Annotated in this window: 90 protein-coding genes and 1 pseudogene (2 of these 91 running past the window's edge); 31 read left to right on the top strand and 60 right to left on the bottom strand. The window is 73.7% G+C overall.

The genetic code is table 11. The annotated features are described in order from the left end of the window. Positions 1-210: the beginning of a fumarylacetoacetate hydrolase family protein gene (locus tag EIO00_RS03265; RefSeq protein ID WP_140175374.1), read on the bottom strand. Its footprint begins 555 nt before the window's first position; only the first 210 of its 765 coding nucleotides appear in the window; the start codon lies at positions 208-210; the stop codon falls past the left edge of the window. 116 nt (positions 211-326) lie between these two features. Beyond that, entirely contained in the window at positions 327-1,517 is a 1,191-nt protein-coding gene (locus EIO00_RS03260) for a cellulose binding domain-containing protein (RefSeq protein ID WP_140175373.1), read from the bottom strand. Between the two features lie 152 nt (positions 1,518-1,669). Between EIO00_RS03260 and EIO00_RS25855 the strand changes: the two genes are divergently transcribed. Then, a complete protein-coding gene (locus tag EIO00_RS25855; RefSeq protein ID WP_140175372.1) occupies positions 1,670-2,023 on the top strand; it encodes an antibiotic biosynthesis monooxygenase family protein in 354 nt (117 codons plus the stop codon). On the opposite strand, the gene EIO00_RS24445 is transcribed toward EIO00_RS25855, so the two are convergent. From EIO00_RS24445 to EIO00_RS03245, 3 genes are all read right to left on the bottom strand, one after another. Then, positions 1,913-2,266, bottom strand: a complete 354-nt coding sequence (locus EIO00_RS24445) for a hypothetical protein (RefSeq protein WP_175596093.1) — start codon at positions 2,264-2,266, stop codon at positions 1,913-1,915. The genes EIO00_RS25855 and EIO00_RS24445 overlap by 111 nt on opposite strands. Positions 2,267-2,442: 176 nt before the next feature. Beyond that, complete coding sequence (locus EIO00_RS03250) at positions 2,443-2,634, bottom strand: DUF397 domain-containing protein (protein ID WP_140175371.1); 192 nt, start codon at positions 2,632-2,634, stop codon at positions 2,443-2,445. Continuing rightward, positions 2,625-3,449: a helix-turn-helix domain-containing protein gene (locus tag EIO00_RS03245; RefSeq protein ID WP_241661082.1), complete on the bottom strand. Its 825-nt coding sequence runs from the start codon at positions 3,447-3,449 to the stop codon at positions 2,625-2,627. The genes EIO00_RS03250 and EIO00_RS03245 overlap by 10 nt, the downstream gene beginning before the upstream one ends. Positions 3,450-3,574: 125 nt before the next feature. On the opposite strand from EIO00_RS03245, the gene EIO00_RS03240 reads away from it, so the two are divergent. Then, the gene (locus tag EIO00_RS03240; protein ID WP_140175370.1) at positions 3,575-4,030 is read left to right on the top strand and encodes an ATP-binding protein; all 456 of its coding nucleotides are present in this window, start codon (positions 3,575-3,577) and stop codon (positions 4,028-4,030) included. Positions 4,031-4,839: 809 nt separating this feature from the next. Here the strand turns inward: EIO00_RS03240 and EIO00_RS03230 are convergent. The 14 genes from EIO00_RS03230 to EIO00_RS03165 all read right to left on the bottom strand — a co-directional run bounded on the left by EIO00_RS03230 (position 4,840) and on the right by EIO00_RS03165 (position 25,805). Then, on the bottom strand, positions 4,840-5,127 hold the full coding sequence (locus EIO00_RS03230; RefSeq protein WP_140175369.1) for a GNAT family N-acetyltransferase: 288 nt from the start codon (positions 5,125-5,127) through the stop codon (positions 4,840-4,842). A gap of 33 nt (positions 5,128-5,160) precedes the next feature. Continuing rightward, a complete protein-coding gene (cimA, locus tag EIO00_RS03225; protein ID WP_140175368.1) occupies positions 5,161-6,747 on the bottom strand; it encodes a citramalate synthase in 1,587 nt (528 codons plus the stop codon). A 404-nt stretch (positions 6,748-7,151) separates the two neighbouring features. Then, positions 7,152-8,255 (bottom strand): branched-chain amino acid aminotransferase, encoded by a 1,104-nt coding sequence (locus tag EIO00_RS03220; protein ID WP_140175367.1) that lies wholly within the window; start codon positions 8,253-8,255, stop codon positions 7,152-7,154. A gap of 164 nt (positions 8,256-8,419) precedes the next feature. After that, positions 8,420-9,481, bottom strand: a complete 1,062-nt coding sequence (locus tag EIO00_RS03215) for a 3-isopropylmalate dehydrogenase (RefSeq protein WP_140175366.1) — start codon at positions 9,479-9,481, stop codon at positions 8,420-8,422. A gap of 772 nt (positions 9,482-10,253) precedes the next feature. Then, positions 10,254-11,843, bottom strand: coding sequence for a phosphoglycerate dehydrogenase (gene serA, locus EIO00_RS03210; RefSeq protein ID WP_140175365.1), 1,590 nt, complete (start codon positions 11,841-11,843; stop codon positions 10,254-10,256). A 349-nt stretch (positions 11,844-12,192) separates the two neighbouring features. Then, a complete protein-coding gene (locus EIO00_RS03205) occupies positions 12,193-13,638 on the bottom strand; it encodes a hypothetical protein (protein ID WP_140175364.1) in 1,446 nt (481 codons plus the stop codon). 371 nt (positions 13,639-14,009) lie between these two features. Further along, a complete protein-coding gene (locus EIO00_RS03200; RefSeq protein WP_140175363.1) occupies positions 14,010-16,619 on the bottom strand; it encodes an ABC transporter permease in 2,610 nt (869 codons plus the stop codon). Further along, positions 16,616-17,332, bottom strand: coding sequence for an ABC transporter ATP-binding protein (locus EIO00_RS03195; protein WP_241661081.1), 717 nt, complete (start codon positions 17,330-17,332; stop codon positions 16,616-16,618). The genes EIO00_RS03200 and EIO00_RS03195 overlap by 4 nt, the downstream gene beginning before the upstream one ends. Next, positions 17,329-17,937: a PadR family transcriptional regulator gene (locus tag EIO00_RS03190; protein ID WP_140175362.1), complete on the bottom strand. Its 609-nt coding sequence runs from the start codon at positions 17,935-17,937 to the stop codon at positions 17,329-17,331. The genes EIO00_RS03195 and EIO00_RS03190 overlap by 4 nt, the downstream gene beginning before the upstream one ends. Positions 17,938-18,121: 184 nt before the next feature. Further along, complete coding sequence (ilvC, locus tag EIO00_RS03185; protein ID WP_140175423.1) at positions 18,122-19,105, bottom strand: ketol-acid reductoisomerase; 984 nt, start codon at positions 19,103-19,105, stop codon at positions 18,122-18,124. A 41-nt stretch (positions 19,106-19,146) separates the two neighbouring features. Beyond that, positions 19,147-19,671 (bottom strand): acetolactate synthase small subunit, encoded by a 525-nt coding sequence (gene ilvN, locus EIO00_RS03180; protein WP_140175361.1) that lies wholly within the window; start codon positions 19,669-19,671, stop codon positions 19,147-19,149. Between the two features lie 3 nt (positions 19,672-19,674). Beyond that, complete coding sequence (locus EIO00_RS03175) at positions 19,675-21,420, bottom strand: acetolactate synthase large subunit (protein ID WP_140175360.1); 1,746 nt, start codon at positions 21,418-21,420, stop codon at positions 19,675-19,677. Positions 21,421-21,639: 219 nt separating this feature from the next. Further along, on the bottom strand, positions 21,640-24,504 hold the full coding sequence (locus tag EIO00_RS03170) for a putative bifunctional diguanylate cyclase/phosphodiesterase (RefSeq protein WP_140175359.1): 2,865 nt from the start codon (positions 24,502-24,504) through the stop codon (positions 21,640-21,642). 362 nt (positions 24,505-24,866) lie between these two features. Next, entirely contained in the window at positions 24,867-25,805 is a 939-nt protein-coding gene (locus EIO00_RS03165) for a 2-hydroxyacid dehydrogenase (RefSeq protein ID WP_140175358.1), read from the bottom strand. Between the two features lie 77 nt (positions 25,806-25,882). On the opposite strand from EIO00_RS03165, the gene EIO00_RS03160 reads away from it, so the two are divergent. Continuing rightward, positions 25,883-27,046, top strand: a complete 1,164-nt coding sequence (locus EIO00_RS03160) for a PQQ-dependent sugar dehydrogenase (RefSeq protein WP_140175357.1) — start codon at positions 25,883-25,885, stop codon at positions 27,044-27,046. Positions 27,047-27,298: 252 nt separating this feature from the next. Here EIO00_RS03160 and gatB read toward each other — a convergent pair whose 3' ends face one another. The 8 genes from gatB to ligA all read right to left on the bottom strand — a co-directional run bounded on the left by gatB (position 27,299) and on the right by ligA (position 36,411). Beyond that, positions 27,299-28,798: an Asp-tRNA(Asn)/Glu-tRNA(Gln) amidotransferase subunit GatB gene (gene gatB / locus EIO00_RS03155; RefSeq protein ID WP_175596107.1), complete on the bottom strand. Its 1,500-nt coding sequence runs from the start codon at positions 28,796-28,798 to the stop codon at positions 27,299-27,301. Beyond that, complete coding sequence (gene gatA, locus EIO00_RS03150) at positions 28,795-30,306, bottom strand: Asp-tRNA(Asn)/Glu-tRNA(Gln) amidotransferase subunit GatA (RefSeq protein WP_140175356.1); 1,512 nt, start codon at positions 30,304-30,306, stop codon at positions 28,795-28,797. The genes gatB and gatA overlap by 4 nt, the downstream gene beginning before the upstream one ends. Before the next feature lies 1 nt (position 30,307). Further along, entirely contained in the window at positions 30,308-30,607 is a 300-nt protein-coding gene (gene gatC, locus EIO00_RS03145; protein WP_140175355.1) for an Asp-tRNA(Asn)/Glu-tRNA(Gln) amidotransferase subunit GatC, read from the bottom strand. 161 nt (positions 30,608-30,768) lie between these two features. Further along, the gene (locus EIO00_RS03140) at positions 30,769-31,170 is read right to left on the bottom strand and encodes a hypothetical protein (RefSeq protein ID WP_140175354.1); all 402 of its coding nucleotides are present in this window, start codon (positions 31,168-31,170) and stop codon (positions 30,769-30,771) included. Between the two features lie 132 nt (positions 31,171-31,302). Beyond that, complete coding sequence (locus tag EIO00_RS25500) at positions 31,303-31,434, bottom strand: hypothetical protein (RefSeq protein WP_277752846.1); 132 nt, start codon at positions 31,432-31,434, stop codon at positions 31,303-31,305. 64 nt (positions 31,435-31,498) lie between these two features. After that, positions 31,499-31,867: a hypothetical protein gene (locus tag EIO00_RS03135; RefSeq protein WP_140175353.1), complete on the bottom strand. Its 369-nt coding sequence runs from the start codon at positions 31,865-31,867 to the stop codon at positions 31,499-31,501. Positions 31,868-31,891: 24 nt separating this feature from the next. After that, positions 31,892-33,952, bottom strand: coding sequence for a putative bifunctional diguanylate cyclase/phosphodiesterase (locus EIO00_RS03130; RefSeq protein ID WP_140175352.1), 2,061 nt, complete (start codon positions 33,950-33,952; stop codon positions 31,892-31,894). Between the two features lie 287 nt (positions 33,953-34,239). Next, the gene (ligA, locus tag EIO00_RS03125) at positions 34,240-36,411 is read right to left on the bottom strand and encodes an NAD-dependent DNA ligase LigA (RefSeq protein WP_140175351.1); all 2,172 of its coding nucleotides are present in this window, start codon (positions 36,409-36,411) and stop codon (positions 34,240-34,242) included. Between the two features lie 221 nt (positions 36,412-36,632). Here ligA and EIO00_RS03120 point away from each other — a divergent pair, with 221 nt between their 5' ends. Further along, positions 36,633-37,301, top strand: coding sequence for an esterase/lipase family protein (locus tag EIO00_RS03120; protein ID WP_140175350.1), 669 nt, complete (start codon positions 36,633-36,635; stop codon positions 37,299-37,301). Between the two features lie 120 nt (positions 37,302-37,421). Here the strand turns inward: EIO00_RS03120 and EIO00_RS03115 are convergent, their stop codons facing one another. The 3 genes from EIO00_RS03115 to mnmA are packed head-to-tail and all read right to left on the bottom strand — an operon-like array spanning position 37,422 to position 40,382. Continuing rightward, positions 37,422-38,444, bottom strand: a complete 1,023-nt coding sequence (locus EIO00_RS03115) for a methionine synthase (RefSeq protein ID WP_140175349.1) — start codon at positions 38,442-38,444, stop codon at positions 37,422-37,424. Positions 38,445-38,455: 11 nt separating this feature from the next. Beyond that, positions 38,456-39,280: an LLM class F420-dependent oxidoreductase gene (locus EIO00_RS03110; protein ID WP_140175348.1), complete on the bottom strand. Its 825-nt coding sequence runs from the start codon at positions 39,278-39,280 to the stop codon at positions 38,456-38,458. 25 nt (positions 39,281-39,305) lie between these two features. Further along, positions 39,306-40,382 (bottom strand): tRNA 2-thiouridine(34) synthase MnmA, encoded by a 1,077-nt coding sequence (gene mnmA / locus EIO00_RS03105; RefSeq protein WP_175596106.1) that lies wholly within the window; start codon positions 40,380-40,382, stop codon positions 39,306-39,308. Positions 40,383-40,487: 105 nt separating this feature from the next. On the opposite strand from mnmA, the gene EIO00_RS03100 reads away from it, so the two are divergent. Continuing rightward, positions 40,488-41,525: a DUF695 domain-containing protein gene (locus EIO00_RS03100; RefSeq protein ID WP_140175347.1), complete on the top strand. Its 1,038-nt coding sequence runs from the start codon at positions 40,488-40,490 to the stop codon at positions 41,523-41,525. 69 nt (positions 41,526-41,594) lie between these two features. Here the strand turns inward: EIO00_RS03100 and EIO00_RS03095 are convergent, their stop codons facing one another. After that, positions 41,595-42,761 (bottom strand): cysteine desulfurase family protein, encoded by a 1,167-nt coding sequence (locus EIO00_RS03095; protein WP_140175420.1) that lies wholly within the window; start codon positions 42,759-42,761, stop codon positions 41,595-41,597. A 90-nt stretch (positions 42,762-42,851) separates the two neighbouring features. Between EIO00_RS03095 and EIO00_RS03090 the strand changes: the two genes are divergently transcribed. Beyond that, a complete protein-coding gene (locus EIO00_RS03090) occupies positions 42,852-43,502 on the top strand; it encodes a TetR/AcrR family transcriptional regulator (RefSeq protein ID WP_140175346.1) in 651 nt (216 codons plus the stop codon). An 849-nt stretch (positions 43,503-44,351) separates the two neighbouring features. After that, positions 44,352-45,203, top strand: a complete 852-nt coding sequence (locus EIO00_RS03085; protein WP_241661080.1) for an MFS transporter — start codon at positions 44,352-44,354, stop codon at positions 45,201-45,203. A 17-nt stretch (positions 45,204-45,220) separates the two neighbouring features. Here the strand turns inward: EIO00_RS03085 and EIO00_RS03080 are convergent, their stop codons facing one another. From EIO00_RS03080 to EIO00_RS03045, 8 genes are all read right to left on the bottom strand, one after another. Next, positions 45,221-47,371: a transglutaminase-like domain-containing protein gene (locus EIO00_RS03080; protein ID WP_140175345.1), complete on the bottom strand. Its 2,151-nt coding sequence runs from the start codon at positions 47,369-47,371 to the stop codon at positions 45,221-45,223. Further along, positions 47,365-48,396 carry a DUF58 domain-containing protein gene (locus tag EIO00_RS03075; RefSeq protein ID WP_140175344.1) on the bottom strand — a complete coding sequence of 344 codons (1,032 nt, stop codon included), beginning with the start codon at positions 48,394-48,396 and terminating at the stop codon, positions 47,365-47,367. The genes EIO00_RS03080 and EIO00_RS03075 overlap by 7 nt, the downstream gene beginning before the upstream one ends. Continuing rightward, complete coding sequence (locus tag EIO00_RS03070; RefSeq protein WP_140175343.1) at positions 48,393-49,421, bottom strand: AAA family ATPase; 1,029 nt, start codon at positions 49,419-49,421, stop codon at positions 48,393-48,395. Before EIO00_RS03070 ends, EIO00_RS03075 begins: the two co-directional genes overlap by 4 nt. Before the next feature lie 251 nt (positions 49,422-49,672). Then, complete coding sequence (locus tag EIO00_RS03065; protein WP_140175342.1) at positions 49,673-50,623, bottom strand: electron transfer flavoprotein subunit alpha/FixB family protein; 951 nt, start codon at positions 50,621-50,623, stop codon at positions 49,673-49,675. A 25-nt stretch (positions 50,624-50,648) separates the two neighbouring features. Continuing rightward, a complete protein-coding gene (locus tag EIO00_RS03060) occupies positions 50,649-51,428 on the bottom strand; it encodes an electron transfer flavoprotein subunit beta/FixA family protein (RefSeq protein ID WP_140175341.1) in 780 nt (259 codons plus the stop codon). Between the two features lie 301 nt (positions 51,429-51,729). Beyond that, positions 51,730-53,148: a serine/threonine-protein kinase gene (locus tag EIO00_RS03055; protein WP_161602633.1), complete on the bottom strand. Its 1,419-nt coding sequence runs from the start codon at positions 53,146-53,148 to the stop codon at positions 51,730-51,732. Positions 53,149-53,235: 87 nt separating this feature from the next. Continuing rightward, positions 53,236-55,197: a serine/threonine-protein kinase gene (locus tag EIO00_RS25495; protein ID WP_140175339.1), complete on the bottom strand. Its 1,962-nt coding sequence runs from the start codon at positions 55,195-55,197 to the stop codon at positions 53,236-53,238. Between the two features lie 211 nt (positions 55,198-55,408). Next, positions 55,409-56,185, bottom strand: a complete 777-nt coding sequence (locus tag EIO00_RS03045) for an SDR family NAD(P)-dependent oxidoreductase (RefSeq protein WP_140175338.1) — start codon at positions 56,183-56,185, stop codon at positions 55,409-55,411. Positions 56,186-56,328: 143 nt separating this feature from the next. Between EIO00_RS03045 and EIO00_RS03040 the strand changes: the two genes are divergently transcribed. Further along, entirely contained in the window at positions 56,329-59,307 is a 2,979-nt protein-coding gene (locus tag EIO00_RS03040) for a DEAD/DEAH box helicase (protein WP_140175337.1), read from the top strand. Next, positions 59,304-60,128, top strand: coding sequence for an SWIM zinc finger family protein (locus EIO00_RS03035; protein WP_241661079.1), 825 nt, complete (start codon positions 59,304-59,306; stop codon positions 60,126-60,128). Before EIO00_RS03040 ends, EIO00_RS03035 begins: the two co-directional genes overlap by 4 nt. A 107-nt stretch (positions 60,129-60,235) precedes the next feature. On the opposite strand, the gene glgP is transcribed toward EIO00_RS03035, so the two are convergent. Further along, on the bottom strand, positions 60,236-62,833 hold the full coding sequence (gene glgP, locus EIO00_RS03030) for an alpha-glucan family phosphorylase (RefSeq protein ID WP_140175336.1): 2,598 nt from the start codon (positions 62,831-62,833) through the stop codon (positions 60,236-60,238). A 455-nt stretch (positions 62,834-63,288) separates the two neighbouring features. Here glgP and EIO00_RS03025 point away from each other — a divergent pair, with 455 nt between their 5' ends. From EIO00_RS03025 to glgB, 15 genes are all read left to right on the top strand, one after another. Then, the gene (locus tag EIO00_RS03025; protein WP_206664017.1) at positions 63,289-65,259 is read left to right on the top strand and encodes an alpha-1,4-glucan--maltose-1-phosphate maltosyltransferase; all 1,971 of its coding nucleotides are present in this window, start codon (positions 63,289-63,291) and stop codon (positions 65,257-65,259) included. Between the two features lie 104 nt (positions 65,260-65,363). Beyond that, positions 65,364-67,139, top strand: coding sequence for a maltose alpha-D-glucosyltransferase (gene treS / locus EIO00_RS03020; RefSeq protein WP_241661087.1), 1,776 nt, complete (start codon positions 65,364-65,366; stop codon positions 67,137-67,139). 3 nt (positions 67,140-67,142) lie between these two features. Next, a complete protein-coding gene (locus EIO00_RS03015) occupies positions 67,143-68,573 on the top strand; it encodes a maltokinase N-terminal cap-like domain-containing protein (protein WP_140175334.1) in 1,431 nt (476 codons plus the stop codon). A gap of 175 nt (positions 68,574-68,748) precedes the next feature. Beyond that, complete coding sequence (locus EIO00_RS03010; protein WP_241661078.1) at positions 68,749-69,582, top strand: glycosyltransferase family 2 protein; 834 nt, start codon at positions 68,749-68,751, stop codon at positions 69,580-69,582. 11 nt (positions 69,583-69,593) lie between these two features. After that, positions 69,594-70,685, top strand: a complete 1,092-nt coding sequence (locus EIO00_RS03005) for a GNAT family N-acetyltransferase (RefSeq protein ID WP_140175333.1) — start codon at positions 69,594-69,596, stop codon at positions 70,683-70,685. Further along, positions 70,682-71,707: a glycosyltransferase family 2 protein gene (locus tag EIO00_RS03000; protein WP_140175332.1), complete on the top strand. Its 1,026-nt coding sequence runs from the start codon at positions 70,682-70,684 to the stop codon at positions 71,705-71,707. The genes EIO00_RS03005 and EIO00_RS03000 overlap by 4 nt, the downstream gene beginning before the upstream one ends. After that, the gene (locus EIO00_RS02995) at positions 71,704-72,510 is read left to right on the top strand and encodes a polysaccharide deacetylase family protein (RefSeq protein WP_241661077.1); all 807 of its coding nucleotides are present in this window, start codon (positions 71,704-71,706) and stop codon (positions 72,508-72,510) included. The genes EIO00_RS03000 and EIO00_RS02995 overlap by 4 nt, the downstream gene beginning before the upstream one ends. Next, positions 72,507-73,847: a hypothetical protein gene (locus EIO00_RS02990; protein ID WP_140175331.1), complete on the top strand. Its 1,341-nt coding sequence runs from the start codon at positions 72,507-72,509 to the stop codon at positions 73,845-73,847. Before EIO00_RS02995 ends, EIO00_RS02990 begins: the two co-directional genes overlap by 4 nt. Further along, entirely contained in the window at positions 73,847-75,946 is a 2,100-nt protein-coding gene (locus EIO00_RS25490) for a hypothetical protein (RefSeq protein WP_140175330.1), read from the top strand. The genes EIO00_RS02990 and EIO00_RS25490 overlap by 1 nt, the downstream gene beginning before the upstream one ends. Continuing rightward, complete coding sequence (locus tag EIO00_RS02980; protein WP_140175329.1) at positions 75,943-76,335, top strand: hypothetical protein; 393 nt, start codon at positions 75,943-75,945, stop codon at positions 76,333-76,335. The genes EIO00_RS25490 and EIO00_RS02980 overlap by 4 nt, the downstream gene beginning before the upstream one ends. 121 nt (positions 76,336-76,456) lie before the next feature. Further along, positions 76,457-76,675: a hypothetical protein gene (locus tag EIO00_RS02975; RefSeq protein WP_140175328.1), complete on the top strand. Its 219-nt coding sequence runs from the start codon at positions 76,457-76,459 to the stop codon at positions 76,673-76,675. A 430-nt stretch (positions 76,676-77,105) separates the two neighbouring features. Then, the gene (locus EIO00_RS02970) at positions 77,106-78,362 is read left to right on the top strand and encodes a cytochrome P450 (RefSeq protein WP_140175327.1); all 1,257 of its coding nucleotides are present in this window, start codon (positions 77,106-77,108) and stop codon (positions 78,360-78,362) included. Then, entirely contained in the window at positions 78,359-79,750 is a 1,392-nt protein-coding gene (locus EIO00_RS02965; protein WP_140175326.1) for a GH39 family glycosyl hydrolase, read from the top strand. Before EIO00_RS02970 ends, EIO00_RS02965 begins: the two co-directional genes overlap by 4 nt. A 13-nt stretch (positions 79,751-79,763) precedes the next feature. Beyond that, on the top strand, positions 79,764-80,852 hold the full coding sequence (locus EIO00_RS02960; RefSeq protein ID WP_140175325.1) for a GNAT family N-acetyltransferase: 1,089 nt from the start codon (positions 79,764-79,766) through the stop codon (positions 80,850-80,852). Positions 80,853-80,984: 132 nt separating this feature from the next. Then, positions 80,985-83,225: a 1,4-alpha-glucan branching protein GlgB gene (glgB, locus tag EIO00_RS02955; protein ID WP_241661074.1), complete on the top strand. Its 2,241-nt coding sequence runs from the start codon at positions 80,985-80,987 to the stop codon at positions 83,223-83,225. A 34-nt stretch (positions 83,226-83,259) separates the two neighbouring features. Here the strand turns inward: glgB and EIO00_RS02950 are convergent, their stop codons facing one another. Next, entirely contained in the window at positions 83,260-84,144 is an 885-nt protein-coding gene (locus EIO00_RS02950; protein ID WP_140175324.1) for an NUDIX hydrolase, read from the bottom strand. An 85-nt stretch (positions 84,145-84,229) separates the two neighbouring features. On the opposite strand from EIO00_RS02950, the gene EIO00_RS24440 reads away from it, so the two are divergent. The 4 genes from EIO00_RS24440 to EIO00_RS02930 all read left to right on the top strand — a co-directional run bounded on the left by EIO00_RS24440 (position 84,230) and on the right by EIO00_RS02930 (position 88,681). Next, positions 84,230-85,738: a serine/threonine-protein kinase gene (locus EIO00_RS24440; RefSeq protein ID WP_175596105.1), complete on the top strand. Its 1,509-nt coding sequence runs from the start codon at positions 84,230-84,232 to the stop codon at positions 85,736-85,738. A 128-nt stretch (positions 85,739-85,866) separates the two neighbouring features. After that, positions 85,867-86,334: a PaaI family thioesterase gene (locus tag EIO00_RS02940; RefSeq protein WP_140175323.1), complete on the top strand. Its 468-nt coding sequence runs from the start codon at positions 85,867-85,869 to the stop codon at positions 86,332-86,334. A gap of 152 nt (positions 86,335-86,486) precedes the next feature. Beyond that, positions 86,487-88,199 carry a signal peptide peptidase SppA gene (gene sppA / locus EIO00_RS02935; RefSeq protein ID WP_140175322.1) on the top strand — a complete coding sequence of 571 codons (1,713 nt, stop codon included), beginning with the start codon at positions 86,487-86,489 and terminating at the stop codon, positions 88,197-88,199. Further along, positions 88,184-88,681: a flavin reductase family protein gene (locus EIO00_RS02930; RefSeq protein ID WP_140175321.1), complete on the top strand. Its 498-nt coding sequence runs from the start codon at positions 88,184-88,186 to the stop codon at positions 88,679-88,681. The genes sppA and EIO00_RS02930 overlap by 16 nt, the downstream gene beginning before the upstream one ends. Before the next feature lie 65 nt (positions 88,682-88,746). Here the strand turns inward: EIO00_RS02930 and hutI are convergent, their stop codons facing one another. The 5 genes from hutI to hutH all read right to left on the bottom strand — a co-directional run bounded on the left by hutI (position 88,747) and on the right by hutH (position 96,040). After that, positions 88,747-89,934, bottom strand: coding sequence for an imidazolonepropionase (gene hutI, locus EIO00_RS02925; RefSeq protein ID WP_140175320.1), 1,188 nt, complete (start codon positions 89,932-89,934; stop codon positions 88,747-88,749). 232 nt (positions 89,935-90,166) lie between these two features. Continuing rightward, positions 90,167-91,516: a formimidoylglutamate deiminase gene (locus tag EIO00_RS02920; protein WP_140175319.1), complete on the bottom strand. Its 1,350-nt coding sequence runs from the start codon at positions 91,514-91,516 to the stop codon at positions 90,167-90,169. Position 91,517: 1 nt separating this feature from the next. After that, on the bottom strand, positions 91,518-92,807 hold the full coding sequence (locus tag EIO00_RS02915; RefSeq protein ID WP_241661073.1) for an allantoate amidohydrolase: 1,290 nt from the start codon (positions 92,805-92,807) through the stop codon (positions 91,518-91,520). After that, the gene (gene hutU, locus EIO00_RS02910) at positions 92,804-94,459 is read right to left on the bottom strand and encodes a urocanate hydratase (protein WP_140175318.1); all 1,656 of its coding nucleotides are present in this window, start codon (positions 94,457-94,459) and stop codon (positions 92,804-92,806) included. The genes EIO00_RS02915 and hutU overlap by 4 nt, the downstream gene beginning before the upstream one ends. A 24-nt stretch (positions 94,460-94,483) precedes the next feature. Next, positions 94,484-96,040 (bottom strand): histidine ammonia-lyase, encoded by a 1,557-nt coding sequence (hutH, locus tag EIO00_RS02905; RefSeq protein ID WP_140175317.1) that lies wholly within the window; start codon positions 96,038-96,040, stop codon positions 94,484-94,486. A gap of 82 nt (positions 96,041-96,122) precedes the next feature. On the opposite strand from hutH, the gene EIO00_RS02900 reads away from it, so the two are divergent. Continuing rightward, positions 96,123-96,878 (top strand): IclR family transcriptional regulator, encoded by a 756-nt coding sequence (locus tag EIO00_RS02900; RefSeq protein ID WP_140175316.1) that lies wholly within the window; start codon positions 96,123-96,125, stop codon positions 96,876-96,878. 12 nt (positions 96,879-96,890) lie between these two features. Here EIO00_RS02900 and EIO00_RS02895 read toward each other — a convergent pair whose 3' ends face one another. From EIO00_RS02895 to egtA, 10 genes and pseudogenes are all read right to left on the bottom strand, one after another. After that, complete coding sequence (locus EIO00_RS02895) at positions 96,891-97,745, bottom strand: DUF2510 domain-containing protein (RefSeq protein ID WP_140175315.1); 855 nt, start codon at positions 97,743-97,745, stop codon at positions 96,891-96,893. Positions 97,746-97,990: 245 nt separating this feature from the next. Continuing rightward, positions 97,991-98,899 (bottom strand): ABC transporter substrate-binding protein, encoded by a 909-nt coding sequence (locus EIO00_RS02890; RefSeq protein ID WP_140175314.1) that lies wholly within the window; start codon positions 98,897-98,899, stop codon positions 97,991-97,993. Further along, positions 98,896-99,678 (bottom strand): ABC transporter permease, encoded by a 783-nt coding sequence (locus tag EIO00_RS02885; protein WP_140175313.1) that lies wholly within the window; start codon positions 99,676-99,678, stop codon positions 98,896-98,898. Before EIO00_RS02885 ends, EIO00_RS02890 begins: the two co-directional genes overlap by 4 nt. Then, the gene (locus tag EIO00_RS02880; protein ID WP_140175312.1) at positions 99,675-100,439 is read right to left on the bottom strand and encodes an ABC transporter permease; all 765 of its coding nucleotides are present in this window, start codon (positions 100,437-100,439) and stop codon (positions 99,675-99,677) included. Before EIO00_RS02880 ends, EIO00_RS02885 begins: the two co-directional genes overlap by 4 nt. A gap of 107 nt (positions 100,440-100,546) precedes the next feature. After that, a pseudogene (locus EIO00_RS02875) lies at positions 100,547-101,293 on the bottom strand (ABC transporter ATP-binding protein); the annotation flags it as partial. A 117-nt stretch (positions 101,294-101,410) separates the two neighbouring features. Further along, on the bottom strand, positions 101,411-102,421 hold the full coding sequence (locus EIO00_RS02870) for a LacI family DNA-binding transcriptional regulator (RefSeq protein WP_140175310.1): 1,011 nt from the start codon (positions 102,419-102,421) through the stop codon (positions 101,411-101,413). Positions 102,422-102,564: 143 nt separating this feature from the next. After that, the gene (gene egtD / locus EIO00_RS02865; RefSeq protein ID WP_140175309.1) at positions 102,565-103,521 is read right to left on the bottom strand and encodes an L-histidine N(alpha)-methyltransferase; all 957 of its coding nucleotides are present in this window, start codon (positions 103,519-103,521) and stop codon (positions 102,565-102,567) included. A 30-nt stretch (positions 103,522-103,551) separates the two neighbouring features. Beyond that, on the bottom strand, positions 103,552-104,292 hold the full coding sequence (gene egtC, locus EIO00_RS02860) for an ergothioneine biosynthesis protein EgtC (RefSeq protein ID WP_140175308.1): 741 nt from the start codon (positions 104,290-104,292) through the stop codon (positions 103,552-103,554). A gap of 8 nt (positions 104,293-104,300) precedes the next feature. Beyond that, positions 104,301-105,620, bottom strand: a complete 1,320-nt coding sequence (gene egtB / locus EIO00_RS02855; protein WP_140175307.1) for an ergothioneine biosynthesis protein EgtB — start codon at positions 105,618-105,620, stop codon at positions 104,301-104,303. After that, positions 105,617-106,825: an ergothioneine biosynthesis glutamate--cysteine ligase EgtA gene (gene egtA, locus EIO00_RS02850; protein ID WP_140175306.1), complete on the bottom strand. Its 1,209-nt coding sequence runs from the start codon at positions 106,823-106,825 to the stop codon at positions 105,617-105,619. Before egtA ends, egtB begins: the two co-directional genes overlap by 4 nt. A 232-nt stretch (positions 106,826-107,057) precedes the next feature. Here egtA and EIO00_RS02845 point away from each other — a divergent pair, with 232 nt between their 5' ends. Then, positions 107,058-108,284 (top strand): sigma-70 family RNA polymerase sigma factor, encoded by a 1,227-nt coding sequence (locus tag EIO00_RS02845; protein WP_140175305.1) that lies wholly within the window; start codon positions 107,058-107,060, stop codon positions 108,282-108,284. A 16-nt stretch (positions 108,285-108,300) separates the two neighbouring features. Here the strand turns inward: EIO00_RS02845 and EIO00_RS02840 are convergent, their stop codons facing one another. Further along, positions 108,301-109,473 carry an acyl-CoA dehydrogenase family protein gene (locus EIO00_RS02840; protein WP_140175304.1) on the bottom strand — a complete coding sequence of 391 codons (1,173 nt, stop codon included), beginning with the start codon at positions 109,471-109,473 and terminating at the stop codon, positions 108,301-108,303. Positions 109,474-109,494: 21 nt separating this feature from the next. Then, the gene (locus EIO00_RS02835; protein WP_140175303.1) at positions 109,495-110,601 is read right to left on the bottom strand and encodes an acyl-CoA dehydrogenase family protein; all 1,107 of its coding nucleotides are present in this window, start codon (positions 110,599-110,601) and stop codon (positions 109,495-109,497) included. 272 nt (positions 110,602-110,873) lie between these two features. Here EIO00_RS02835 and EIO00_RS02830 point away from each other — a divergent pair, with 272 nt between their 5' ends. Further along, on the top strand, positions 110,874-111,494 hold the full coding sequence (locus EIO00_RS02830) for a TetR family transcriptional regulator (protein ID WP_161602632.1): 621 nt from the start codon (positions 110,874-110,876) through the stop codon (positions 111,492-111,494). A 156-nt stretch (positions 111,495-111,650) separates the two neighbouring features. Here the strand turns inward: EIO00_RS02830 and EIO00_RS02825 are convergent, their stop codons facing one another. Together EIO00_RS02825 and EIO00_RS24060 are read right to left on the bottom strand one after the other, a co-directional pair. Then, the gene (locus EIO00_RS02825; RefSeq protein ID WP_140175302.1) at positions 111,651-113,591 is read right to left on the bottom strand and encodes an ABC transporter substrate-binding protein; all 1,941 of its coding nucleotides are present in this window, start codon (positions 113,589-113,591) and stop codon (positions 111,651-111,653) included. A 114-nt stretch (positions 113,592-113,705) separates the two neighbouring features. Further along, positions 113,706-115,343, bottom strand: the 3' portion of a protein-coding gene (locus EIO00_RS24060) for a bifunctional serine/threonine-protein kinase/ABC transporter substrate-binding protein (RefSeq protein WP_161602631.1). It continues 432 nt past the right edge of the window; 1,638 of the gene's 2,070 nt are visible here — the last part of the coding sequence; its start codon lies off the right edge, out of view; it ends in the stop codon at positions 113,706-113,708.

The following is a 115,343-nucleotide window of genomic DNA, read 5'->3' as shown; positions in this document are numbered from 1 at the left end:
CATCTCGCGGGCGTGCTCGGCGTAGTTCTTTCCGATCGCCACCACCTTGCTGGGCAGAATCGGCGCCAGCAGCCGGACGTCCTCGAGGGCGAACCGCGCGCCGGTCAGCCGCAGCTCCCCGAACGGATGCGCGGCGATGGCGGCGACGGAATCGCCCTCGACCACCCCGAAGGACATCTCGTCTCCGGTGGAGAACCTTGCGATACGCAACCTTCAGTCCCGTGAGTTTCCGTAGCGGACATCAACGGTTGGAAGCCTAATCAGGCGCCCGTCGACGTCCCGCGCGGCGTCCACGGCCCGCGCCCCGCCCCTCCTCGGCCCCTCCGTCACCGGAATCCGCAGGAGCGGCCGTTGAACAGGCAGTACCGCGGCTGGGTCGGGGTCCCCTCGGCGCCGAACCGCACCTCCCAGGTGGCCCCGGGCTGCAGGGCGGGCGCGCCGTCGAGGTTGCGGATCTCCACGTCCGCCCCGCCGCGCACCAGCCGGCCGCCCCAGATGTTCTTCACGTTCGCCCCGGGGACCTGGAACGTGAGGGACCAGTTCGTGATCGGGGCGCTCCCCCGGTTGGTGATGACGATCAGGCCCTCGAAGTAGCCGGGATCCTGCTGGACGAGCCGGTAGGTCAGGCCGTCACCGGTCATCACCGGCCCGATCGGGGCCCGTGGCGGGGCGGCCTGGGACGGCGGAGCGTCCTGGGACGGCGGGGCGCCGGGCTCGGGGGCCTCGGCCGTCGGGGCCTCGGTGGGCGCCGGATCGGCGCCGGGCGGCGTGCCGGGATCGGGCGCGGCGGACTCATCAGGCGGCGCGGCCGAGGCGGTGCCGTTCGTGGGCCGGGGGGCGGCGGTCCCGTCGTCGCCGCCGGGCCGCGCGGCCAGGCCCAGCACGACCGCCACGACGAGGACCAGCGCCACCGCGCCCGCCGTCAGCAGCAGCGCCTTGGGCGGGCGGCCCGACCGGGCGTTCCCCGGCGTCGCGGGCCCTCCCGGCGGGGACGGCGGAGCCGGATGCGCGGACGCGGCCGGCGCGACGGGCGGGGCGGACGGCACGCCGCCGGGCGGGGTCGCACCGCCGGGCGAAGGCGGCGGAGACGCGGGCTGCGCGGCCGGCGGGGACGCCGAGGAGGACGCGGCGGAGGACTCCTCCGGCCGTTGAGCCGCCTGGACGACCACGCTCGCGGCGGGCGGCGTGTTCTTGGCCAGGCTCGGATGCGGCGCGGTCGCCTCCTCTTCCTCCTCGCGGCGGGCCTCCTCGGAACCGAACTGCTCGGTCCACGGACCCGCCTTGGCGGGGGCGTCCTGGGGCGCCGGGTCCTCGACCCGCTCCGCCGGCGCGTCCGCCACGGTCTCCTCCGCCGAGTCGGCGCGGGTGCGGGAGGCCTCCTCCTCGTCGGAGGGCGGATCGGTCATCGTGACCTCGGCCTCTCCGGCGTCCGAGCCGGTCGGCCCGTCGTTCCTGACGCGGAATTCAGCGGTCTGCTGGTGGTCGGGCGGGACATGTCCCGTCTCGTCGGTGCTCAACGGTCCTCACCTTCCCACGGCCCCGAACACGGGGGATTCTCACGGCCCGGATCTATTGAGTCCGACGATGGTGACGCCGGGGAGGTTCGGGGACGATCATCCGGAAAGAGCGTGAGTAAGGTCGAGCTGACCGCACGGAAGGGGGAGCGCACGTGTCGGTGGTCAAGTTCAACGTCCTGACCGTCAGCGAGGAGATGCGGGCCGAGCTGGAACGCCGGTTCGCCGGACGGGCGGGCCTGGTGGAGTCCGCGGAAGGGTTCGAGCACTTCGAGCTGCTGCGTCCCGTGGAGGGCACGGACCGCTACCTTGTGTACACCCGATGGCAGCCTGATGGTTGGACCAACTACTCAGGGGAGAGCCCCCGAGAGAGGGGTGGTCTCGAGGGCTCTGAGGAGTCAGGGTTCCGAGGACAGGGGCGGCACGATCTGGATCGGCCCGGTTGGACGCACAGGCTCTGGCATTACCCCCTCGATGTACTTCTTGTAGACCCGGCCGGGGACCCATAGAGCTATGTAGAAGGTCCCCCTGGTGATCTCGCAGTGGTAGAAGACGCCCCTGCTCAGTTGCTGGATGAGCCGGGTGACGTCGTCGGGCATCCCTTCCGGGGTGAGAGGCTGCCCGAGGGGAAGCTTCATCTGGAAGATCCAGCCGTCCTCGTACGCCTGCCCCTCCAGACGGTAGCCGTAGTCACTCGCGTAGTACGTTATCCGGTCGCTAACCGGATCAAGGGGGTGAGCTGGTCCAACCATAGCCACAATGGTGCGGCCTGAAAACGGGCGTAACACCTGAAACAGGATAACACCAGCGTAAAGATATAAGTTTCAACTTCTTCAAGATCGAGTTGAACTTTCAACATTCCCGTACATTCGTACACGGGCAAGAGAGAAGCCCTCCGGCTGGGCCGGAGGGCTCAGGAGGTTGCCGGTCAGACCTGGTCGGCCTTGATCCGGCCGATGAGGCCGGCCAGAGCCTGGCGGGACACCGTCAGGTGACCAGCCTCGGGGTTCTTGCTGTCACGGATGCCGACCTCAGGGGTGAGGTCGGCCAGCTCCACGCAGTCGCCACCGTTGCCACCACTGTGGCTGGACTTGCGCCAGACGGCGCTCTTCAGGTCCATCTCTCCTCCAGAACCTTGACGACGAGATCCCTCGTCATCGATACGGGCAGGGCGTGCGCTCCGATCGCATCATAGGCCGTGATCAAGGTGTCTACGTCCTCAGCTTCGCTGAGACTCAGCCCTCGAAGGGCGGTCTCGACGTAGGCCAACTCGCTCCGGTTGGGCATCTGGGCGATCACAAACGCACCCACACTGCCCTCGGGTGGGGTCATTCCCGGCACGACCCTGATCCGAACCCCGTCTGCCATGGCGGCCAGCAGCCGCTCAAGCTGGCCGCGCATGACCTCCTTCCCACCCACCGGGTTGTAGAGCACACCTTCGGTGAGAAGCACCTCTACCTGAGGAGGTGGAGGGTCTTCCCTGGTGAGGATCTTCTGACGCTCCATGCGTGCGGACACCGCCTCCTCGTCCCCACCGAGCAGTGCCCTGGCGTAGTCCTCCGTCTGCAACAGGCCATAGACCACCAAGCACTGGTAGGTGCGGAGCTTACGGGCCCCGGACTCCACCCTGTACCAGTCGAACCAGTCAGGGAAGGCGGAGGCCAGGTTCAGGTTGTCCCAGAGCTGGGTCAGGGCGTTGGGAAGTTCGAAGGCGGCGTCGAGCGCCTGGGCCAGCTTGCGCTGGCACCGTACCTCTCCCCTCTCGACCTTCCCTATGTAGGTGCCGGATACGTGGATTTTGTTACCTAGCTGGTCCTGTGACCAGCCGGCATTCAGCCGAAATGCCCGCACTTGGTCGCCGAAGACTTGCAAGTTCTTGGATCTCGGCCGATCCACCACCGCAACCTCCGAAGCCGGCTCCGCAACCTCCGACAACCACTGACCCCTATGCGGCAACCAAGGTCCCGGTTGCCGACCCTGCTCCGTCGCAGGAGTGAGGTTGTCGATACCCAGTGTGCATTTCTGTTCAAGATGGGTCTAGACCCGATCTGGAGCCGCCGATGAATCAGCCAGTAGCCTGCACAGACACCGCCGTAAGACTCGATCCCGACCCCACCGGCGTGAACAACGAATATCTGTTCCTGACCACCGACCCCTCGGAGGTCGGTAGAGCCCGCACCTACGCCGAAGACCGGGCTCGACGGCTGGGGATGGGGGATCTGGCCTACGAGGCCGTCCTCGTGACCTCTGAACTGGTCACCAACGCCGTGAGGGAACAGTCGATCTACTTCCCAAACGAGATGGTCATCTTCCGGGTGACCTCTGAAACGGCGGGTCCAGGCGAGCAAAGGCTCCGAATCGAGGTCACAGACCGCTCTCCGGCCATCCCGTGGGTGCGGAAGGCCATCCCGATGGCGGAATCGGGCCGTGGGCTCATGATTGTGTCCCAAATTGCCCGGGATATGGGCTACGAGACCAGGCCGGAGGGCGGAAAGACGGTCTGGACGGTGCTGTGATGGGTTACCAGTCTGATCTGCTTGCCGTGACTCTTGCCTCCCTAGTGGTCGGTGCCGCTTGGGGAGCGCTCTTCGCCTATCTAGGCCCGCTGGCCTTCCGATGGATACGCCGGAGAGCTAAGGAGGGGACTCCCCGGCGCCGGAGACCGGCGAGACACCGCGCGCAGAAGGGAGGTGGTCACCAAGGGTACGCGCCTGGTCGAGGGGCCCCAGTGGGAGGTGGGTTGAGTCGGAACCGGGTGGACAGAGGACCCGCCTCCCGCTTCCGCTACTAGGTACTAGGCGCCTGTCAGGGGTACGCCGAGGAGGCCCCCATCGCCCCCCGGTGGGGGCCTCCAGCATGCTCGGGCTTGGAGACGACACCCAGGCCGACGAAAGAAAAAAGTCCCCGGAGACACCGAGGCCCCCGCCGGAGCGGGGGCCTTGCCTTGGTGGTCAGTCGTCCTCAGGTAGCCGAACGATCCTCTCCAGCTCCGCTACCCACTCGGCGTCACGTTCGGGGATGTGAGCCGACCACTTCTTCACCCAAGCGTCTATCTCCGTCTGAGTTGCCGGTTGCCCCACTGCGAAGCCCTCCTCCGCCTCGCAGCTCGGCTAGCTTCATCTAGCCTCACTGCTCTGGAGATCCGAAGAGGACTTCCAGCGGTGGCTGCAGAGCCAGGACTTCCAGCGCGGACACTCCCACGCCGCCCAGGACGGCGAGGGCCACGGGCACGGCCGCGGCGGCCCGGCGGCGAGCGCCTCGGAGCTGTGGACGTTCGAGGTCGTGCAGAGCGCCGACCCCAGGCCCAAGAACGCCGAGGGCTGAGTCAGCGCTGCACGACCAGGTCCCGATACTCCGGGTGCCGGTCGATGTAGCGCTGGACGAACGGGCACAGCGGGACCACCTTCAGGCCCCGCGCGCGCACGTCGTCCAGGGCGCCCCGGGCCAGGGCGCCGGCGACGCCCTGGCCCTCGTACTCGGGGTCCACCTCGGTGTGGGTGAACACCAGCGTCCCCCGGCGGCCCTTCCGGTAGTCGATGAAACCGGCCTTGTCGCCGTCCACGGTGATCTCGTACCGCGACGCGCGGGGATCGTCGCTGACCTGTCGGCTCATGCCGTCGTCCCTTCCCCGCGGCGGGGGGCGGTCTCACCCGGCGTTCGGCTCGTACCCGGCGCGGAGCAGCCCATAGGTCACCGCGTCCTCCATGGCCTGCCAGGAGGCCGCGATGACGTTCTGGTCCACGCCGACCGTGCTCCAGGAGGTCTCCCCGTCGCTGGTCTCCTGCAGCACCCTCGTCACCGCTCCGGTGCCGCGCCGCCCCAGGTCCAGGATGCGGACCTTGTAGTCGGTCAGCTGCATCCGGGCCAGCTCGGGGAACAGCCGTTCCAGCGCGGTGCGCAGCGCCCGGTCCAGGGCGTTCACCGGTCCGTTGCCCTCGCCGGTGCACACGATCCGCTCGCCCTTGGCGTGCAGCTTCACGGTGGCCTCGCTGACCACCTCGCCGTCGGGGCGGCGCTCCACGATCACCCGCCAGGACTCCACGTCGAAGTGCCGGGTGCGCTCGCCGTTCAACTCCTCTTTCAGCAGCAGCTCGAAGGAGGCGTCGGCGGCCTCGAAGGTGTAGCCCTCGGCCTCCAGCTCCTTGACCCGCTCGACGACCTTGCGGGCCCGCTCCCCCGACAGGTCGTAGCCCAGCTCGCGGCCCTTGAGCTCCACGGAGGCCCGCCCGGCCATGCTGGAGACCAGCATCCGCATGTCGTTGCCGACCTTCGCCGGGTCGATGTGCTGGTACAGGTCGGGGTCGACCTTGACGGCCGAGGCGTGCAGCCCGGCCTTGTGCGCGAACGCCGACACCCCCACGTACGGCTGCTGCGGGCTGGGCGCCACGTTGGTGACCTCGGAGATCGCGTGCGCGATCCGGGTCATCTCGGCCAGCTGCTCGTCGGACACCAGCCGCATGCCCCGCTTGAGCTGCAGGTTGCCGATCACGGTGAACAGGTTGGCGTTCCCGCTGCGCTCGCCGTACCCGTTGGCGCAGCCCTGCACATGGGTGGCCCCGGCCTTGACGGCGGCGAGCGTGTTGGCGACCGCGCAGCCGGAGTCGTCGTGGCAGTGGATGCCCACGCGGGCGCCGGTCCCGACGACCTCGTGCACCACCTCGGCCAGCTCGTCGGGCAGCATCCCGCCGTTGGTGTCGCACAATGCGATCACGTCCGCGCCGGCCTCGGCGGCGGTGAGCACCACCTCCAGCGCGTACGCCCGGTTGGCCCGGAAGCCGTCGAAGAAGTGCTCGGCGTCCACGAAGACGCGCCGGCCCTCCGCGCGCAGGTGGGAGACCGTGTCGCGGATCATCGCGAGGTTCTCCTCCAGGGTCGTGCGGAGGGCCAGCTCGACATGCCGGTCGTGGCTCTTGGCGACGAGGGTCACCACCGGCGCGCCCGAGTCGCGCAGAGCGGCCACCAGGGGGTCGTCGGCGGCCTTCGTCCCCGGCCGGCGGGTCGCGCCGAACGCGGCGAGCTGCGCGTGCTTCAGGTCCAGCTCTGTTCGAGCCCGTCTGAAGAACTCGGTGTCCTTGGGATTGGCGCCCGGCCAGCCGCCCTCGATGAACCCGACGCCCAGGTCGTCGAGGTGGCGTGCGATGGCGAGCTTGTCGGGCACGGAGAGGTTGAGCCCTTCCTGCTGCGAGCCGTCTCGCAGCGTGGTGTCGTACACGTGGAAGCCGTCGCCTTGCATCAGGTTCCCTTTCGCGGATGCCCGCGCGCGTCCGGTGCCCGGAAAAGCAAAAGACCCCTCACGGACGTGAGAGGTCTGCGCGCCGGCGGTGTCCCGTTAGCCGACGCGCCAGCCAATAATGATCAGGCCGTGGCGCATAGTGACAACCTGTTTATCACAGCGATCACAGGGGCGTCACATCGGTCTCACGTTCCGAGACGGAGCACCGGCGTCGGCCCTGTTCGGCGACCGCGAAACCTGCCGAAGGAGACCCGGGAAACACCGAAGATCGCCGAAAAAGAACGGAACACCCGGCAAAGTCACGGAAAGACCCGACGGAAGCCGCAAAGGACGGAATACGGCGAGCGGGGGCCGAGGCCCGTCCACGCCCCGGCCCGCCGCGGACGACGCAATCAGATGACCAATCAGATGATCTTGTGGACCCAGCCGTACGGGTCGGGACGGGTGCCGTACTGGATACCGATCAGCTCCTCGCGCAGCCGCATCGAGATCGGGCCGGGCTCGCCGTCGCCGATCCGCCACTCCCGGTCGGGGGTCTTGACCCCGCCGACCGGGCTGATGATGGCCGCGGTGCCGCAGCCGAACACCTCGGTGATCGCGCCGGAGGCGCAGTCGGCCTCCCACTGGTCGATGCTGATCCGCCCCTCTTCGACCGGGATGCCCAGGTCGGGGGCCAGCTTGAGCAGCGAGTCACGGGTCACGCCGGGCAGCAGGGTGCCGGTGAGCGCCGGGGTGAGCAGCCGGGCGTCGGAGCCGGAGCCGTAGACGAACATCAGGTTCATCGACCCGACCTCCTCGACCCAGCGGTGCTCGGTGGCGTCCAGCCACACCACCTGGTCGCAGCCGTTCTCCACGGCCTCGGCCTGGGCCAGGAAGGAGGCGGCGTAGTTGCCGCCGCACTTGGCCTCGCCGGTGCCGCCGGGGGCGGCGCGGGTGTACTCCGGGGAGGCCCACACCGTGACCGGCTTGATCCCCCGCGAGTAGTACAGCCCGGACGGGGAGGCGATCACGATGAACAGATACTCCTGCGAGGGCCGCTGCACGCCCAGCGTCCGCGAGGTGGCGATCATGAACGGACGCAGGTAGAGGCTGTAGCCCTCGGTCCGCGGCACCCAGTCCCGGTCGGTGCTGACCAGCAGCTCCAGCGCCCGGATGAACACGTCCTCGGGCAGCTCGGGCATCGCCATACGGCGCGCCGAGCGGTTGAACCGGGCGGCGTTGGCCTCCGGCCGGAAGGTGACCACCGACCCGTCCGGCTGCGCGTACGCCTTGGTGCCCTCGAAGATCTCCTGGGCGTAGTGGAACACCTGGGTGGCCGGGTCCAGCGAGATCGGCCCGTACGGCTCCAGGCGGGCGTCGTGCCAGCCGCGGTCCGCCGAATAGCGAATGGTGATCATGTGATCGGTGAAGTGCTGGCCCCATCCGGGATCGGCCAGGATGCGCTCGCGCTCCTCGTCCGGAGTGCGGTGCTGGGAAAGCTCGATGCTGAAGTCGAGGGTGCTGCTCATGATCTAGGTCCTCTCCCGGAGCGACCGGCGGCCCCGTTGCCGTGCCGGCACTCCCTATTGTGATACTTCGTCCGGCTCTCCTGAGATCACGGGCGCACACGAAACCGGGCGCGCCCGTGGGGCACGCCCGGAGAGTCTCGCCGTCGGCCGGCGCAGGCGTGCCGCTAGCCGGCTACTCGCTTGGCGATGGCGTCGCCGATCTCGTGGGTGGCGCGGACGGCGGTGCCGCGCTCGGCCAGGTCCGCCGCGACGGCCTGCTCGACCCGTCGGGCGGCCTCGGGGGCCCCGACGTGGTCCAGCAGCATGGCCACCGACAGCACGGTGGCGGTCGGGTCGGCCTTGGCCTGCCCGGCGATGTCGGGAGCGCTGCCGTGCACCGGCTCGAACATCGACGGGGCGGTGCGGTCGGGGTTGACGTTGCCGGAGGCGGCCAGCCCGATCCCGCCCGCGATGGCGGCGCCGATGTCGGTGATGATGTCGCCGAACAGGTTGTCGGTGACGATCACGTCGAACCGCCCCGGGTCGGTCACGAAGAACATGGTGGCCGCGTCGACGTGGCAGTAGTCCGTCGTGACCTGCGGGTACTCCTCGCCGACCCGCTTGAGGACGCGCTGGTACAGGTCGCCGGCGTAGGTGAGGACGTTGTCCTTGTGGATCAGGGTGAGCTTCTTGCGGGGGCGGGCGGCGGCCCGCTCGAAGGCGTGGCGGATCACCCGCTCGACGCCGAACGCGGTGTTGACGCTCTCCTGGGTGGCGACCTCGTGCGGGGTGCCCTTGCGCAGCACGCCGCCGACCCCGGTGTAGGGCCCCTCGGTGCCCTCGCGCACCACGACCATGTCGACGTCGTCGGGGGCGACATCGGCCAGCGGGGTCCTCACCCCCGGGAACAGCTTCACCGGGCGCAGGTTGACGTAGTGGTCCAGCTCGAACCGCAGGCGCAGCAGCAGCCCGCGCTCCAGCACTCCGCTCGGCACCGACGGGTCGCCGACCGCGCCCAGCAGGATCGCGTCCTGGCCGCGCAGCTCCTCCAGCACCGAGTCCGGCAGGGTCTCCCCGGTGCGGTGCCAGCGCGCCGCGCCCAGGTCGTAGTCGGTCCGGTCGAAGGACAGCCCGTGGGCGTCGGCGACGGCGTCGAGGACCTTGAGACCCTCGGCGACGACCTCGGGCCCGATCCCGTCTCCGGGGATGACGGCCAGTCGGATCGTACGGGTGCTGCTGGAAGCCATGGCCGTACCCTAATGCATCGATCTCATTGATTGGTCATGGATCTCATATTCCGGACCAATCTCGGCCCGGAACGACAGGACGCCGCCGCCGTCGGCCGGCGGCAGCGCCCTGCGGGCCCGTCAGCGGGGCGTACGACCCCCGTTGTCGCGACGGTCCAGGGCGTCCTGCAGGGCCTTGGCGGCCTCCCGGCGAACGTCCTCCGGCGACTGCGAGGCATGCGTGTTGTCCATCCGAAACTCCTTGATCGACCGCTTCCGGCACGCGGCCGCCCTCCGCCGACGTTCCCGATCCGGGGGTGTCGGACAGGGCGGCTGCGGCGGCCTCGCAGGATCTCCACGCAGCGCCGCCTGATTGTTCTCACCTGCGATGTTACCTGCCCGTAATTCCCTTTGTCCCACCACATGGCATGCTGTCTCATATTTTGAGACATATCATCGTGAACCGCCCCGCCGGAGCCCGCTGCCGCCGCCGGCGGGCGACGCCGCGGCGCACACCATGCGGACAGCGGCGCGGAGGGACGCGGCGCGGAGGGAGGTCGCCTGCACGCCGAGTCCGCACGCCGAAAGGCCCGACCGCGGGCATGGACGCGGACACCGCTCGGGAGGAGGCGTCGCCCACCGGGACGCGGACGCACCGCCGCCACGACCCCGGGGACGACCGCGCCTCGGGCGCCGGCCCCGCGGGCCGACGACACGGCGCCCCAGGCCCGATACGGGCCTGGGGCGCCGTGGGGTCACGTGATCGGGCGCGCCGCGGGACGCCTGGGGGCCGTCACCCGTCCAGGTCGACCCGGCGGCCCATGTCGGCGCCGATCTCGGTGCGGATGGCCTCGAGGAGGTCGGGGCTGATGGCGGAGTCGACGGTGAGCGCGATCAGGGCCTTGCCGCCCTTGGCGCTGCGGCCCACCTGCATGCTGGCGATGTTGATCTGGGCGTCGCCCAGCAGCCTGCCCACCACCCCGACGATGCCCGGCCGGTCGGTGTAGGAGAAGAACGCCATGTGCTCGGCGGGCAGCAGCTCCATCTCGTAGCCGTTGATCTCGACGATCCGCTCAATGTGCTTGGGGCCGGTGAGCGTGCCGGAGACCGAGATCACCGAGCCGTCCGCCATGGTGCCCTTGACCTGGACGACGTTCCGCCAGTCGGGGCTCTCCTCACTGGTGGTGAGGGTGACCTCGACGCCGCGGTCCCGGGCCAGCAGCGGGGCGTTGACGAAGGTGACGGCGTCCTCGACCACGTCCAGGAACACGCCCTTGAGCGCGGCCAGCTCCAGCACCTTGACGTCGTGCGCGGTGATCTCGCCGCGGACCACGACCTCCAGCCGGACCGGCACCCCGCCGGCCAGCGCGGTGAAGATGCGTCCCAGCTTCTCGGCCAGCGGCAGCCCGGGCTTGACGTCCTCGGCCACCGCCCCGCCCTGCACGTTGACCGCGTCCGGCACGAACTCGCCGGCCAGCGCCAGCTTGACCGAGCGGGCCACCTGGGTGCCGGCCTTCTCCTGGGCCTCGTGGGTGCTGGCGCCCAGGTGCGGGGTGACCACCACGTTGTCGTGGTGGAACAGCGGGCTGTCGGTGCACGGCTCGCTGGCGAACACGTCCAGCCCGGCGCCGGCCACCCGGCCCTCCTTGAGCGCCAGGTCCAGGGCGTTCTCGTCGACGATCCCGCCGCGGGCCGCGTTGACGATCCGCACCGACGGCTTGACCTTGTGCAGCTCCCGGTCGCCGATCAGCCCGATGGTCTCCGGCGTCTTGGGCAGGTGGACGGTGATGAAGTCGCTCTCGCGCAGCAGCTCGTCCAGGGTGACCAGCCGCACGCCCAGCTGCGCGGCCCGGGCCGCCTGCACGTACGGGTCGTAGGCGATGATCTGCATGTCGAACGCGGCCAGCCGCTGCGCCACCAGCACGCCGATGCGTCCCAGGCCCAGCACGCCGACCGTCTTGCCCTGCAGCTCGACGCCGGTGTACTTGGAGCGCTTCCACTCGCCCTGCTTGAGGGCGGCGTGGGCCTGCGGAACGTTCCGAGCGGTGGCCAGCAGCAGCGCGATGGCGTGCTCGGCGGCGGTGACGATGTTGGACGTCGGGGCGTTGACGACCATGACGCCGGCCTTGGTCGCCGCCTCCACGTCCACGTTGTCCAGGCCGACCCCGGCGCGGGCGACCACGCGCAGCCTCTTGGCGTGCTCGAACACCTCGGCGTTGACCTTGGTGGCGCTGCGCACGATCAGCGCGTCCACGTCGGCGACGGCGGGCAGCAGCGCCTCCCGGTCCGCTCCGTCGACGTGGCGGACGTCGAAGTCGGAGGCCAGCAGCTCCAGGCCGGCCGGTGACAGTTCTTCGGCTACGAGGACGACAGGCTTGCTCAAAACGAAAGTCCTTACGGATGCGGATTGTCGGCTGAGAAGGTCAGCGAGCCCACCCCCTCGTGTGCCTCGCCCCCGTACGGTGAGTCTAGCCCCCGCCGCGGGCGAAGCCTGACACCCCCGTCCACACGTCCCCTAACGCGCCGAATGCCCCGATCAGCGAGCCGCGGAACGCGGCCGTCGCGCCGCCCGCGGCGCCCGGCGGCGCCGGTGAGGACGAGGGACGGCGAAGACGGCGTGCATCCCGCGCCCGGAGGGCACGCCGGCCCGAGCGGGGCGGGCGGAGGCGGACCGGCCGGGCACGGCGCCGGACGGGCCCGCTCACACCCGAGCGTATGACGGCCGCGGCCGATCAGGGCACGGCGACGACCGGCGGCTCGGCGAGCGCATCCTCGCGGGCCGGCGCGGGATCGGCGGGCGGGCGGACCTCCTGGGGGGCGCGGCGCCCGCCGCGGCAGAACGCGATGCCGGCGGCCAGGCAGGCCAGCGGCACCGCGGCCAGCGCGTACCGGTAGTCGAACTGCGCGGTCACCGGCGGGACGACGATCAGCACCGCCGACAGGGTCCACGGCAGCAGCGCCGCCCCGGCGCCGCGCCGCCGCCCGATCCACGCCCAGGCCAGCCCGGCGGCCAGGATCGCCCCGAGCACGGTGCCGCGCAGGTAGACGTGCCGCTGGTAGACCTGCAGGAACCCGGCGTAGGGCTCGACCACGGCGGTGGTGACCCGGCCCGGGTCATAGGCCTGCAGGATGGGGATGTGATGCTCGTCGGGGCGCGCCACCTCGTCCTGGCCGCGGAACAGGTAGTGGCCGTAGGTGAACTCCTCCGGATAGACCGGGTGCCCCCACTGGAAGGTCCGCGCGATGTCGACCGCGATCGTCCGGGCGTAGTCGCCGGGCTGGGTCAGCATGGCGCGTTTGGCGAACGACCCGGCCACCCGGTTCTGCTCGACGTTGAACGCGCCGCCGGGGATGCGCCGCACCGGGGCGAACTGGCCCCACACGTAGGAGCCGGCCGCCTTGCGCTCGGACGGGGCGGCGGCCACGCACAGGGCCGCCTCCTCGGGGGGCGGCTGCATCTTCTCGCAGTCGGCGAACGCCATCACCCGGCTGTAGAGGAAGATCCCCGAGCTGCGGGTCATCTCCCAGCGGCCGTGGTGGGAGTGGTACCACTGCAGGTAGCACGCGATCGGCAGCGCGCAGGCGCCCACCAGCGCCGCCACCGGCCGCCACCCGGCCCGCCGCACCAGCAGGAAGCCCACGCCGATCACCAGCAACGGCATCCCGACCGTGCGGGTGAGCGCGGCCAGTCCCAGCAGCCCGCCCGCCAGCGCGGCGTTGCGGGGCGTGTGCTCGCCCAGCAGCACCACCGCCGCAGCCGTGACCAGGAACACGAACAGGGTGTCCGACAGGACCATGTGTTCCAGCTGGATCTGGAACGCGTCGAACAGCACCGGCGCCGCCGCGAGCGAGGCGGCCCAGCCGGGCGCGCCGAATCTGCGGCGCAGCGCCCCGTAGATCAGGACGGCGATGCCCAGCCCCATCAGGTGCTGCAGCACCGCGATCAGCGCGAGGCTGTGCAGCGGCTCCAGCAGCCGCAGCAGCAGCGGGTAACCGCTGGGTCGGATCAGCCCCGGCTCCAGCGCGACCGCCGACGCCATGTAGTCGTAGGAGTCGGGGAACCACATCACCCAGCGGTAGCCGAGCATGGCGGTCGCCCGGAGCCCCGCCGCGACCAGCAGCAGCGGCAGGAACACCCGATGCCGCCGCAGCGCCTCCCGCAGGCGCGCGGTGCTCACCCGCGCTCTCCCGCGCCGGCGCGACGGCACGGCTCCCCGCCGCTCAGCGATCTCGCCGACCCCTGTGCGGGCAACGCGCGCAATGCGGCCTCCTGCTCGTCTGGGAGCCATGACCCCGAACCCGCGCCGCTTCTCCGTTCGCCCGATGCGCGGGATGTGCGTGTGATCGACGACTCCGAACCGGGGGCCATGACCGTCCTCCCCGGTTCCACCGGGTACTGGTGATGATATTGGCATCGGCGCCGGGGTGGGTGGTCGAGAGACCAGCGAACGCCAACGGCCCGGACAAGACACGCGTCGGCGGACGTAAACCCGGGGGTGCGGGGCCCGCCGGGCCCCGCACCCCGTCCGACCGCTCCGGACGCGGCGGCTCAGGCGATCCGCCGGACGACCGGCAGACGGGACCTGGTGAACAGGCCCGCCGCGAGCGCCGCCAGCACGGGGACGAGCAGGCCGACGGCGGCCAGCAGCGACCAGGGGATGTCCACGATCGGCTGCACGCCGCCGGGCGGCGGGTCGTGCTCGATCGGCGTCCCGGGGACCCGGGTGAGCACGCGGGCCGCCGAGATCCCGGGGGCCAGGCCGGCGGCGATGCCCAGCCAGCAGCCCAGCAGCGCGGTGCACGCGGCCTGCCCCATCGTCAGCAGCCGCCGGGTGCGCGGCCGGGCGCCGACCGCGGCGAGGGTGGCCAGGTCGGGCCGGGCGTCGGCGACGGCCAGCCCGGTGACGATCAGCGATCCGCCGACCACCATGACCCCGCCGGCCAGCGCGAGCAGCACCAGCGGCGTCGCGAACGACCCGGTGAACCCGCGCTCGACGTACAGCTCGAGCCGGACGTCCTCCGGCAGCGCCCCGGCGATGCGCTCGTTGACGCGCTCCTGCTCGGCGGGCGTCACCCGGTGGTCGGCCCGGTCGATGGCGTAGTACGTCAACGCGGTCGGCAGGCCCAGCTCCCGCGCGGTGCGGGGCGACACCAGCGCGGGGAACTCCCCGGGCAGCCGTTCGGCGACCGTGGCGACCGGCAGGTCGACGGTGCGCAGCACCCGCTGGGGGACCGTGCCGTTCGCATCCGGCGGCCGCTGCTCCATGATCTGCGCACGCAGCCGGCCGCCGGGGGCGGTCCTGCCCTCGGGCAGCACCACGCCGCCCTCGCGCAGCGTCCGGACCGCCTGCGGGTCCTCCCGGCCCAGCAGCATGCGGACCGCGTCGGGCTCGGCGACCAGCGTCCCGAAGGGGCCGAGCTGCGGATCGACTCCGGTGTTCAGCCAGCGGCAGCCGGTGTCGCAGTCGCCGAACGGGCCGATGTGGTGCAGGGCGTGGATCGGGACGCCGGGCAGCTCCTGCTCGATCGCCCGGCGGACCCGGTCGGCGTGCTCGGCGGTGAGGGAGACATAGGCCGCGCCCATCGGGAGCTCAGGCTGATAGTTGGCGCGCCGCCAGGCGAATTCGCTGGAGCCCCCGATGGCCAGCGCGGTGATGCCGGCGACCGCGGCCATGATCGCGGCGACGGCGGGGGCGGCGCGCCCCCGGTTGCGGGCGTTGTCGCGAACGGCCAGCCGCAGCGGCAACGGCAGCGATCGGGCGGGGCGCGCGGCGACGCCCACCGCCAGCGGACACACCAGCACGCCGCCCACGACGATCGCCGCCGTGCCGAACACGATGCCGTACTCCGCCAACAGCCGCGGTCCGACCAGGCACAGCGCCGCTCCCCCGGCGATGCAGACCGCCCCGGCGATCGGCCAGCCACGCCGGGCACGGACCCGCTCGCGCCGCCCGGCCAGCGCGGCGACCACGTCCATGCGCGCCGCCTGTGCGGCGGGCACGTAGGCGGCCAGCAGCCCGCTCAACGCGCCCAACGCCATCGGCACGGCCACCAGCGGCCACGGCACCTCGAACGGTCCCATGGGGGCGTCGGTGTGGCGGTCGATGATCGGCACCGCCACGGCGGCCAGGCCCAGTCCCGCCGAGGCGCCCAGCAGCGCGGCGACGGCGCCGGCCGCCGCACCGCCCGCCAGCACGATGGCGCGCAGATGGCGGGGCTGTCCGCCGGCGGCCATGACCAGCGCCAGCTGCCGGCGCTGCCGGCGGATGCCCACCGCGAAAGCGGGTCCGGCCAGCAGCACGACCTCAAGCACGATCATCGTGATCGTCAGGGCGAGGACCGCCTTCTCGGCGGGGGGGCGTCCGGAACCGTTCGGCACGCCGACGCCGGCGGGCGGGTTGCGGATCAGCTCGGCGGAGGCGACCACCAGTCCGGACCGGTTGAAGTGCTCGACGTCGGACCAGGTGACCGGCCGTCCGGTGGACAGCAGCCAGGCGTGCCCCTGGTGCTGCGGGGCGATGAGCCCGCTGCCCGGCAGGGTCTGCACGAACGAGGCGGACGCGGCGCCGTCGGGGTCGACGACGTGGCCGACGATCCGTTTGGGAGTGTCGTCGCGGGTGAGGATGATCGTGTCGCCGATGCGATAGCCGCGGTCGCGCAGCGCCGGGGAGATCGCGACCTCGTCGGCGGAGGCGGGCGGCCGCCCCGCGGTGACGGTGAGGATGCCCGTGGTGATCCGGTCGCGCAGATCCAGCTCCCGCACCTCGACCTGGGCGTATCCGCGGGGGGTGCGCACCTGCGTGTCGCCGGTGACGTACGGCACGACGCGGGCGGACGGGCCGAACCGGGCGGTGACGAGCCGTGCCACCTGCGAGGCGTCCACGGGCTCGGTGGTGTCGCCCGCGCGGATCCAGGACTCGCCCAGGACGTCCTGGCGGATGGGGCCGCCGGCGAACTGCACCCGCGCCTCGGCGCGGCCGAGCTCGTGCGGCAGCCGCTCCACGGCGCTCCACTCGCGGGTGCTGTCGAGCACCGCCAGCATCACGATGGCCAGCACCGGAAGCCCGATCATGCACAGCACCAGGGCGCTGCGCCCCTTGGCGCGCCACGCGTCCCGCCAGGCGATGCGCAGCGCCGCCCGATGGCCGCCGAGACTCATCGGACGTCCTCCAGCAGGCTCTCGGGGCCGGTCGGGGCGCCGGTGGAGTCGACGATCACGCCGTCGCGCAGGAACACCACCCGGTCGGCCCAGGCGGCGTGCCGGGACTCGTGGGTGACCATCAGGCAGGCGGCGCCGGCGTCGCAGCGGGCCCGCAGCAGCCGCATGATCTCCTCGCCGGAGCGGCTGTCCAGCGCGCCGGTGGGCTCGTCGGCCAGGACCAGGCGTCGTTCGCCGACCAGGGCGCGGGCGATGGCGACGCGCTGCTGCTGGCCGCCGGACATCTCCTCGGGGAACCGGTCGGCCAGCTCGCCGATGCCGACCTCGGCCAGCGCGTCCAGCGCCTCGCGGCGGGCGCGGCGGGTGCGCACCCCGTCCAGCTCGCGGGGCAGCATGACGTTCTCCGCCGCGGTCAGGGTGGGGATGAGGTTGTAGTCCTGGAAGACGTAGCCGATGCTGCGCCGCCGCAGCGCCGCCCGCGCCGCCGTGCCCAGGGAGCCGAGGTCGGTGCCCTCGACCAGGACCTGTCCGGCGGTGGGGGTGTCGAGCCCGCCGGCCAGGGTGAGCAGGGTGGACTTGCCGGATCCCGAGGGGCCCATCACGGCGACGAACTCGCCGGGCGCCACGTGCAGGCTGACGCCGCGCAGCGCGTGCACGACGTTGGGGCCGGTCCCGTGATCGCGCGACACCTCGCGCATGACGAGCACGTTCACCGGCGGACCTCCGGACGCTCGTCGGGGCGGGCGGCCTCGGCCTCGGGGCCGGTCTGGGCCGCGGCGGGGCGGCGCTCGAGGGCGAGGCGGGTCATGAAGGCCTCGCAGTGGTCCAGCCAGCGGACCTCGGCCTCGGCCTGGAAGATCATGGACTCCAGCACCAGCCGCCAGGAGGCGTCGGCGGCGTCCGCCGGCAGCGGCGGGGCGTCGGCCTTGAGGCGGGTCAGGTCGCGCAGGGCGCGCAGCGTGGCGGTGCGCTGGGTCTGCACCACGGCGCGGACGTCGACGCCCGGGGTGGTGACGGCCATGGCCAGCTTGATGGCCAGTTCGTCGCGCGGCCGGTCGGCGGGGGCGATGGGAGTGGCGAACCAGCGGCGTACCTCCTCCTCGCCGTCGGGGGTGATGCGGTAGACGAACCGTCCCTCGGCGTCGGCGTCGGCCTTGGCGACGAGGCCGTCGCGTTCCAGCCGCGCCAGGGTGGAGTAGACCTGGCCGATGTTGAGCGGCCAGGTGGCGCCGGTGGACGCCTCGAACTCCGCGCGGAGCTGATAGCCGTAGCGAGGTCCCTGGGACAGCAGCGCCAGGATGCCGTGACGTATGGACATATACGCAGTATGCATACTGCGTATGCCCAAGGCAATACCGAGTATGCATCCGGGCGTCGTCCGACGCCCCGGAGACGACGACGGCCCGCCGCGACACGATGTCGCGGCGGGCCGTCCCGGCGGCGGACCGCGTCCGCCCGCCCCGCCCGGCGGGCGCCGGGCGCCCCTCACGGGGCCCGGGGCGTCAGTCGTTCAGCCAGCTCATCATCGGGCGGAGCTTGGCGCCGGTCTGCTCGATCGGGTGGTCGCCCAGCTCCTTGCGGTACTTGAGGTGGTTGGTCTGGCCGCCGTCGAACTCGGCGACGAGCTCCTTGGCGAACTCGCCGGAGGTGATCTCGGCGAGGATCCGCTTCATCGCCTCCTTGGTCTGCTCGGTGATCACCCGCGGACCGCGGGTGTAACCGCCGTACTCGGCGGTGTCGGAGACCGACCAGTACATCTTCTGGATGCCGCCCTCGTACATGAGGTCGACGATCAGCTTCATCTCGTGCAGGCACTCGAAGTAGGCCACCTCCGGCTGGTAGCCCGCCTCGATCAGGGTCTCGAACCCGGCCTTGATCAGCTCGGACACGCCGCCGCACAGCACGGCCTGCTCACCGAACAGGTCGGTCTCGGTCTCCTCGGCGAAGGTGGTCTTGATGCCGCCGGCGCGCAGCCCGCCGATCGCCTTGGCGTAGGAGAGGGTCAGCGGCCAGGCGTTCCCGGTGGCGTCCTTCTCCACCGCGACCAGCACCGGCACGCCCCGGCCCGCGGTGAACTGGCGACGCACCAGGTGGCCGGGGCCCTTGGGGGCGACCATGGCCACGTCCACGCCCTCGGGGGCCTCGATCAGGCCGAACCGGATGTTCAGGCCGTGCCCGAAGAACAGCGCATCACCCTCGACCAGGGCCGGCTTGATCTCGTTGTTGTACAGGTCGCGCTGGACGTGGTCGGGCGCCAGGATCATGATCAGGTCGGCCTCCTCGGCCGCCTCGGCCGGGGTGACCACCCGCAGGCCGTCCGCCTCGGCCTGCGCCCGGCTCTTGGAGCCCTCCTTGAGCCCGACCCGCACGTCGACCCCCGAATCGCGCAGCGACAGCGCGTGCGCGTGCCCCTGGCTGCCGTAGCCGATCACGGCCACGTGCCGGCCCTGGATGACGCTCAGGTCGGCGTCGTCGTCGTAGAACATCTCCGCCACTTGGAACTACCTCTCTATGGATGAAGGCGCGCTCAGGCGCTGCGGTCCAGGGCTCGCAGGGAGCGATCGGTGATGGAGCGGGCGCCGCGGCCGATGGCCACCATCCCCGACTGGACCAACTCCTTGATGCCGAACGGCTCCAGCACGCGGATGAGCGCTTCGAGCTTGTCACGGTTGCCGGTGGCCTCGATGGTGACCGCCTCCGGGGCCACGTCGACCACCTTGGCGCGGAACAGCTGGACGGTCTCCAGCACCTGCGACCGGGTCTCGGCGTCGGCCCGCACCTTAACCAGGATCAGTTCGCGCTGCACCGAGGAGGCCGGATCCAGCTCCACGATCTTCAGCACGTTGACCAGCTTGTTGAGCTGCTTGGTGACCTGTTCCAGCGGCAGGTCCTCGACGTTCACCACGATGGTCATCCGGGAGATCTCCGGATGCTCGGTGGTGCCCACCGCCAGCGAGTCGATGTTGAACCCGCGCCGGGAGAACAGCGCCGCGACCCGGGCCAGGATGCCCGGCTTGTTCTCCACCAGCACCGAGAGCGTGTGACGGCTCATGGGTCAGTCCCCGTTCTCCCAGTCGGGCGCCATGTCGCGCGCGATCTTGATGTCGTCGTTGCTGGTCCCGGCGGCGACCATGGGCCACACCATGGCGTCCTTGTGGACCACGAAGTCGATGACCACCGGGGTGTCGTTGATCTCCATCGCCTTGGCGATGGTGCCCTCGACGTCCTCGGGCCGCTCGCAGCGCAGCCCGACGCACCCGTAGGCCTCGGCCAGCTTGACGAAGTCCGGGATCCGCTTGGAGTGGAGGTCGGTGTTGGAATAGCGCTCGTTGTAGAAGAGCGTCTGCCACTGCCGGACCATGCCCAGGTTGCCGTTGTTGATCACGGCGACCTTGATCGGGATGCCCTCGACGACGCAGGTGGCCAGCTCCTGGTTGGTCATCTGGAAGCAGCCGTCGCCGTCGATCGCCCACACCTGGGCGTCGGGCTTGGCGACCTTGGCGCCCATCGCCGCCGGGATCGCATAGCCCATGGTCCCCGCGCCGCCGGAGTTGAGGAACGCCCCGGGCCGCTCGTACTTGATGAACTGGGCCGCCCACATCTGGTGCTGGCCCACGCCCGCCACGTAGTAGGCGTCCGGGCCGACCATCTTGCCGATCTGCTCGATCACGTACTGGGGGGCCAGCGAACCGTCCTCGGGGTGGTCGTACCCCAGGGGGTAGGTCTCCCGCCAGGCGTTCAGCTGCTTCCACCAGGCGCTGTAGTCGCCGCGGCGGCCGGCCTCGTGCTCGGCCTGCACCGCCACGATCAGGTCGGCGATGACCTCGCGGACGTCGCCGACGATCGGGACGTCGGCGTGCCGGTTCTTGGAGATCTCGGCCGGGTCGATGTCGGCGTGCACGACCTTGGCGTCGGGGGCGAAGCTGTCCAGCTTGCCGGTGACCCGGTCGTCGAAGCGGGCGCCGAGGGCCACCAACAGGTCCGAGCGCTGCAGGGCGCCGACCGCGCCGACGGTGCCGTGCATGCCGGGCATCCCCATGTGCAGGGGGTGGCTGTCGGGCAGCGCGCCCTTGGCCATCAGCGTGGTGACCACCGGCGCGCCGGTCAGCTCGGCCAGCACCTTCAGCTCGGCCGCCGCGCCCGCCTTGATCACGCCGCCGCCCACGTACAGCACCGGGCGCTCGGCCTCCACCAGCAGCCGGGCCGCCTCACGGATCTGCTTGGAGTGCGGGCGGGTCACCGGCCGGTAGCCGGGCAGCCGCAGCGACTCGGGCCAGGCGAACTCGACGGTGTCCTGCAGAGCGTCCTTGGAGATGTCGACCAGGACCGGACCGGGACGGCCGGTGGAGGCGATGTGGAACGCCTCGGCGATGGTGCGGGCGATGTCCCGGGCATCGGTGACCAGGAAGTTGTGCTTGGTGATCGGCATGGTGATGCCGACGATGTCGGCCTCCTGGAACGCGTCGGTCCCGATGGCCGAGCTGGAGACCTGGCCGGTGATGGCCACGATCGGCACCGAGTCCATGTAGGCGTCGGAGATCGGGGTGACGAGGTTGGTGGCCCCCGGGCCGCTGGTGGCCATGCAGACCCCGACCTTGCCGGTGACCATGGCGTATCCCTGAGCGGCGTGCCCGGCGCCCTGCTCGTGGCGGACCAGGATGTGCCGCACCTGCTTGGAGTCGAACAGGGGGTCGTAGGCCGGGAGGATCGCTCCCCCGGGGATGCCGAACACGGTGTCGACCCCGACGTTCTCCAGTGCGCGGACCAGCGCCTGAGCTCCCGTCATTCGTTCGGTGGTCATGCCTTTTCCTTGGATGGGAGAGTGATCCTGGCCAACAAAAAACCCCTCGCGCCGGATATGGCGAATCGAGGGGAGCGCGCAGGCGAAGCGACTTGGTCAGCCTGCGCGCCGACCAAGTACTACGAGGATCGAGAAGATGCTCTGCACGGGTACACAATCGCCGACTCCCCCGACCGGCGTCAAATCCGTGGATAAATCATCTCACCATCCGAGACGGACTCAGCCCGGCGACAGGGCCGGTCCGTGCAGCGGCAGACCGGGACCGCCGGGCCCCCGCTCGGCGTCGGCGGAACCGCCCCGGTCGGTGAGATTGGTGCGCAGCAGCGCCTCCGCCGGCCCCGCCGCCATCGGCCGGGCCACCAGGAACCCCTGCCCGCGCGGGCACTCCATCTCGCGCAGCAGCTCCAGCTGCTCGGGACGCTCGATGCCCTCGGCCACCACGGTGAGACCGAGATCACTGCCCAGCCGCACGATGGTCCGGGTGAGCAGGGTGAGCGTGTCGTCCCGGCCCAGCCCCGCCACGAACGACGGGTCGATCTTGATCACGTCCACCGGGAGCTGCCCCAGATAGGCCAGCGAGGCGTAGCCGGTGCCGAAGTCGTCGATGGCCAGCCGCACCCCCAGATCGCGCAGCGCGGTCAGCCGCCGCACGTTCTGCCCGGCGTCCTCGACCAGCACCTCCTCCCGGACCTCCAGGGTGAGCGCGCTGGGCGGCAGACCGGTCTCCTCCAGGGCCGCCGCCACCGACTCCACGAACCGCGGCGCGGCGATCTGCCGGGCGGTGAAGTTCACCGACAGCCCCACGTCCCAGGACTCGGCGCGCCACCGGGCCACCTGTCGGCAGGACTCCCGCAGCACCCACTCGCCCAGCTGGACCATCAGCCCGGACTCCTCGGCGGGCCGGATGAACTCCTGCGGCGGCACCGACTCGCTGCCGCGCCACCAGCGCACCAGCGCCTCCACCCCGGTCACCCGGGAGGTGGCCAGCTCCACCACCGGCTGGAACTCGACGGTGAACTGCTCCTCGCTGAGCGCCCGCTGCAGCTCGGCGCCCAGCTCCAGCCGCCGCACCACATCGGCGTGCATGTGCGCGGCGAACACCTCCACGCGTCCGCCGCCCAGCTCCTTGGCCCGCGCCATCGCCAGATCGCCGTTGCGGATCAGGTCGGACCAGCTCTGCCGATCGGCCGCCGGCGCCGCCCCCTCCTCCCGCCCGGCCTGATCGGCCCGATCGCTGTCGGCGAACGCCAGCCCCACGCTGGCGCTCAGCACCACCTCGCGGTGGCCCGCCCGGTACGGCTCGTCGGTCAGCACCCGCAGCAGCCGCTCGGCCAGCTCCACCGCCGCGCGGGCCTCGGCGGCGTCCTCCACCAGCACGGCGAACTCGTCGCCGCCCCATCGGGCCACCGTGTCGTCGGCCTGGACGGCGGCGCGCAGCCGGCGGGCGGCCTGGGCGAGGACCTGGTCCCCGGCGGCGTGCCCCGCCGAGTCGTTCACCGCGGTGAACCCGTCGAGGTCGGCGAACACCACCGCGACCCGGTCGGCGGCGGCCTCCCGGGAGAGCACCTCGCGGACGCGCTCTTCGAAGTAGGCCCGGTTGGGCAGCCCGGTCAGCCCGTCGTGGAAGGTCAGATGGGTGACCTGACGCCGCAGCGCCGCCTGCTCGGACAGGTCGCGGGTGGTCACCAGCACCCGCGAGCCGGTGTACCGGGAGACGGTCGACTCGGTGGGCAGCCAGGTGCCGTCGGCGGCGCGCACCCGGCAGGACACCCGCAGCGCCGCCTGGTCCGAGGCCAGGAACTCGCCGTAGACCTCCTCCAGGTGCGGCAGGTCCTCGGGATGGATCAGCTCGGCCAGCCCCCGGCCCACCAGATCGTCGGGGTCGTGGCCGTAGACCTGGCGGGCCCGGTCGGAGACGTACTGGATCCCGCCGGTCAGGTCGCAGATCACCACCACGTCGTTGATGCTGTCAGCCAGCGCCCGGAAGTGCTCCTCCCCCGCCTCGACCGCACGCCGCAGCCCGTCGTTCTCGCGGAGCAGCCCGGCCAGCCGCGCCAGCATCACCAGCACCGCGGACCCGGCGACGATCGTGACCACCGGCTCCGAGCCCTGGCTGCCGGTCAGCGAGTGCCCCGCGACGAACAGGGCGGACGCCGCCGCCACCGCCGCCGGGGTGAGCCCGGGGCCGATCATGCGGCCGCAGGGGGCGGCGGGCTCGGCGTCGTCGGCCTCCCCGGAGGGGACGCGCGGGCGCTCCACGGCGGGCATCGGGCGGATCCAGGGGGCCAGGCCGAGCAGCAGCAGGCCCGCCACCCGCGGGATGTCCCCCGGATCGACGGAGGAGGCGCCGCCGTGCAGCCGGTCGATCATGGAGGCGATGTCGGCCGCGACGAACGCCACCAACGCCAGATAGGCCATCCACACTCCGGCCCGGTAGGCGCGGGCGGCGCCCAGCACGAACGGCAGCGCCCCGCACACCAGCATCGTCCCGACCAGCGGATACAGCAGGTCCAGCACGAATTCGGCCGGCGTCTCCCCCGACAGGTGGTACAGCCGGTCGAACTCCGCCACCCAGCCGAACACGAACAACGCGGCCACGCACACATAGGTATCGGCGAGGTAGCGGGTCCAGGTCCCCACGTCCCTGGGCAGTCGGATCGGGACCACGAACCCGGTGGTCAACGCGGCCATCGCGGCCAGGTAGAACAGGTCCGCCAGCGACAGCGCCCCGCTGCCGGTGCCCAGCAGGCCGGGTGAGAACAGGTCGGTCGCGGCGCCCGCCAGCCAGCAGGCGGCGGCCACCGCGAACCAGCTCCAGCAGTCGCGCCGGGGATCTCGACGCCGGGGACGCTCCTCGGCGGGCTCCCCGGCGGAGCCGCCGCGGCCGGGCCGCAGCGGCAGCGGGACCACCGCGGTCAGCAGCGACGCGCCCGCCGCGAGGGCGACGACGCTCTCCGCCCAGGCGGGCAGGACGACGCCGCCCCAGCCCACCAGGGAGCCGACGGCGAGCGCGATCACGGTGAGCGCGGCCACGCCGATCGGCACCACACGAGGCGGAAACCGCCTGGCGCTCTCGCCGCTCATCCGCCGCTCGCTCTCTGCTGTCCGGACCGTCGGCCCCCGGGGACCGCGGCGTCGACCGTCATCGACATCAACGCAACCGGTACGCAAGATCGTTTCCGGCGCCGTCGTCCGTCTCGGGGAAGGCCGATGCTCTCCTGCCGGGACGAGACCGCCCCTTCCCGGGGCGTCGTCGGTCACCGGCCGAGCCGGCGGCGTCGTCTGCACCGTGGTTCCGCTGCGGGGTCACTGTGATGCTCAATGTACGTTCCGTAGGTCACGGAGCGATTGAGTCTCAGCGTCCACCCGGCTTCAACGATCCCCGCCGGAGCTTCGTCTCCAATGGGCCGATCATCGCCCGTCGAGCGGTGATCCGGGCCGGTTTTTTACCTTCCGTGACCAATCCGTGGAGCCGGACGGGGCGATCCGGCGACCGTGTTGTGCAGCGGCTCCCCCGCCAGGTAACGAACGGCCTGGTCACGGACCAGTCGAGCGATGCGACGGACCGAGGCCGGCGTGGAGCCGGCGACGTGCGGGGTGATGAACACGCCGGGACACCGCCACAGTGGGTGACCGGGCGGCAGCGGCTCAGGGTCGGTGACGTCCAGCGCGGCGCGCAGCCGGCCGCGGGAGGTCTCGGCGACCAGCGCGTCGGTGTCCACCACGCTGCCGCGGGCGGCGTTGACCAGCAGCGCGCCGTCCTTCATCCGGGCCAGCATCGCGGCGTCGATCATGCCCTTCGTCCGCGGGGTCGCCGGAACCACCAGCACCACCGCGTCGGCGCGGCCGATCAGCTCGGGCAGCTCCTCCACCCCGTGCACGCCCTCACGGGCCCGGCTCGCCACCCGGGTGATCTCCACCTCGAACGGCTTCAGGCGGCGTTCCACGGCCTGCCCGATCGAGCCGTACCCGACCAGCAGCACCCGGGAGTCGGCGAGCGCCGCCGTCTGGCGGTAGGTCCACCGGCCCTCCCGTTGCGCGGCGGCGAACTCCGGGAACTCCCGCAGCCCGGCGATGATCGCGCCGACCGCCCATTCGGCGGTGCCCGCGTCGTGCGCGCCCCGGGCGTTGCACAGCGTGACGCCGTCGGGCAGGTGCGGCTCGATGTGCTCGAACCCGGCGGTCTGCAGCTGCACCACCCGCAGCCGCGGCATCCGCGCCATCAGCGCCAGCTGCTCCGGCGAGGGCTGCAACGCCGGAACATAGAACTCCACGTCCTCCACCGGGCCGGGCGGCGGTCCCTCGGCCCACACCTCGACGGTCACGCCGGCCACGTCCTCCACCGCCTCGGCGATCTCGGGGCGGGCCACCCACAATGTCGTCATAGTCCCGGATCGTACGACTCGGCGCCCACCGGGGCCGGCATCGGTGTGGCAGGGTGACGGGGAGGGGGTGCCCAGCCATGCTCATCGGCGCAGAGCTCATCGGCGCAGACGGTCTCGTCCGGAGCGCCGTCCGTGCCGTCGGCGCGCTCGGCGCGGCGGCCGTCGTGCTGGCCGGCTGCGCGTCCGACCCGGAGGGCGGCGCGCGGACTCCGCCTCCGCTGCCGGCCACCGCCCCGGACGGATCCCCCGCCGCCGGGCCCACGGCCGCCGCTCCCGGCCGGCCGCGCACGCTGGCGACGGGGCTGCGGACACCGTGGGCGATCGCCTTCCTGCCCGACGGGGACGCGCTGGTCACCGAACGGGACACGGCCCGGCTGCTGCGGGTGACGCCGCAGGGGCGGGTGACCCCGATCGGCGAGGTCCCGGGAGTGCGGCCGGGCGGCGAGGGCGGCCTGCTGGGGGTCGCGGTGTCCCCCTCCTACGAGCGCGACCGGCGGGTGTACCTGTACTTCACGGCCGCCGACGACAACCGGGTGGTGCGCTTCCGGTTCGACGGGCGGTCGCTGAGCGAGCCGCGGCCGATCGTCACGGGCATTCCCAAGGGCGCCAACCACAACGGCGGGCGGATCGCGTTCGGGCCGGACGGGCTGCTGTACGTCGCGACCGGCGAGGTCTACCGGACCGAGCTGGCACAGGACCGGGGCTCGCTGGGCGGCAAGATCCTGCGGGTCACCCCGGACGGCGGGCCCGCCCCGGGCAATCCGTTCGCCTCCCCCGTCTGGTCGTACGGGCACCGCAACGTGCAGGGCCTGGCATGGGACGAGCGAGGCCGGCTGTACGCCACCGAGTTCGGGCAGAACCGCTTCGACGAGATCAACCTGATCGAGCGGGGCCGCAACTACGGCTGGCCGCACGTGGAGGGCGTGCAACGGGGCGACGACGAAGGCCGCTACACCGACCCGCTGCTGACCTGGACCACCGATGAGGCGTCGCCGTCCGGCCTGGCGTACGCCTCCGGCTCGCTGTGGGCGGCCGGGCTGCGGGGGCGGCGGCTGTGGCAGATCCCGCTCGCCCCGGACGGCCGGGTGGGCCGGCCGATCGCGCACTATGAGGGCGAGTACGGCCGGCTGCGCGCCGTCGTCCGCGCCCCCGACGGGTCGCTGTGGATCACCACCAGCAACCACGACGGCCGCGGCACGCCGTCCGCACAGGACGACCGCATCCTGCGCGTTCCCCTCTAGAGCCGCACGGAGAAGCGGACCCTGCGAGCTCCCCGGCCCACACCCCGACCGGCCCCATCTGCTCGCGCATGTCGAGCCGGTCCGCCCGCAGCGAAGCGAGGACGGACCGGCTCGACACACCAGGGGGGCCACGAAGGGGGTCGCCCCCTCCCCACGACCCGCGCCGGTCCGCCCGCAGCGAGCCCACGGACGGGCGAGGGCGGGCCGGCGGGAGGCGCGGGGTGCGGAGCGGGCGCCCCGCGGGTCCGCTCGTCAGCTCGCGCCGAGCTTCTCCAGGATGAGCTCGCGGGCGCGGGCGGCGTCGGCCTGTCCCCGAGTGGCCTTCATGACGGCGCCGACCAGGGCGCCGGCGGCGGCGACCTTGCCGGAGCGGACCTTCTCGGCGACCTCGGCGTTGTCGGCGATCACCTGGTCGACGATGGCGGACAGTTCGCCCTCGTCGCTGACGATCTTCAGCCCGCGGGCGGCCACCACCTGGTCGGGGTCGCCCTCGCCGGCGAGGACCCCCTCGAAGACCTGGCGGGCCAGCTTGTCGTTGAGGGAGCCCTCGTCGATCAGCGCCTGGATGCGGGCGACCTGCCGGGGGGTGATGGGCAGGTCCGACAGCTCCACGCCCTGCTCGGCGGCCCGGCGCGACAGCTCGTTCATCCACCACTTGCGGGCGGGGGCGGGGGCGCAGCCGGCCTTGACGGTGTCCTCGATGAGGTCCAGGGCCCCGGCGTTGACCACGTCCCGCAGCTCCAGGTCGGTCAGGCCCCATTCGGCCTGCACCCGGCGGCGGCGGGCGGCGGGCAGCTCCGGCAGGCTCGCGCGCAGCTCCTCCACCCATTCGCGGGACGGCGCTATCGGCACCAGGTCCGGCTCGGGGAAGTAGCGGTAGTCCTGCGCCTCCTCCTTGCTGCGCCCGCTGGTGGTGGTGCCGGTGTCCTCGTGGAAGTGGCGGGTCTCCTGCACCACCGTGCCGCCGGACTCCAGCACCGCGGCCTGCCGTTCGATCTCGTGGCGGACGGCCCGTTCCACCGAGCGCAGCGAGTTGACGTTCTTGGTCTCGGTGCGGGTGCCCCACTCGGCGGAGCCGCGCGGAGCCAGCGACACGTTGATGTCGCAGCGCATGGAGCCCTCCTCCATGCGCACGTCCGAGACGCCGAGGGCGCGCACCAGCTCGCGCAGCTCGGTGGCGTAGGCGCGGGCGACCAGCGGCGCCTTGTCCCCGGTGCCGGTGATCGGCTTGGTGACGATCTCCACCAGCGGGATCCCGGCCCGGTTGTAGTCCACCAGCGAGTAGTCGGCGCCGTGGATGCGTCCGGTGGCCCCGCCGACGTGCAGGGACTTGCCGGTGTCCTCCTCCATGTGGACGCGCTCGATGCCGATGCGGTAGGTCTCGCCGTCGACCTCCACGTCCAGATGCCCGTCGACGCACAGGGGCTCGTCGTACTGGGAGATCTGGAAGTTCTTCGGCATGTCCGGATAGAAGTAGTTCTTCCGGGCGAACCGGCACCATTCCACGATGGTGCAGTTCAGCGCGAGGCCGATCTTGATGATCCCCTCGATCGCCGCCTTGTTGGCGACCGGCAGCGAGCCCGGCAGCCCCAGGCACACCGGGCAGACCTGGGTGTTGGGCGGCGCCCCGAACGTGGTCGGGCACCCGCAGAACATCTTGGAGGCCGTGCCCAGCTCGATGTGGGTCTCCACGCCCAGCACCGGCTCGTACTTGGCCAGCGCCTCCTCGTACGGCATCAGCGCGGCGCTCATCGGTCAACCTCCACGAGCTCGGGGGCCTTGGCCAGCAGCGGGCCGCCCCAGCGGTCCTGCAGCGCCTTCTCCACGGCGGCGGCGACGCGGTAGACCCGGTCGTCGGCCAGCGGAGGGGCCATCACCTGGAGGCCGACCGGCAGGCCGTCCTCGTCCGCCAGCCCGCACGGCACGGAGATGGCGGCGTTGCCGGCCAGGTTGGAGGGAATGGTGGCCAGGTCGGCCAGGTACATCGCCATCGGGTCGTCCACGCGGTCGCCGATGGGGAACGCGGTGGTCGGCGTGGTGGGCGACACCAGCACGTCCACCTGCTCGAACGCGGCCTCGAAGTCGCGGATGATCAGGGTGCGGACCTGCTGGGCCTTGCCGTAGTAGGCGTCGTAGTAGCCCGACGAGAGCGCGTACGTGCCGAGCATGATGCGCCGCTTGACCTCGGCGCCGAAGCCCTGGGCCCGGGTGAGGGCCATGACCTCCTCGGCGCTGCGGACGCCGTCGTCGCCGACCCGCAGGCCGTACCGCATCGCGTCGAAGCGGGCCAGGTTGGAGGAGCACTCCGACGGGGCGATGAGGTAGTAGGCCGGCAGCGCGTAGGTGAAGTGCGGGCAGGACACCTCGGCGACCTTGGCGCCCAGCGACTCCAGCAGCTCCACCGCCTCGTTGAAGCGGGCCTGCACGCCCGGCTGGTAGCCCTCGCCGCCCAGCTCCTTGACCACGCCGACGCGCAGCCCGGCCACGTCGGCGCGGCGGGCGGCCTCGACCACCGGCGGCACCGGGCGGTCGATGGAGGTGGAGTCCAGCGGGTCGTGGCCGGAGAACGCCTCGTGCAGCAGCGCCGCGTCCAGCACGGTGCGGCCGAACGGGCCCGGGGTGTCCAGCGAGGAGGCGAACGCGATCAGCCCGTAGCGGGAGGAGCCGCCGTAGGTGGGCTTGGCGCCGACGATGCCGGTGACGGCGGCGGGCTGACGGATGGAGCCGCCGGTGTCGGTGCCGGTGGCCAGCGGCGCCTCGTAGGCGGCGACCGCGGCCGAGGATCCGCCGGAGGAGCCGCCGGGGACGCGGCTCAGGTCCCACGGGTTGTGCGAGGGCCCGAACGCGCTGTTCTCGGTGGACGAGCCCATCGCGAACTCGTCCAGGTTGGTCTTGCCGATGATCACCAGTCCGGCCTCGCGCAGCCGGGCGGTGACGGTGGCGTCGTACGGCGGCCGCCAGCCCTCCAGGATCTTCGATCCGGCGGTGGTGGGCATGTCGGCGGTGGTGAACACGTCCTTGTGCGCGACCGGCACCCCGGCCAGCGGGCCGAGGCGCTCCCCGGCCGCGCGGCGCTCGTCGACCGCGCGCGCCTGCGCCAGCGCGGTCTCGGCGTCCACGTGCAGGAACGCCTTGACCTGCCCGTCGACCGCGGCGATCCGGTCCAGGTGGGCCTGGGTGACCTCCACCGCGGAGACCTGGCCGGAGGCGATCAGCTCCGCCAGCTCGGCGGCGGTCCTGCGGGTCAGCTCGCTGCTCACCTCAGGCCTCCTCCCCCAGGATCCGCGGCACCCGGAACCGCTGTTCCTCGGCTGCGGGCGCCCCGGCCAGCGCCTGCTCGGGGCTGAGCGACGGCCGCACCTCATCCGGTCGGAACACGTTGGTCAGCGGCAGCGCGTGCGAGGTCGGCGGGATGTCCTCCGCCGCGACCTCCTGCACCCGCGCGACCGCGGAGATGATCACATCTAGCTGAGCGGCGAGGTGGTCGAGCTCCTCCTCGCCCAGCGCCAGCCTGGACAGCCGGGCGAGATGAGCCACCTCATCACGGGTGATGGCGGACATGTATGGAAGCCGTTTCTGCGATCGGTTGGTTCGTCCGCCATCCTATGGGCCTCCGTGACCGGCCTCCGAACCCTTTACCGGAGAGCGCGGGCCGCCGGCCGCAGCTCCGCGTCCCCCTCGCCCGCCGGCCCGCGCGATGAGCCCGGTCGGAGAGGGCGCGCTCAGGCGGGCTGGCCGGGCTGGCCGGGCTGGCCGGACTGCTGGGGGCCCGACGCACCGGGGTAGGGGACGCCGGGCGGCGGCAGCTGCTGCTGCTGCATCGGCGGGACGTGCCCCTGGGGCGGCACGGGCGGAGGGACGGCGTGGGGCGGCATGGCCGGAGGGGCGCCGTAGGGCGGGGCGGACCGCACGGGGTCCCGGAGGCCGTTCAGCGCGCAGCCGGCGATGACGGCGCAGGCCACCGCGGTGAGACCGCAGGCGATCACCGCCAGCAGGTGCCCGTAGAACTCGTGGGCCTCCTCCTGGCCGGTGACGGGCTGGATGTTGGAGAGGGCGATGATGCTGAAGAGGGCGGCTCCCCCGGTGAAGAGCACGAAAATGAAGTAACGGAGCTGATGGGACATCGGCTTCCTCGCAGATCGGGGGTCAGGTGTCGGCTCCGGGGCCCGTTCCCCGGCGCGGCGGAGCCGGTCGATGACGGTACCGGCGTCCATCGGGCGACCGGACGCCGCCCCTGGACCGCGTCGCTGCCCGGCTCACGCGCTCCCGCCGGACGATCGGGCGTCCTCGGCCCCGTCGGCGACCGAACGCGGCCCCAGGGCGCGGGTCGATCCGACGATGGAGCGGACGATCACGGCGTCGTCGGCGCCGTCCGCCGGCCGGGACATGATCGGGAGTGCATCTCGACACTCCCCCGCCGGCAGGCGGTGGAGAACGATCCCGCCGGGACGGTCAGGCGGGCTGGCCGGGCTGGCCGGGCTGCTGGGGACCCGGCGCACCGGGGTAGGGGACGCCGGACGGCGGAAGCTGCTGCTGCATCGGCGAGGGGACATGGCCCTGGGGCGGCACGGGCGGGAGAACGGCCGCGGCGGGCGCGGCGGTCCGCCGGGTGTCCAGGAGGCCGGCCAGCGCGCCGGCGGCGATGACGGCGCTGGCCAGTGTGCAGAACCCGCCGCCGATCACTATCGGCACCTGCTCGTAGAAGTCCTCGGCCTGCGGCGGATTGGTCGGGAGGTCGGCGTTGGCCATGGTGATGAGGCCGAGGAAGAGGGCTCCCCCGGTGAAGAACATGAAGATGACGAAACGGAGCGGAGCAGGCATCGGTCTCCTCGCGGATCGGGGGGATCATGCGGCCGGCTCCGGAGCCCGTTCCATGGCGCGGCGGAGCCAGTCGGTGGCGGCGTCCGCGTCCATCGGGCGGCCGAACAGCCGCCCCTGGGCCGCATCGCAGCCCAGGTCGCGCAGCCGCTGAGCGGTCGAAGCGTCCTCGACCCCTTCGGCGACCGAGCGCAGACCCAGGGTGCGGGCCAGTTCGACGATGGAGCGGACGATCACGGCGTCGTCGGCGCTGTCCGCCAGCCGGGATATGAAGGAGGAGTCTATCTTGATCTCCTCCACCGGCAGGCGTTTGAGGCTCACCAGGGCGGACCGGCCGGTGCCGTAGTCGTCCAGGGCGAGCCGCACCCCGAGCCGGGCCAGGCCGTCCAGGGTCCCGGCCGCATAGGCCGGGTCGCGGGCGAGGGCGCGTTCGGTGATCTCCAGTTGGAGGGCGTCGGGCGGCAGGCCGTGCCGGGTCAGCGCGGCGGCGACCGTCTCGGCGAAGGACACATCCAGCAGGTCGCGCGCCGCGACGTTCACCGCGATCCGTGTGGTCAGTCCCTCCCGCCACCAGGCGGCGAGCTGGGTCAGCGCGGCGTCCAGCGCGTACTGGCTGATCGAGCACATCAGATAGGTCTGCTCGGCGATCGGCAGGAACGCCTCCGGCCCCAGGAGTCCGCGGTCGGGATGCCGCCAGCGCAGCAGCGCCTCCAGTCCCAGCGGCGGGCCGCCCGCCAGCGGCATCGTGGGCTGGTAGTGCAGCTCCAGCTCGCCGCGGTCGACGGCGCGTCCCAGCTCCCCGAGCATGGTGAGGCGGACCGGGGAGTTGCGGTCCTTGGCCGGGCTGTAGACCTCCACGCCGGTGCGGTTGACCTTGGCCTCGTACATCGCCACGTCGGCGCGCTGCACCAGCAGGCCGTAGTCGGGGGCGTGATCGGGGTAGAGGGCGATGCCGACGCTGGCCTCCAGGTCGAACGACAGGCCCTCCAGCCGCACCGGTTCGCCGAGCGCCACCCGCAGCCGGGCGGCGACCTCGCGGGCGGCCTGCTCGTCGCGGACGGACGGCAGCAGCACCGCGAACTCGTCCCCGCCGAGCCGGGCCACCAGGTCGCCGGGGCGCACGCTGTGCGTCAGCCGGTGCGCCACGATCTGCAGCAGCCGGTCCCCGGTGGGGTGCCCCAAGGTGTCGTTGACCTCCTTGAAGCGGTCGAGGTCCAGCAGGAACAGCCCGACCCGTCGCTCGCCGGCCCGGTCGGCGCGGGCCGCCGCCAGCGCCTCCTCGGTGCGCAGGGTCAGCAGCTTGCGGTTGGGCAGTCCGGTGAGCCCGTCGTGGCGGGCCTGGTGCTCGCGGCGCACCGACACCGAGGCGTTCAGGTAGACCGCCAGGAACGGCAGCGCGATCAGCGGGACGAACGCCGCCGATCGGTCCATGGTGACCACCACCAGCGGGGCCAGCGCCAGCAGCGCCACGTGCACCAGCACCTGATATCCCAGGTCCCAGCGGAGCGTCTCGATCAGCGAGGTGCGCTCGTGCAGCGCCACCGCGGTGCACACGAACAGGTCGTTGCAGATGAAATAGGCCGCTCCCGCCAGCGCGATGGGCAGCAGGTCGCCCCCGTCGGGCACCCACAGCCGGTCGGGCGCGGCGGCGGCGCTGATCCCGAACGCGCGCAGCACCAGTGCGGCGGCGGTCAGGCTGAGGGTGCACTGGGCGACGTTGAAGGCGACCCGGTGGACGGCGTGCCGCCGGAAGACCCCGCACACCACCACGGCCAGTGTCTGCAGCGCGACGGCCACCGGCAGGCCGGCGTACAGCAGCGCGGCGAAGGAGAAGGTGGTGGAGGCGGTCGCCCCGGTGTGCTCGGCGGCACCGGCCGTGACGATCGGCCGCAGTTCGCCGAACACGATGAAGCAGGCCAGGATCCAGAACACCGGGTTGGCGGCCAGCGCGTCGAGATCGGCCCGGGTGGCGCCGTGCATCGCCGCGGCGAACGCGGCGGCCCCGACGCCGATGACCGCGACGAAGTAGATCCAGAGCGGGGATCCGCGCCGTGGCCTGGTGTTCCGCGTGGTGTGGGGGTCCTTCATCACGGCCTCGAGAGGGACGAGTGGGATGACGTGGAACGGTGAGGAGAGCGCGCCCCTTGGTCGTCTTATGGAATCGCCTGGATACGTTGCGTTATGGGGTAACTTCCCCGGTTCGCGCCCCGATCATCATCGTTGGGTAGTTACACCATATCGTTAGGTAACCCCCGGCGCTCGTCCTCCCGCGACTCCGCGGGGACCCGCCGTCGCGGCCGTCCACGCCACCGCGCCCCGGGCCGGGGCGGTGACCTGCGCATCGAGGCCGGGTCACCGCGGATCCCGGGGAGGGATCACCCCTCGGCGGGCTGCGTTACGGCCTTGGCCGCTTCCGGCCCCTGCTCGAGCAGGACACCGAACCCGTCCTCGTCCAGCACCGGAACACCCAGCTTGAGCGCTTTGTCGTATTTAGACCCGGGATTGTCGCCGACGACCACGAAGTCGGTCTTCTTGGAGACCGAGCCGGTCACCTTGCCGCCCCGCCGCTGCACCGCCTCGGTGGCCGAGTCCCGGCTGTAGTTCTCCAGCGATCCGGTGATCACCACCGTGACGCCCTCCAGCGGGCGCGGCCCGCCGGCCTCCTCGTCGACCATCCGCACCCCGGCCGCACGCCACTTGTCGACGATCTCACGGTGCCAGTCCACCTCGAACCAGGCCTTGATGGAGGCGGCGATGGTCGGCCCCACCCCGTCGACGGCGGCCAGCTCCTCCTCGTCGGCCGCCATGATCGCGTCCATCGAGCCGAACTCGCGGGCCAGGCTCTGCGCCGCCTTGGGGCCCACGTGCCGGATCGACAGCGCCACCAGCACCCGCCACAGCGGCTGCTTCTTGGCCTTCTCCAGCTCGGCGAACAGGGTCTCGACGATCTTCTTGGGCCTGCCCTCCTTGGTGGCGAAGAAGGACACCACCTTCTGCTCGCCGGTCTTCTCGTCGATCTTGGGCAGCCCGGTGCGCTGATCGCGCACCACCGTCTTGATCGGCAGCAGCCGGTCCACGGTCAGGTGGAACAGATCGCCCTCGTTGCGCACCGGCGGGACGGCCGGCTCCAGCGGCTGGGTCAGCGCGGTCGCCGCCACATAGCCCAGCGCCTCGATGTCCAGGGCGTTCCGGCTGGCCACGTAATACAGCCGCTCACGGAGCTGGGCCGGGCAGTAGCGGGCGTTGGGACACCGGATGTCGACGTCCCCCTCCTTCTCGTAGGCCAGCTCCGTGCCGCACTCCGGACAGGTCTCGGGCATGTGGAACTCGCGCTCGGTGCCGTCGCGCAGCGCGGTCACCGGGGCGACGATCTCGGGGATGACGTCGCCGGCCTTGCGCAGCACCACGGTGTCGCCGATCAGCACGCCCTTGCGCTTGACCTCGGAGGCGTTGTGCAGCGTCGCGTACGCCACCGTGGACCCGGCCACCTTGATCGGCTCCATCACCCCGTACGGGGTGACCCGGCCGGTGCGCCCCACGCCGACCTTGATGTCCAGCAGCTTGGTGTTGACCTCCTCGGGCGGGTACTTGAACGCGACCGCCCAGCGCGGCGCCCGCAGCGTGGAGCCCAGCCGGCGCTGCAGCGCGAGCTCGTTGACCTTGACCACCACGCCGTCGATCTCGTAGGCGGGCTCGTGCCGGTGCTCGCCGTAGTAGGCGATGTACTCGCGCACCCCGTCCAGGTCGTCGACCACCCGGTACAGCTCGCTGACCGGCAGCCCCCACTCGCCCATCAGCTCGTACGCCTCGGCCTGGCTGCGCGGCCGCTCCCGGCCCTCCCAGGCGCCGAACCCGTGCACCAGCATGCTCAGCGGACGCCGCGCGGTGACCCGCGGGTCCTTCTGCCGCAGCGATCCGGCGGCGGCGTTGCGGGGGTTGGCGAACGGCTCCCGCCCCTGGTCGGCCATGGCGTCGTTGATCTTCTCGAACGCCTCCACGGTCAGGAACACCTCGCCGCGGACCTCCAGCAGGCTCGGCCAGCCCCGGCCGGACAGCCGCTCGGGGACCACGTCGATGGTGCGGATGTTGTTGGTGACGTCCTCCCCGGTGCGCCCGTCGCCCCGGGTCGCCCCGCGCACCAGCCGCCCGTCCCGGTAGACCAGCGCGACCGCCAGCCCGTCGATCTTGAGCTCGCACAGATACGAGGCGCCCGCGCCGACCTCCTTGACCACCCGGTCGCCCCAGGCCAGCAGCTCCTCGTCGGTCATCGCGTTGTCGAGGCTCTGCATCCGCTCCAGATGCTCGACCGGGGCGAAGTCGGTGGTGATCGGCGCGCCGACCCGCTGCGTCGGCGAATCCGGGGTCACCAGGGCCGGATGCCGCTCCTCCAGCTCGCGCAGCTCGCGCATCAACGAGTCGTACTCGGCGTCGCTCAGCGTCGGCCGGTCGAGCACGTAGTAGCGGTAGTTGGCCTCGTCGATCCGGCGGCTCAGCTCCATGTGCCGCTGGGCCGCCTCGGCCGGGACCCCGGATCCTGTCACGCTCATGGCCCTCATTGTCGCGTGCGCCGCCGACAAAACCGCCGAGCTCGGCCGCGGCGGCGCGCCCCGGCGCAAAGGCGGGCCCGGCGCCCGCGGGCGGTCGCGAGCGGCCGGCGAACGGACCGCCCGGGACCCCGGTGATCGCACCGGTGATTTCACCGATGTGCACGACGGGGTCGGTCAGTCATCGTTCACAGCGTTGCGTCCGTCTTTCCGAGGAGGCCCTCATGCGCCGGATGTTCGGCATCCTCACGGCCCTGATCGCGGCCCTGGCGACATTCGCGATCACGCCGGCGGCCCAGGCCGCGCCGACCAGGCCCGTGATCTTCGTGCACGGCTACACCGGCAGCGCGTCCAACTGGGTGACCGCCATGTCGGTGTTCCGGCTCCACGGTTACCGGAGCGACCAGCTGTTCGCCTACGAGTACAACTCCTACGGCGACAACGTGCAGAACGCCCGCGGCCTGGCCAGTTACGTCGAGCAGGTCAAGGCCCGGACCGGGGCCTCCCAGGTCGACATCGTCAACCACTCCATGGGCGGGCTGGTCAGCCTGTACTACCTGAAGGTCCTGAACGGGCACCCCAACGTCGGCCGGCTGGCCTCGATCGCCGGGGCCAACCACGGCACCACCTACGCGGCCGCCTGCCTGATCTTCACCACCTGCCAGCAGATGTACCCGGGCTCGTCGTTCATCGCCCAGATCACCAGCGGCGACGAGACCCCCGGCGACACCCGCTACGCCACCTGGTACTCGCCCTGCGACGGCATCATCATCCCCTACACCAGCACCCGGCTGAGCGGCGCGACCAACAACTTCGTCGCCTGCCAGACCCACCTCGGGTTCCTGGTCGACCCCATCGTCCTGGGGCAGATCGCCGACTTCACCCGCTCCTGACCCGCGCCGATGACGCGCCCTCGGGGTCGGCGGCGCACCGCGCCCGCCGACCCCGCGCCGGGGCGTCCGTGCCCCGCGGCACGGACGCCCCGGCGTCGTCGCCCATCGTCGCGTCGCCCGTCACTCCGGGGCCTCGTGCAGGGTGCGGGCCGTCTCCCGGCAGCGCTCCAGGGCGGCGCGCACATACGCCGGAGAGGCCCCCGCCAGCCCGCAGGCCGGAGTGACCACCACCTGCTCGCCGAGCCGCCGCTCCGGGAACCCCAGCCGCCGCCACAGCTCGCGCACCGGCCCGGCGGTCGTCTGCAACGGCGGCAGCGCGGCGTCCGTCCCCGGCAGCACGCCGAGGAACAGCGCGATCCCGGCGTCGACGGCCTCTCCGATCGGGTCGTCGTCCCGGTCCGGCACCAGGCGCAGATCGACCGAGATGCCCTTGGCGCCCGCCGCGCGCAGCAGCGCGTACGGCACGTCGCGGGCGCAGCAGTGCACCAGCGGCCACGCCCCGGCCTCCTCGACGGCCGCCTCGATGACCCGGCGCAGCCCGTCCTCGGCGACCGGCCCCTCCACGGCGGGCAGCCGGGACAGGCCGCTGGCCGTGGGGACCGTCCCGGCCAGCACGGCGGGCAGCCCCGGCTCGTCGAGCTGCAGCAGGATCCGCGCCTTCGGCACGCGCCGGCGCACCTCGGCGACGTGCCGGGCCGTCCCCTCGGCGAGGGAGGCGATCAGATCGCGGACCGCGCCGGGGTCCTTCAGCGTCCGTTCGCCGTTCGGCAGCTCGACGGCGGCGGCCAGCGTCCACGGGCCGCAGACCTGGATCTTCAGCGGCCCCTCGCAGGAGCCCGCGAGCTCCTCCAGGACGTCCAGGTCGTGCGCCATGCGGTCGTGGGCGCGCCGCAGGTCCCGGCCGGACCGGCCGGTGAGCCGCCAGCCGGACGGCTGCAGCTCCACCGGCAGGTCCACCAGCAGTCCCGCGGTGCGGCCGATCAGGTCCGCCCCGGGGCCTCGGGCGGGCAGCTCCGGCAGATGCGGCAGGCCGGGCAGCTCGCCGAGGACCACCCGCAGCGCCTCCGCCGGATCCCGGCCCGGGTAGGAGCCGACCCCGGTCGCGGCGCCCGGCTCCCATGGATACGTCGTGTTCTCGGCCACGTCCCCTCAGCCTAGGAGCCGATCAACGCCGCCATCTCGTCCAGCCTGCGCCGCGTGGCGTCGGCGGGCTCGGTGGGCAGCCCGAACAGCACCCGGTCCACCCCGGCCTTCCGGCATTCGTCGATCGCCTCGGGCTTGGGCGGCGTGCCGAACATCGTCACCGGCACCCGGCGCCCCGCCCGCTGGCGCAGCTCGTCGATCTTGGCGGCCAGGTCCTCGGTGTCGCGCCCGTAGATGGGCATCCACCCGTCGCCGAAGTCGATCACCCGGTCGAACGTGGTCGGGCCCGAGCCGCCCACCAGCACCGGCGGGTGCGGGTCCTGCACCGGCTTGGGCCAGCTGAACACCGGGTCGAAGTTCACGAACTCGCCGTGGAAGGAGGCCTCGTCCTTGGTCCACAGCTCTTTGACCGCCAGCACCCGCTCGCGCATCAGCCGCATCCGGGTGCGCGGATCGGTGCCGTGGTTGCGCATCTCCTCGCGGTTCCAGCCCGCCCCGACGCCGAGGATCGCGCGGCCGTTCGACACCCGGTCCAGCGAGGCGACCTCCTTGGCCAGGATGATCGGGTCGCGCTGGATCACCAGGGCGATGCCGGTGCCGACCTGCAGCCGTTCGGTGGCCACGGCCGCCGCGGTCAGCGCCACGAACGGGTCGAACGTGCGGTAGTACACCCGCGGCAGCTCGCCGCCGCCCGGCCAGGGCGACTCGCGGCGCACCGGGATGTGGGTGTGCTCGGCCACGAACAGCGCGGCGAACCCGCGCTCCTCCAGCGCCCTGCCGAGCTCGGCCGGACCGATGCCCTCGTCGGTGATGAAGGTCGAGACTCCGAAGTCCATGCCTCAGACGGTACCTTCGGTGATCTCACCGCTGCACCCGCGAGGTCTCCGCGATGGTCGCCGACCCCAGCACCCGGTCCCCGTCGTACAGGACGGCGGCCTGCCCCCTGGCGACCCCTCGCGCCGGGGAGCGCAGGCGGATCCGCAACCGGTCGTCGTCCGTCTCGACGGTGCAGTCGTACACCTCGCCGTGCGCGCGCAGCTGGACCCGGCACTCCAGCGGGCCGTCGGGGCGGGGGGACAGCCACACCGGCCGCTCCCCCACGATCTCGTGCACGTCCAGGGCCTCGCGCGGCCCCACCGTCACGGTGTTGGTCGCCGGGGAGACGTCCAGCACGTAGCGGGGCCTGCCGTCCGGGGCGGGCCGGCCGATGCGCAGGCCGCGGCGCTGGCCGACGGTGTAGGCGTAGGCGCCCTGGTGCTCGCCGACGACCTCGCCGGAGACGTCCACGATCGGGCCGGGCGCGGGGCCGAGCCGCTCGGTCAGGAACGCGCGGGTGTCGCCGTCGGCGATGAAGCAGATGTCGTGGCTGTCGGGCTTGTCGGCGACCCGCAGCCCGCGCCGCTCGGCCTCGCGGCGGATCTCGGCCTTGGTGGAGCCGCCCAGCGGGAACATCGCGTGCGCCAGCTGCTCGGGGGTGCACACGGCCAGCACGTAGGACTGGTCCTTGGCCTCGTCCACCCCGCGTCGCAGCACGCCGTTCTCCAGCCGGGCGTAGTGGCCGGTGCAGACCGCGTCGAAGCCCAGCGCCAGCGCCCTGTCCAGCAGCGCGGCGAACTTGATCTTCTCGTTGCAGCGCAGGCAGGGGTTGGGGGTCCGGCCGGCGGCGTACTCGCTGACGAAGTCCTGCACCACGTCACGGTCGAACCGCTCGGCCAGATCCCACACGTAGAAGGGGATGCCGATCACGTCGGCGGCGCGGCGGGCGTCCCGGGAGTCCTCCAGGGTGCAACAGCCCCGCGCCCCCGTCCGGTAGGACTTGGGGTTGCTGGACAGGGCCATGTGGACGCCGGTCACCTCGTGGCCCGCCTCGACGGCGCGGGCGGCGGCCACCGCTGAATCGACGCCGCCCGACATGGCGGCGAGTACGCGCAAAGTCATGACCTCTCCAGGCTACGCGTCCCCGCGGCGCCCCCGCGCCGATCCGGCGGCGGCTTCCGCCTCGCCCCCACCGGCGTCCGCGAAGGGCAATACGATTGCTCCTCTATGGGACTCTTCCGCCGACCGCGCGACACATCGCATCCGACCCCGGCCCCCGCGATCACCGAGTTCTGGGACTGGTGGGCCCAGACGCGCGCGGACATCGAGGCCGCGCTCGGCGAAGGGCTGTCGACCGAGCTGGTCGAGGAGATGTCGCTGCGGGTGCGCAAGATCCATCAGGGCCTGCAGTGGGAGATCGGACGCCCGGACGACGGCGCCCCGTCGCTGACCGTGAGCGGCGGCGGCGACGCCGAGCTGCGCGGGCTGGCCGAGCGCTGGGTGCGGGCCGCGCCCGCCGACACCGGCGGCTGGGCGCTGTACCCGGCGCGTCAGCCCGACCCGGAGATGCTGCGGCAGCGGCTGGTGCTGGGCGATCATGAGTTCGACCTGGAGTACGTGCGGCTGGGCATGCGGGTGGACCACGGGCGGGCGCGCATCCACGTCGTCGTCTACCACCCGGATTTCCTGTTCGTGGCCGAGGACGTCCGCGACCAGGTCGCCGAGCACGTGCTGATCTGGGCGCTGGGCGAGGACGACGTGGCCCGCTGGGTCGGCGACGTCGCCATCGCCGCCGAGGAGCCGATGGACTCGCTGCCGCCGACCATGCTGCCGGCGGTGGTGTCGCAGGTGTCCGAGCCGTTCCGGGAGCCGACCTGGCTGTCGGGCGAGGGCCGCACCCCGCGCGGGCACCCGGCCCGGCTGGGGGCCCGCTTCCCGCTGCACCGGCAGGACCATCCGCTGTGCGACCTGCACGTGGCGGTGTCGGTGCCGTACGCGCACAGCAACCCCGACCGGCTGCCGGTGGAGCCGTCCGCCTCGGCGCTGCGGGAGTTCGAGCGCAAGCTGGAGGCCCTGGAGCCGGACGCGGTGCTGGCGGTGCGGGAGACCGGTGACGGGCTGCGGGTGTTCCACCTGTACGCCGATCCCGACTCCGGGGTGCTGGCCCGCCTGGACCAGCTGGCGGCCGGCTGGCCGGAGGGCAAGGCCAAGGTGGCCTCGGCCCCCGACCCGGGCTGGCGGGCGCTGGCCCCCTACCGGCCCTAGCCGGGCCCGCGGGACGCGGCGACCGGCCCGCCTCCGCCCCGGGGCCCGCCGGAGGCTGGCCGCGAGGAGTCAGCCGAGGCCGGCGCGCCGGGCGCGTTCGACGACCTGGCCGATGACCGCGGCGAGGGCGTCCACGTCGGCCTCGGTAGAGGTGTGGCCGAGGCTGAAGCGCAGCGAGCCGCGGGCGCGTTCGACGCTCGCGCCCATCGCCAGCAGCACGTGGCTGGGCTGCGCGACGCCCGCCGAGCAGGCCGACCCGGTGGAGCATTCGATGCCATGGGCGTCCAGCAGCATCAGCAGCGCGTCGCCCTCGCAGCCGGGGAAGGACAGGTGGGCGTTGCCGGGCAGCCGGTGCACCGGGTCGCCGTTCAGCACGGCGTCGGGAACGGCGGCCTTGACCCGGGCGATCAGGGTGTCGCGCAGTTCGGTGAGGCGGCGGGCCTCCTCGTCCCGGCGGGCGCGTGCGACCTGGACCGCGGCGGCCAGCCCGGCGATGGCGGGGGTGTCGAGGGTGCCGGAGCGCACGTCCCGCTCCTGGCCGCCGCCGTGCAGCACCGGGACCGGATCGGTGCCCTTGGCCAGCAGCAGCGCGCCCACCCCGAGCGGTCCGCCGAGCTTGTGCCCCGACAGGGTGAGGGCCTGCACTCCGGAGGCGGCGAAGGCGACCGGGAGCTGCCCGGCGGCCTGGACCGCGTCGGTGTGGAACGGGATGTCGTGCTCGCGGGCCAGGGCGGCCAGCTCGGCGATCGGCTGAACGGTGCCGACCTCGTTGTTGGCCCACATCACGGTGATCAGCGCGATGTCGTCGCCGCCGCGCGGACCGATCATCTCCTTGACCACGGCGGGGTCCACCCGGCCGGTGCCGTCCACCGGGATCCACTCCACGCGGGCCCCCTCGTGGTCGGCCAGCCACTGCACCGCGTCCAGCACCGCATGATGCTCGACGGCGCTGGCGAGAATCCGGATCCGGGCCGGATCGGCGGCTCGGCGCGCCCAGTAGATGCCCTTGACGGCCAGGTTGTCGGCCTCGGTGCCGCCCCCGGTGAAGATCACCTCGCTGGGACGGGCGTCGAACGCCTCGGCGATGATCTCGCGGGACTCCTCCACCACTCGGCGGGCGCGACGGCCCACGGCGTGCAGCGAGGAGGGGTTGCCGAGCCTGCCCAACTCCGCGGTCATCGCCTCGACGGCCTCGGGCAGCATGGGGGTGGTCGCGGCATGGTCGAGGTAGGTCACCACACGTCCACAGTAGCCGCGCCCCGCGGCCGGACGGCCGCGCGGCCGTCCGGTTGGCACTGTACCGTCCGGACGGTACAGTAAGGGGCCGTGAAACGCGCCGCCCTCCTCGACGCCGCCGAGGCCGTGCTGTTCGAGCACGGCACCGCCGCGCTGACGCTGTCGGCCGTCGCGCGGCGCGCCGGCGTCAGCAAGGGCGGCCTGCTGTACCACTTCCCCACCAAGGAAGCCCTGATCAGGGCGATGGTCTCGCGGGTCATCGAGGAGTTCGACGCCCTCGTGGCCGAGCTGGACGACGGCTCCCCCGGCTCCTACACCCGCGCCTATGTGCGCGCGACGTTCCACGTGCTGGGGGGCGCCGACGGCGGCCGGACCCGCCGACGCTGGTCGGCCATCACCGCGGCCGCCGCGGATCCGGAGCTGATCGCCCCGCTCCGCGAGGCGATGGCGCGCTGGCACCGCGTCGACCCGGCCCGCGAGCCCGACCCGATCACCGCGATGGTCGTCCGCCTGGCGGCCGAGGGCCTGTGGGAGGTCGTCAGCCACGCCCCCGACGTCTACGACGAGCAGGAGTGGCAGGCCCTCGAACGTCGCCTGCTGGCCATGGCGACCCCCGCCCAGGACCTTCCGCCTCCGGGCGGGGCGCCGGCGGACCCTGCGGAGGGCGGCGTCCCGGCCACGGCGGAGACGCCCCGCCCGGAGCCGCCCGCCGAATCCGGTCGGGAGGCCCCCGAGCCCTGACCGGACCGCTCATCGATCCCGGCCGGAGCGGGCCGCGCCTCCGGCCGTGAGGGCCCCGATCCCGCCCGGGACCTCGGTGCAGGCCGGGCCGGGACCCCGGTCGAGCCGCGGCCGGGCCGACCGCCGAACCGATCCGAGACCGAACGACACCGACCGCAGGACCACCAGAGGGTGCCCCTCGCCCCGCGACGTTCCCCCGTTCGCACCCCGGACCGGCGCCGGGAGACGGCGCCGGCCCTCCACCGCCCGACGAGCGGCGGCGGCCCGAAGCCGCCGCCGAGGGGCCCGAAGCCGGCCCCGCCCGACGCCCCGGCACCCGTGCCGGAGGGACGGGGTGCTCTCAAGCGTTCCGCGGGCGGCCCGCCCGCAGCGCGCTCTTTGGAACGGGCCAAAAGGAGCGCCGCCGGCATGGCGGGCGGGGCGTGCGGGTCACCCCCGAGATGAAAGGAGTGAAAGTGCTGTTTCGGGCACGAGCCGGGGCATTCTCCACCTTCGCCCTCGGCGGCCTGCTGTGCGGCGTGTGGGTGTCCCGCATGCCCGCCCTGACCGGCAAATTCGACATCGGCCCGGGCGCCGCCGGCACCGTGCTGCTGGTCTGGGGCGTGGCCGCCCTGGCGGCGATGCAGGGACTGCGCGGGGTGATCGCGCGCGCCGGGAGCCGGGCGGTGCTCCGGGCGGCGGCGCCGCTGTCGGGGGCGACGGCGGCGCTGGTGGCGCTGGCCCCGGACTACCGGCTGCTGCTGGCGGCGGTGGCGGCGTTCGGCATGTCCTTCGGGGTCATGGACGTGGCGATGAACGCCCAGGCCAGCGTGGTGGAACGGGCGTACCGGAGGCCGCTGATGAGNCAGCGTGGTGGAACGGGCGTACCGGAGGCCGCTGATGAGCGGGATGCACGCCGGCTGGTGCGTGGGCGCGATGTCCGGCGGACTGTTCGGGGCGCTGACGGCGTTCATCGGGCTGTCGTACACCCAGACGGTCCTGGGGGTGGCGCTGGCCGCCGTCCCGGTCGCGCTGGCGCTGGGACGGACCTACCTGGACGACGGCGCCCGCCCGGCCGCCCGCACGAGCGGCGGACGGGCCCGGCTGCCGGTCGCGGTGTACGTGATCGGGGCGCTGGCGTTCATGGCGTTCCTGACCGAGGGCGCGGTGGCCGACTGGAGCGGGCTGCTGCTGCACGGGGAGCTGCGCACGGCCGAATGGGTGGCGGCGCTGGGCTATCCGCTGTTCGAGGCGGCGATGCTGGCGGGCCGGCTGGTCGGCGACCGGGTGCGGACGCTGCTGGGCACCCGGCGCCTGCTGGTGGCCGCGAGCCTGGGCACGGCGGCCGGGACCGGCGTCGTGCTCGGCGCCCCCGCGACCCCGGTGGCGCTGGCGGGCTTCGTGTTCACCGGACTGGCGGTCTGCACGATCGTGCCCACGCTGATCTCGCTGGCGGGCACGGCCGCGCCGGGCCGCTCGGACGCCTCGGTCGCCCAGGTCAGCGCGATGGGCTACGGCGGGCTGCTGGTCGGTCCGGTGCTGATCGGCTGGCTGGCCGAGGCGACCTCCCTGCGCGGCGGGCTGAGCCTGGTGGCGCTGTTCGCGCTGCTGATCGCGGCCGGTTCGGCGATGCTGCCGATCGGGGCGGTCTCCGATCTGGCGGACGTCCGCGCCGCCGCGTCCCGCGACGCGGCCGACGGCGAACGGGCGCTGGCCGCCTGACCCGGTCCGGCGCCTCCTCAGCGGAGCAGCCGCTCCCCCGAGGAGGCGCGCCCGTGCGGCCGCTCCGCCGGAGACGTCGTTTCGGAGGCGCCTTCGGGGGCGCGGCGGAACGGCGGGAGGCGACGCGCCCCGCCCGCGGCGGGGGGCGTGACGGGCCGTCCCGCCAGGAGCAGCAGGGTCCGCACCGGGCCGAGATCGCGCACGGCGGCCCGCAGCACCCGCAGCACCGGACGCCGGAGCGGAGGACCGCCCCCCGGGCCGTAGCGGTCGCGTTCGAACTCGGCCGCCGTCTCGGCGATCCGCGGCCCGATCCGGGCCAGCCGGACGCGCAACTGCCGCAGCGTGGTGCCGGGGCGGACGGGATCGCCGTCGGCGCGGGCGAAGCGCTCCAGCAGACGGTCGGCGCGCTCGCGACCGGAACGGGCCGAACCGGAGCCGCCCCGCCGGACGGTGAGCACCAGGGCGATGATCAGCACCAGGGCCAGCACCGCCCCGGGCAGCAGGGCGGCCCGGCCGTTCCGCTCGGCGGAGGCCGGCGGGGCGAACGGGTCGAGGGAGGGGTCCACGACGGCGTCGGCGGCGGCGGGCGTGGGGTTGAACGGGACCCAGCCGACCCCGGAGAAGTAGACCTCGATCCACGCGTGCGCGTCGGCGTCGCGCACCACGTACCGGCCGTCCTGCTCGACGCCGGTGGCGAACCCGACAACGACCCGGCTGGGCACGCCCACCATCCGCAGCATCAGCGCGGCGGCGCCCGCGAAGTGCTGGCAGTAGCCGGTGCGGGTGCGCAGCAGGAAGTCCGCCAGCGGCGGGCGCGAGGTGCGCTCCACCTCGGTGGAGTAGCGGAACCCCCCGTCCCGGGTCAGGAACCGCTGGACCCGCTCGACCTTCTCGTACTGGGTGCGGGCCCCCGCCGTCACCGTCTCGGCGAGATCGGCCACCTGGCCGTACCAGCTGTAGCGGAGCCAGCCCCGGTAGAGCCCGGCGGGTTCCTCGGGATCGAAGGGGCCGCCGAACGAGCCCGGCCCGCGGCGCGGCCACTCCCCGCTCCACGTGTCGCGGAGCCGGGTGTAGGCGTCGAGCCGGGGGTCGTCCTGGGGCTGCGGGGCGTTCCGCAGCACGGCGGGATCGGCGGTGACCACCTGGCTGCGCACCCGGTACACGTCGCCGGCCCCGGGCATCGGGGCGATCCGCCAGGCCTCCCCGGAGCCGGGGAGGACCCGGCCGCCGGCCTGGAGGCCGACGATGCGGCCGGGCGCGACGACCATGTCGTTGCGCAGCCCGCGGACGGTCACCTCCACCTCGACCGTCCGGGCGGCGGGCTGGGGCAGCTCCTCGCGCAGGAACCTGCCGCCGACCTCCCAGCCGCGCCAGCCGAACCGCTCCAGCACCTGCATCCGCCACAGCGCAGGCTGCGGGGAGGAGATCTCCAGCATGGTCGCGCCGGTCCTCCGGCCGCGCAGCGGGCCGTAGGTCTGGGCGGTGTCCAGCGTGGCGAACTGGGGCTCCCGGTCGATCATGTCGTCGACGGCGAACCACTGGACGCGCGGCCCGGCGACGTGCGCCACGGCCCCTGCCAGCAGCGCGGCGAGCACACCGAGCACCGCCATCGGCCGGGCGGCGGCGGATCGGCGGGCGGCGCCCGGCGCGAACCACGACGCGACCGCCAGCACCACCGCGGCGCCCTGCCAGGACGTCTCGTCGGTCTGCCGGACCATCACCGCGATCGCCCACGGCAGCACCGCCAGGGACAGCGCCGCGGTCTGGCGGACCGCGGAACGCGGCGCGCTGGCCGCCACCGCGGCCGCCGCCAGCCACACCAGCCCGGCCAGCATCAGCCACACCGCCGCCGGCCACGGGTCTCCCGCGGCGTGGCCGGGCCCGAGGGTCGCCAGCCGGTCGAACCCGTCCGACAGCGCCGAGGCGACCTCCGGCCACTCCCCCGGCCACAGCGCCCGAGGCGGCGCGCCCCCGGCCAGGATCGCGATCGGCGGCCAGGCCGGCACCAGCAGCCCGACCAGGCGGGTGACGGCACGGCCCCAGATCACGACCGCCGCGGCGGCGATCGCGGCCACCCAGCCCCACAGCACGCTCGCACCGAGCAGCGCCGACCAGGCCCCCATCGCCGCCGCGACCGCCGCCAGCAGTCCTGCGGCGCGGATCACCACCGCCGCCTCCCTCCGGAGAAGGAGGGCGCCTCCCCCCGCCGGCGGCCGACGTCCCTCCTCCACCGTCCGGTCCCGTCCGCCGGCGCGCCCGCGGGCGGGCCGGCCGGGATCGGGACGACGCCCGGGGGCGGGGGCAGCGGGCGCGGTCCCGGCGGCAGGCCGGCGGGGAAGCGGATGACGACGACGTCGGGGCCGACGGCGGCGGGGGCGGGGCCGCCCGCCTCCAGCGTCGCCAGCCTGCGGTGCAACGCCCGCCAGGAGTCCTCGTCGACGACGGCGGCCGGGGCGGCGTCACCGGGCAGCAGCACCGCGCAGCCGCCGTCGCGGGCCAGCCGCCGCACGTGCCCGGCGGCGGTCCGGGCCACCCAGTCGACCTCCCCGGGGTCGGTGAGCCCGGCGGTGTCGATCACCACCAGCGGCAGCCCGGCCGGCGGCGGCCCCAGCCGCCGCTCGTGCAGCCCCTGGCCGCGCGCCAGGGACAGCCAGTGGATCCGGCTGACCGAGGTCCCCGGCACATAGGGGCGCAGCCCGTCCGGCTCGGTCTCCTCGGCGGCCCGGCCGCGGGCCGGCGGGGCGTGCCCGCCGCCCTCCGGCAGCGGCAGCACCAGCACCTCTTCCGGCGTCCCGACCCGGACGGTGCTCCGGAAGATCCCCAGGGCGTCGCCGATCCGCAGGACCGACGGCTCGATCCGGTAGGCGCCGCGCCGTTCGAGGGGCAGCTCCACCACCCCGCCCCCGTCCACCTCCGCCCACAGCCGCCGGGCCACCCGGACGTGCAGGCGGACCGGCAGCCATGACGGCATGCTCACCTCGAAGCGCAGCCGCAGCGGCCGCCCTTCGGTGAACTCGCGTTCCAGCACGGTCCGGTCGGCCCGCACCCGCACGCGGGCGACCAGCACGGACGCCGCCGCCCCGAGCGTCAGCAGCAGCATCCCCACCGCCAGCGCGAACAACGCCAGCGAGGGCAGCGCGCCGGCGACGAACACCAGCACCGCCGTGCACAGCAGCCAGGTCGCGGCTCTCATCGGGCCCGGACTTTGGCCAGCACGTCCTCGACGATCTCGGCCTGGGCGTCGGCCCCGCCCGCCCCGGAGGGCTGGATGCGGTGGGTCAGCACCGGACGGGCCATGGTCTGCACGTCGTCGGGCAGCACGAACTCCCGCCCGTCCAGGGCCGCCGCCGCCCGGGCGGCGGCCAGCAGCAGCAGCCCGGCGCGCGGGCTGGCGCCGACCGCGGCGAGCGGGTGGACGCGCGTGGCGGACAGCAGGTCCACCACGTACCGCAGCAGCTCGTCGGAGGCGTGCACCGCGGCGACCGTCTGCTGGGCGGCCAGCAGCAGCGTCGGGTCGGCGACCGCGCTCACCTCCGGCTCGGGGCCGGCCCGCAGCAGCGACATCTCCTGTTCCGGCGTGGGGTAGCCGAGCGAGACCACCGCCAGGAACCGGTCGAGCTGGGCGGGCGGCAGCGGATAGGTGCCGTCGTATCCGGCGGTCGGGTTCTGGGTGGCGATCACGATGAACGGGGGCGGGATGGGCCGGCTCTCCCCGTCCACGGTGACCTGGCGCTCCTCCATCGCCTCCAGCAGTCCCGACTGGGTCTTGGGGGTGGCCCGGTTGATCTCGTCGACCAGCACCACGTTGGCGAACACCGGGCCGGGCCGGAACTCGAACGTCGCCGAGTCGGCCTGCCAGATGTTGGCGCCGATGATGTCGGCGGGCAGCAGGTCCACGGTGGCCTGGATCCGGGAGAACCGGCCGTCCAGGCTGCGCGCCAGGGTCCGGGCGAGCTGGGTCTTGCCGACTCCGGGATGGTCCTCCACCAGCAGGTGCCCGCATGCCAGCACGGTGGCCAGCACCACGTCCAGCACCTCGGCGGGCATCCGCACCGCGCCGGCGATGTTGTCGCGCAACCGGTCGCCGAGTTCGGCGACGTCGGTCACCGTGAGCGCGAGCTCCGCGCCGGGCGGGACCGGATGAGGACGGGAGGCGGTGGCCAGCCTCCCCTGCGGAACCGACCGGGCCCGCCTGTTTCGATCGGCTATCGCGCTCATGTGCTCCCTCGGGTCCGCAGGCCGGTACACCCACTGGATCAACGCGGACATGGCGCCCGACTGTTCCAGAACGGCACCGTCAAGGTCTCGACGACATAACGGAATTACCCCTCCGGCCCTCCGCCAGTCTCGCGCCCTGGAGGAAAAGCCGCCGAAGACCGGGCCGGAAACCGGCGGCGGCCGGTGACGGCGGAACGTTCCGCCGTCACCGGCCGCCGCACGCGGACCCTCTGCGAGGACTCGCCTGAGGGCTACTTGCGCTTGTTGATCTCCTCGGTGAGCTGCGGGGCCACCTGGAACAGGTCGCCCACCACGCCGAAGTCGACCAGCTCGAAGATCGGCGCGTCGGGGTCCTTGTTGATCGCCACGATCGTCTTGGAGGTCTGCATGCCGGCCCGGTGCTGGATGGCGCCGGAGATGCCGACCGCGATGTACAGCTGCGGCGACACCGTCTTACCGGTCTGCCCGACCTGGAACTGGTGCGGGTACCAGCCGGCGTCGGTGGCGGCCCGGGAGGCGCCCACCGCACCGCCGAGCGCGTCGGCCAGATCCTCGATGATCTTGAAGTTCTCCGCGCTGCCGACGCCCCGGCCGCCGGAGACCACGACCGCGGCCTCGGTGAGGTCCGGGCGCTCGCCCTTCTCCTGCACCACCCTCTCGACGATCTTCGCCGACTTGGCGGCGTCCGACAGGGTCACCGACACCTGCTCCTCGGCCGCGGCGGCCGGGGCGGGCTCGGCGGCGATGGCGTTCGGGCGCACCGCCACGATCGGGGTGCCGCGCTTGACCTTGGCGTGCGCGATGATCGCACCGCCGAAGATGGAGTGCTCGCCGACGAATCCCTCGGCGACGTCCACCACGTCGGTCAGCACGCCGGAGTCCAGCTTGACCGCCAGGCGGCCGGCGATCTCCTTGCCCTCGCCGGTGGCGGCCACCAGCACGCCCGCCGGGGACTTGTCGGCCACCAGCTGGGCCAGCAGCTCCACCTTGGGCGCCACCACGTAGGAGGTCAGCTCCTCGTCCGCGGCGACGTAGATCTTGGCCGCGCCGTACTCGGCCAGCTTCTCCTTGGCGCCCTCCAGGCCGGGCCCCACCCACACCGCGGCGGGCTCGCCGAGGCGACGGGCCGCCGTCAGCAGCTCCAGGGTGACCTTCTTGACCTCACCGTCGACGTGGTCGACGAGGACGAGAACCTCTGCCATGTCCGTTGCTCTCCTTCCCCGCTTCTCAGATGAACTTCTTCGACGCGAGGAACTCGGCGATCTTCACGCCGCCATCGCCCTCGTCGGTGACGATCTGGCCCTTGGCGCGCGGCGGGGCCTCGGTGGCGTCGACCACCTCGCTGGCCGCACCGGCCAGGCCGACCTTGTCGGCCTCGATCCCGGCGTCGGCGGCGCTCAGGGTCTCCACCGGCTTCTTCTTGGCCGCCATGATGCCCTTGAACGAGGGGTACCGCGGCTCGTTGATCTTCTCCACCACGCTGACCACGGCGGGCAGGGCGGCCTCGACCTTGTCGTAGCCGTAGTCGGTGAGGCGCTGCACCCGAATGGTCGAGCCGTCGATCTCGACCTTGCTGGACAGCGTCAGCTGCGGCACGCCCAGCCGCTCGGCCAGCATGGCCGGCAGCATGCCGGTGCGGGCGTCGGTCGACTCCGAGCCGCAGATCACCAGGTCGAAGCCGATCCGGCCGAGGACCTGCTGGATCGCGTAAGAGGTGCCCAGCGCATCGCTGCCCGCCAGCGCGTCGTCCACGAGGTGGACGGCCTTGTCGGCGCCCATCGCCAGCGCCTTGCGGATCGAGTCGGTGGCCTTCTCCGGACCCATGGTCAGGACGGTCACCTCCCCGCCATGGGCCTCCTTGAGAAGCAGCGCCTCCTCGATCGCGTACTCGTCGAGCTCGTTGATGACACCGTCGGCCGCGCCGCGGTCGAGCGTGTTGTCATCGGACTTCAACTTGCGCGGGCTCTCCGTGTCGGGAACCTGCTTCACGCAGACGACGATGTTCATGGCCGTCGACCGACCTCCCTGCACTCAATATGGCCGCCGTGAGCGGGCCTGGGGCGCCGCCCGGGCGGGTCGACGCGGAGCTGATGCGCACCAGCCTGCCAAACGGCCGAACCGGCTTCGGCTCCGGGTCCTGGTTCCAAGCCGTGCACCCCAAATGTTACCCACCAGTAGCATACCGGCAAATCGGCCGGTGAGAGAAGGTGTGCGGCGCACCGCCCGCTCCCGGGAACGCCCTCGCCGACCCGGCGGACCGAGACGGACGAAGTGGCGAAGGTCACATCGCCGAGGCCTTGCGGAAAGGTCAGGACAAGGCGTTCTGCAACCGTTCGAGGGCCGCCACGAGCGTGTTCTGCAAGCCGTACAAGGGGGCGAAGCTGGGCGTCAACGAGACCGTCCCGACCACCGTGAGGAAGGCCAGGGCGCCCAGCGCCGTCCCGACGAGCACGATCCTGCGGGGGTCGGGGGCCAGGCGGGCGAACATCCGCTCCAGCTGACGGCGGGGCGCCCCGATGCCGGGGGCCGCCCACAGCGCCGCGACGCCCGCGCCCGCCCCCCATGCGCACGCCCACAGCGGCGCGGCGTGGACGTCCACCGCCACCATCGCCACCAGCGCGACCGTGACCGCCACGGCGACGGCGGCGGCGTACGGCAGCGTCAGCGCGGTCCGCAACAGCGCCCGTCCCGCGTCCCCGGGCCCGGGCGACGCCGCGCCCCTGGCCGCCGCCGAGTCCAGGGTCCGCAGCACCACCGCCCCGAGCACGGCCGCCGCCGCGCCGGCCGCCGGCACCACGATCACCGCGGCGGCGACCAGGACCACGGTCAGCGCCGCGAGCAGCCTCGACCACGCGGGCCCCAGCTCGACCCGCGGCGCCGTCGGCGTCGGCGACGGACGCCCCGACCGGGGCACGGCCGGGACGTCCGTGTCGTCGCGCGGCGCGGCCTGCACGACCGGCGCCGCCGGCTCCTCCGGCGGCCCCAGGTCGACGGCGGCGACCGCCTCCACCAGCGCGCTCGCGGCGGGGCGGGCCGTCGCCTCCGGGGCGAGCGCGGCCGTCAGCACCGGCCGCAGCGGCTCGGGGACCTCCTCGGGCGGCGCGCCCGCGCCGGCCGGGGGCCGTCCGGTCGCGGCGAACACCACGGTCGCCGCCCATGCGTACACGTCGGAGGCGGCGGTGGCGATCTCTCCCGCCACGACCTCCGGAGCCTGATAGGCGGGCTCGCCGACCCCGGCCGCGCCCGGCGCGGGCACCGGTCCGAAGTCGGCGACCACCGGCTCGCCGCCCACCATCAGCACGGTCCCCGGCCGCAGGTCCCGGTGCACCGCGCCCGCCTCGTGGACCGCCGTCAGCGCCCTGGCCAGCCCCAGCGCCAATCGCCGCAGCGCGGCGCCGCGCAGCGGCCCCTTCCCGGCCACCGCGGTGGCCAGCGAACGCCCCGGCACGTACCGGGTCACCACGTACGGCGGCTCGGCGTGCGCATCGCCGTCCAGCACGTCGGCGGCGTGCGGGCTGAGCACCCGGCGCAGCACCGCGATCTCCTCCGCCAGACGGCGCCGCTCGGCGTCGCCGGCGACGAGCTCCGGCGGCAGCTCGCGGATCGCCACGTCCCGTCCGGCCGGGTCGGTGCCCCGGTAGACCACGCCCGTCCGGTCCGCCCGGACCCGGGCGAGCGCGCGGTAAGGGCCGATCCGCCCGATGAGTTCTCCCGATCGCTGGTTCATGGACTTCCGCATGAAGGTTCCGACAGGCCCGACCCTACCGGGCGCCGCCCGCCCGGTCTCCGGGGCCGGCGTCCGCGGCTCCGGCCGCTACCAGGGCCACAGGTCGCCGATGCCGCGGATCTCGTCGCGCAGGGCGTCCAGCCGCAGCCCCAGCGACGGGAACGGATACAGGTCGGGGGTCTCCCCGTACGACAGCGCGATCAGCACGACCGCGAACAGCCCCACCGCCAGCGCCACCGGAGCGGCCACCTCGCGGCGCGGCGCCACCGCCCCCCAGATCCGGACGAGCTGGCGGCGCGGCGCCCCGCTGCCCGGGGCGAGGGTGAGCAGCCCGATCACGGCCATCGCCCCGACCGCCAGGCTGCGGGTGGCGCTCAGATCCGGCGAGGCCACCAGCACCGCGAGCAGCACGACGAACACCGTGCTCAGCGCAGCCGCCGACAGCAGGGCGGTCGTGACCAGCGCGCCCGGCAGGGCCAGCGGCGAACGCAGCGCCGCCCCGACCGCGTCCCCGGAGCGGGGACCGCGCAGCGTCCGCCGCGACTCCAGCTTCTTGGCGGCGCGGTCGCCCATGCGCAGCAGCAGGGTGCCGCCGATCGTCGCCAGCACCGCCAGCACCGGGGCCAGCCAGGCGAACCCCAGCAGCGCGGCCAGCAGGAGACAGTTCAGCACCCGATACCAGCCGTACGGCTTGCGCACCTGGTCGGGCGCGGTCGCCTCCGCCGGAGGCGCCGGGGAGTGCCCGGTGGCCGGCCGCCCCGCGGAGGAGGGGTACGGGGCGTAGGGGGGAGGGCCGGGGGCCGGCGTCGGGGGCTGCGGCTGCGGATACGGCTGCGGACCCCACCGGGGCGGCTCGGTCGCCGCCGGGGCGGACGGGGCCGCGTAGGGCCGGTCGTAGGGGCCGGGCGCCGGCGGCGGGCCGGGCGGCGGGGCCGCGGGCGGCAGCCGTCCCACGAAGTCCTCGGGCTGCGCCGGGGCGGGAGCCGGAGCGGGAGCGGGTTCGGGCGGCGGAAGCGGCTGCGGGGCGGTCCGGCGGGGGGACGAGGCGGACGAGACGGAGGAGGCGGACGAGGCGGAGGAAGGCGGCATGGCGAACTCGCCGACCTGGTCCAGCCGCCGGGTCGGCGGATCCTCCGCCGGAGGCGGCGCGGCGGAGCGCTCGGGCCGGGGCCCGGATCGGTGCTCGGGCCGGGGCTCGGAGCGGAAGGAGTCCACCCGGGTCTGGTCGGTGATGGTGGCCTCGAAGTGGATCCGCCGGGTCAGCTGCACCAGCGTCACCGCGGTGGGCCGCTCCGCCGGATTGCGCGCCATCGCCGCGCGGATCACCGGCATCAGCGCCTCGGGCACCCCGTCCAGGTCGGGCCGCCCCTGCATGATCCGGTAGAAGATCGACTCGAACGGGCCGGTGCCGAACGGCGGCCGCCCGGTCGCCGCGAACGCCACCGTGGCGGCCCAGGCGTGCACGTCCGAGGGCGGTCCGGCGTCCTCGCCCTCGATGATCTCCGGGGCCAGATAGCCCGGCGTGCCGATCACCATGCCGGTGGCGGTCAACCGGGTCGCGTCGGCGGCCTGCGCGATCCCGAAGTCGATCACGATCGGCTCGCCGTCCAGCAGCATCACGTTGCCGGGCTTGAGGTCGCGGTGGATGATCCCGGCGCCGTGGATCGCCGACAGCGCCGAGGCCAGCCCCACCGCCAGCCGCTGCAGCGCAGGACCGTACAGCGGGCCGCCGTCGGGATCCTCGACGATCTCCTCCAGCGTGCGGCCCGGAACGTACTGGGTGACGATGTAGGGCTGCGGGGCGGTGACGTCGGCGTCCAGGATCTCGGCGACGTGCGGGCTGTGCACCCGCCGCATGGAGTCCACCTCGCGGGCCAGTCGGCGCACCGCCGTGGCGTCCCCGGCCACGCCCGGGCGCAGCACCTTGATGGCCACGTGCCGGCCCTGGGGGTCTTCGGCCAGGTGAACGACCCCCATCCCGCCCTCGCCCAGCGTGCGGATGAGTCGGTAGTGGCCGATGCGGTCCCCGGACGTGACTGCTCCCTCCATCGCTCCCCCGTCACCCTATCTTCGCCCGCGCGGATCGGAAGGGCTTCGGCGCCGGAAGGCATGGGATGACGACGAGGCCCCCGAGAACGCCATCCCGATCACCTTTGTACCGGTTTGGTGTACCGGGTTGGACGCCGGTGAAGGCGACGCGGTTCCCCGACGCCGCGCTCCGCCCTCGACGGTCGGCGGAGATCCCCGGCGGCCGGCCGGGTCAGTCGCCGGTCCGGGTCCGCGCCGCACGCCGCCACGTCCGGTCGACGGCCGTGCGGAGCAGCGTCCTGGGCGCCGTGCGCAGCGCCGGGAGCGCCACCTTGTACTGGACGCCCGGGACGCACAGGGCCCGGCCGGCCGCCACCGCCTCCAGGCCCGCGCGGGCCACGTCCTGCCGGCGCAGCCAGATCAGATCGGGCCCGGCCGACTCGTCGGTGCGGGTGAACCCGGGGCACAGCGCGGTCACGTGCACGCCCCTGCCGATCACCTCGGCGTGCAGGCTCTCCGACAGCGCGGCCACGTACGCCTTGGTCGCCCCGTAGACGGCGTTGCCGGGCGACGGGGTGAAGGCGGCCATGGACGCCACGTTGAGCACCCCGCCCCTCCCCCGCCGGAGCATGTCCGGCAGGGCCGCGTGGGTGAGCCGCGTCAGCGCCGTCACGTTGAGGTCGATCTCGGCGAGCCGCTCGGCCGGGGGGACCTCGGCGAACGGGCCGAACGCGGCGGACCCGGCGTTGTTGATCAGCAGGTCGACCGGCTCGTCGGTCAGCCGGCCGGCCACCCGCTCCAGATCGCCGGGATCGGTCAGGTCGGCGGGCAGGACCTCCACGCCGACCCGGTGACGCGTCGACAGCTCCTCGGCCAGCCGCCGCAGCAGGTCATCGCGCCGGGCCACCAGCACCAGATCGGCGCCGCGCGCCGCCAGCAGCCGTGCGAAGGCCTCCCCGATCCCGCTGGAGGCGCCGGTCACCAGAGCCTTTCGGAACTCCTGCCGCATACCCGGATGGTACCGGCGCGCCGCCCGATGCCCCCGTGGCGTCGGTGGCCGCTGCTAGCTTGTGAGGCCTCGCGAGCGGCCCGTGGAGGTTCGGAGAGGCCGCCCGCCGCCGTGAGGCCGTCGCGAAACGGAGGGCTCCCGCGATGCTCGTCGCCCACGCCGTCTGGCACGGCGGTGCGCTGTGCCTGTGGGCCGAAGGCCCCCCGGAGCGGCCGGGCGGGGACGGGGCGCATCCGTTCGCGGCCGATCTGACGGGCACCTCCTATGCGCCGTTCCTCCGCCGCGGGGCGCGGATCACCCTCGACCTGCTGCTGCCGACCGCGGAAGGGCGACCCGTCCCCTCCCCCGAGCTGACCGCCGTCCGGCCCCCGGACGGAGCCCCCGAACTGCGGAGATGGCGGGTGCCGGCGACGGCGCTCGATCCGTTCGCCGCGATGGCGCTGCTGCGGCACGCCGAAGGCGCCGCCGACGTGGTGCCCGGCGCCGACCTGCGCTATCTGGCGCTGCTCGCCGAGGTCGCCGCCGACCTGGTGCGACGCGGCCGGGCGCTGCCGAGCCTGCGTCGGGAGGACGGCGTCCCGGCGGCCCGATGGCGGCCCGTCCCCGACGACGCCGAACGCGTGCGCCGGCTGGCCGCGGCCATGCCCCCCGCCTGCCGGGCCGCCGAGGGGGGCCGCCCGGCGGGCGAGGTGCTCCGGGAGGCCCTCGGCTGCCTGGTCGACACGATCGTGCGCGGCGTCGTGCCCCATCCGCTGCTGCCGCCCCGGCGCGGCCGGGCCCCCGACCCCCTCCCCCTGGCCGAACGCTGGTTCGCCGCCCTCACCGGACCCGACCCGCGGGTCCGGGTCGAGCCCGGCGACGACCTGGCCGGCCTGGCCGCCGAACTGGACGCCTGGGCCGCCTCCGCCGCCGGTCCGTCCGGCCCGCTGCGCACCTGCTTCCGGCTCGTCGAGCCCGAGCCGCCCGAGGAGGCCTGGCGCATCGAGTTCGCGCTGCAGAGCAGCGAGGATCCCAGCCTGTACGTGCCCGCCGCGGCCGTCTGGGCGGGCGCGGCCGCCTCCCTGCCCGACGCCGGACGGGCCCTGCTGGCGGGCCTGGGCCGGGCGCTGCGGCTGTTCCCCGAGCTGGCCCGCGCGCTGGACGGCCCCGCCCCCGCCGAGCTGCGCACCGACACGGCCGGCGCGTTCCGCTTCCTGCGGCGGGCCGCCCCGCTGCTGTCCGCCGCCGGGTTCGGCGTCCTGCTTCCGCGGTGGGCGGACCGCGCCGGGACCGGCGACAGGCTCGGCATGCGGCTCACCGTCCGCTCTCGGGGCGAGCCCAGCGCCTCCTCCGGCTCCTCCGGTCTCGGTCCCGACGCCCTGGTCGACTTCCGCTGGGATCTGGCCGTGGGCGACGACCCCCTCACCGAGGAGGAGCTCACCGAGCTGGCCCGGCTCAAGGCGCCCCTGGTCCGCCTTCGGGGCCGGTGGGTCGAGCTGGACGAGGCCCGGCTCGAGGCCGCCCTGGAGTTCCTGCGCCGCCCCCGCACCGGCGCCATGACCGCCGGCCAGGTCGTGCGCGCCGCCGTCCACGCCGGCGACGAGACGCTCCCCCTGCTCGGCGTGCGCGCCGACGGTCCTCTGGGCGATCTGCTGTCCGGCGAGGCCGAGCGCCGCCTCGCCCCCGTCGAGGCCCCCGAGGGCTTCACCGCGACCCTCCGCCCGTTCCAGGAGCGCGGCCTGGCCTGGCTGAAGTTCCTCGACGACCTGGGGCTGGGCGGCGTCCTCGCCGACTCGATGGGGCTGGGGAAGACCGTCCAGACGCTGGCGCTGCTGGCGCTGGAGCGCTCGGGCGGGGCGCGGGTCGCGCCGACGCTGCTGGTGGCGCCCATGTCGCTGGTGGGGAACTGGCAGCGGGAGGCGGCCAGGTTCGTCCCGAAGCTGCGGGTGCACGTGCACCACGGAAGCGGACGGCGGCGGGGGGAGCGGCTCGCGGAGGCGGCGCGGCGGGCGGACCTGGTGCTGACGACGTACGGGACGGCGACGCGGGACGTGCGCGCGCTGGCGGGGATCGAGTGGAGACGGGTGATCTGCGACGAGGCGCAGGCGCTCAAGAACAGCGGAACGCGGCAGGCGCGGGCGATGCGGAGCATCCCGGCGCGCAACCGGATCGCGCTCACCGGGACGCCGGTGGAGAACCGGCTGACCGAACTGTGGTCGATCATGGAATTCGTCAATCCGGGGCTGCTGGGGCCGCGGGAGGCGTTCCGGGAGCGGTTCGCCAAGCCGATCGAGGAGCGGGGGGATCCGGAGGCGGCGGAGGCGCTGCGCCGGGTGACCGCGCCGTTCGTGCTGCGACGCCTCAAGACCGACAAGTCGATCATCGCCGACCTGCCGGAGAAGCAGGAGATCAAGGTCTACTGCAACCTCACCGCCGAGCAGGCGTCGCTGTACCGGGCGACGGTGGACGACATGCTGGCGCGGCTGGCCGAGGCCGACGAGCGGACGCGACGGGGCCTGGTGCTGGCCACCGTGTCCCGGCTCAAGCAGGTGTGCAACCACCCGGCGCACCTGCTCAAGGACGGCTCCCGGCTGCCCGGCCGGTCGGGGAAGCTGGAGCGGCTGGAGGAGATCTGCGCCCAGATCGTCGCGCACGGCGAGAAGGCGCTGGTGTTCACCCAGTACACCGAGTTCGGGTCGATGCTGCGGCCGTACCTGGCGGCGCGGCTGGGCCGGCCGGTGCTGTGGCTGCACGGGGGGACGCCCAAGCACCGTCGGGACGAGCTGGTGCGGCGGTTCCAGACCGAGGACGGGCCCGCGGTGTTCCTGCTGTCGCTCAAGGCCGCCGGGACGGGGCTGAACCTGACCGCCGCCAACCATGTGATCCACGTCGACCGGTGGTGGAACCCGGCGGTGGAGGACCAGGCCACCGACCGGGCGTTCCGGATCGGCCAGACCCGCGCCGTGCAGGTCCGCACCTTCATCTGCGTGGGGACGGTGGAGGAACGGGTGGACGAGATGATCGAGCGCAAGAAGGCGCTGGCCGACACCGTCGTCGGCGCCGGCGAGGAGTGGCTGGCGGAGTTGTCGGTCGCCGAGCTGCGCGAGCTGCTGCGGCTCTCCCCCGAGGCGGTGAGCGAGTGACGGTCCCCCGCGGCGCCCCCGATCACGCCTCCCCCGCCCCGGCGGGCGGCGGGGCCGGGACGCGCGGCGGTCCGGGCGCGGACGACGGGCCGTGGTGGTCGCGGCGGCTCCGCGCCGTGCTGGAGTCGTCCGGCGACCGCGAGAGGATGCGCCGGGGCCGGGAGCTGGCCCGCCGCGGCCGCGTGACCGGCCTGACGGTGCGCCCGCACGAGGTCGGCGCCCGCGTCCGGGGCCCCGGCACCGGGTCGCACGAGGTGGCCGTCGGCATCGCCGCCCTCGACGAGGACGCCTGGCGGGCGGTGGAGGCCGGGCTGGCGTCCCGTCCCGACCTGTGCGCCCTGCTGTCGGCCGGGACGATGCCCGGGGAGATCGAACGGGTCTTCGCCGGGCGGGGCGTCCGGCTGCTCCCCGAGTCGGTCGACGACCTGCACGTGATGTGCGACTGCCCGGGCTACGGCGGGCCGTGCGAGCACGCCGCCGCCGTGCTGCACCTGATGGCCGAGGCGGTCGGCCGCGACCCGTTCCTGCTGCTGGAGTGGCGGGGCCGCCCCCGGGAACGCCTGCTGGCCGCCCTGCGCCGTCGCGGCGGCCGCCGGGACGCCGGCCCCGCCGATCCCTTCGACGCGGCCGACGAGCCGCTCACCGCCGAGGACTTCTGGGCGCCGCGCCCCTCCCCGGCCGACCCGCGCGAGGATCGTCCCGCCGTCCCCGGTCCGCCGGACCTGCTGCTGCGGCTGCTGGATCCGCTCGCCGTCTCCGTCCGCCGCCGGTCCCTGGTCGACGCGCTCGCCCCCGCCTATGCGGCCATGCCGAACGCCTGAGCCGACACGCCCGCCGGCCGGGCCGCCGGGACGGGCGCGGGTCCCGCCGCCCGACGGCGGCCGACGACGGCGGCGTCCGCCGGCCCGCCGGCGGATCGGCGGGCGGATCAGCGGAAGTCGCCGTCGGTCATGCCGGACGGGGACGGCGGAAGCACCGCCAGGCCGAGCTCGGTGCGACTGGCCAGGAGCGGATGGCGGGGGATCACCCGGATGCTGTAGCCGAACGGCCCGCTGCGGTCCAAGGGGATGTCCCCGACGTAGCGCACCCGGCCGCCCTCCGGACCCTCGGCGGTCAGCTCCGCATAGGAGGGGGAGACGATCGCGTCGGACTCGTCCACGCGGCCGTAGACGGCCTCCACGGCGACGTCGCCGGGGGTGAGGTCGCCCAGGGAGACCACCGCGCGGACGTTCAGGCACGCGCCCACCTGAGGGCTGTCCTCGCCGACCGACTCGACATGGTCGATGGTGACGCCGGGCCAGGCCTTGAGGACCTTGGCCTTCCAGGCGGCCAGCTCCCGGGCCCCGGCGTAATCGTCGACGGCCATCGCCCTGGCCGAGGCCGCGGCCGGGGCGTACAGGCCGTGGACGTAGTCGCGGAGCATGCGGGTGGCCAGGACCTTCGGGCCCAGCGTGGCCAGGGTGTGCTTGACCATCTCCAGCCAACGGCGCGGCAGGCCGGAGGCGTCCCGGTCGTAGAACAGCACCGTGACGTGGTCGCCGATCAGCTCATACAGCGCGGCCGCCTCGAGCCGGTCGCGCCGGTCGGGATCGGACAGGCCGTCGGCGGAGGGGATCGCCCAGCCGTTGCGGCCGTCGAACCACTCGTCCCACCAGCCGTCGCGGACGGACAGGTTGAGCCCGCCGTTGAGGGCCGCCTTCATCCCGGAGGTGCCGCAGGCCTCCAGCGGGCGCAACGGGTTGTTCATCCACACGTCGCACCCGGCCACCATCACCTGGGCGAGCGCCATGTCGTAGTCGGGCAGGAACACGATCCGATGCCGCACGTCCTCGCGGTCGGCGAAGCGGACGATGTCCTGGATCAGGCGCTTGCCGCCCTCGTCGGCGGGGTGGGCCTTGCCGGCGATGACGATCTGCACCGGCCGTTCGGGGTCCAGCAGCAGCGCGCGCAACCGCTCAGGGTCGCGCAGCATCAGCGTCAGCCGCTTGTAGGAGGGGACCCGGCGGGCGAACCCGATGGTGAGCACGTCCGGGTCGAGGGCGTCGTCGATCCACGCCGTCTCGGCCTCGGAGGCGCCGCGCTGCCGCCAGGACTCCCGCAGCCGACGGCGGGCCTCCAGCACCAGCCGTTCGCGCAGCAGCCGGCGCACCCGCCAGATCTCGGCCTCGGGGACGGACAGCACGCCGTCCCAGCCGCCCTCGTCCGGTCCCGAGGCGGTCTCCCGGACGGCCAGGTCCAGCATCTCGGGGGCCACCCAGGTCTCGGCGTGCACGCCGTTGGTGATCGAGCCGATGGGGACCTCGGCGACGTCGAAGCCTCCCCACAGCCCGCCGAACATCTCCCGGCTGACCCGGCCGTGCAGCCGGGACACCCCGTTGACGCGCTGGCCGAGCCGCATGCCCATGACGGCCATGTTGAACACGGTGCGGTCGCCGTCGGGGTAGGTCTCCTCCCCCAGCGCCAGCACCCGGTCGACGGGGACGCCCTCCAGCGCCGCCGAGCCGCCGAAGTACTTGCCGATCAGCTCCCGGGGGAACCGGTCGATGCCCGCCGGGACCGGGGTGTGGGTGGTGAAGACGGTGCCCGCCCGGACCGCCTCCAGGGCCTCGTCGAACGACAGCCCGTGCTCGTCGATCAGCTCGCGGATGCGCTCCAGGCCGAGGAAGCCGGCGTGTCCCTCGTTGGTGTGGAAGACCTCCGGGGAGGGGTGCCCGCTGATCCGGCAGTAGGCGCGGATGGCCCGGACCCCGCCGATGCCCAGCAGCAGCTCCTGCAGCAGCCGATGGTCGGTGCCGCCGCCGTACAGCCGGTCGGTGACGTTCCGGGCGGCCTGGTCGTTGGCCTCCACGTCGCTGTCGAGCAGCAACAGCGGCACCCGGCCGACGCGGGCCAGCCAGATCTGGGCGTGCAGGGTGCGGCCCTCCGGCAGCCCGACCGCCACCCGCACCGGGGTGCCGTCGTCCGGCTCGCGCAGCAGGGTCAGCGGCAGCCCGCCCGGGTCGATCGCCGGATAGTGCTCCTGTTGCCAGCCGTCCGGCGACAGCGACTGGGAGAAGTAGCCGTGCCGGTACAGCAGTCCCACCCCGATGATCGGCACCCCGAGGTCGCTGGCGGTCTTGAGGTGGTCGCCGGCCAGGATGCCCAGGCCGCCGGAGTACTGCGGCAGCGCGGCGGTGATCCCGTACTCCGGGGAGAAGTAGGCGATGGCGCGCGGCGCGTCCTCGTTCACCGCGGACTGGTACCAGCGCGGGCCGGTCAGGTAGTCCCGCAGATCGTCTAACGCCGCGTCGAGCCGGCGCAGGAACCGCCGGTCCTCGGCGAGCACCGCCAGCCGGTCCGGAGGCACCTCGCCGAGCAGCCGGACGGGGTCGTGCCGGACCGACTCCCACAGCGCCGGGTCGATCGAGCGGAACAGCTCCAGCGTCTCGTGGTGCCACGACCACCGCAGATTGCCGACCAGCTCCTCCAGGCCGCGCAGGCGCTCCGGCAGCACGGTGCGGACGGTGAATCGTCGGATTGCCTTCACGTCTGTTCACGCTATGCGTTGCACGCCGCGCCCCGCGACCCCTCCCCCGGCAGATCACCCCGGGGGTTACCGAACCCTGCCGCCGTAGATCGTTCATCACGCGTCCGCGCCGATGCGATGGGGGACGGCGGGGCATCGGGAGGCGGTCGGGTGCGCGTCCGGTCCCGCCGCGGCGATACCGCACCGTGGCGCGCCGTACAAATCGGCTTGGCGACACGCGCGCAAGAAGTTGCCGAAAGTTAACGCAAGCCGCGGCGCGGTGCGCCCTCGGAGGCGGGCATGTCCTTTCTGGCCGATCGAGAGGCGGGCGAATTTGCCCGTTTTGGTGGCAAAGAACAGGCAAGGGGTGAGGTATGCGGGTGGACCAGAAGACGGCGCGGGATCGAAATCTGCCCGATGATCGCCCGAATGCGCGGCGGGCGGCGCCCTCCGATCCCGATCCGGCGCCCGCCCCGGTGATCGGCCGCATCCCCATCCTGGACGTGCAGCCGGTGGTGGGCTGCGGACGCTGGCCGGCCAAGGCGGTGGTCGGCGAGACGTTCGAGGTCAGCGCGACGGTGTTCCGCGAGGGCCACGAGAGGCTCGGCGCCGGGGTGGTGCTGCGCGACCCGCTCGGCAAGACCGGACCGCTGCTGCCGATGCGCGAGAAGGCGCCGGGCACCGACCGGATGGCCACCGAGGTGACGCCGACCGAGCCGGGCCTGTGGCGTTTCCGGATCGAGGCGTGGGGCGACCCGATCGCGCAGTGGCGGCACGACGCGCAGATCAAGATCCCGCGCGGCCAGGACGTGGAGTTGATGTTCGCCGAGGGCGCCCGGCTGTTCTCCCGCGCCGCCGAAGGGCTGCCGTCGCACGAGCGCGCCCCGCTCACCCGCCTGGCCCGCGACCTGGCCGATCCGACCATCCCCGCGACCGCCCGGCTGGAGGCCGCGCTGACCCCGGACGTCTCCGACCTGCTCGCCCGCTATCCGCTGCGCGAGCTGGTGACCACCAGCGAGTGGTTCCCGCTGGTGGTGCATCGCGAGCGCGCCCTGTTCGGTTCCTGGTACGAGTTCTTCCCCCGGTCCGAGGGGGCCTCCTTCGACCCGATGGGGCGCCGCGGTCCCATGTCGGGGACGTTCCGGACCGCCATGAAGCGGCTGCCCGCCATCGCGGAGATGGGCTTCGACGTGGTGTATCTGCCGCCGATCCATCCGATCGGGCGCACGTTCCGCAAGGGCCCCAACAACACCCTCACCGCCGGTCCCTACGATCCGGGCTCGCCGTGGGCGATCGGCTCGCCCGAGGGCGGGCACGACGCCGTCCACCCGGACCTGGGGACCATCGAGGACTTCGACGCGTTCGTGGCCTACGCCGGCGAGCTGGGCCTGGAGGTGGCGCTGGACCTGGCGCTGCAGTGCTCCCCCGACCACCCGTGGGTCACCGAGCACCCCGAGTGGTTCACCCGTCGGGCCGACGGGAGCATCGCCTACGCCGAGAACCCGCCGAAGAAGTACCAGGACATCTATCCGCTGAACTTCGACAACGACCCCGAGGGCATCTACCGGGAGGTCAGACGGATCGTCCGGTACTGGATGTCGCACGGGGTGCGGATCTTCCGGGTGGACAACCCGCACACCAAGCCGGTGCCGTTCTGGGAGCGGCTGCTGGCCGACATCGCCCGCACCGACCCCGACGTGCTGTTCCTGGCCGAGGCGTTCACCCGGCCGGCGATGATGCACACCCTGGCCAAGATCGGCTTTCACCAGTCCTACACCTATTTCACCTGGAAGAACTCCCGGCAGGAGCTGGAGGAGTACTTCCGGGAGCTGGCGGGGGACGCGGCGGTCTACATGCGGCCGAACGTGTTCGTCAACACCCCCGACATCCTCAACGAGTACCTGGTGCACGGGGGCCGCCCGGCGTTCGAGATCCGCGCGATCCTGGCGGCGCTGCTGTCGCCGACCTGGGGGATGTACTCGGGATACGAGCTGATCGAGAACGAGCCGGTGCGCCCGGGCAGCGAGGAGTACCGGGACTCGGAGAAGTACCAGTACAAACCGCGGGACTGGGCGGCGGCCGAACGCGAGGGCCGCTCCATCGCCCCGCTGATCACCAAGCTGAACGCGTTCCGGCGCGAGCACCCGGCGCTGCACCGGCTGCGCAACCTGCACTTCCACAACCCCGACCAGCCAGAGCTGATCTGTTTCTCCAAACGCCTCGGCGAGGACGTGGTGCTGGCGGTGGTCAACCTCAACCCGCACCACGTCCGCGAGGCGACCGTGTACCTCGACATGCCCGCCCTCGGCCTGGACTGGCAGGACCGGTTCACCGTCCACGACGAGCTGTCCGGCGAGTCCTACGACTGGGGGCAGGCCAACTACGTCCGTTTGGACCCCCACATCCGCCCGGCCCACATCTTCACGCTACGGAGCAGGAAGAATTGACCGACATCCCGCCCGCCGGCGTGATGCCGGAGGAACGCGGCGAGCTCGACGAGCAGGGCGCCGCGCGCGCCGCCGGCTCGTTCGGCGACGTGCCCTCCGATGCGATCCAGCTGACCGGCGACCCCATTCCCGACACCTTCACCCATGAACGGCCCCGGGACCCGTACTGGTACAAGCACGCGGTGTTCTACGAGGTGCTGGTCCGCGGGTTCAGCGACTCCAACGGCGACGGCACCGGGGACCTGCGCGGCCTGATCCAGCGGCTGGACTATCTGCAGTGGCTCGGCATCGACTGCATCTGGCTGCTGCCGATCTACGAGTCGCCGCTGCGGGACGGCGGCTACGACATCAGCGACTACACCAAGATCCTGCCGGAGTTCGGCGACCTGGGCGACTTCGTGGAGCTGGTCGACGAGGCCCACCGGCGCGGCATCCGGGTGATCGCCGACCTGGTGATGAACCACACCAGCGACCAGCACCCGTGGTTCCAGGCGTCCCGGACCGACCCCGACGGGCCGTACGGCGACTTCTACATGTGGTCCGACACCGACGACAAGTATCCGGACGCGCGGATCATCTTCGTCGACACCGAGGCGTCCAACTGGACCTACGACCCGGTGCGCGGCCAGTACTACTGGCACCGATTCTTCTCCCACCAGCCGGACCTGAACTACGACAACCCGGCGGTGCAGGAGGCGATGCTGGAGGTGCTGCGGTTCTGGCTGGACCTGGGCATCGACGGGTTCCGGCTGGACGCGGTGCCCTACCTGTACGCCCGGGAGGGCACCAACTGCGAGAACCTCCCCGAGACCCACGCCTATCTCAAGCGGGTCCGCGCCGAGGTGGACCGGCTGTACCCGGACCGGGTGCTGCTGGCCGAGGCCAACCAGTGGCCGGCCGACGTGGTGGAGTACTTCGGCGATCCGGCCACCGGCGGCGACGAGTGCCACATGGCGTTCCACTTCCCGGTGATGCCGCGGATCTTCATGGCGGTGCGGCGCGAGCAGCGCTACCCCATCTCGGAGATCATGGCGCAGACCCCCAAGATCCCCGAGAACTGCCAGTGGGGCATCTTCCTGCGCAATCACGACGAGCTGACGCTGGAGATGGTCACCGACGAAGAGCGGGACTACATGTACGCCGAGTACGCCAAGGACCCGCGGATGAAGGCCAACATCGGCATCCGGCGCCGGCTGGCCCCGCTGTTGGACAACGACCGCAACCAGCTGGAGCTGTTCACCGCGCTGCTGCTGTCGCTGCCCGGCTCCCCGGTGCTGTACTACGGCGATGAGATCGGGATGGGCGACAACATCTGGCTCGGCGACCGCGACAGCGTGCGCACCCCGATGCAGTGGACGCCCGACCGCAACGCGGGCTTCTCCCGGTGCGACCCGGCCCGGCTGTACCTGCCGGTGATCATGGACCCGATCTACGGGTACCAGGCGGTCAACGTGGAGGCGCAGCAGAACAACCCCAACTCGCTGCTGCACTGGACCCGCAAGATGATCGAGATCCGCAAGCGGCATCCGGTGTTCGGGCTGGGCAGCTATGTGGAACTGCCGGCGTCCAACCCGAGCGTGCTGGCGTTCGTGCGGGAGTACGGCGACGACCGGGTGCTGTGCGTCAACAACCTGTCGCGCTTCCCGCAGCCGGTGGAGCTGGACCTGCGCAGGTTCGAGGGGTCGACGCCGGTGGAGTGCATGGGCGGAGTGCAGTTCCCGGCGATCGGCGAGCTGCCCTACCTGCTGACGTTGCCGGGCCACGGCTTCTACTGGTTCGTGCTGCCGCCGCCGGAGCGCCCCGCCGAGACGTCGGGCGCGACCGGGCAGGAACAACCCGTTCCGCGGACCGACCCCCCGGCAGGAGACGAGGTGAGATGATTCGTGCGGCCGTCCGACCGCGACATCGAACAGGCTCTGATCGGCTGGCTCCCCCGGCAGCGGTGGTTCGCCGGCAAGGGCAGGGAGATCGCACAGGTCGAGATCGTCTCCGGCACACGGCTGACCGGCCCGGGCGGGCCGCCCGGAGCGGAGGAGCCCGAGCTGCGGCACACGCTGGTCGCGGTGCGCCAGGACGGCGCCCGCGATCTGTACCAGTTGCTGCTGGGGTTCCGGCATCGGCTGCCCGACCGGCTGCGCTATGCCGAGATCCTGGCGCTGGACGGCGTGCACGTCTACGACGCCGCGCACGATCCGGAGCTGACCGGTGTGCTGCTGCAGTGCCTAGCCGCCGAGGCCCGGGTGGGGCCGCTGAGCTTCCACCGGGTGCCCGGCGCGCAGGTGGAGACGGGGTTGACGTCGCTGGCGAGCACCGCCGAGCAGAGCAACACCTCGCTGGTGTACGGCGAGGCCTATATCTACAAGATGTTCCGGCGGATCGTCCCGGGCGTGAACCCGGACCTGGAGCTGAACCTGGCGCTGACGGAGGCCGGGTGCCGGCACATCCCCCGGTTGTACGGGTGGGCGGAGATGCGCCTGACCGACCTGGGCGACCGGGGCGGGGACCGTCCGGCGACGGTGGGGATGCTGTCGGAGTTCCTGCGCACGGCGTCCGACGGCTGGCAGCTGGCCACCACCAGCGTCCGCGACCTGTACGGCAGTCCGCCGGAGGTGTCCGCCGATCAGGCGGGCGGGGACTTCGCGGCCGAGGCGGAGCGGCTGGGCGTCGCCACCGCCTCGGTCCACCGCGACCTGGCCGAGGCGTTCGGGGCCGGTCAGGTGCCGCCGCGGGCGCTGCGCGAGGCGGCCGCCCGCATGGAGGAGCAGCTGGTCACCGCGTGCACGGACGTGCCGGAGCTGACCCGGTACGCCGAGCCCATCCGGGCCGCCTACCGGGACCTGGCGGAGCTGGAGCGGCCGGTGCCGGTGCAGCGGATCCACGGGGACTACCACCTGGGCCAGGTGATGCGGACCGATCGGGGGTGGGTGTTGCTGGACTTCGAGGGCGAGCCGGCGCGCACGCTGGCCGAGCGGCGGGCCCCGGCGCATCCGCTGCGGGACGTGGCCGGGATGCTGCGGTCGTTCGAGTACGCGGCGTGGTTCCTGCTGTCGGGGCCTCCGGGGGTGCATCACCGGGAGTCCGACCCGACGCAGTGGGCGCTGCTGGAGCGGCGGGCCAGGGAGTGGGCCGACCGCAACCGGGACGCCTTCTGCCGCGGTTACGCCGACGGCGGCGGGCCGGATCCGGGGGCGCACCGGGTGCTGCTGCGGGCGTTCGAGCTCGACAAGGCCGTGTACGAGGTCCGGTACGAGGCGCGCAACCGGCCGAGCTGGTTACACGTCCCGTTGAGCTCGCTCACCCGCCTGACCGCGTGAGCCCCGATCGCCTGAACCCCCCTCGCAGTGATTTGGGAACCCGTTCCGGCGGCGACCCGCCGGACGCATTGTCGGCCTGTGTCACCTGAGGGAGTGCTCAGTGCGAAATCTCACGACGTCATGGGACCAATCGCCGCCTGAGGAGGCGGGAATCGGGGACGCGACGGGGAGTCCCGTGCACTCCCGCCGTCCGGCCGGCGTCGCCGGCGGCTCCCGCGACGCCTCCTCGACCGCCCCCGGATCCCGGCTGGAGCCGGCCGGGCGCCGCATTCAATGGCCCACGGTCACGGCGGTGATACCGACCCTCAACGAGGCCGACAACCTGCGCTGGCTGATGCCGCGGCTGACCGCCGTCGACGAGGTCGTGATCGTCGACGGGCAGTCCACCGACGGCACCGTGGAGGTCGCGCTGGCGATCCGCCCGGACGCGAAGATCATCGTGGAGCCGCCGATCGGCAAGGGGGCGGCGATGCGCACCGGCATGGCCGCGGCGACCTGCGACCTGATCATCATGCTGGACGCCGACGGCAGCATGGATCCGGCCGAGTTCGACTCGTTCCTGGCGCTGCTGTGCCGGGGCTATGACTTCGTGAAGGGCACCCGGTACGGCTGCGGCGGCGGCTCGGACGACCTGACCGGGCTGCGCAGCCTGGGCAACCGGATGCTCACCAAGCTGGCCAACCTGCTGTACGGGCAGCACTGGTCGGACCTGTGCTACGGCTACGTGGCGATGCGCCGCGACGCGGTCGAGCGGCTGTGCCTGCGGTCCACCGGCTTCGAGATCGAGACCGAGATGTGCGTGAACGCGGTGCGCGCCGGCCTGCGGATCGCCGAGGTGCCCAGCCATGAGACCGAGCGCCGGCACGGGCAGTCCAACCTGAACACCTTCCGGGACGGCTGGCGGGTCCTCAAGACCATGATCCGGTTACGGTTCGCGGGCCCGCTGGAGCGCCCGGAGCCGGACCGCGCCCCGGCCGAGGCCCTGCCCGCGTTGAGCACCGTCGAGTGAGGGGCGGGGCCATGCAGATCACCGTGGTGCGGCCGGACGAACTCGGCCCGGTCGAGCTGGACCGCTGGCGCCGGTTGCAGCGCACCGACCCGGAGCTGGGCAACCCGTTCCTGGCGCCGGAGTTCGTGCTGGGGGTGGACCGGTTCCGCGACGGGGTGCGGGTGGCGGTCGTGGAGGACGGCGGCGAGGTGGCGGCCTTCTTCCCGTACCAGCGGGGCCGGGCGGGGGTCGGCCATCCCGTCGGGTTCGGGCTGACCGACCTGCAGGGCATCATCGCCCCGCCCGACCTGCGACTGGACGCCCGGCGGCTGCTGCGGGAGTGCCGGCTCGGGGTGTGGGACTTCGACCATCTGCTGGCGCACCAGCCGATGTTCGCCCCCTTCCATGCGGCGCGCCGCCTCGCGCCGGTGATGGACCTGTCCGGGGGGTTCGAGGCGTTCGTGGCCAAGGTGCGGGCGGCCTCCCCCAAGACCCATAAGACGATCCGCTACAAGGAGCGCAAGCTCGGCCGCGAGGTCGGCGAGCTGCGGTACGTCTTCGACTGCCGGGACCCCGCCGAGCTGGACCGGCTGATGGCCTGGAAGTCCGCCCAGTACGTGCGGACCGGCCGCAGCGACCGGTTCGCCCGGCCGTGGATCGTGGCGCTGGTGCGGCACTTCCACGAGACCGGGTTCGGGGTGCTGAGCGTGCTGTACGCCGGGGACCGGCCGGTGTCGGCGCATCTGGGGCTGCGGTGCGGAACGGTGATGGCGGGCTGGTTCCCGGCCTACGATCCGGCGTTCGGCCGATACTCGCCCGGCATGATCGGCCACCTGAAACTGGCCGAGAGCTGCGCCGCGGCGGGCATCACCGAGATCGCGATGGGCCGCGGCGGCAAGGAGTTCAAAGAGGGGCTGACCAGCCGGGAGATCCCGATCGCCGAGGGCCGGGTGGCCCGGCCGCTGTCGCGGTACGCGGCGGGCGCGGCGCTGCACTGGGCACGCACCGCGCCGCTCATCAGGGCGCGCAGCGCGGTGCTCGGCGACCGCAGGCTCTACGACCGCGCCGATCGGCTGCTCAAGGCGTACGCCCGGCTGCGTTCACGGTGGGTGAGGCGTCCATGAACATCTCGGTCGTGATCTGCGTGTACACCCAGCGGCGCTGGGAGGACATCCTGGCCGCGGTGGCGTCGGTGCGGGCCCAGCGGCACGCCCCGCACGAGATCATCCTGGTCGTCGACCACAACCCGGAGCTGCGGGACCGGCTGGCGGCGCAGCTGCGGGACCTGGTGGTGGTGCCGAACACGCACGCCCGCGGCCTGTCCGGCGGCAAGAACACCGGGGTGGCGGCGGCCAGCGGCGAGGCGGTGGCGTTCCTGGACGACGACGCGGTGGCCGCGCCGGGCTGGCTGGCGGCGTTCGCCAAGCATTACGAGGACCCGGCGGTGCTGGGGGTCGGCGGCCGGACGCTGGCGCTGTGGCCGGGTTCGCCGGCCGCGGCCGAGCTGCTCGATCCGGCCCATCCGCTGCTGAACGCCGCCGTCCCCGCCGAGAGCGGACGGCGACCGGAGTGGTTCCCCGCCGAGTTCGACTGGACGGTCGGCTGCACCTATGCGGGTATGACGCCGGGGCCGATCCGCAACCTGATGGGCGGGAACTCCTCGTTCCGACGGGAGGCGTTCGCGGTGGCGGGCGGGTTCGCCGAGGGCATCGGCCGCTCCTTCCACCGCCGCCCGCTGGGCTGTGAGGAGACCGAGTTCTGCATCCGGCTGCGGCAGCGCAGCCCGGGGGCGGAGCTGGTGTACGACCCGGACGCGGTGATCTGGCACCGGGTCCCGCCCGAACGCGCCCGCTTCGCCTACTTCCGGCGGCGCTGCTACGCCGAGGGCCTGTCGAAGGCGCTGGTCACCCGGAGCGTCGGCGTCCACGACGGGCTGGCCAGCGAACGCGTCCACGCGCTGCGCACCCTGCCGCGCGGCGTCCGGCGCGGTCTGGCGCAGGCGGTCCGCGGAGAGCCGGCGGGGCTGCGACGGGCCGCGGCCATCACGGTCGGGCTGGCGTGGACCGCCTGGGGGTACGCGGTGGGCACGGCGACCGTGCGGCGCCCGCCGCGCCGGAGGACCGTGCCGACGGAGGTCCGGCGGTGAGCGCGGTGCCGGTGCTGATGTACCACTCGGTCAACCCGCGTCCGTCCGCCGCCACCCGACGGCTGGCGGTGCACCCGGAGGCGTTCGCCGCGCAGATGGCGCTGCTGGCGGACCACGGGTTCACCCCGGTCACGGTGTCGGCGCTGGCGGCCGCGCTGCGCGGGGCGGGGACGCTGCCGGCGCGCCCGGTGGCGATCACGTTCGACGACGGGTACGCCGACTTCCACGAGCACGCCCTGCCGGTGCTGGCCGACCGAGGGTTCACCGCGACGGTGTTCGTGACCACCGGCTGGCTGGCCGATGCGGGCGAGACGGCGGCGGGCCGGCCGCTGGACCGGATGCTGACCTGGTCGCAGATCCGGGAGGCCGCCGCGGAGGGCGTGGAGATCGGCGGGCACAGCCACAGCCATCCGCAGCTCGACCAGCTTCCCGGAACGGCGCTGGCCGAGGAGCTGACCCGCAGCAAGGACCTGCTGGAGCAGCGTCTGGGCCGGCCGGTCGCCGCGATGGCCTACCCCTATGGCTACTCCAGCCGGCGGGTGCGGCGGGCGGTCGCCGCCGCCGGATACCGCTCGGCGTGCGCGGTCGCCAACCGACTGCCGCGCGGGGGGCGCGGGGCGCGCGGAGAGAACGTGCTGGCCCTGCCCCGGCTCACGGTGCGGTGGGACATGGGGCCGGAGACGTTCGCCCGGATCGTGCACGGCCGGGGCGTGCTGCGGACCTATGCCCTGGACCGTGCGCTGACCAAGGGCTATGCGGTGGTGCGCAGGGCCCGGTACGCGGCCCGGAGGGCGCGGCGATGAGGACGGCCGAGCGGACCCGGTCCCGGCGGGCCGGGCGCAACCCCGTGCGCTCCGTGATCAGCGGGGTGCGCGGCGACATGGCCGATCCGCTCTTCCGCAACGCCTACGCGCTGGTCGCCAACGGGGCGTTCACCGGGCTGCTGGGGCTGGCGTACTGGACGCTGGGCGCGCTGCTGTACGACCACGATCCGGGCCTGGTCGGCCGGAACTGGGCGGTCATCCAGGCGATCATGTTCCTCGGCGGGGTGACCACGCTCAACTTCCTGCTGATCCGGTTCCTGCCGCAGACCGCCCGGGCCGCCGGGCGGTTGGTGCTGGCCTGCTACGGGCTCGGGGCGTCGGCCGCCGCGCTGCTGGCGGTGGGGTTCTGGCTGGTGGTGCCGTCCCGGGCGCCGGTGTACGGGCATCTGGGCACGGCGGGGGCGGGTCTGTGGCTGGTGCTGCTGGCGGTGGCGTGGAACCTGTTCAACCAGCAGGAGGCGGTGTTCACCGGGCTCCGGCGCGCCACCTGGGTGCCGGTGGTCAACCTGGCGTTCGGGGCGGCCAAGATGGCGCTGCTGGTGGTGCTGGCGGTGACGCTGCACCCGGACGACGGGATCGTGCTGTCGTGGTTCGTCCCGGTGCTGGCGGCGCTGGTGCCGGTCAACGCGCTCATCTTCGGCCGGCTGATCCCCCGGCACCGGGCGGACAACCTGGGGCGCGGAGAGCGGCCCACCCGCCGGGACATCGTCCGGTACTTCGGCGGCGGGTGGCTGGGGGGCGTGTTCCAGTACGCCGCGGTCAGCCTGGTGCCGGTCGCGGTGACCGCCCACCTGCGGGACGACGCGGTCAACGCCTACTTCCAGATGGCGTGGGCGCTGGGGATGATGCTGGAGCTGCTGGCGCTCACCCTGTCGCTGTCGCTCACGGTGGAGGGGGCGTTCGACTCCTCGGTACTGGCCGCCGCGACCCGGGCGGCGCTGCGGCGCACGTTCGCCCTGATGACGCCGACCGTGGTGCTGGTGGTGCTGCTGTGCCCGGCGGCGCTGACGCTGCTGGGAGAGGGGTACGCCGCCGAAGGCGCTCCGCTGCTCAGGCTGCTGGCGGTGGCGATCCTGCCCAAGGCGCTGATCGAGATGCACGTCGGGGTGCTGCGGGTGCGCTCCGCGACCGGGACGATCGCCCTGGTGCAGGGCGTCCGGTTCCTGGCGGTGCTGGCGGCGGTGCCGCTGGTGTTCGACGGAACCGACCTCACCGCGATCGGCTGGGTGGTGCTGGGGGTCAACACGGCGGTGGCCGCGGCGATCGCCCCGTCGCTGCGGCGGGCCTGCACCGCCGCGAGGCGAGGCGGTGCGTGATGGCGATCCTGTCCGAGGAGCGGGAGGCCCCGCCCGCGGCCGAGCCCCTCGCCCGGGTCCGGCCCGTCCCGCACGGCCGCGCCGTCGGCGTGCTGACGGCGTGCTTCCTGGTCGGGCTGGCGTTGTACTGGGCGCCGCTGCGCGGAGTGGACCTGGCGGCGATGAACGGCTACGGGCTGATCTCCGTGCTGCCGATCGCCACGCTGGTCGGGGCCTTCGTGCTGGTGGTGACGTTCTTCGCCACGCTGGCGCTGCCCCGGCCGCGGCGGGTGCTGCTGACCGTGCAGCTGGTGGCGCTGGTGTTCGCGCTGCACGGGCTGGCCCCGGCGCTGGAGGAGACGGCCCGGCCGCCGACCGCCTGGCAGCACCTGGGGCTGGTGGAGTACATCACCCGGACCGGTGAGCCCCATGTCCTGCTGGACGCCCGCTACAGCTGGCCGGGGTTCTTCGCCGCGGTCGGCTTCATCGCCCACGCCGCCGGGATCGAGGACCTCGAACCGATCATGCACTGGTCCCCGGTGGGGCTGGAGCTGCTGTACCTGGCGGCGTACTACCTGATCCTGCGGGTCGTGTGGGCCGACTGGCGGGCCAAGTGGACCGCCGCCTGGCTGCTGGTGGCCGCCGACTGGGTGGGGCAGGACTACTTCGCCCCCCAGGGTCTGGGGTTCGCCCTGTACCTGCTGCTGGTGGGGATCCTGCTCAACCGGTTCATGCCGCGCACGGAGGAGTCGGCGTGGCCGCCCGGGCGCGGGTGGCTGTCGCTCGGGCCGAAGAGGGGGCCGGCGCCGGGCGAGCGGCCGGTGGGCCGCCCGGAGACGGGCGAGCGGATCGCGGCGCTGGCGGTGGTGCTCGGGATCGTCGTGATCACCGTGGCGACGCATCAGCTCACCCCGTACCTGATGCTGTTCACCGTGACCGCGCTGGTGCTGGCGGGGCGGTGCACGCTGCGCGGGTTGCCGGTCCTGATGGCGGTGCTCACCGCGTCGTGGATCGGCTACATGGCCAAGGCGTACTGGGAGGGGCAGAGCGAGAGCCTGTTCTCGGGGATCGGGAACCTGCTCGGCATCCTGCGCGCCAGCGTCGGCGAGCGGATCACCCGGAGCAGCGCGGAGCTGGCGACGATCCAACAGACCCGGGTCCTCATCGCGGTGGCGATGGTGGTGCTGGCGCTGTGCGGGCTGTGCCGGCGGCGGCTCCATCGGCTGGACGACCGGGTGGCCGCGGTGCTGCTGCTGGCGCCGTTCCTGGCGATCGGGCTGCAGCACTACGGCGGCGAGATCACGCTGCGGGTGTACCTGTTCATCCTGCCGGGCGCCTGCCTGCTGACGGCCTATCTGTTCTTCCCGGCCGCGGTCCCGGTGTCGCGGCCGACGCGGGCGGTGGGCGCGGCGGCGGTGTGCGGGCTGCTGGTGGCGGGGTCGTTCCTGTTCGTGCGCTTCGGGAACGAGAACTTCGAGCGGGTCAGGCCGGGCGAGGTGCAGGCGTTCCACGAGATCCTGCGGCAAGCCCCCCAGGGTCGCGTCAACCTGGTGTGGCAGACCGGGCGCAAGGGACCGATCGGCGCGTTCCCGCAGGCCCCCTGGGGATTGTCCGCGCAGGAGCGGTGGGACTACACCGAGCTGCAGGCGCCGCGACGGCCGGAGAACATCACGCCGATCCTGGAGGCCCTCCGGCAGCGCCCGGGCGGTTTCTTCCTCACCACGCGCAGCAACGAGGAGTACAACCACTACTTCTTCGCGCTGCCGAAGGACTACGCCCCCCGCCTGGTGAAGGCCTTGGAGTCCGCGCCGGAGCTGCGCCCGGTCTTCCGGCATCGGGACGCCGACGTCTTCGCCCTGCGCGTCGAGCCGGGGCCGGCGCCCCAGGTGGCGCCGCCGGCTCCGTTCTCCATCGGCCGGACCCCCTGGACGCCGGTGGGAGTGCCGGTCACGGTGCTGCTGGTGGTCGTCCTGGTCGTCCGCGAGGTCGCCCGGATCCGGGGGCGCCTGCCCCGGCGGGGCGCCCGCCCGGTGCTGCGGTGGCTCGGGTACGCGGTCTGGCCGCTGCTGGCCCTGTGGGCCTTCGTCCTCATCGAGCGTTTCCACGTGCTGGGGTCGTGATGCCTCCTTCGTCCCATCCGCTCGCGCCGATCGTCTCCGCCGCGGGTCTGGCCGGCGCCGTCCTCACCCTGCTCGGCGACACCTCCCCCTACACCGGCCTGCTGACCTTGGTGTTCCTGCTGACCGCCCCCGCCCTGACGGTCTGGCCGCTGCTGCCCCGGCTGTCCCCGCCGGCCCGGGTCGTCGCGTCCGGGGCCGTGACGATCGTGGTGAACGTCGCGGTCGCCCAGGCCATGCTCTCGCTGGGACTGTGGTCGATCCGCGGCGGCGTGGCCGTCGTCCTGGCGATCTGCCTGCTGGCGGCGCCGCTCGGCGTCGTCGTGTCCCGGCGGCCGGGGAGGGCCGCGTCCCATGAGGCGTCCGAAGAGGACTGGATGTATGAAGGCTGACGGCCGGGCCTCCCCCGAGGGGCTGTCCGCCCGGCGAGGGTGCCCTTACGGATAGCTTGACTGTTTGCGCCCCTCCATTCACATTTATATACACAAGGGGACTTTTGGAGGGATGCCCTGGATGGGGGACTTTGCCGACCTCAAAGCCGCAATTGAGGCCGAGTTCCCCGGTTGGACCGTGTGGCGCAGCGACACCGGACGCTGGTACGCGACCCGCACCCGAGACCTCACCGACGCCCAGCTCCAGGCCGGTCACGCGATGACGCTGGCGGCCGACGACGCGGCCGGGCTGCGGGAACGGCTCGCCCGCCGGTCCGACCGCCCCTCCGAGCGGGACTGAGCCGGCCGGCGGAGACGGGCGGGGCGATGCGGCCCCGACCCCCGCGATCCGCGACGCGGGCCCCGGCCCTCGCCGCGGATCGCGGAGGTCCGGGGGCGGACATCGAAGGGACGCCCGGCACGGCCATGGGAACGTGAACGCGCCGCCGCCCCGCGCCGCACGCCCCGCCTCCGGAGGACGCCCGTCCGCCCATTGCGCCCCCCTGTTTCGGCAAGACCCTTCCATCAGGTTTTCCAGGGCAACTGAAAAAATTCGGTCCGCCGCTCCATGACGGGCGTTCCAACGGTCATGGCAGGACGAATCGATTCCCCCGGCGAACGGTGTCCGAGTTAACGTTGACACAGGCTCGGCTTCCGCTATCGAAACCTCCGTGACCAGGGGAGACAGCGTGTCCCTGAACTCTGAAATCGCCGATATAGATCTGCTGAGCATGGAATTCTGGGCACGCCCAGAAAAAGAGCGATTGGCTGCTTTCGCCCGGCTTCGGGAGCACGGAGCACCGGTGTTCTTCCCCGAGCCCAGGATCCCCTTCGTGCGATCCGGGCGGGGATTTTACGCGCTGGTCCGGCACGCCGACGTGGTGGCCGCCAGCCGGGACGCCCGGACGTTCAGCAGCGAGCCCGCGGCCACCTCCCCCGCACCGCCGTCATGGCTGTCGGCGCTGCTGGGCACCCCCATGGTCAACATGGACGACCCCCGGCACTCCCGGCTGCGCCGGATCGTCTCCCGGGCGTTCACCCCGAAGATGCTGGCCCGGCTCGAGACCGACATCCAGGCCACCGCCGCCCGCATCGTCGACGACCTGATCGCCGAGGGGCCGCGCGACTTCGTCTCCCAGGTGGCCGCCCGGCTGCCCATCAACGTGATCTGCGCGATGATGGGCATCCCCGAGCGCCTGCGTCCCTATGTGCTTCGGCGGATCGACGTCATGACCGAGTACTCGGGGGTGCGCGGCGCGCTGACCAGCCCTCGCGCGCTGCGGCTGCTGGGCGGCAACCTCAAGGCCATCGTCGACCTGCACCGCCTGGTGGCCCGGCTGGGCCGGGCCAGGCGCGAGAACCCCACCGACGACCTGGTGTCCGCGCTGGTGAACGCGGAGGTGGACGAGGGCGGCGAGCGACTGTCGCTGCGCGAGCTGGGGTCGTTCTTCGACCTGCTGCTGGTGGCCGGGAACGAGACCACCCGCAACGCCCTCTCCCACGGGCTGCGCCTGTTCACCGAGCACCCCGACCAGCGCGACCTGCTGCTGGAGGACTTCGACGGGCGCATCGGCGGGGCGATCGAGGAGATCGTCCGCTACTCCTCCCCGATCATCCAGTTCCGGCGCACCGTCACCCGGGACCACGTGCTCAACGGCCATCCGCTCAAGGCCGGCGACACGGTGGTGCTGTTCTACCCGGCCGCCAACCGCGATCCCGAGGCGTTCCCCGACCCCGACGTCTTCGACATCACCCGCAGCCCCAACCCGCACGTGGGGTTCGGCGGACCGGGCCCCCACCTGTGCCTGGGCGCCAACCTGGCCCGGATGGAGCTGCGGATCATGTTCCGGGAGCTGTTCGACCGGCTGCCCGACCTGCGCACCACCGGCGAGCCCGTCCCGCTGCTGTCGAGCTTCGACAACGGTGTGAAGAGCCAGCCCTTCACGTTCTCGCGGCCGGCCCGCAGCCGAGTCGAGGTGCGTCCATGAGCCGCACCGGACACCATCCGCACACCTCCCCCGCCGCGGCGCCGCCGCATCGGCGCCGGGGCCGCCGGGGCCTGCTCGCCTTCGCGTTCGTCACCGCGATCGCGGTCATCGCCGCCGTGACCTCCTGGATCCTGCACGACGACGGCGCCGCCGGACCCGGCGGGGGCCGGCCCGGGCAGATCGGCGTCGTCGGCGCCCCCTACCGGGCCCCCTGGACGGTGTGGGGGTTCACGCACACCGATCGCAGCGCCGACGTGGGTCCGGCCAGCGACGTGGCCGCCCGGGCGCTCTCCCGCCAGCCGCTGATCCAGAACCAGCACATCATGGGCTGGGGCGCCGACAACCCCGAGCCGGAGCCCGGCCGCTACGACTTCTCCTCGCTGGACCGGCGGATCGACTACATCCGCCGCACCGGCGGCATCCCCGTCATCACCCTGTGCTGCGCCCCCGACTGGATGAAGGGCGGCCGACCGGGCGACACCGACTGGAGCAGGCTGGAGGTCGCCCCGCTGCCCGAGCACTACGACGACTTCGCCCGGCTGGCCGCCGCCGTCGCGCGCCGCTACCCGGACGTGCGGTACTTCGCCGTCTGGAACGAGATGAAGGGGTTCTTCGACCCGCGGCTCCGCCGGTGGAACCACGAGGGCTACACCCGCCTGTACAACCTGGTCTACGACGCCGTCAAGGCGGTCAACCCCGAGAACAAGGTCGGCGGACCCTACGTCCCCATGTACAGCCATGTCGGCGGCCCCGGGTCGTCACTGCGGGGCGAATGGGGCAGCGTGGACCAGATCGCCCTCGACGCCGTGGAGTACTGGCTGACCCACAAGCGCGGCGCGGACTTCATCACCATCGACGGCCCCACCGCCAGCGACGACCGCGACGTCTACCCCGACGAGATCACCGCGCTGGACAAGTTCACGGCCATCAACACGTGGCTGCGGTCCAAGACCGACCTGCCGATCTGGTGGAACGAGTACTACATCGAGCCCCGCGACGACCCCTGGGACGAGAACAAGCGCGCCGCCATGCACGCGGCGTCGCTGATCGACCAGGCCAAGAGCGGGGCCGCCACGGTGCTGTACTGGAACCGCATCCCCAAGGACGGCGACCGCACCTGCGCGGGCTGCCTGTGGGTGACCACCTCGGTCCCCGACGGCGGCACCCCCGGCCGGATGCTGCAGGTGCTGCAGTCGTTCGCCCGCTGGTTCCCGGCCGGCACCCCGATCATCGACGTGCGCGCCTCCTCACCCGACGTGCGCGTGCTGGCCCAGCCCCGCAAGGCGGTGGCGGTCAACGTCTCCGACCTGACGGTGCGGACCCGGGTCGGCGACGCCCGGATCACCCTCGCCCCGTATGAGGTCCGTTGGCTGGACCTCGCCTACTGAAGGCGGAATCCGCATGCGCATCACCGTCATCCGCCCCCGTGAGCTGGGGGACGCCGAGCTGGCCGCCTGGCGCGCGATGCAGGCGGCCACCCCCCGGCTGGCCAACCCGTTCATGTCGGCCGGGTACGCCCGCGCCGTGGACCTGGTCCGGGAGGGGGCCCGGGTCGCGGTGCTGGAGGAGGGGCCGGATCTGGTGGGCTTCTTCCCGTTCGAGCTCACCGGGCGGGGCGTGGGCGCAGCGATCGGCGGCTGGCTGTCGCTGTGCCAGGGGCTGGTGCACGCGCCGGGACTGGAACGGCTGGACGCGCGGGAGCTGCTGCGCGGCTGCGGGCTGACGGTGTGGGAGTACGGCACGCTGGTGGCCGGGCAGCCGTGGTTCGAGCCCTACACCCGCAAGACCCTCGGGTCGGTGATCATGGACCTGAGCGACGGGTTCGGCGGCTATGTCGACCGGCTGCGGGCCAGGGGCTCGAAACTGGTCAAGCAGACCCGCTACAAGGAGCGCAAGCTCGCCCGCCAGGTCGGCGAGGTGACGTTCGACTTCGACGTGCGCGACGCCGCGGCGCTGGCGCTGGTGCGGCGCTGGAAGTCCGCGCAGTACCGGGCGATGGGCCGCGTCGACCGGTTCTCCCGGCGCTGGGTGGTGGACCTGGTGGAGCTGCTGCACGACACCCGTGAGCCGGGGTTCGCCGGATGCCTGTCCATGCTGTACGCGGACGGCAGGCCGGTGGCCGGGCACTTCGGGCTGCGCAGCGACCGCACGCTGATCACCTGGTTCCCGGTGTACGACCCGGCCTACTCCCGCTTCTCCCCCGGCATGATGCTGCACCTGCGGATGGCGGAGGCGGCGGCCGAGCGCGGCATCCAGGAGATGGACCTGGGTCCGGGCGTGGGCTGGCGCTACAAGGAGGAGCTGCGCAGCCACGAGGTCCCGGTCGGGGAGGGCGTGGTGCGCCGCCGCCGCCCCGGCGCCGCGGTCCACTGGGTGCGGCACGCCCCGGCCGCCCGGGCCCGCCGGCTCATCCTGGAGAACGATCGGCTGTACGCGATGGCCGACCGCGCCCTGCGCCGCTACGGCGCCCTGCGCACCCGGCGGCGCTGACCGTGGACCGGCCCCTCCCGATCGTTTCCCCGATCGTCGCCGGCAGGTGGAACTCCCTCGTCAAGGGGCAGGCATAGGTTCTGGAAGAGCTCTGGAGGAGCCCGTGCGGACGACAGAAAGGCCCAGATCGCCATGGCTCGGGTGATGCGCGAGGAGATCGACCGGCTGGTCGACGGCCGCCACCACGATCCGCATGCCGTTCTCGGCGCGCATCCCGACCGGGACGGGGTCACCATCCGCGCGCTGCGGCCGCTGGCCGAACGGGTCGAGGTGGTGCTGCCCGACGGGGACCGGCATGCGCTGCACCATGTGCACCAGGGGGTGTTCGCCGGCACCGTCCCCCACGAGCGGCTCCGGTACGGCGACGGCGACCGGGACCGCCCGGCCGTGCCGGACTACCGGCTGGCGGTGCGCTATCCGGGCGGACCCGAGCTGATCCAGGACGACCCCTACCGGCATCTGCCGACGCTGGGCGAGCTGGACCTGCACCTGATCTCCGAGGGACGGCATGAGGAGCTGTGGAGAGCGCTGGGCGCGCGGGTGCGCACCTACCCGTCGGCGTTCGGCCCGGTCAGCGGCACCTCGTTCGCGGTGTGGGCGCCGAACGCGCGCGGGGTGCGGGTGATCGGCGACTTCAACCACTGGGACGGGCGGGCGCACCCGATGCGGTCGCTGGGCTCCAGCGGGGTCTGGGAGCTGTTCGTCCCCGGCGTCGGCACCGGCGCGACCTACAAGTACGAGATCCTCGGCGCGGACGGGCACTGGCGGGCCAAGGCCGACCCGATGGCGCAGTGGGCCGAGCGGCCGCCGGCGACCGCGTCCCGGGTGTTCGCCTCCTCCTACGAGTGGGGCGACGCCGAGTGGATGGAGCGGCGCGCGGAGCGCGACTGGCTGCACGAGCCGATGAGCATCTACGAGGTGCACCTGGGGTCGTGGCGCAAGGGCCTGGACTACCGGGAGCTGGCCGAGGAGCTGACGGCGTACGTGACGGACATGGGGTTCACCCATGTGGAGTTCCTGCCGGTGGCCGAGCACCCCTACGGGCCGTCATGGGGCTACCAGGTGACCTCCTACTACGCGCCGACCTCGCGGTTCGGCACCCCCGACGACTTCCGCCACCTGGTGGACTCGCTGCACCGGGCGGGCATCGGGGTGCTGATGGACTGGGTGCCGGCGCACTTCCCCAAGGACGACTGGGCGCTGGCCCGGTTCGACGGCACCGCCCTGTACGAGCACGCCGACCCGCGCAAGGGCGAACACCCCGACTGGGGCACCTACGTGTTCAACCACGGCCGGGCCGAGGTGCGCAACTTCCTGGTGGCCAACGCCTGCTACTGGATGGAGGAGTTCCACATCGACGGGCTGCGGGTGGACGCCGTGGCCTCGATGCTCTACCTGGACTACTCGCGCAGGGACGGCGAGTGGACGCCCAACGTGTACGGGGGGCGGGAGAACCTGGAGGCCATCTCGTTCCTCCAGGAGACCAACGCCACCGTCTACCGGCGGTACCCGGGCATCGTCATGATCGCCGAGGAGTCCACGGCCTGGCCCGGGGTCTCCCGGCCCACCCATCTGGGAGGCCTGGGCTTCGGCTTCAAGTGGAACATGGGGTGGATGCACGACACCCTCGCGTACCTGCAGCGCGACCCGATCTTCCGGCGCCACCACCACAACGAGATCACCTTCTCGCTGGTGTACGCGTTCTCGGAGAACTACGTGCTGCCGCTGTCGCACGACGAGGTGGTGCACCTGAAGGGGTCGCTGCTGGGCAAGATGCCCGGCGACGCCTGGAAGAAGTTCGCCGGGCTGCGCGCGCTGCTGGCCTACATGTGGGCGCATCCGGGCAAGCAGCTGCTGTTCATGGGCGGGGAGTTCGCCCAGGGCGGCGAATGGGCCGAGGAGCGCTCCCTGGACTGGTGGCTGCTGGAGGACGCCGTGGAGGGCGCCAACCATCTCGGCGTGCAGAGGCTCGTCCGCGACCTCAACCGGATCTACCGCGGCACGCCCGCGCTCTACACGATCGACGACGAGCCCGGCGGGTTCCACTGGATCGACGCCGGCGACGCCGACGGGAACACCTTGTCGTTCCTGCGCTACGGCTCGGACGGCTCGGTGCTGGCCTGCGTGGTCAACTTCTCCGGGGAACCGCACGAGGACCACCGCATCGGCCTGCCCCGCCCGGGCGGCTGGCGGGAGATCCTCAACACCGACGCCTACGAGTACGGCGGCAGCGGCGTGGGCAACCTGGGCCGCATCGAGGCCGTCGAGGAGGCGCACCACGCCCAGCCGGCCTCCGCCGTGCTGCGGGTGCCTCCGCTGGGGGCGGTGTGGCTGGTGCCGGAGGAGGAGCGGACCGGCGGGCCGGGCGCCTGACCCCTCCCCGGCCGTGCGGCGGCCGCGCGGCCGGTCACAGTTGGGACAGCAGCCAGCTCGGGCCGATGCAGCGGCCGCCCGCGGCGGCGACGCGGGCGCGCAGATCGCGGTCGGCGGTCACCACCAGGCAGATCGCATCCGGTTCGGCGGTGCGCACCAGCTCCACGATGGCGTCGTCGCCGCTGCCGGAGGCGGCGACCACCCGTACGCCCCCCGCCGGCCCCTCGGGCGCGGGATCCGCCCCGGAGCCGGCCACGGACCGCGCCGCGCCCTCCACCACCAGGACGATCTCGGGGAACGAGGCGTCGTGCCCGATGACGTCCTCGGGCAGGCCGGTGACCCCCCGTTCGGCGAGGCCGGCGAGCTCGTCGCGCAGCCGGGCGGTCGCGGCGGCCCGGTCGCGCCACCATCCGTCGGCGCGCGAGCCCACCACGTTGGCGGCGTCCACCACCAGGACCAGCCGGGACATCATGGTGGCGAGCCTAGGCCAGCTGGCCGCGAACGGCTCGAACAATCGCAGACGGGCGACCTTCTCGAGCGGGAACCAGCGGGCCCGACGGGTCTCGGCCGAGGCGGGCCGGACCGGGTGCATCCGGTCGGCGGAGGCGATCACGGTGGTGTAGCTCCAGCCGCCGTGGTCGTCGTGGACCATCCCGTGCAGCCGCAGCGCGCCGACATCGAGCGTGCACTCCTCGGCGGTCTCCCGCAGCGCGGCGGCGACCGGGTCCTCCCCGCCGAGCCGGCCGCCGCCGAACAGGCACCAGGTCAGCGCGCCGCTGCACCACCAGGCCCGCTGCTGCAGCAGCACGCACGGGCCGAGCTCGGCGTCCCGATGGAAGATCAGCATCCCGGCCGCGCCGTGCCTGCCCCAGTGCTGATGCCCCCGGGCGCAGCGCGTCCACCCTTCGACGACTCCCATGGCGCAGACCATACGCGCGCGAAACCGATCGGCACGTGGAGCCGTCCTATATGCGGATTTCACCGTTCCTTGAAGGAGAACCGACATGCCGAGCCTTCCCCTGGAGGCGGACGACCCGGAGCGCATCGGCGCGTATCGGCTGATCGGACGGCTCGGCGAGGGCGGCCAGGGGGTCGTCTACCTCGGGGAGGCGCCGGACGGGCGGCGGGTCGCGATCAAGGTGCTCAAGACGACCTCTCCGAGCGCGCTCGCCCGGTTCGCGCGGGAGATGGAGGCGGCCAAGCGGGTCGCCCCGTTCTGCACGGCGGCGGTGCTGGAGTCCTCCACCACGGGCCGGTACCCGTACGTGGTGAGCGAGTACGTGGAAGGGCCGTCGCTGCAGCGGCGGGTGCAGGAGCAGGGCCCGCTGACCGGCGGGGACCTGGACCGGCTGATGGTCAACACCGCCAGCGCCCTGACCGCCATCCACGGCGCCGGCATCGTGCACCGCGATCTCAAGCCCGCCAACGTGCTGCTGGGGCCGGACGGGCCGCGCGTGGTGGACTTCGGGATCGCGCGGGCGGTGGACGCCGAGACGGCCACGCAGATGGTGGGCACGCCCGCCTACTTCGCGCCCGAGTGGCTGCGGGGCGAGCCGCCGACGCCGGCGTCGGACGTGTTCGCCTGGGCCGGGACGATGGTGTACGCGGCGACCGGACGTCCGCCGTTCGGCGGGGGCGGCGACATCCCCGCGCTGCTGCACCGGATCGCCGACGAACCGCCGGACCTGTCGGGGGTCCCGGAACGGGTGCGGGGGCTGCTGGCCGAGTGCCTGGAGAAGGATCCTGCGCGGCGCCCCACCGCGCGGTCCCTGCTGATACGGCTGGCCGACCCCTCGGCGGGCCCGCAGGAGCCCTCCGCGGCCGAGCAGGCTCCCCCGGCGCGGCCCGCGCCCGACCCCTCGGCCCCCTCGGTGCACGAGGTCCCGCGGCCGGCCGCCCAGCCGACCGTTCAGCCGACCTCGCCCGCCCCGGCCGGGCAGGAGCGGATCCGCACGAGGGCGGTGGTGGCCGCGATCCTCATGGCGACCATGAGCATCTTCGCCAGCGCGGTGCTGACGCTCAGCCGCGGGGACGGGGACGATGAGGGCGGGCAGAGCGCCCGCACGGCCTCCCCCGCGCAGAACGCCCGGGCGCCCGAGCGGTCGCCCGAGCAGCCGGCCGGACGGAGCGGCGACGACGCGCCCCCTTCCCCTGACGCCGACGGCGGCGGCCCGGGCGTCCCGGCGGCGTTCGGCGGCGTCTGGAAGGGCCGGGTCTCCTCGCCGTCGCTGCTCGGCGGCGAGAACGTCTCCACGGTGACGATCACCCTCACGGCGGGCGAGACCACGGGCAAGGCCGTGTACTCCGACTGGGGATGCGACAACGAGCTCACCGTCACCGAGGTCGCGGGCTCCACGGTGACGTTCCGGGAGGTGCCCACCAGCGCCTACGGGCGCGAGGGGTTCTGCATCGGGGGCACCGTGCGCCTCACCCTGAACGGGGACCGGATGAGCTACGAGTCGCCCTCCCCCCTGGGGGCCGGCGCCACCACCGGCGGCCTGACCAGGGGCTGACTCCGCGGGCGGCCGTGACGAACGGCACAGTGCCCCCGGGGAAACGGGCGTTTACCCTGCCGTACGAGAATCTCGTACGACGGGGGGACGCCGAGCGCGCCCCCACGATGCATCGACCGGGAGTGCGCGTGAGCGTCGAGTCCGAGCTGGACCTGTGGAACACCCTGTCCGGGGCCGAGCTGATCAAGGCGATGGGCGAGGGCAGGTTCCCCCAGCTCTCCGAGATCAACGACTACATCGGGCAGTCGGTGGTGGACGCCGAGTCCGGTCGGGTGACGATCGACTGGACGCCCGAGGAGAAGCTGTGCAACCCCGGTGGAACGGTGCACGGCGGGTACATCGCGATGATCCTCGACAACGCCGTGTGCCTGGCCGCGTCCAGCACGCTCGAGCGCTTCATCCCCATGCTGACGCTCAGCCTCAGCGTGGAGTACGTGCGGCCGGTGCCGGCCGGGCGGACCCACCGGGTGGAGGGCGTGTGCGTGCACCCGGGCAAGACCCGGATGCTGTCCAACGCGACGATCACCGACGCCGACGGGCGGCTGCTGGCGCAGGCGACCGCCAGCGTCGTCCCCAACCAGGCGTTCGCCCGCTGACGGGCTTCGTCGACAAGCCCGCCGAGGGTCGGCGGACGCCCGCCGACGGCCGACGGGATGCCGCCGAGGAGGGCGCAAAGGTCGCCGGCGGCCCGCCGGACGCGTCCGCTCGGCCCTCCGGGAGCCTCCCGGCGAGCGCATAGGCTTGCCGCATGGTGAATTCCGGCACTGTCGTCAGCATCATCCGGCAAGCGCGCGACCGGCGGACGGCCCCGCTGGTGCTCGAACTCGATCTGACCGACGGGATCGTGGAGGCCGCCCCGGCGGATCCGCTGTCGGCGTTGCTGTCGATGCGCCGCCCTCACCTGCGGGACGTGCTGGAGGGACTGCGCCGGGCCCGCGGCGACGCCCGGGTCCGCGCGCTGATCGTCAAGGTCGGCGGGGCGATCGGGCTGGCCATGGCCCAGGAGCTGCGCGACGCGGTGACCGCGCTGCGCGAGGCCGGCAAGTTCACCGTGGCCTGGAGCGAGACCTTCGGCGAGAGCGGGAACGGCAACGTCCCCTACTATCTGGCGTCCGCCTTCGACCGGGTCTGCCTGCAGCCGAGCGGCGAGGTCGGGCTGACCGGGGTGGCGATGGAGGAGCCGTTCCTGCGGGAGGCCCTGGAGAAGCTGGGCATCCAGCCGCGCTTCGCCGCCCGCCACGAGTACAAGACCATGGCCAACATGTTCATGGAGCGGACCTACACCCCCGAGCACCGGGAGTCCTCCCAGCGCCTGGTGGACGCGGCGGGCCGGCAGCTGGCCGAGGGCATCGCGCAGGCGCGCGGCCTGACCGTGGAACGGGTCCGGGAGCTGATCGACCGGGGTCCGCTGCTGGCCGCCGAGGCCCTGGAGGCCGGGCTGGTGGACCGGCTGGCCTACCGCGACGAGGTGTACGCCGAGGTGCGCCGCCGGGTCGGCGGCCCGGACGGCCGGGTGCAGCTGCGCTACGTCTCCCGCTACAACCGCGCCCACGGGCTCACCGAGCGGCTGCCCCAGCCGGGCCACCGGGACGTGGTCGCGCTGATCAACGGGCAGGGGCCGATCCGGCTGGGCCGCAGCGGACGGGGCGGGCCGCTGCCGTCGCAGACCCCGTCGATGGGGTCGGACACCATCGGGGCGGCCTTCCGCGCCGCGGTGAACGACGAGCGCGTCAAGGCCATCGTGTTCCGGGTCAACAGCCCCGGCGGCTCGGCGGTCGCCTCCGACGCCATCTGGCGGGAGGTCGTGCTGGCCCGGCGGGCGGGCAAGCCGGTGATCGTGTCGATGGGCAACGTGGCGGCCTCCGGCGGCTACTACGTGGCGATGGCGGCCGACGCGATCGTGGCCCAGCCCGGCACCATCACCGGCTCGATCGGCGTGGTGACCGGCAAGGCGGTCGTCAGCGGGCTGCTGGAGCGGATCGGCATCGAGATGGGGGGCGTGACCAGCGGGGAGCACGCCCGGATGTTCAGCGCCGCCAAGGACTTCAGCCCCTCGGAGTGGGAGCGGATCAACGCCTCCCTGGACCGCATCTATGAGAACTTCACCGCCAAGGTCGCCGAGAGCCGCGGCATGAGCCGCGAACAGGTGGAGCGGCTGGCCCGGGGCCGGGTGTGGATCGGCTCCGACGCCAAGGAGCACGGGCTGGTCGACGAGCTGGGCGGGCTGGAGCTGGCGCTGGACCTGGCCCGCAAGAAGGCCGGGTTGCCCGCCGACGCCCCGGTCCGCACCTATCCGCACATCAGCCCGCTGGAGCGGCTGCGTCCGGCCGAGTCCAGCGAGGACCGCGCGGCGGCGAGCGCACGGTTCGACGGCTGGGGGTCGTTGAGCGCGCTGGCGGCGCGGCTGGGGCTGCCCGCCGACGGGCCGCTGACCCTCCCGGGCGCATGGGAGATCCGCTGAGCGTCCCGTCGCCCGGGGAGTTCACCGACGCGATGTCGGCGCTGGCCACGGGGGTGGCGGTGCTGACCGTCCGCGACGGCCGGGACGACCTGGGCACGACGATCAGCTCGTTCATGTCGGTGTCGCTGGAGCCGCCGATGGTGGCGGTGGCGGTGACCGCGTCGTCGTATCTGGCGGAGGTGCTGGGCCGCCGGGAGACGTGGGCCGTCAACGTGCTCGGCGCCGACCAGCGCGCCCTGGCCGGACGGTTCGCGGCGGCGGGGCGTCCGGGGGCGCGGCTGCTGCTGGCGGGGCACCCGCACCATCGGGGCCCGCGGTCGGAGGCCCTGATCGTCGCCGACGCCCCGGCCGCGCTGGAGTGCCGGACCCGGCGGCGGCTGACCGCCGGCGATCACCTCCTGCTGCTGGCCGACGTGCTGGCGATCGACCACGCCGACCCGCGTCGCGCCCCCCTGGTCCGCGTCGGCCGCCGCTATCTGTGACCGGCCGCCCGCGGGCGGCCGGCCTGTGAACGCCGCCTGTGCCCGCCGCTGTGAGCGCGCGGTCGTCACCCGGCGGGAGCAAGGTCGCCTGCGACGCGCCGGCCGGCCTTCCACACGGCCCGCGTCAGCGGGACTCCCGGCCGGTACGCCAGATGCAGGTGCGAGGGCGCCTCCAGCACCTGCACGTCGGCGCGCGCCCCCACCGCGAGCCGGCCCACGTCGGTGCGGCGCAGCGCACGGGCCCCGCCCGCGGTCGCCGCCCAGACCGCCTCCGCCGGCGTCATCCCCATCTCGCGGACCGCCAGCGCGATGCACAGCGGCATGCTGGAGGTGTAGCAGGAGCCGGGGTTGCAGTCGGTGGCCAGCGCGACGACGACGCCCGCGTCCAGCAGCCGCCGGGCGTCCGGATAGGGCTGCCGGGTGGAGAACTCCACGCCGGGCAGCAGCGTCGCCACCGTCTCCGAGCCGGCCAGCGCCGCCACGTCGGCGTCGGTGAGGAACGTGCAGTGATCGGCGGAGGCCGCCCCGAACTCCACCGCCAGCGCCACGCCCGGCCCCGGTCCGAGCTGACCCGCGTGCACCCGGGGGACGAGCCCGGCCCGCACCCCGGCCTCCAGGACGGCGCGGGTCTGGTCGGCGTCGAACGCGCCCCGCTCGCAGAACACGTCGATCCAGCGGGCGTGCGGGGCGCAGGCCGCCAGCATCTCCCCGGTCACCAGCCGCACATAGCCGTCGGGGTCGTCGACGTACTCGGGCGGGACCACGTGCGCGCCCAGGAACGTGACCTCGTCGGCGATCTCGGCGGCCAGCCGCACCGCGCGCTCCTCGTCGGCGACGGTCAGCCCGTATCCGGACTTGCACTCGACCGTGGTGGTGCCCTGCCGGGCCATCTCCGCCACCAGCCGCCGCAGCCCGGCGCGCAGCTCCTCGTCGGCGGCCGCCCGGGTGGCCGCCACGGTGGTCCGGATGCCGCCCGCCGAGTACGGGCGCCCGCTCATCCGGGCGGCGAACTCCTCGCCCCGGTCGCCCGCGAAGACCAGGTGCGCATGGGAGTCCACGAACCCCGGCAGCACCGCCCGTCCGGCGGCGTCGCAGCGTTCGTCGGCCGCCGGGGCCCGGCCCGCGGGCCCGACCCAGGCGACCCGGTCGCCGTCCAGCACGAGGGCGGCGTCCCGGACGACGCCGAGCGGCCCCTCCCCCAGCTCCGGATCGTTGGTGACCAGCTCCCCGATCCGATCGATCAGAACGCTCATCCCCGTCCTCGTCCCTCCTCCCGCTCCGACGCCCCGCCCCGGGCGCGCGGGAGCGGACCCGCTCCGGCGGCGCCCTCCGGACACGGCGGGCACGGCGAACCCGGCGGACGCGGTCGCCGCCGCCGTCGTCCCTTCCGGTCCCGTTCCGGCGGCGCCGTCCCCACGGCCGCACCCGCCGGCGGGGCGGCCCTCCGCCCGCGCCCGCCGAGTCCCCGGCGCGTCGGCGCCGTTCTCATCGCTCCCCCGTCACCGCGGCGACGGCGGCGTGCAGGGCCGCGGGGACGTCGGGGATCAGCAGATGGCGGCCGTCGCGGACGACGGGACGGCCGGAGACGACGACGTGCCGGACGTCGGCCGCGGCGGCGGCGAACACGGCGGTCTCGGCGGCGTGCTCGGCGGTCGTCCCGGCGGTGCGGACCGTGTCGAGGGCGACGGTGACCAGATCGGCGTAGGCGCCGGGCTCCAGCCGGCCGGCCTCGGGCCAGCCCAGGGCGCGGTGGCCGCGCCAGGTGGCCGCGGCCAGCAGCTCCCCCGCCGACCAGTGGCCGCGCCGCAGGGTGCGCAGCCGCTCGTTCAGCTCGACCGCGCGGGCCTCTTCGAACATGTCGATGACGGCGTGCTGGTCGGAGCCCAGGCTCAGCTCGACCCCGGCGTCGGCCAGGTCGCGGGCGGGGCCGATCCCGTCGGCCAGGTCGCGTTCGGTGGTCGGGCACAGGCACACCCCGCTCATGGCGGCGCCGAGCAGGGCGATGTCCTCGGCGTCCAGGTGGGTGGCGTGGACGGCGACGGTCAGCGGGCCCAGCGCGCCGCACTCGGCCAGCAGCCGGGCGGGGCTCAGGCCGTACGCCCGGCGGCACGCCTCGTTCTCGGCGGGCTGCTCGGACAGGTGGACGTGCAGCGGGAGCCGGTGGCGGGCGGCCCAGGCGGCGACCCGGCGGATCTGGTCGGGCGGGACGGCGCGCACCGAATGGACGGCGGCGCCGAGCCGGGCGTGCGCCCGGTCCCCCTCGCCGACCACGCCGTGCAGGGCCTCCACCCGGCGCCGCCAGCCGTCGGCGTCGCCGTCGCCGAACCGCAGCTGCGCCCCCTGCAGCGGGCGGTGAACGCCGCCGGTGAGGTAGCAGGCGTCCAGCAGGGTGATGCGGATGCCGGCGTCGGCGGCCGCGGCGATCAGCGCCTCCCCCATGGCGTTGGGGTCGTCGTAGGGGGAGCCGTCGGGCCGGTGGTGCAGGTAGTGGAACTCGCCGACGACGCTGATCCCCGCCAGCGCCATCTCCGCGTACACGGCGCGGGCCAGGGCGCGGTAGGCGTCGGGGTCGAGACGCTCGGCGAGCGCGTACATCCGGTCGCGCCAGGTCCAGAAGTCGCCGCGTCCGGCGTGGGAGCGGCCGCGCAGGGCCCGGTGGAAGGCGTGCGAGTGGGCGTTGGCCAGCCCGGGGAGGGTGAGGCCGGGCAGGCGTTCGGCGTCCGGCGGGGCGGGGACACCGGGCTCGACGGCGGTGAAGCGCTCCCCTTCGGCCTCGATGAGGACGTCGGCGGCCACTTCGTCTCCGAGCCAGGCGAGCTCGGCGTGCCAGCGCATGTCACTCCTCCCCGGCCAGGTCCTTGAGCACCGCGGTCAGGGCCGCCACGCCCGCCAGACAGTCGTCGGGCTCGGCGTGCTCGGCGGGGGCGTGCGACACCCCGGTCGGGTTGCGGACGAACAGCATCGCGGACGGGACGCGGGCCGCCAGCACCCCCGCGTCGTGCCCGGCGCCGGTGGGCAGGATCGGCGCCGTCCCCGCGTCGGGGGCGTGCGGGCCGGGCCGGTCGCCGGCGCCTCCCCCGGCCGCGCCGCGGGGCGCGGGCGTTCCGGCGTCGGCGGCCGGCGGGCCGCCGACGATGCGGGCGAGGCGGTCGCGCAGCGCGCGGTCGAAGTCGACGACGGCGGTGAAGGACTCCTCGGTCAGCTCGACGGACACGCCGTGGTCGGCCCCGGCGCGGCGGGCCGCCTGGAGGGTGTCGGCGACGATCCGCCGCACGGCCTCCTCGTCGGGGCCGCGGGCGTCCAGCCAGGCGGTGACGCGGGAGGGGATGGCGTTGACGCCGCCGGGGACGACGGCGGTCTTGCCGACCGTGGCGACTCCGCCGTGGGCGGCGGCGCCGTCCCGGGCCGCCAGGACGGCGCGGGCGAACGGCAGCATCGGGTCGCGCCGGTCGGCCAGGCGGGTCGTCCCGGCGTGGTCGCCCCGTCCGGTGAAGTCCAGCCGCCAGCGGCCGTGCGGGATGATCGCGCTCGCCACGCCGACCGGGGCGTGCAGGGCGCGGCCCTGCTCGATGTGCAGCTCGACGAAGCAGCCGATCCGGCCGAGCAGGTCCTCCTCGGGGCCGATCGCCTCGGGGTCCAGTCCGTGCTCGGCGATGACCTCGCCGAACGTCCGGCCGTCGCCGTCGCGCAGCGAGCGCGCCCGCGCCGGGTCGATGGCGCCGGTCAGCAGCCGCGAGCCCAGGCAGGCGACGCCGAACCGGGCGCCCTCCTCCTCGGCGAAGACCGCCACCCCGATCGGGCGGCGCGGCGTCCAGCCCTCGGCGCGCAGCCGGTCGATCGCGGCCAGCGCGGAGACCACTCCCAGCGGCCCGTCGAACGCGCCGCCGCCGGGCACCGAGTCCAGGTGCGAGCCGGTGAGCACGGCGGGGCCGGAGCCGGCGTCCCACCAGGCGAACAGGTTGCCGTTGCGGTCGGCCTCCAGCCGCAGGCCACGCCGCCGGGCCTGGTCGCGGAACCACGCCCGGCACTCCAGCTCCGGCGGCGTCCAGGAGAACCGGCGGTAGCCGCCGATCGCCGCGTCCCGGCCGATGGGCAGCAGCTCCGCCCACATCCGCTGGAAGCTCACCGGTCCGCCATCGGGACGCGCACGCCGCGCTGCGCGGCGACCTCGGCGGCCCGGGGGTATCCGGCGTCCACGTGCCGCATCACGCCGGTGCCGGGGTCGTTGGTCAGCACCCTGGCCAGCTTCTCGGCCGCCAGCGGGGTGCCGTCGGCCACGCAGACCTGCCCGGCGTGCAGGGACCGGCCGATGCCCACGCCGCCGCCGTGGTGGATCGACACCCACGAGGCCCCGGAGGCGGTGTTGAGCAGGGCGTTCAGCAGCGGCCAGTCGGCGACGGCGTCGGACCCGTCGGCCATGCCCTCGGTCTCCCGGTAGGGGCTGGCGACGCTGCCCGCGTCCAGGTGGTCGCGGCCCAGCACGATCGGGGCGCTGATCTCGCCGCGCGCCACCAGGTCGTTGAACACCGCGCCGGCCTTGTCGCGCTCGCCGTACCCCAGCCAGCAGATCCGGGCGGGCAGGCCCTGGAAGCGGACCTTCCGGCGGGCCATGGTGATCCAGCGGACCAGCGGCTCGTTGTCGGGGAACAGCTCGCAGATCGCCTGGTCGGTGCGGGCGATGTCCTTGGGGTCGCCCGACAGGGCCGCCCACCGGAACGGGCCCTTGCCCTCGCAGAACAGCGGCCGGATGTAGGCGGGCACGAACCCGGGGAAGTCGAAGGCCCGCTCGTATCCGCCGAGCTGCGCCTCCCGCCGGATGGAGTTGCCGTAGTCGAAGACCTCGGCCCCGGCGTCCTGGAAGCCGACCATCGCCTCGACGTGCGCGGCCATCGACTCGCGGGCGCGGCGGATGAAGCCGTCGCGGTCCTTGTCGCGCTCGGCGGCCATGTCCTCGAACGCCACGCCGCGCGGCAGGTAGGCCAGCGGGTCGTGGGCGGAGGTCTGGTCGGTGACCACGTCGATCGGGGCGCCCCGGCGCAGCAGTTCGGGCACGACGTCGGCGGCGTTGCCGAGCACCGCGATCGACAGCGGGCGGCGTTCGGCCTTGGCCCGCTCGGCCAGGCGCAACGCCTCCTCCAGGTCGGCGGCCCGCAGGTCGCAGTAGCCGTGGGCGACGCGGCGCTCGATGCGGGAGGGGTCGCATTCGACGCAGATCGCCACTCCGCCGTTCATGGTGACGGCCAGCGGCTGCGCGCCGCCCATCCCGCCGAGCCCGGCGGTCAGCGTGATCGTCCCGGCCAGCGACCCGCCGAACCGCTTGGCGGCGACGGCGGCGAACGTCTCGTAGGTGCCCTGCAGAATGCCCTGGGTGCCGATGTAGATCCACGACCCGGCGGTCATCTGCCCGTACATGGTGAGCCCGGCGGCCTCCAGCCGGCGGAACTCCTCCCAGGTCGCCCACTGCGGCACCAGGTTGGAGTTGGCGATCAGGACCCGCGGCGCCCACTCGTGGGTGCGGAAGATCCCGACCGGCTTGCCGGACTGCACCAGCAGCGTCTCATCGCCCTCCAGCTCGGTGAGCGAGCGGACGATCGCGTCGAACGAGGCCCAGTCGCGGGCGGCCCGCCCGGTGCCGCCGTACACCACCAGGTCGTCGGGGTGCTCGGCGACCTCGGGGTCCAGGTTGTTCATGAGCATCCGCAGCGCGGCCTCCTGCGGCCAGCCCTTGGCGCTCGGCGTCGTGCCGCGCGGTGCCCGCACGGGGCGCGGTCCAGACATCTGCTCCTCCTTGGAAGGTCGAGGTCAGGCGAGCGGGCCGGTGACGGTCTCCGCGGCGGTGAGCAGGGCGCCGTCCCGCACCAGGCGGACGGCGGCGTCGATCTCGGGGGCCAGGTGGCGGTCCGGTCCGGGGCCGGGGACGTGCTCGCGGAGGGCGGCGACCACGGCGCCGGTGGCGGGTCCGGGGCGCAGCGGGGAGCGCAGCTGGAGGGCGCGGGCGGCGGTGAGGATCTCGATCGCCAGCACCCGGGTCAGCCCGTCGAGGGAGCGGCGCAGCTTGCGGGCGGCGCTCCAGCCCATCGAGACGTGGTCCTCCTGCATGGCGGAGCTGGGCAGGGAGTCCACGGAGGCGGGGACGGCCAGGCGCTTGAGCTCGGAGACGATCGCCGCCTGGGTGTACTGGGCGATCATGTGGCCGGAGTCCACGCCCGGGTCGTCGGCCAGGAACGCCGGCAGGCCGTGGGAGCGGGCCACGTCCAGCATCCGGTCGGTGCGGCGTTCGGACATGGAGGCCACGTCGGCGACGGGGATGGCGAGGAAGTCCAGCACGTAGGCGAGCGGCGCGCCGTGGAAGTTGCCGTTGGACTCCACCCGCCCGTCCGGCAGCACCACGGGGTTGTCCACCGCCGAGGCCAGCTCCCGGGAGGCGACCAGCTCGGCGTGCGCGAGGGTGTCCCGGGCGGCGCCGTTCACCTGCGGGGAGCAGCGCAGCGAGTAGGCGTCCTGGACGCGGGTGCAGTCGGGGCCGCGGTGCGACTCCATGATCTCCGAGTCGGCCAGCAGGGCGCGCAGGTTGGCGGCCGACGCCCCCTGCCCGGGGTGCGGGCGCAGCGCCTGCAGGTCGGCGGCGAACACCCGGTCGGTGCCCAGCAGCGCCTCCACGCTCATCGCGGCGGCGAGATCGGCGTGCTGGAGCAGCCGCCGCAGGTCGTGCAGGGCCAGCACCAGCATGCCGAGCATCCCGTCGGTGCCGTTGATCAGCGCCAGCCCTTCCTTGGCGCCGAGGGTGAGGGGCTCGATCCCGGCCTCGGCGAGCGCCTCGGCGGCGGGTCGCGGCTCGCCGGCGGCGTCGCGGACCACGCCCTCGCCGATCAGCGCCAGCGCCACGTGCGACAGCGGGGCCAGGTCGCCGGAGCAGCCCAGGCTCCCGTACTCGTGCACCACGGGGGTGATGCCGCTGTTGAGCAGGGCCGCCAGGGCCCGGGCGGTGGCGGGCCTGACGCCGGTGCGCCCGCTGGCCAGGGTGCGCAGCCGCAGCAGCATCATGGCCCGGACGACCTCGCGCTCGACCTCCGGGCCCGAGCCGGCGGCGTGCGAGCGGATGATGTTGACCTGCAGCCTGGCGCGCAGCTCCGGCGGGATGTGCCGGGTCGCCAGCGCCCCGAACCCGGTGGACACCCCGTACACCGGGGTGGACCGGGCGGCCAGCTCCTCGACATGGGCGCGGGCGGCCGCGATGGCGTCGATCGCCTCCTCGGTGAGCACGACCGGCGCGTCCTCCCGCGCCACCGCCACGACCTGGTCGAACGTCAGCGGCTGCGGCCCGACCTCGACGCCCTTGTCCCCCACACGGATGCTCATACCCCCATTGGACCCGCGGCGGACTCCCCGGTCACAGGGGGCGGAGGCCGCCGATGTCTGGAATACGAGACAATCGGGGGTCATGAGCCAGGTGCCCGCGGCCCGCCGGACCCTGGCGGTGCTGCGGCTGCTGGCCTCCTCGGCCGGTCCGCTGCCCGCCTCGGCGATCGCCCGCGCCCTGGGGCTGCCGCGCTCGTCGACCTACCACCTGCTGAAGGAGATGGCCGAGGAGAACTTCGTGGTCCATCTGCCGGAGGAACGCCGGTGGGGGCTGGGCGTCGCGGCGTTCGAGATCGGCTCGGCCTATCTGCGGCAGGGGCCGCTGGAACGGCTGGCCCGCCTGCCGCTGCGCCGCCTGGTGGACCGCACCGGCGAGATCGCCCAGCTCGGCGTCCTGCACGGCGCGGAGACCCTCTACCTGCTCAAGGAGCAGCCGGCCCGGCACCACACCCTGGTCACCGACGTGGGCGTGCGGCTGCCCGCGCACCTGACCGCCAGCGGCCGCGCCGTCCTCGCCCACCTGCCGGCGGCCCAGGTCCGCGCCCTGTTCCCCGGACCCCTGCCGACCCGCACCGGCCGCGGTCCCGCCTCCCTGGGCGAGCTGCGCCGGACCCTCGCCGAGGACCGCCAGCGCGGCTGGTCGGTCGAGGACGGCCATGTCACCGAGGGCTTCGCCAGCATCTCCGCCTGCGTCTTCGACCATGTCGGCCACCCCACCGCGGCCGTCACGGTCACCTTCCACCGCGACTCCCGTCCCGAGCCCGCCTGGCCCGCCCTGGCCGCCCGTGTCCGGGCGACCGCCGCCGAGCTGACCCGCCGGCTGGGGGGACGGGGGTGAGACCGGAGGGGTTCACCAGGCGATGTCGTGGAGAATCCCGCTTTCGGCCCCCGGCGCGAACTCCATCTGCGTCCAGCCCAGCGGATTGGGCCCCAGCCGCACCGTGACGTAGGTGGTCGCCTCCGCCAGCAGCCCGCAGCACGGCGTGACGTCCCGTTCGCCCACCACGGTGACCTGCACGTTCTTGAGCTCTTCCAGCTCCCGTTCGTCGGTCTGGCGGCCGATCTCCTCGAAGGCGCCGTGGCAGTCGACGAACCCGTAGTGGTCGCGCACCTTGAGCGTCAACTCGATCGGCATGCCCGCGCACAGGCCGGTGTCGCCCTTCCCAGCGGCCACCAGGACCTTGCGCGCCTCGGCGACCGGGTCGTGGGTCGGCGGCGGAGGGGGACCGTCGTCGTGACGGAAGCCGCCCACGGTGGAGATGAGCAGGGCGCCCCAGACGGCCGCCCCCGCGACCCGGCCCAGGAGCCTGGGCCGACCGGCGATCCGCCGCACGGCCCAGGCGGCGGTCACGACGACGAGGGCCGCCAGCAGCGCCCACCTGTGGTCGTGGATGAACCCCAGGTAGGCCTTCCACAGCAGCCTGGGAAGCAGCACGAGGGCGAAGCCGACGACGAGGCAGCCGCCCGCCCCGGCGGGCACCGCCGGAAACGGGTTCACGGCGGGGTCGCCGGGGTCGTGCGCGGCCCGATGCGGGGGCGCCGAGACGGTGTGGTCCCGCCAGAACTCCCCCGGCGGCGAGCCGGAGGGCACGTCGTGGTCGTCCCTCCACCCCGATCCGGTGGAGACCTTGCTCGTCCACGACCGGCCGTCCCAGTAGCGGATGTTGCCCCGCCCGTCGGGATAGGCGCCGGGGGGTTGCGGCATCGTTCCTCCTCGACCCGGCCCGGCGCCCCGTCAGCGCGACGCCCGGGCACAAGTGATCATCTTTCCGCTTCGATGCCGCCTCCGGAGGCGGGGTTCGCGGGCGGATGCGCCGGGGGCCGCCCGACGCGCCCCGGCTCCGGCCCTCCCGAGCGCGCGGGACCTCCCCGCCGGCCCGGCGGGGTCGCGCGGGGAGGTCCGTGGAGGCCGGAGCGCACAATCCGGCGCCGTGCGGCGCCGTGCGGCCGCTAGGCCAGGCCGTTTCCGGTGAGCCAGTTCTCGGCGACGACGGCCGGGTCGGTCTTGTTCTCCGACATCTCGGCGTTCATCTCCAGCAGCCCTTCGGTGGTGAGCCTGGCCGACACGGCGTTGAGCGTGTCGCGGACGGTGTCGTTCACCTTGGAGCGGTGGACGAGCGGCACGACGTTCTGCGCGCCGAACACGTTCTTGGGGTCGGTCAGCGCGACGAAGCCGTTCTTCTTGATGGCCGCGTCGGTGGAGAACAGGTTGGCCACCTGGACCTGCCCCTTCCGCAGGTTGGCGACGGTGATCGGGCCGGCGGTGTCCAGCGACTTGAACTCCTTGAACGTCAGCCCGTACACCTGCTCGAGGCCGACGATGCCCTGCTTGCGGGTCTTGAACTCCGGCGGGCCGCCGATGACGAAGTCCCGGGCGACCGGCTTGAGGTCCTCGATCGTCGTCAGGCCGTGCCGGGCGGCCGTCTGCGCGGTGACCACCAGCGTGTCCTTGTTCTCGGCCCGCGAGGGGGTGAGGATCTCCAGCTCCGGCGGCAGCTTCCGCTTGAGCGCCGCGGTCACCTCCTCGCTGGTGCTCGCCGGGTCGTCCTTGTCGAGGTAGGCCAGCAGCGCCCCGGTGTATTCGGGGAACACCTGGATGGCGCCGCTCTTGACCTGGCCGAAGTAGACCTCGCGGGAGCCGATGCCGAACTTGCGCTCGACCTTGACGCCCTTGGCCTCCAGCGCCTGCGCGTAGATCTCGCCGATCAGGCCGCTCTCGGGGAAGTCGGCGCCGCCGACGACGACGGCGCCGCCGCCCCCTCCGCCGCCGCTCAGCGGGTCGTCGCCGCCTCCGCCGCAGGCCGACAGGGCGAGTACGGCGGCGGCCAGCAGCGCCGCCCCGCGGATCATCCGGATCATCGAGAACCTCCCAAGGCCCCCCGCCCCTCGGCGGGGATCGCGTCGGGCGCGCCGCGGGCGCGCCGCTTCGTTCCGGGCCGTGCACGGCCGCGGGCGGCGGGGCGGACGCCCGGGGAGACGACGAGGCGCTCCAGGACCGCGAACGCCAGCTGGGCGGCGAGCGCCAGCACGATCACCAGGATCGCGCCGCCGGCCATGCTGTCGTAGTCCTGCCGGGAGTAGCCGTCCACGATGTAGCGTCCGAGCCCGCCGAGTCCCACATAGGCGGCGATGGTGGCGGTCGAGATGATCTGGATCAGCGCGGTGCGCAGGCCGAGCAGGATCAGCGGCATCGCCACCGGCAGCTCCACCCGGACCAGCACCTGCCGCCCGGTCATGCCCATGCCCTCGGCCGCGTCCCGCAGCCCCGGCTCGACCTGCCGGACCCCGGCGTGGGCGTTGACGAGCACGGGCGGGATCGCCAGCGCGATCAACGGGATCAGGATCGGCACCAGGTCGCCGGCCGAGGTCAGGATCACCGCGAGGATGAGCAGGCCCAGGGTGGGCAGGGCGCGCGCCGCGTTCGCCGACGCCGTCACCAGGAATCCCGCGGCCGCGGCGACCCGGCCGCGCCGCAGGTGGCCGAGCACCAGGCCGAGCGGCAGCGCGATCGCCGCCGTGATCGCGAACGCGAGCAGCGAGTACCACAGGTGCTCCAGGAGCCGGGTCGGGATGCCGTCGGGGCCGGACCAGCGCCCGGGCTCGCCGAACCAGCCCAGGGAGTTCCAGATCGCGTTCACGCGGCGCCCCCTTCCCCGGCGGCGCCCGCTCCTTCCGGCGCGGCGGCCTCCCGGGCCGGCGCGCGTCCCCGCCGGCCGTCTCCGGCCCGCTCCCAGGGGGTGAGCAGCCGCTGGGCGAGCAGCAGGAGCAGGTCCGCCGCCAGCGCCAGCAGGACGATCAGCACGATGGCCGCGATGACGGGGGTGGCGAACCCGCCGCCGGGCCACTTCATCCCGGTGACCATGAGCTGGCCCAGTCCGCCGATGCCGATGAGGGCGCCCACGCTGACCAGGCTGATGTTGGCGACGGTGGCGACCCGCAGCCCGGCCATCACCACCGGCAGCGCGAGGGGCAGCTCCACCCGCAGCAGCCGCCGCAGCGGCCGGTGGCCCAGGGCCTCGGCGGCCTGGCGGACGTGGTCGGGGACGGACCGCAGCCCGTCCACCACGGCCGGCACCAGCACCGACAGGGTGTACAGGGCCAGCGGCATGATCACCGTGGCGTAGGTGAGCCGGGTGAACGCCACGAAGATCACGAACAGCCCGATGGCGGGCACCGCGTACAGCACGCTGGTGGCGGCCAGCACCGCCGGGTAGATCCGCGGCCAGCGCGCGCAGGCCAGCCCGAGGGGCAGCGCGATCAGCAGGCCGAGCAGCACCGGGGCGAACGACAGCACCAGGTGCTCGCGGAACGCCTCGGCGATGACGCCGTCGAGGTTGCGCCCGATCCAGTCCCAGCGGATGAGCGGCTCGCCGTCGGCGGCCGCCGCCGGCGCGGTCACCGCCCCGCCGCCGCGGTCCGGTCGTCGCCCCCGGCCGCGGTGCCCCCGGACCCCGTACGGCCGCCCGCGGTCCCGCCGCCGGCGGCCTCCTCCTCGTCGAGCTCCTTGAAGAAGCGCAGCCGGCGGATGCCGCGCTCCCCGCCGAGGAAGTCGGCGACGAAGTCGTCGGCGGGCCGGTCCAGCAGCTCGTCGGGGGTGGCGTACTGGGCCAGGACGCCGCCGACCCGGAAGACCGCGATGCGGTGGCCCAGCTTGACCGCCTCGTCGATGTCGTGGGTGACGAACACGATCGTCTTCTCCAACTCGCGCTGGAGCCGCAGGAACTCCTCCTGGAGCCCGGCGCGCACGATCGGGTCGACGGCGCTGAACGGCTCGTCCATCAGCAGGATCGGCGGGTCGGCGGCCAGCGCCCGGGCCACCCCGACCCGCTGCTGCTGGCCGCCCGACAGCTGGGCGGGGTAGCGGCGGGCCAGCGCCGGGTCCAGGCCGACGCGTTCCATCAGCTCGTACGCCCGCGCGCGGGCCTTCTTCTTGTCCCACCCCAGCAGGTACGGCACGGTCGCGATGTTGTCGACGACCGTGCGGTGCGGGAACAACCCGGCCTGCTGAATGACGTAGCCGATGCCGCGGCGCAGGGTGGGCGGGTCGACGCCGCGCACGTCCCGGCCGTCCACCGTCACGGTGCCCGCGGTGGGCTCCACCATCCGGTTGATCATCCGCAGCGTGGTGGTCTTGCCGCAGCCCGACGGGCCGACCAGCACGGTGATCCGCCCGACCGGGATCTCCAGGTCCAGTCCGTCCACCGCCACGGTGCCGTCGGGATAGCGCTTGGTCACGCCGTCGAAGGTGATCACGTCTCGTTCACGTCCTCGGGCGCCGCAGCGCCGTGCTCTGCTCGGTCGGGAATGGACAGAATTTACCCACTTTAACGACTCGAATAGCGGAAAAATCGCCCCGCGCCGCCCGGCCCCTCACCTCGGGGCCGGGCCGGTGGAGTCGCGGACCCGCAGCGCCGGGGAGCGCACCACCCGGCGACGACCCCCGGCACGGCCGTCCACGGCGTCCACCACGACCCGGACGGCGGCGTCGACCACGCCGTCGATGTCCCAGTCCACCGTGGTCAGCGGCGGGGTGAGCAGCGCCGACATGGGGTGGTTGTCATAGCCGCAGACCGACACCTCCCCGGGGACGTGCAGCTTCAGCGCGCGGGTCGCCGCGTACACCCCGTAGGCGATGGAGTCGGAGAAGCAGAACACCGCGGTGGGCCGGTCCGGTCCGGCCAGCATCTCCAGCGCCGTCTCGGCCGCCTCCGTCCAGGACTGGGAGGCGACGGCCGAGGTGACCTCCAGCTCCAACCGCCCGGCCTCGGCGTTCACATACCGGTCCGCGGGACGGTCGGGGGTGCTGGGCTGGGTGGAGGTGAGCACCCCGATCCGGCGATGCCCGAGCGCCGCCAGGTGCTCCAGCGCCTGCGTGACCCCCGTCCTGTTGTCGAACACCACCTCGCCCTGGGAGCGCCCGCCGTGCAGGGCGTCGCCGATGGACACCACCGGCAGCGCCTCGGCCAGCTCGGCCCACAGCGGAGCGGCCGGATCCAGCGACTGGACGATCAGTCCGTCCACCCGCTGGTCCCGCAGCCGCCGCGCCAGCTCCCGCTCCCGCTCCGGGTCGCCGGCAGCGTCCAGGATCAGCGCGTACCGGTCCCGGCCGAACAGGGCGCGGCCGATGCCGATCGCCAGCGACTGCTGCCAGTAGTCCTCCAGCGACCCGCACAGCACCCCGATCATGCCGCTGCGACCCAGCGCCAGCGCCCGGGCGATCGGGTGGGCCGCGAACCCCAGCTCCTCGGCGGCGGCGCGGACGCGTTCCTGGGTCTCCTCGGAGGTGCGGATGCCGCGCAGCGCATACGACACCGCCGCAGGCGACAATCCGGTCGCCTGCGCCACTTCGCGGATCGTCACCCGTTTTCGCCCCCGGCGCACGCCGTCAACCCTACGTCGGGGCACCGACAGCCCACCGGCGGTCTCCGCCCGGCGGATCATGGACCTCCCTCCCTCGTTCCGGCGGGTCTCCCGCCCTCCTGCACGGTCCCGGCGCCCGGTCGGCGCCGTGCGGCCGCGACCGGTCAGGCGGGGCGGACCAGGGACAGGGAGAAGTCCCCCGCCCCGTCGGTCCACAGCGCCTGCAGGGCCAGGCCCGCGGCCCTCAGCTCGGCGGCGAGGCGCTCGCGGCGGAACTTGGCGGAGATCTCGGTGCGCATCTCCTCTCCCGCCGCGAACTCCACGGTCAGCTTCAGGTCGGCGACCCGCACGGTCTGCCGGGCGGCCGACCTCAGCCGCATCTCGATCCACTCGTTGTCGGGGTCCCACAGCGCCACGTGCTCGAACGCCCCGGGGTCGAAGTCGGCCCCCAGCCGCCGGTTGATCACGCGCAGCACGTTCCGGTTGAACTCGGCGGTCACGCCCCGGGCGTCGTCGTAGGCGCGCACCAGCCGCCCGGCGTCCTTGACCAGGTCGGCGCCGAGCAGCAGCGCGTCGCCGTCCTCCATCACGGCCCGGACCCCCGACAGGAACGAGATCCGCTCGGCCGGGGCGAAGTTGCCGATCGTCCCGCCCAGGAACACCAGCAGCCGGCGCGGCCCGGACGGCAGCAGGTGCAGATGCCGCTCGTAGTCGGCGACCACCGACCGCACGACCAGGTCCGGGTAGTCGGCGGCGATCCCGGCCGCCGCAGCGGCCAGGAAGTCGCCGGACACGTCCACCGGCACGTACGTCCGCAACGTGCCCGCCGCCGACAGGGCGTCCAGCAGCAGCCTGGTCTTCTCCCCCGACCCGGCGCCCAGCTCCAGCAGCGTCTGCGCCCCGGTGGCGGCGGCGATCTCGGCGGCGCGGACGCGCAGGATCTCCCGCTCCCGCCGGGTGGGGTAGTACTCATCCAGCCGGGTGATCTCCTCGAACAGCAGGCTGCCGTGCTCGTCGTAGAACCACTTGGGCGGCAGCGCCTTGGGAGTGGCGGTCAGCCCCGCCGCCACGTCCCGGCGGAGCGCCTTGTCGAGGTCGTCTGCGGTCAGGAAGCGGTCCACCGGTCCTCCTTCACCGTCCTCCTTCACCGGTCACAGGGGGGTGATGCGGACATCGGCGAGGTCGGCCCGGTCGACGACGACCAGGCTGCGGTCGGGGACCGCGCGCCAGGCGGGGTCGTCGTCCAGGGGCTCGGAGGAGATCAGCGCCTCTCCGGGACCGCTCCGGACGAACAGCGAGTCGCCCCAGGCGGTGGCGGCCAGCGCGGTCCCGTCGGCGGCCAGCAGGTTGTAGCGGCCGGGCGAGAGCGCCGCCACGGCGGCCACGGTGTCGGCCAGGCCCTCGCCCAGCGCGGCGCCCTCCCGCCAGCGCCGCGCCGCCACCGCGAACACCAGCGCCGAGTCCACGGGGGCGCGGGCGTCCGGCGCATGCGACAGGTCCCCGGCCAGCTCCCGGAGCTTGTCCTCCACCCCGTCGAAGTCCGTCACCACGCCGTTGTGGCTGAACAGCCGCCCGCCCGCGCGGAACGGCTGGGCGCACGACTCCTCCACCGGGAAGCGGGTGGTGGCCGAGCGGACCGCCGCCACCGCGCAGGTCGCCGTCACCGTCGCGGCGATCTCCCGGAAGGAGCGGTCGGTCCAGATCGGCTGCGCCCGCCGGAACCGCACCGCCCGCCCCCGGTGGTACCAGCCGACGCCGAACCCGTCGGCGTTCAGCAGGTTGCCGCAGGTCATGCGGGGCGCGTACGACTGGACCTCCAGCGAGTGCGGGCCCTGAAAGAGCAGCGACTCCAGGGTCCGGGGCGGGCCGAGGTAGCCCAGATGGCGGCACATCGGCGGGCCTACCCGGCGTCACGGGCGCAGCGGAACCCGGTGAAGATCTGCCGGCGGATCGGATAGTCCCAGTTGCGGAACGTCCCCCGGCAGACCAGCGGGTGGGTCGCCCACGACCCGCCGCGCAGCACCTTGTAGTCGGACCCGAAGAAGACCTGCGAGTACTCCTTGTAGGGGAACGCCCGGAAGCCCGGGTAGGGGGCGAAGTCCGAGGAGGTCCACTCCCACACGTCCCCGAGCATCTGCTGCACCCCGTACGCGGAGGCCCCGGCGGGGAACGACCCGACCGGGGCGGGCCGCAGCCGCCGCTGCCCCAGGTTGGCGCGCCCCTCCTCGTAGACGTCCCCCCAGGGGAAGCGGCGGGAGCGCCGGGCGAGGGGATCCCAGCGGGCGGCCTTCTCCCACTCGGCCTCGGTGGGCAGCCGTTTGCCCGCCCAGCGGGCGTAGGCGTCGGCCTCGTACCAGCTCACGTGCTGCACCGGCTCGTCCGGCGGCACCGGCTCGATCCGGCCGAAGCGGCGGCGCAGCCACCGGTCGCCCTCGCGCCGCCAGAACCCGGGGGCGCGGCGGTCGCGGGCGGAGCGCCACCGCCAGCCCTCGGGGGTCCACCAGCGGGGGTCGTCGTAGCCGCCGGCCTCGATGAACGCCTGGTACTCCCGGTTGGTGACCGGGAAGGTGTCGATGTAATAGGCGGGCAGGTCGACGATGTGGGCGCCGCGCTCGTTGTCGTAGGCCCACGGGTCGTCGGAGGCGCCCATCTCGAACGGCCCGGCCTCGATGAGCACCTCGGCCGGGAACGGCCCGCCGGCGGGCCGGGGCGGCGGCTCGTCGGGGTCGGTCAGGGCGGGCGCGCCCGTGCGGAGCTGGTGGGTGGCCAGCATGGTCTCGTCGTGCTGGTGCTCGTGCTGGATCACCATCCCGTACACGAATCCGCCCGCGACCAGCGGGTCGTCCTCGCGGAAGCGGATGCGCTCCAGCGAGTCCAGCACCTTCGCCCGCACGGCGCCGATGTAGACGCCGGCCTCGTCCGGCGGCAGCAGCGGCAGCGAGGGCCGTTCGGCGCGGGGGTGCTCGAACGCGTCGTAGAGGTCGTCGATCTCCGGCCGCATCGGCTCGATCCCCGCCGCCGCCCGCAGCAGCCACAGCTCCTCGTAGTTGCCGACGTGGGCCAGGTCCCACACCAGCGGGGACATCAGCGGGGAGACCTGCGCGGTCAGCTCCGGGTCGTCCAGCACCCGGGTGGTCAGTCCCAGGCTGCGGTCGCGGACCGCGGCCAGCTCGGCGGCGATCAGCTCCTTCAGCGCGTCCTCGGCCAGATCGGGTGTCACGGCGTGGCCTCCAGCAGGTGGGCGGGATCGAGGTCGTCGGCCGGGCAGCGGCCCCGGTCGACGTAGCGGTCGGCGTACTCGGCGACCAGCGGCGTCAGCTCGGCGGCGCCGAGGCGGGGCAGGGCCTCCAGCGCGGCGGTGAAGCAGGCGCGGGCGGCACGGGCCAGCGCCGGGTCGGTCAGCGCGTCCCGGGCGGCCTCGGCCCACCGGCCGGCCACCGGGGCCGTCGCCTCGGCGGCGGCGTCGGCGGCGCGCGGGTCGTCCAGCAGCGCGGCGGCGACGGCGACCGGCACCGGCCAGTACCGGAGCGGCGGCGCGTCGATCATCCGCAGCTCCAGCCAGCCGCGCGGCCGGACCGGCGGGAACAGCGTGGTCAGGTGGTAAGCGAGGTCGTCGCGGTCGGGCTCGCCCTTGGCCAGCCACTGGCGGAACGTCATGCCGGGCGCTCCGGCCCAGCGCTCCCCGGTCCCCGGGCGCGGCCGCACCAGCATCACCCGGGCGTCCAGGGCGTAACGCGCCCAGTCGGCGGCCGGGTCGGCCCCGGGGCCGGAGGCGACCGGCAGGGTGCGGGCCGGGTCCAGCACGCTCCAGGTCGCCTGGCGGGTGGAGCGCAGGCCGGTGGGCCTCCCGGCGCGCAGCGGGGAGTTGGCGAACGCGGCGACCAGCACCGGTCCGAGCGCGTGCGCCAGCCGCCAGCGGGCCTGCGCGTCGGCGGGGTCGGCGCCGACCTCCAGGCAGACCTGCACCGAGGCGGTGCTGCACATCATCGTCAGGCCGGCCTCGGCGTATCCGGTGGCGACGAAGTAGTCGCGCATGCAGGCATAGCGCGGATGGTCGGCCTGCAGACGCGGGGGGCGCGCCGGGTCCATGCCCCGTCCCGTCAGCTCCAGGGCGTGTTCGGCGAGGCGGGCGCGGACGTGTTCGATGTCGGCCGAGAGCGCCCGGTGCAATGCGCCCAGATCCCCGAAGGGAGCCGAACTCAATTCGAGTTGTCCGCCGGGTTCGAAGGTGATCGCGCTTCCGCCGGGCAGCGGTCCGGCCCGTTCGACGACCGTGCGCAGCCTCTCGACCGCGACATGCGCCCCGGGCGCCCTCCGGTCGACGACGAGCCACTCGGTCTCCGCCCCCACGGTGCCGGGCGGGCCGTTCTTGAAACAGATCCCGTGGGCGTGCTCGTAGACGTCGTCGACGGTCAGCCGGTGCATACGCCGCCTCCCTCCGGGCCCCGTGGAGCGATGTTGGGGAGGTCTTCCCAGCTGAACCGGATCAATAATCGACGTATCACGCGAAATCTATGCGAACATCTGCGCACCTGCCTCAGGTGTCATATCGCTGTGCAGATGTGACATAGTGCGCTATGGTCCGGTCTCCACCGGTACGCCCGCCGTTCACGCCGGTCGCGTCCGCACCGGCGGTCCCAGCCGGATCGGAGGACACATGCCGGGGACCCCAGAGGCCCTCTACGACGCGCATGCCGCCCGCCTGTACGCCTACTGCTGGTCGCTGGTGGGGGACGGCGCGGAGGCGGCCGTCCGCGACACGTTCGCGGCCGCGATGCGGCACCCGCCGCGCGGCGACGAGGTGCTGTGGCTGTATGCGCTGGCCCGTTCGATCTGCATGGACCGCGGGGCGCCGGACCGCGCCTTCCGTCCGGACCGGCTCGGCGCCGCCGACGACCCGCTGCTGTGGGCGGCGGCCGGGCTGCGCGCCGACCACCGCGAGGTGCTGGTGCTGTCGGCGGGCGAATGGCTGGACCTGCCGGACATCGCGGCGGTGCTCGGCGTCGCCGTCGACACCGCCCGGCAGCTGCTGCAGGCCGCCCGGACCCGGCTGGACCGGGCGGTGCTGGACCTGCTGATGCGCCGCCCCGGCTCGCGGTACGACGCGGAGCTGATCACCGCGTTCGAGAAGGGGACGCTGCCGCGGACGCTGGCCCGCCGCGTCCCCGACCGCCCGCCGCACCGGCTGCGCGAGCAGGTGCTGGCCGCCTGCGCCGACGCGCGGCGGCGGCCGCTGTCCACGGTGACGACGACCTCGCCGCTGGTGGTGATCGGGTCGGCCGCCGCGAGCCGCCCGGCGGCGCGCCGGCGACGCGCCAAGGGCCTGTCGGCGGTGGCGGGCCTGGCCGCCTCGGCCGCCGCCACGGTCGGCATCGTCGCCGCCTGGGCGAGCGCCGAGAACACCGGCGGCCCGGACGTGGACGCGCTCGGCCCGACCACCGGCCGGGGCGGCCCGTCGGTCTCCCGGTCCGCGCCGGTCAACGCGCCCAGCACGGCGACGTCGCGTCCCGCCGATCCGAACGCGACCGGCGGCGATCCCAGCGTGGCCGGGCCGCAGCACTCCACCGCCACCCCGTACGGGGTGCGGCCCTATCCGGCCGCCCCCTACGGCGGCGCCCCGGCCGCTCCGTCGGCGCCGTGGCGGAACGCCGGCCCCTCCTCGCCCACGACGCCCGCCTCACCGGGCGCGCAGCGGCCGACCTCTCCGGCGCCCGGCGGCGTGGAGACCCCGGCGCCGACCGATCCCGTCGCGCCGACGCCGACCGACCCGCCGGTCACGGATCCCTCTCCGTCGACGCCGCCGGAGGAGCCCCCGACGGAGCCGCCCGTGGACGTCCCCGATCCGGCCGCCAACCCGTCGCCGCAGCCGCTCTCCGGCCGCTAGCCGGGCCGGACCGGGCTCAGCGCGGCGCGCGGGGCAGGCCCAGGCCGAGCACGGCGATGAGCTCGCGCTGGATCTCGTTGACGCCGCCGCCGAAGGTCAGCACGAGGGAGCCCTTGACGGTGCGGTCCAGCCGCTCGATGAACGCCCGGGCGGCCGGGTCGCCCGGGTCGCCGTGGCGGGCCAGCGTCTCGCCGATGATGCGGCCGACCTCCAGCATCCGCTCCGAGGCGTAGATCTTGGTGGCGGAGGCGTCGGCGGCGCCCAGCCACCCCTTGCCGGCGTCGGCGGCGACCTGCCAGTTGAGGAACTCGTTGACGCGCAGGTAGGCCCGGACCCGGGCCAGGGCGCGGCGCACGTCGGGCAGGTCGCGCAGCGGCCTGCCGTCGGCCGCGGCGGCGCCCTGCGCCCAGGCGGCGAACGTGTCGTACAGGCGGCCGAGGTTCCCGGCCGGGCCGAGGGTGACCCGCTCGTGGTTGAGCTGGTCGACGATCAGGTCCCAGCCCTTGTTCTCCTCGCCGACCAGCATGGACGTCGGGACCTTGACGTCCTGGTAGTAGGTCGCGTTGGTGTGGTGCGCGCCGTCCATCGTGATGATCGGCGTCCAGGAGAACCCGGGGTCGCGGCAGTCCACGATCAGCACGGAGATGCCCCTGTGCCGCCGCGCCCGCGGATCGGTGCGGGCGGCCAGCCAGATGTAGTCGGCGTGGTGGGCGCCGGAGGTGAAGACCTTCTGCCCGTTCACCACGTAGTGGTCGCCGTCCCGCACGGCGGTGGTGCGCAGCGCCGCCAGGTCGGTGCCCGCGCCGGGCTCGCTGTAGCCGATGGCGAAGTGGCACTCGCCGCGCAGGATCCGCGGCAGGAAGAAGTCCTTCTGCTCCGGCGAGCCGTGCCGCAGGATCGTGGGGGCCACCGAGTTCAGCGTGATCAGCGGATAGGGGACCTCGGCGCGGGCGATCTCGTTGGCGAAGATCTGCTGCTCCACCGGCCCGTAACCGCGCCCGCCGTACTCCTTCGGCAGCCCCACCCCGAGCATGCCGTCGGCGCCGAGCCGCCGGCAGTGCTCCCGGTAGGCGGGCCCGAACGGGTCGGCGGCGATCTCGGCGCGCTGCTCGTCGGTCAGGCAGGCGGCGAAGTACTCGCGCAGCTCGTCGCGCAGCCTGCGCTGCTCGGCGGTCAGATCGATGAACACCGGCGGCTCCCCTCGATGCGGTCAGTCGACGGCGGCGAGCGCGTCGGCGACGGCGTCCAGCTGGGCCTCGGCGCCGCCGAGGAGATGGGCGTAGTGCTTGCCCCAGGCGAAGTACCGGTGCAGCGGATAGGCGATGTCCAGCCCGATCCCGCCGTGCAGGTGCTGGCAGGTGTACAGGGCCTCCAGCGCCGGCCCGCAGGCGTTGAACGCGGCGATCGCCAGGACCTCGTCGACGTCGGCGGCCTGCTCGGCGAGCCGCCACACGCCCGCCCACAGCGCCGCGTCCAGCGCCCGCCCGGCGATGTAGACGTCGCCGATCTGCATGGTGACGGCCTGGAACTGGGCCAGCTTCCGGCCGAACTGCTCGCGCTCCCCGAGGTGGCCGGTGGTGATCTTCAGGGCGCCCGCGACGACCCCGGAGACCTGGGCGACCGCCCCGGCGACGGCCGAGCGGCGCAGCGTGCGCCAGGCCGCGCCGTCGGCCCTGCCGCCCAGCAGCCGGTCGGGGGCCACCGGGACGCCCTCCAGGGCGAGGCGGGACATCGGCTCCCCGGTGGCGGCCGGGTGCGGGTCGAGCCGCACCGCCTCCCGCTCCACCAGGAACACCCCGACGCCGGCGTCCTCCACCCGGGCGGGGATCAGGATCCAGTCCGCCTGCTCGGCGTAGGGGACGAACGTCTTGACGCCGTCGAGGAGGTGACCGCGGCCCTCGCGGCGGGCGACGGCGCCGACCCCGCCCACCGGTCCCGGCTCGCGCCAGGCACCGGTGAGCACCGTCTCGCCCTCGGCCAGCCCGGCCAGCGGCTCCTGCTGGGCGGGGGCTCCGTGGAGGGCGAGGGGGACGGCGGCCAGCGCCAGCGAGGCGTAGGCCGGGACGGGCGCGACATGGGCGCCGATCTCCCGCAGGATCACCGCCAGCTCGATCGGGCCGAGCCCGGCGCCGCCGACCTTCTCCGGCAGGCAGGCGCTCAGCAGGCCGGCCCGCCCCAGCGCCTTCCACAGGTCCGCGTCGTACGGCGCGCCGGACCGGTCGTGGGCCTCCAGCCGTTCGGTCGTCGCCCGGCGGTCCAGCAGGCCGGCGGCCAGCTCGCGCAGTTCCCGCTGGGTGGGGTCGAGGTCGAAGTCCACAGGGCGCCCCCTTGTCGGAACCGGCCTGACAGAGCGCCAAATTAGAACAGATTCTAATTACTGTCCAGAGTCTGCCCGTACAACCCGTGATCAGTCGTTTGTCCATGCACTGTCGGGGTCGGCCGAGCTTGTGGAGCCTCCCATGCCGGCCGTCGGCCGCCCCCTGACAGATAACGCGTTCTCACCGTGCCTGTAGGCTGGGTGACGCACGATCCGCTCGTTCCTCGCACCCCGCCCCCGGGGGACGCCCGCCACGGAAGGGCCCAAGCACAGTGACCGTAGAGCCGACCTCTGCACCGATCCCGGAAACGGCCGGGTCCGAACCGCGCCCGGTCCGCTCCCGCAGCCAGCTCGAACGCCGCAAGAGGATCATCAAGGCGGCGGCGGCGCTGGCCTCCCGCGGCGGCGTGGAGGCGATGCAGATGCGCACCGTGGCCGAACGCGCCGGGGTCGCGCTGGGCACCCTCTACCGCTACTTCCCCTCCAAGATGGACCTGGTCGTCGCGGTGGTCGGCGAGGAGCTGGACGTGCTGGAGGGCAGCATCGACAAGCGGCCCCCGCACGGCGCCACCCCCGCCGAACGGGCCGTGGACGTCCTGGCCCGCGCCACCCGAGGACTGATCCGCGAGCCGGAGCTGGCCGAGGCGCTGATCCGGGCGCTGCTGCTGTCGGACGTGCGCACCGGGTTCGGCGAGCGGATGACCAACCTGCTGGCGCGCGCCGCGATCGGCCCCGGCGCCGAGATCCCCGCCGGCGATCCGCGGCGGGTGCTGCTGCGGGCGCTGGCCGGGCTGTGGACGATCGAGATGATCGAGCTGCTGCACGGCCGCGGCACCGTCGAGGAGATCACCGAGCGGCTGGAGATCGTGGCCGCCCGGCTGATCGACTTCTGACGGCCCCGCGGCCCGCGCCGCATCGGCGCGGGCCGCGATGCGGACTCTCTCCTCTCTCGCTCCTGCGCCCTCGCCCTCCCGCGCCCGTCGCGGCTCGGCCCCTCGTGCGCACCCGTGCGCCCCCGCCCGGCGGGCCCGGACGCGGGGGCGCCCCGGTCACAGCCGGACGGACCGGGACGGGCCGAGCAGGGCGAGCCGTCCCTGCCGCACCTGGTAGACGTACACCACCGGCGCGGTCAGCTCCCCGGACGGGGAGAACGACAGCCGCTGCCCGAGCCCCTGCTCGTCCATCGCGTCGATGTGCCGCTTGACCTCCTCGGGGGTGGCGGCGCCGGCCTTGATCGCGGAGACGAACACCCGGGCCGCGTCGTAGCCCTCGACCGAGTACGGCCCGGGCTCCTGCCCGTGCGCCGCCCGGAACCGCTCGCGGAACCGGCGGACCGGCTCGGCGTCGGACCCGGCCGGGTCCAGATAGGGGCGGTAGGTGACCGTCCCCTCGGCGGCCCGGCCCCCGGCGGCCTCGATGAACTCCGCCGGCGACGGCCCGCCGAAATAGGAGCGGACGTTCACCCCCTCCTCGTACAGGAGCCGGGCCAGCCGGCCGGCGGACTTCGGCGGGGAGAGGTAGAACACCGCGTCCGGCCCGAACTCGGCGATCTCCTCGGCGACGGACGACAGGCGCGAGGAGCTCGCGTTCTCCTCCACGGGGATCTCCTGCAGGTCGACCTCCACCCCGGAGCCGCGCAACGTCCTGACGACCTCGTCCGCCGTGGTGGACATCCGGTGGTCGAGACGGAAGTCGGGGGAGCGCACGACCGCCGCCTTGCGGACGCGGCCCGTCCGCGCCGCGACCCCGGCCAGCTCGCGGACGGAGAGGTCCCTCGGCGGCACCACCCGGTAGAAGTAGCGGTCCAGCCCCACGCCCTCGAAGTCGGCGCCGTCGTAGGCGGGGGACACCGCCGGGACCTCCTTGACGCTGAACAGGCCGATCACCTTCCTCATGTCGTCCGAGGAGGCGCCCCCGGGCGTGATCACGCCTATGCCGGTGCCGGTGAGCGCGTCGACGACCTGACCGTCGTACGTCAGGCCCGTCGTGTCGAGTTCCGTCAGCCTGACCCGGATGTCGGGGTCGGCGGCGTTGTGCTCCTCGAGCGCGAGCCGGACGCCGTGCAGCATGGCCTTCGTCGACTGCTCCGAGGCTCCCATGTACGGCGCGCCGAACCCCAGGATCACGTCTCTCCCGGCCGTCGCCCCGTCGTCGCCGCGCAGCAGCACCGCCCCGGCCGCGGCCAGCGCCACCGCCACGGCCGCCGCTCCGGCCGTCAGCGGCAGCAGCCATCGGGGGCGCCGGCGCCCTCCGGGCCGGCGCTTGGCGAGGGACACCGGCGGGGCGGAGGGGCCGGCGGGGGCCGCGCCCACCTGGGCGAGCAGCCGTTGCAGGACCTCGCCGCTGCTCGGGCGCGCCGCCGGGTCCGGGGCCACGCAGGCGGCCAGCACCTCGGCCAGGCCGGGCGGGACGGCCGGGTCGACGGCGGGGACCGGGCCGGTGGGGTGCCGTCCGGTCGCCGCGTACAGCATCGTCGCCGCCCACGCGGCCACGTCGGCCTCGGGGCCGAACGCCGTGACGACGCCGAAGTCGATGATCCGGGGGCCGTCGGGGCCCATCAGCACGGTGCCGGGACGGAGCCGGCCGTGCCGGACCCCCGCGCCGTGCAGGGCGGCCAGCGCCGTGATCGTGTCGATCGCCAGCCGCAGCAGGACCGAGGGGGCGAACGGCCCGGAGGAGGCGACCGCCTCCTCCAGCGACGGGCCGGGGACGTGCTCCCGCGCGAAGAAAGGCCGGCCGTCCTCGACCCCGGCGTCCAGCACCCGGGCGACGCCGACGCCCGACACCCGTCCGGCGGCCTCCATCGCCCGCCGGAACGCGGTCGCCTCGGCCTCCCCGCCCGCCGGGGCGTGCAGCAGCTTGACCGCGGCCTGCCGGTCCTGTTGATCGACCCCCAGGTACGTCACGCCCTGGTCGTCCCGGCCGAGCCTGCCGGTCAGCCGCCAGCGGCCCAGCCGGGCGGGGTCGTCCGCGCCGAGCGGTGTGGTCATCGATCCTTCCCTTCCTGAGAAGCCCTCTCCAGGCCCTTTCGAGTCCCTTCCGGGCCCCTCCCGGGCCTTCGCCGATCCCTGCCGGCCCTTCCGGGCCCTCTCCGCGGTCCGCGGTCACAGGCGGGCGGTCGCGGTGGTGCCCAGCAGCGTCATCCGTCCCTGCCTGACCTGGTACACGTACACGTTCGGGGCGGTCAGCCGGCCGCCGGGGGCGAAGCGCAGCCGCTGTCCCAGGCCCGGCACGTCCACGGAGTCCAGGTGCCGGCCGATCTGCTCGCGGGTGGTCCGGCCCGCCTTCACCGCCGACACCAGCGGCAGCGCCGCGTTGTAGCCCTCCACCGCGTACCAGGAGGGAGGGTGCCCGAACCTGGCCTGGAACCGCTGCCGGAACCGCGCATCCGCCCAGGCCGGGTCCAGGCAGCCGCAGTACGCCACCGTCCCCTCCGGCGGCGGCTCCCCGCGCAAGGCCCACTCCCCGACGTAGAAGCGGGCCTTGAGGCCCTTGTCCTTCGCCGCCTCGACCAGTCCGGCGGCCGGCCAGCGCGGACCGGGATACATCACCGCCTGCGGCCTCCAGTCCCGGAGCCGGTTCATCAGCCAGCGGACGTGCTCGTCGGAGAAGCCGAGCATGTAGACGGTGTCGACGCTCACGCCCCGCTTCTTCAGCGCCTCGGCGAAGACATCGGTGAGGTCCCGGTGCTCGCCGTCGTCGATCACCGCGACGCGTTCGGCGGCCCCGGAACGGACGACGAACTCGGCCAGGCTCTGCATGGCGGCGTCCCGCGCGGGGACCACCCGGCGGTAGAGCCCCTGGGAGACCGCGGTCCACCGCGGTGCGGTCATCCCGGGGGAGATCGCCGGCATGCCGTCGGTCCGCAGGGGGACTCCCGTGGAGCCCTCCACTTCGCTCTCGGTGGGGCCGATCACGGCCACCGCACCGGCGTCCACCGCGTTCTGCAGCGCCGTCTCGCTCCCGCGCCGCGCTCCCCCGGTGTCGTAGTCGACCAGCCGGATGCGGGTGGCGGGATTCGCGGCGTTGTGCTCCTCGATCGCGAGCCGGGCGCCCTCCCGCATCTCCCGGCCCGCCTCCGCCGACGATCCGCTCAGCGCGCCCACGAACCCCACCGTCACCGTGGCCGGCGGCCGGGGCTGCCGGGGGCGGCGATCCCCCTGGGCGAGCACGAACACCGGGACGACCGTCAGCAGCACCGCGGCCGCCGCGCCGGCCGCCAGGAGCGGCGCCCGGCGGCGGGACGGGCGGCCGGCCGGCGTCGGCCGGGTGGGGAGCCCGCCCGGGCCGGCCAGCAGACGGGTCGCCGTCTCGTACAGGGCGGGGCCGGTCGCCGGGCCGGGGGCGGCGCCCGCCGCGACGAGCAGCCGTCGCAGCACCTCCTCCCCGTCCGGGCGCCGTGCCGGGTCCTTGGCCAGGCAGGCCTCGGCGATGTCGGCGAGGGCGGGCGGCAGCGGGGACAGGTCCGGACGGGCGTGCAGGATCCGGTGCATCACCGCCGGGATGGAGTCGTCGCCGAAGGGGGGCCGGCCGGTGGCGGCGAACAGGATCGTGCCGGCCCAGGCGAACACGTCGGTCCGGGGCCCCGCCTTCTCGCCCAGCACCTGCTCGGGGGCCATGTAGCCGGGGGTGCCGACGGCCTGGCTGGTGAAGGTGGCCGATTCGGCGTCCAGCGCCCGGGCGACGCCGAAGTCGACGACGCGCGGCCCGTCCGGGCCCATCAGCACGTTGCCGGGCTTGAA

The organism is Thermomonospora catenispora (assembly GCF_006363815.1).
In the GTDB taxonomy this organism is placed as follows: domain Bacteria; phylum Actinomycetota; class Actinomycetes; order Streptosporangiales; family Streptosporangiaceae; genus Thermomonospora; species Thermomonospora catenispora.
The sequence above is the reverse complement of the archived record's forward strand: the minus strand, read 5'-3'. Positions and strand labels throughout refer to the sequence as shown.

What these genes read in the sequence shown, in the direction of transcription:
- EIO00_RS24445 (WP_175596093.1), bottom strand. Translation starts at nt 2,266, where the DNA reads ATGGTTGGACCAGCTCACCCCCTTGATCCGGTTAGCGACCGGATAACG.
- EIO00_RS03250 (WP_140175371.1), bottom strand. Translation starts at nt 2,634, where the DNA reads ATGGACCTGAAGAGCGCCGTCTGGCGCAAGTCCAGCCACAGTGGTGGC.
- EIO00_RS03240 (WP_140175370.1), top strand. Translation starts at nt 3,575, where the DNA reads ATGAATCAGCCAGTAGCCTGCACAGACACCGCCGTAAGACTCGATCCC.
- EIO00_RS03230 (WP_140175369.1), bottom strand. Translation starts at nt 5,127, where the DNA reads ATGAGCCGACAGGTCAGCGACGATCCCCGCGCGTCGCGGTACGAGATC.
- cimA (WP_140175368.1), bottom strand. Translation starts at nt 6,747, where the DNA reads ATGCAAGGCGACGGCTTCCACGTGTACGACACCACGCTGCGAGACGGC.
- EIO00_RS03220 (WP_140175367.1), bottom strand. Translation starts at nt 8,255, where the DNA reads ATGAGCAGCACCCTCGACTTCAGCATCGAGCTTTCCCAGCACCGCACT.
- EIO00_RS03215 (WP_140175366.1), bottom strand. Translation starts at nt 9,481, where the DNA reads ATGGCTTCCAGCAGCACCCGTACGATCCGACTGGCCGTCATCCCCGGA.
- EIO00_RS03200 (WP_140175363.1), bottom strand. Translation starts at nt 16,619, where the DNA reads ATGAGTCTCGGCGGCCATCGGGCGGCGCTGCGCATCGCCTGGCGGGAC.
- EIO00_RS03190 (WP_140175362.1), bottom strand. Translation starts at nt 17,937, where the DNA reads ATGTCCATACGTCACGGCATCCTGGCGCTGCTGTCCCAGGGACCTCGC.
- ilvC (WP_140175423.1), bottom strand. Translation starts at nt 19,105, where the DNA reads ATGTTCTACGACGACGACGCCGACCTGAGCGTCATCCAGGGCCGGCAC.
- ilvN (WP_140175361.1), bottom strand. Translation starts at nt 19,671, where the DNA reads ATGAGCCGTCACACGCTCTCGGTGCTGGTGGAGAACAAGCCGGGCATC.
- EIO00_RS03175 (WP_140175360.1), bottom strand. Translation starts at nt 21,420, where the DNA reads ATGACCACCGAACGAATGACGGGAGCTCAGGCGCTGGTCCGCGCACTG.
- EIO00_RS03170 (WP_140175359.1), bottom strand. Translation starts at nt 24,504, where the DNA reads ATGAGCGGCGAGAGCGCCAGGCGGTTTCCGCCTCGTGTGGTGCCGATC.
- EIO00_RS03165 (WP_140175358.1), bottom strand. Translation starts at nt 25,805, where the DNA reads ATGACGACATTGTGGGTGGCCCGCCCCGAGATCGCCGAGGCGGTGGAG.
- EIO00_RS03160 (WP_140175357.1), top strand. Translation starts at nt 25,883, where the DNA reads ATGCTCATCGGCGCAGAGCTCATCGGCGCAGACGGTCTCGTCCGGAGC.
- gatB (WP_175596107.1), bottom strand. Translation starts at nt 28,798, where the DNA reads ATGAGCGCCGCGCTGATGCCGTACGAGGAGGCGCTGGCCAAGTACGAG.
- gatC (WP_140175355.1), bottom strand. Translation starts at nt 30,607, where the DNA reads ATGTCCGCCATCACCCGTGATGAGGTGGCTCATCTCGCCCGGCTGTCC.
- EIO00_RS03140 (WP_140175354.1), bottom strand. Translation starts at nt 31,170, where the DNA reads ATGTCCCATCAGCTCCGTTACTTCATTTTCGTGCTCTTCACCGGGGGA.
- EIO00_RS25500 (WP_277752846.1), bottom strand. Translation starts at nt 31,434, where the DNA reads ATGTCCCGGCCGGCGGACGGCGCCGACGACGCCGTGATCGTCCGCTCC.
- EIO00_RS03135 (WP_140175353.1), bottom strand. Translation starts at nt 31,867, where the DNA reads ATGCCTGCTCCGCTCCGTTTCGTCATCTTCATGTTCTTCACCGGGGGA.
- EIO00_RS03130 (WP_140175352.1), bottom strand. Translation starts at nt 33,952, where the DNA reads ATGAAGGACCCCCACACCACGCGGAACACCAGGCCACGGCGCGGATCC.
- ligA (WP_140175351.1), bottom strand. Translation starts at nt 36,411, where the DNA reads ATGAGCGTGACAGGATCCGGGGTCCCGGCCGAGGCGGCCCAGCGGCAC.
- EIO00_RS03120 (WP_140175350.1), top strand. Translation starts at nt 36,633, where the DNA reads ATGCGCCGGATGTTCGGCATCCTCACGGCCCTGATCGCGGCCCTGGCG.
- EIO00_RS03110 (WP_140175348.1), bottom strand. Translation starts at nt 39,280, where the DNA reads ATGGACTTCGGAGTCTCGACCTTCATCACCGACGAGGGCATCGGTCCG.
- mnmA (WP_175596106.1), bottom strand. Translation starts at nt 40,382, where the DNA reads ATGACTTTGCGCGTACTCGCCGCCATGTCGGGCGGCGTCGATTCAGCG.
- EIO00_RS03100 (WP_140175347.1), top strand. Translation starts at nt 40,488, where the DNA reads ATGGGACTCTTCCGCCGACCGCGCGACACATCGCATCCGACCCCGGCC.
- EIO00_RS03075 (WP_140175344.1), bottom strand. Translation starts at nt 48,396, where the DNA reads ATGAGAGCCGCGACCTGGCTGCTGTGCACGGCGGTGCTGGTGTTCGTC.
- EIO00_RS03070 (WP_140175343.1), bottom strand. Translation starts at nt 49,421, where the DNA reads ATGAGCGCGATAGCCGATCGAAACAGGCGGGCCCGGTCGGTTCCGCAG.
- EIO00_RS03065 (WP_140175342.1), bottom strand. Translation starts at nt 50,623, where the DNA reads ATGGCAGAGGTTCTCGTCCTCGTCGACCACGTCGACGGTGAGGTCAAG.
- EIO00_RS03060 (WP_140175341.1), bottom strand. Translation starts at nt 51,428, where the DNA reads ATGAACATCGTCGTCTGCGTGAAGCAGGTTCCCGACACGGAGAGCCCG.
- EIO00_RS03055 (WP_161602633.1), bottom strand. Translation starts at nt 53,148, where the DNA reads ATGAACCAGCGATCGGGAGAACTCATCGGGCGGATCGGCCCTTACCGC.
- EIO00_RS25495 (WP_140175339.1), bottom strand. Translation starts at nt 55,197, where the DNA reads ATGGAGGGAGCAGTCACGTCCGGGGACCGCATCGGCCACTACCGACTC.
- EIO00_RS03045 (WP_140175338.1), bottom strand. Translation starts at nt 56,185, where the DNA reads ATGCGGCAGGAGTTCCGAAAGGCTCTGGTGACCGGCGCCTCCAGCGGG.
- EIO00_RS03040 (WP_140175337.1), top strand. Translation starts at nt 56,329, where the DNA reads ATGCTCGTCGCCCACGCCGTCTGGCACGGCGGTGCGCTGTGCCTGTGG.
- EIO00_RS03005 (WP_140175333.1), top strand. Translation starts at nt 69,594, where the DNA reads ATGCAGATCACCGTGGTGCGGCCGGACGAACTCGGCCCGGTCGAGCTG.
- EIO00_RS03000 (WP_140175332.1), top strand. Translation starts at nt 70,682, where the DNA reads ATGAACATCTCGGTCGTGATCTGCGTGTACACCCAGCGGCGCTGGGAG.
- EIO00_RS02990 (WP_140175331.1), top strand. Translation starts at nt 72,507, where the DNA reads ATGAGGACGGCCGAGCGGACCCGGTCCCGGCGGGCCGGGCGCAACCCC.
- EIO00_RS25490 (WP_140175330.1), top strand. Translation starts at nt 73,847, where the DNA reads ATGGCGATCCTGTCCGAGGAGCGGGAGGCCCCGCCCGCGGCCGAGCCC.
- EIO00_RS02975 (WP_140175328.1), top strand. Translation starts at nt 76,457, where the DNA reads ATGGGGGACTTTGCCGACCTCAAAGCCGCAATTGAGGCCGAGTTCCCC.
- EIO00_RS02970 (WP_140175327.1), top strand. Translation starts at nt 77,106, where the DNA reads ATGGAATTCTGGGCACGCCCAGAAAAAGAGCGATTGGCTGCTTTCGCC.
- EIO00_RS02965 (WP_140175326.1), top strand. Translation starts at nt 78,359, where the DNA reads ATGAGCCGCACCGGACACCATCCGCACACCTCCCCCGCCGCGGCGCCG.
- EIO00_RS02960 (WP_140175325.1), top strand. Translation starts at nt 79,764, where the DNA reads ATGCGCATCACCGTCATCCGCCCCCGTGAGCTGGGGGACGCCGAGCTG.
- glgB (WP_241661074.1), top strand. Translation starts at nt 80,985, where the DNA reads ATGGCTCGGGTGATGCGCGAGGAGATCGACCGGCTGGTCGACGGCCGC.
- EIO00_RS02950 (WP_140175324.1), bottom strand. Translation starts at nt 84,144, where the DNA reads ATGGGAGTCGTCGAAGGGTGGACGCGCTGCGCCCGGGGGCATCAGCAC.
- EIO00_RS24440 (WP_175596105.1), top strand. Translation starts at nt 84,230, where the DNA reads ATGCCGAGCCTTCCCCTGGAGGCGGACGACCCGGAGCGCATCGGCGCG.
- sppA (WP_140175322.1), top strand. Translation starts at nt 86,487, where the DNA reads ATGGTGAATTCCGGCACTGTCGTCAGCATCATCCGGCAAGCGCGCGAC.
- EIO00_RS02930 (WP_140175321.1), top strand. Translation starts at nt 88,184, where the DNA reads ATGGGAGATCCGCTGAGCGTCCCGTCGCCCGGGGAGTTCACCGACGCG.
- hutI (WP_140175320.1), bottom strand. Translation starts at nt 89,934, where the DNA reads ATGAGCGTTCTGATCGATCGGATCGGGGAGCTGGTCACCAACGATCCG.
- EIO00_RS02920 (WP_140175319.1), bottom strand. Translation starts at nt 91,516, where the DNA reads ATGCGCTGGCACGCCGAGCTCGCCTGGCTCGGAGACGAAGTGGCCGCC.
- hutU (WP_140175318.1), bottom strand. Translation starts at nt 94,459, where the DNA reads ATGTCTGGACCGCGCCCCGTGCGGGCACCGCGCGGCACGACGCCGAGC.
- hutH (WP_140175317.1), bottom strand. Translation starts at nt 96,040, where the DNA reads ATGAGCATCCGTGTGGGGGACAAGGGCGTCGAGGTCGGGCCGCAGCCG.
- EIO00_RS02900 (WP_140175316.1), top strand. Translation starts at nt 96,123, where the DNA reads ATGAGCCAGGTGCCCGCGGCCCGCCGGACCCTGGCGGTGCTGCGGCTG.
- EIO00_RS02895 (WP_140175315.1), bottom strand. Translation starts at nt 97,745, where the DNA reads ATGCCGCAACCCCCCGGCGCCTATCCCGACGGGCGGGGCAACATCCGC.
- EIO00_RS02890 (WP_140175314.1), bottom strand. Translation starts at nt 98,899, where the DNA reads ATGATCCGGATGATCCGCGGGGCGGCGCTGCTGGCCGCCGCCGTACTC.
- egtC (WP_140175308.1), bottom strand. Translation starts at nt 104,292, where the DNA reads ATGTGCCGCCATCTGGGCTACCTCGGCCCGCCCCGGACCCTGGAGTCG.
- egtA (WP_140175306.1), bottom strand. Translation starts at nt 106,825, where the DNA reads ATGCACCGGCTGACCGTCGACGACGTCTACGAGCACGCCCACGGGATC.
- EIO00_RS02845 (WP_140175305.1), top strand. Translation starts at nt 107,058, where the DNA reads ATGCCGGGGACCCCAGAGGCCCTCTACGACGCGCATGCCGCCCGCCTG.
- EIO00_RS02825 (WP_140175302.1), bottom strand. Translation starts at nt 113,591, where the DNA reads ATGACCACACCGCTCGGCGCGGACGACCCCGCCCGGCTGGGCCGCTGG.